The organism is Maribacter sp. R86514 (assembly GCF_044597005.1).
Lineage (GTDB): Bacteria > Bacteroidota > Bacteroidia > Flavobacteriales > Flavobacteriaceae > Maribacter.
This window is the reverse complement of sequence record NZ_CP138999.1, coordinates 1,968,328-2,083,670: the sequence shown is the minus strand read 5'-3', so window position 1 is coordinate 2,083,670 and position 115,343 is coordinate 1,968,328. Positions and strand designations below refer to the sequence as shown.

The window sequence follows — 115,343 nt, the reverse complement described above, 5'->3', positions numbered from 1 at the left end:
CACTAATAAATCTGCTGCCATTCATGGCTAAGCGTTTTGCTAATAGACAACCTAGGCCAAAACGACCCGTATTATAGGTTTCATAGACTTCCTTTGGTTCTTTAGATAGGTCAAATACTTCAGCTTCTGGTGAATTTAGTAACCTGTAAGATTGTTCCATTGATCTCATTAAAGATTCACGTTGGTAATCACTGGCCTGCTCCATAATTTTACTTTTATTGGCAAGTTCTTTATATAGTTTATACCTAGCCTCAAACCGTTTAAGAGACATACCTTGCGGAGGCCGTACACTATCTAAACCCTCAGAAGGATCAGGTATTAAAAATGGTCCGAATTCATTTCCAAGAAATCCAGCGGTATGAAAAGCTTTTAATTCTTCTGCTTCGCCCATGGTGAAGCGCTGTCCTATGGAAATAAATGGGGGAATTACAGGATTTATATGTCCAAGCTCTTTTGCTATCCAAGCGCCTATATGTGGTGCTTGTACAGATTGTGGTGGTTCATAACACGTATGCCAATGAAATTGATGTCTGGTATGTAAAATGTGCCCTAAATCTGCTGCTTTATAAGACTTGATAATGGCACCTTTATCCATTACGCTACCTATCGACTGCAAACCTTCTGAGAATTCTAAACCGTCTACCGAAGTAGGGTGCTTATCAAAGGTGCTCAATACTTTGTTAATACTTAACCCTTTCTCAAATGGGACATAAGATTTTGGGTCAAACGTTTCGGTGTGTGCCATACCACCGGCCATCCAAAGTAAAATAACGCTATCAGCGGTAGCAGCTATTTTTTGAACATCTTTTGAGCATGAACTTAAAAAACTTGCTAATGGAATGGTCGTTGAAGATGCGGCCATACTTGCGGCAGACATTTTTTTTATAAACTCTCTTCTAGAATTCTGTGCATCAGAGCTATTCTTCATTGTAATAAAGTTTATATCTATTAATTTATAAATTGAAATTCTGGAGATATAAGAACCGACCAAAATATATCTTGAAGGTTTTCTGATTCTGGTCGTTTCCCTAAAGCATTTAGTAAAATATCTTTCTCATCACTTGAAGGCAACCTTCCTAATAGTTTTAGGTATACATTATCAGCAATTAAGTTACTATTGTGCTTATAATAGCTCAACCATTTTTTTGATCCTTGTTCTAGTTTCTTGTTAAAAAAAGATCCATTTGTAAGCTCTAAGGCTTGTAGTAAAGTAGCTTGTTCTTCCCTCTTTGAAATTACAATTTCTCTACTTGGTCTACCCAAGGCTTTCATAAATGGGTGCTGTTTTACCAAACTTGCCCTTGCAAATGTTTGGTTATGATCATTAAATGTAAAATCCAATAATTTACCCCAGTTGTTGGTTCCGTAGTTATGAACTTGGTCCCAATCACTATCGTTAAAATCTGTACTTGTCCAGTTTTGTGAGGGTTCTATATTAGTGCTTACCCAAGATTTGTCTGAAAACAATTTTACGGATGTATCATCTTTAAAATCAATTTTCATTGCGAACAAAAGACTTGCAGGATTATCAATTTTACCTTTATTAATACCCTTAACGGCTATACTGTTCTTACCTGTTTTTAGGTGAGATTTTATATTGAAATTACCCACCTCGGTCCATTCATCTCCTTCACCTATTTTAACGCCATTAATAAATAGTTCATAGGCATCATCAACGGAAAGTAATACTGAGGCTTTGGTAATTTGTTTGGACGTTAATTTAAAGTTTTTTCTAAAGTATCTTGTTCCCGGTAGTGGTAACACGGTATTGGTCAAGTCTTTTTCATGATGCCAAACCCTTAAGGCAGGCATTTTCTCTTCATTAGGGTTATATTCTACCGCGGCATATACTGGGGTAACTACCTGGCTTATAGCATCTGAAAATTGCTCAGCACTTAAACGCCTTAATACTGGACCTTTAAACACGTAATCATTTTTAATGTTCGCTACATTATTATAACTAACAGTAGGTAATTGATATGCCTTGGACGTCATAATTTGTTTGATCAGATGCTTTAAATTTGCACCAGAATCAATGAAGTCTGCGGCAAGCCAATCTAACAATTCTCCGCTCCATGGTGTGTTGTCCATTTCATCAATAGGTTCAATGATACCGCGCCCCATTAATCTGTCCCATATGCGGTTCGTTATAGTTCTATATAGCCTACCGTTATCTCGGCTGATCATAACTTCAGATAACTTCAGCAATCTATCATCTAACGTTTCACCATCAACATTTCCTAACTCCGGATAAAGAAAATTGACTTCTGCTATTTTGCCAATTGGTTTATCGCATCTATTCAACTCTAAAGGTTGTTCTGAAAAAATTGAGGCGAAGCCATATACTTGATCTAAGGTTAAATTACTGACAAAACTATTGTGGCAAGAAGCGCATTTTACATTTGTGCCCATTAAAGATTGCCCAATATTTTGTGCTGCCTGCATTTCTGTTGTTTGGCTGGCATTGACAAGACCTCGCCATTGTATTCCTTTAATAAACCCTTCAGAATCTTTGTTCGGATTCATTAGCTCACTAACCATTACATCATATGATTTATTGTTTTTTAAAGCATCGTACAACCATCCTGTAATCTGTGATCGCCCCTGTGTTATAAACCCTGTACCACTATAGTCATTTCTCAAAAGATCATTCCAAAAGCTCAACCAATGTTGTGTATAGTTATCAGAATCTTTCAATAATTCATCTATTAAAAGTTCTCTTTTTTTAGGGTCGGTATTTTCAATAAAAGTATTTATGACATCTGGTTCTGGCAATAGCCCTATAATATCTAAATAGGCACGCTTTATAAAAAATCTGTCGTTCACCAATTCAGACCAGTCTATATTTTCTTTGGTAAAATAAGTAGCTAGCAATTTATCTACTGGGTGATTTACATCTGCAACGGTCGGTAAATTTGGCTTGTGTAATGCAAGTTCAGCTTCAGGAAAAATTTTCACCTCTTGGTCAGACCAATGAGCACCATCATCTATCCAAAACTTTATAAGCTCAATTTCATCAGAAGATAGCAGTTTACCTTTTGTTGGCATAACATCTTTATGACCAGCCGGAAGAATAATTCGTTTATAGATTTCACTGTCTTTTGCATTGCCAGGTATCACTGCCAAGCCAGTTTCACCACCTTTAAAAATTCCTGCTTTATTTTCAAGAACTAGGTCACCTTTCTTTTTATTCTCACCGTGACATTGGTAGCATTTATGAGCAAAAATACCCCTTACCTCTAGATTTAATTTATCTTTTTGTAAGATAGAAAGTGAATCGGCAGATTTTAAGCCCTGTAATAATGCAACTGTATTTTCGTTGTCATATTTTGTATTATTACTTGGTAATACCGCTGTTAAATAATCTTCTCCATGTGTAAGGTTTGCGCCCAAATGACCTGCTACGCTAAGTAAAACAATTGTTATGGTAAAGATGGATCTATAAAGGGTTAGTTTTTTTGATTTACGTAAACTGTAATTTAAAATTAATGCTGTTGCTAGAGCAAGTACAGCGGTAGCTATACCAGTATATTGATGGTTATCTACTAAATTACCGGCATAATCTTCTTGTGTTTTTAATAACCATCCTACTATGGCAGAGAGTATAGCAAAAAAAGCACCAATATATACCATGAAGTTAATACCTTCTCTAAGAGAATTTCTTTTGCCTTTAAGGGTAAGTAGTTCTAATACGAAAGAAACAACCAATAATCCTATAGGAAAATGTACCAGCAAAGGGTGCAGCCTGCCTAAAAGTTGAAGTATCCAATTTGAGGTTTCCATATGATAATTCTTTGTCTTGGTTTGTTGAAAACTAAAATTATCAATATTTTTTTATGGCAGTATCCTGTAGTATCTGTATTGGTTTGTTGTAATTAATGTTAAATAATTATTTTTTTGGCTGTTTTATTGAAATTGCCTCAAATTTCATATTCATTTGTTTCTTGTGGTCAGTAGTATTATGAAAGATATATTACATGTAGAATTTATACTAATTAATCAAACCACTCTTTCTCATAAATGGTACGCATTCTATCCAAATCTTGTTTAAATTTGGGGTCATTGGTAAAGTGAGTAGTCTCAAATGGGTCTAGTTCTAAATTTAATAATTGCTCTTCAACGCCATCTGCATCATAGCGAATGTATTTTAACCCATTAGTATCAATAACCATTTTACCTATTTCACTTTCAACACCCAAGGTTTCTCGCCATTTAACATTCTTACCTTCTAACAGTGGTCTTAGGCTTTTACCTTTTACGTCTGAAATACCAGTAATATTTGCATAATCGCAAACGGTAGGTAGTATATCTAAACCGTTTGAAATCAGATTTTGATCATTAATTTGACCTTTTGGAATATGGTTTTTCCACATTGCCAATAAGGGAATATTAGCTGATTCTTCATAAAGGGTAGATTTATGCTCCATACGGTGACTTGCACTCATTTCGCCATGGTCGCTTGAAAATATTATTAAGGTATTTTCTTCTTGTCCGCTTGCTTTTATGGCATTTAATAAAAATTGAACTTCTTTATCTAATACTTCGGTTAGCCTATGATATGCATACCTATGGTGTTTCCAATCATTTTCTGTAAAATTCTCTCTGGCATTTTTTCTGAAGGGTCTGTCATTAATTAATTTTTTGATGGCCCTTGGCTCATCCTTTTGAGGTTCAAAGTTGGGGGGTAAAGGCGGGCAGTAATCTGTGTAAAATTCAGTTTCACTGATGCCGTCCGGTATTTTCATGGCATTATTCAAGGTAGCAATTTCAACTTCTGCGCGTTTAAGTAATAAGGCGTCATTTGCACTTGTTGCCTTTTCTCTTAAGGCCATGTAGCATATATCATGTGGGTTTATTAATGATACCACCATAAAATAAGGTTTTTTATGCTCCTCATTAATAATCTCTACCGCTTTATTTACCAATTCGCCCCGTTCATTGTCAGAGAATTTATTAAAACCTAGTGTATTAGGTGTTAAAGATTCGGGTAAATGCTCCTTGCCTCCAAAATACAATTGATAGTTCGCCTTTTTAAGAAAAGATGCAATGGTCGTATTTTTTACTTCTGACGATACCCCAGGTATTTTCATAGAAGCTCTGTTCTCCCTAACTTCATTTCCCTGATTATCTTTAAAATAACTTGGAAATCTACCCGTCATTAAGCTTACCCTTGCGGGAGAGCAAACCGGGTTGGTCGTATATGCTTTTGTAAACCTAATACCGTTATTGGCTATATAATCTATAGCTGGCGTATTTAAATATGTGTTGCCGGCGCAACTCATCATGTTTGCACTCATTTGATCAACATAAATGTAAATTATGTTGGGTTGCCCATTTTCAACCGACTTGTTTTTATCTTGGCATGAGGCAATTAGTGAAATAAAAATGGTAAAAAGAAAAGTAGTCGTCTTTTGCATGTACTTAATATAAATTATAAAGTTCTATTTTTTGAAAATCGGCTTTTATCTTCTCAAGTCCCAATAGAAGAAGAATTTTATATTTTATTCACGGTTTTTGAGAAATTCAAGGTAACTGGTCCTAATAAACCAGAGGGCATAAGCGCACTATCTCTCGTGTAAAAAGGTGCCGTAGTAAAGGTTGTTCGCTCACCAGCAGGTCTTGGTCCATTATTGGTATACCATTGCGGCATCATTAAATCGGTTGCTCGGTGAGGTCCTAATTTATATCCGCCATCATTTGGGGCATACCGTTCATCCCCTATTAACCGATTGCTCCATTGGTTTGTCAATTCAATTTCTATACTATTTTCACCCATAGTTGCAAATTCGCTAATATCCACTTCAAATGGAGGCATCCACGAAACCGCTACTTTTTTACCGTTTATTTTAACCTCGGCAACAATATAGACTTCACCAAGATTCAAGTTGATGTTCGTGCCTTCTTTTACCTGGTTCGCATTCAAGGAAAAAGATTTCTTGTAACTCGCCGTGCCGCTATAATAGTTAATAGAATCTTTAGGGTGTAAACTCCAATCCACTAAAGAATCTAACTTTATGTTGCCTTTATAACCACCGTTTTCATGAAAATTAACTTGCCAATTTTTAGAAATATCCAATGCTTCAGGAATATCGTTAATGGTAACTTCCCAATTTGTGTTTGATGATAAAGGAATAATATAGGTAGCATTTAAAGCAGTGGTAGCTTGTAGCGTATTATCTTCTGTTAAGTTAGTAGTAATGCTTTCGACGGGGTTCTCGATATGTAGCGTATTATTTATGTCTTCTCTGAAAACTACAAAAATAGACTCGCCAGCATCTAGGGGAATAGTTGTTGATGTTATTCCATTTTTAGAGATAAATTGACCTTGTTTAGTAATGCTTCCATCCATAGGGTTCCATAGTTCAGGAATTTTGTTTTGAATTCTAAATTGGGCATTAAATGTTTTGGATACAGAATCTGGATTAAAAAAGAAGTAAATATCTTCTGTTTCAGTTTTACGATGTGCGTAGTCCACCGATTCTTGACCTAAAAGTTCTAAATCGGGTTGAATGTTGTTGGTAGTTAATACTGTTTCCCAATCGGATAGCGGTTGAACAAGCGATTCAAGTTTTTGAATGATTTCGTTAAACCTTTTTATATTTTCTTCCGATTGCATATAGCCTGCTAATTGAGTTGGTATTTCGCCATATACAGGTACACCGCTTTTTGCAATTTCTAAAATTCTATTTGCAGTAGCAAGGGATAGCGTTTTACTATTTTGTAATAATAGTACTTTATACGATGTGCCTTCGGGCAGTTCTAATTCGTTTTCTTTAATACGAATTCGATTCATAAGAACATCGGTATTTACATTGTCAAAATTTATGGTTTTAGGAATAGCAGGGGAGATATCATTTCGATAATAAGATGAATTTGGAGAGCCTTCGCCAATGTAAATTAAAACATCTGAAACAGGAATACCTTGCCGTAATAAGTGAGAACCTCGGGCAATGTATTTAAACCATGCGGCACCTGCATTTTGCCACCATGTTTGGGTTCGGTCAAAATGAAAGCCCCAACGGTTCATGGTCATACCTGGAGCAACATTTGGGTTTGCTTGATGCGCAAAGCGGTGAAACATAAACTCATTGATACCGTATGTCCACCCTAAATCACCCGAATTTTTTGCCATAGCAGGGTGACCTTTCCAATTGATTGTTGGATTAGATGTAAATGATTCTGCAGAAATTACCGGTTTACCGTAAATATGTGCTGATGATACTGCCGATTCTGTTTGGGTGATGGGTCTGTTCATCCAAAATTCACCCATAGGAATATCGGTAACACCACCAATATCTAAATCGTTCAAAGGACCAAAACCATAAGGTTCTATATAACTTTTTAGACCGTCTGCATTACATAGCTCCGTAAAATATTCAAAATAATTCTTGGTCATCAAGTTTGAAATCACACTTCTATAATCAGATAAAATAGCCTCTGATTTTTCTGAATTTCCTATAAATCTACCTGCTACCAATGGCAGCAACTTAATAATATCATACCCTTTTTCATCCTTAAAAGTTTTTTCAAAATCTTCGGTCCAGTTTTGCCCACCCATTTCATAGCTGTCAATCTCAATATATTGTAAGGCATTTGGTGCTGTCGGACCAGCATTATCCACTACTTTTTTAATAAAGGCATCATAATGCTTTTTAAATGGCGCCCTACTTAACTTATCTACTTCTAAACCACGACCTTCGTCAGATGCCGGGTTGTTGAATGCACCTGTTGAGGTATATCCAAAACGCATTATCGTCCATTTTCCTTTTGGCAGTTCTACTTTCAGATTCCCGTTTTCATCCATTTGATCCGAGATATTTCTTACTTGCTGTGGGTCAATTAACATATTAGATTCTGGATCCCCAATCGCATCTAATGCATGGGCTTCTGTTCGTGCAATGGCCGTTCTGCCTAAAGGATTGTTTATAAAATAATTTGCCGATAATTCAGCTTCTTTTATGATTGTTGTTTGGTTGAATCTTAATCGAAAATACCTTGAGGTAACTCCTTCAAAATGATCGTTAATAGCCCATTCTCCTTTACCTGTACGCACCTTAAAAAGTTCACGAACATCTATAAAGTTTTTACCATCTTTACTGGTTTGTAATATTGCAGTACTATTTCGGTCATTAAAAATAATTTTGGCTGAGCGAGTTATTTTTGGCTTTTCGTAAGAAAATTGTACCCAGAGCTTTTCGTCTTTCTTAGCTTCTAGTTTAGATTCATTGTCAATTTTTCCGTTTGAAATAAGCTCAATAGCCAAGTTTTGATCAGATGCCATTATCATTGGAATATTTTCTGAGTCATCTATTTCAGATTCTAACGCAGGATACGCCAATACGGCAATATCTTTATAGAATCCCTCTCTTTTAGTGGGCTCATTTAATCTAATATTTACAAGACCACTATTAACTATAGTTTCGCTCCAAACCACCATTTTCATAGATTCTTCAGGCGTTACCCATGGTCCTCCACTCGCAGACCAACCATCGCAGTTGTGCACACCAAAACTAAGACCCAATCGTTCAGATTCTGTGGCTGCATGCTTTATAAGTTCATGATGTTCTTTTGAATTGTATTTTATGGGACCATTGGGGATACCCTGCGTAACATTGAAAAGTAAAGAACCGCCTAAGCCAACTTCTGACATAGACTCTAAATCTTTTGTAAGCCCTTCTTTTGTCATATTTCCACTCATGGCATGAAACCATGTTTTAGGCTTTGTACTAGCTGGTGGATTCAGAAATTCCTCTGCTAAATTTGTGGTAACGTTATCTTGTTTTTGGCATGACAGATGGAAAAAAAATACAAGAAATAAAATAGGAAGAAGTTTCATTTTCATAATAACATAGTAAGGTGTACTAAAATACCGATGTTTTATTGTTGAGCTATCCTGTACTATATGGTGACTACTTTCATGATAATGACGCTGCGTATTTTAAATAATTTCAATAGTAATCTTAACCTGTGTTTTTTCTTTCTGAAAACTTGCTATAATGGGAACTGCCGCTAAGCCTGGTACCATATTAAAAGTTCTATCTTTTGGTGTCTCTTTAATCATCAAGGCTACATTAGCACTTATTCTCACTGTACCATTAGGTTTTTCAATGGTAATTATATTTTCTGAAAGCTGTTCCACTTTTTCGCCTAGTGGAGAAACAATGGGTAATACAAAAGCCGCGGGCTTTTTAATATTTTGATTTGTTGATGCTGAAATCTCTAACTTTTCTTTAGAGCAATTATAATTTAAGATAAAATCTGATGCCGTTTCTATAACGACTTCTTTCTCTTCATTTTTTAGCTGCACTTTCGCTTCGTACCCAATAGTATCGTTATCGGCTTTACTAGTAAATGTTGCTTCTAAATCAAATAAACTAGTAAACCAAACACCATCTTTATAAGTTTCTATTCTTGGTGTTAAAGCAATGTCTTCGCCCGGTTGAGGTTGCTGATTGTAAGCTTCTATCATTTTATAGATTGCTAAACTCGCAGTACAAATCAGTCCGACTTTATTATGATACAACAAAGCCAATGTACCTCCTGTTGCTTGCCGAACATCATTTGTTGGTTTATAAACAGAATCGTAAGCAGAAACTGTACCTCTCCAATCTCCTATACCAAAAGTGGAAACGGCTAATTCTTTAAAATAAGTTTCACCATATGCAACTACTCTTGGTAATGGTGTAGACGTATCAATTTTTGGTAAATACTCCCAATGGTCCAATATTGAGGCAAATGGTTTTGCATGAGCAAATGTATGGTGTACACAAGGTTTAATGCCGTAATTTATATAATGTGGACCTCCATGTAATAATCCGTTATGGGTACATTTTTTTAATAATTCTGCATTTTTAAAGGCTGCCGTACCCAATGCAGAATTATAATCTGCCATTAAACCAAAGGCTTGTTGCATACCATCACTTGTTCTACTTCCCCAATAGGTTCACTTAAACATTCTGTTTCCAAAACTATTGTCAATGCCACCATCTGGTAGTATAAATTGTAAATGGGTATCTAACGATTTTTTCAGCAGTGCTAATAATGCATCATCATTTTCGGCTAATGCATACAATACTAAATTACTTAGTGTTTCTTCAAGATTATAGCCTAAATCAATGCCTAATAAACCTTTTGGACTGAATTTTTTCTTGTCAGAACCTTGTATCTCGCCAAATATAAAATGATTGGGTTGTGTGAAGTAGGCTTTAATTTGAGATGCTAACTGCTTACTTCTACTGATGTATTCGGGCTTGTTTAATAATTTACCTATAATATTTAAGGCGTAAATGGTTGTTGCTCCATAATTAATGTTGGCATTTCCAACTATATCAAATCTATTATAAACAAATTCGCTTGCTGACTCTAAACGTTGATACCAGCTTTTACGGGTATTTTCATCTAATAAATCGCCATGCTACTTCAAGGTTTCCGCTAAGGCAACTGCTCCAAAAACAGTTGTACCGTCCCAAGATTTTGGATCTAAATCATTTGTCCATGCACCATCTGCTCTCGTTACGTTTTCACCCCATTCAAAAGCCGCTATACCAGCATCTAAATATTTTTTTGTCCCGTTTCTTTCGCCATATAAAAGAATGGATATACAGAATCCATAACACGAGCATGAATTGTATCACAAGCAGGACAGTCAAAAAGTCCGTGGACAGAACGGTCCGAAGGCTTTATAATCTGCGTCTGAATCAATCCGTCACACCAATCTTGAAGCAATTCAAAGATTAGTTTTTTATATGCGGCCGATTGTTCCACGTTTACAACATCACCACAAGCTATCAAAAGACCTCTAGCCGATAGCGATAAACCTACCCCAGTAATAGATGATAATTGAATAAAATTTCTTCTTTTCATGAATGAAATTAAGTTATCTTTTTTTACATATTAGAGTAGAAACACCCTATTTTGATCTAAATGCGTAAATTTTTTCTTGTAAATCTTTTACAACTTCTGGATTGCTTTCGGCGATATTATTTTTTTCAAAAGGATCGGTATCAATATTAAATAGCTGTATAACTTCATCTTTTTTGCTGACAGGATTTGGAACTATAATTTTATATGGCGGAAAAATAGCCATGTTATAATACATACTATTTTCTACCGTATCAAAATCGTGGGCATATACTTCTCCGAAAAAACCTTTACGTTCATTAATACTTTTAGAATCTAAAACACTTATTCCTGACAAGTTATCTGGCTTTTCAATATCTAATATATCTAAAACTGTTGGCACCATATCTATACTATTCACAATGGTTTTGGTATCCATTTTAGGGCTTATTTTACCTGCCCATTTGTACATAATTGGGGTGCGAATTCCTAAATCGTAAGGTGCGCGTTTAGACTCTTTCAAATACGTACCCTTTTCTGGGTCTTGTCTCCAACCATTGTCACATACATACACAAATAAGGTATTTTCCATCTGTCCTTTATCCTCAATTAAATCGAATAATTCCCCGCAAGTTTCATCAAACCATTCGCACATCGCCCAATATTTCGCTAAATATTCTGAATCAGTCTTCTTTTTATACTTTTCGTATAAACGTGCGGGAGGTGTATGAGGTGTGTGTGGCATAAATGGTGCATACCATAAAAAGAACGGTTTCTTTTGTTTTAAAGCGACATCTACATAATTACTAATGGTATCCAAGCCTTCTCTAGCAATGGTTAAACCAAAATCGCCATGTCTGCCACCTCTTTCAGGATCACCATGCGTCATACCATCATCAAAACCACCTATTTTATGATTTCCATGCCACCATTTTCCTGTTTGAAATGATAAATAGCCTTTTTCTTTCAACATGTCTGGAAGCGTCGTTTGTTTTTCAAAAGCTGAAATAATGGGTTTGTAAGCTTCAGCTCTATTTTTATTATTAGCTACACGGTCCTCTTTTATGCGTTCGTAAACTTTATCATTCCCATAAATACCATGATCTTTTGGATATAAACCGGTAATTATGCTTGCTAAAGATGGCGAACATAAAGGTGTGGGTACATAGCCTCTGGTAAACGTTAAACTCTCTGATGCAAATTTATCTAACCTAGGGGTTTCAATATTTTCATCGCCCATGAAGCTGTAATCTGTCCAAGATTGATCGTCTGATAATATGAAAATTATATTGGGTTGTTGTGCCACTTCGGTTTTTGCCAGATTTGCGGTCTTGTTATTTTTAGTTTTATTTCCGCAAGAAAATAATAACCCAATCATTAAAAATAGGATGCATATTTTTTTCATTTTATTTAGTTTTTATTAAACCTATTCTATTACTTTAATTCTTTAATTAAAAAAACATTTATTTTGACAGGACCTAACAATCCAGATGTCAGCAATTCTGAATCTTCACTCCAATGTTTCCAAGAGGCGAAAGTTTGTCTATTTGATGGACGTGCATAAGGATGATGCAACCAATTTGGTAATGCCGTAATTTTTTCACCTTTACGCTCGTAATCCAATGGCAATTTTTCATCTCCAATTAAGCGATTCACCCACAAATTTGTCACTTTAATTTGTATGGTGTTTTCTCCTTCTTCTACAAAATCATCGATAGCTACTCTAAACGGTGCTTTCCAAAGTGTCGCCACTTTTTTGTTATTTATGATCACTTCTGAAATAATGCCCACGCTGCCTAAATCTAACTCTAGTGAATTTTCTTTAGATAGCTGCTTTTTAGAAAGATTGACTGTTTTTTTATAAACAGCTGTTCCTGAAAAATGCTGAATTTCTTCATCTGAATCTTCCGACCAAGAAGACAATGTTTGGTAAGTTTTATTTTTTGATATTCCGTTTCGCAATGGGAATGTTACTTCCCAATTTTCTGATAGGTTTACAGGTTGTGGAACTTTTACTTTTATAGATTTGGAGTTTCCTAATTTTGTTTGATAAGATAGTGTTCCTGAAAAAGGCGTTTTCCAAACTGTATTCCCATCTTTTTTATAAATTTCTGAATTTGGAAACGCTATTTTCAAGTTTAAATGCTCACCTTCAGAAATAATTTCAGTTCTTGTATTGCCGTCTGTTTCAAAAGTGATTTTTAGTAAATTATCTTCATTTTTCAAGGTTTTCCCATCTACTAAATCGTCAGAAATTTTAACAGTATACCTTTCAAGTGCTACCTGTTTCCTTATATTTTCAGTAACATCATAGGCTTGAAAGTTTTTAGGTACACCCATAGTTTCCGATTTAAACTTACCAAATACCGCCGAAATTATTTTGAGTTCTTTACCTTCTGCATCAATCGTTACAAACTCTCTTTCTTCTGCGTGAATGTCTTTCACTTCATCGCCAATTTGATATACCATTCTAAACTCTTTGACATAACCCATAGCTGGGTCACAATCGCAAAAGGCTCTCGTCATTTGAAAAACTAATTTACCATCAATAACTTCTTTGGAGACTTTATCAGTAACATCTATTAAACCTTCCTGTAGAAAATTACCGTATTCTGCTTTTATAATTTTTAAGTTTGATAAAGATTCTGCTTTTGGTATTTTTAAACTTTCAGTGGTTTTTACAATATGATTTTGATTTTCTGTAGTTTCTCTAAAAATTATAAATACAGATTGTTCACTATCTAAAGTTATGGGAATGCTAGTCGTGCCATTTTCTTTATCCTGCCAAACAGCTAATTTTGTAATGTCGCCTGTTTGTGTATTCCACAATTCTGGTTGTTTGTTTGCTACTCTAAAATTAGCATTAAAGCTTACGGATTCCTTTCTTGCGTTTGCAACAAAATAAATATCGGCATCTTGGGTTTTCCTATGAATAAAACTAATATCAGCATTCTTACTAACATTGGCAAAAAAATCTGGGGCAATGCTATTTTTTTCTAAAAAATCTTCAATAGAAATATTTTGAATTATAGTACTATCCCAAAGAGCATTGGCTGTTTTTTTGATATACACATCACTTTCAGGATAATTAGTAAGACTCGGAGATTGCTTTGGTTTTTTACCAATTACCATTGCACCACCTTCTACCAATTCTATTACTTTTTCTAAAGTTTCAGGTTTTATATAATCAGATTCTGGTAATACTAACACCGTATAAGTATTACCAACAGATGAATAGATGATCCCGTCTTTTACAGATAGGTCTTTTAACTTGTTGGCTCCAATTAAATCATAATCGAAACCCATTTCTTTGATTTGGGATTTTATAAATCCGATATTCGGAGAGGATTCTCCTGTAAATACCAATACATCTGCAACATTTTTACCTTGCTGTAACAAGTATTGGGAACGTGCCAAATAATCCATGTAGGCTTTACTTTGCGACCACCATGTATTTAATCTGTTAAAATCAAAACCATGATAACTTAATGCTAATCCTGGTGCAACATCCCAAGGTTGATGCACATAGGTATGAAAAATAAAGCGCGTTATACCCTCTGTCCAAGCGCGATCTCCAATAGATTTTAAGTCAGCTGGGTGTTTGTCCCAACCACCGATACCCGTAAAGGACTCTGCACCTACAATAGAGCTGCCGTTTAAATGTGCTATAGATGACACAAACTTGGCAGAATCAAAAAATGGATAACCACCGCTCCAGAATTCGCACATTACGATATCGCCGGTCGCACCCACCTGCATATTGTCAAAAGGGCCCCAATAGGGTTCTACAGAAAATTGCATGCCGTTTTTATGACATAGATCTGCAAAATGCTCATAGTAGTTTTCGGCAATCAAATCGCCTATGGTTCTTCTATAATCCCAAAGAAAACATTCTGAAATTTCGCCGCTTTCAACATAATAGCCAGCCAATGTTGGTAGATAAGATATTAAATCATACCCTCGTAAGTTTTTAAATTGTGTTTCAAAACCACTTGTCCAATTAGTGGTTTCTACTTCGTAACTATCAATTAGGCAATTGTTAACAGTAGTTCCTATTAAATTGCCTAGCTTATCAATTATAGGTTGCACGCCGCCTTTCCAATAAGCATCTACTGCGCTTTTACTCATTTTATCCACTTCTAAGCCTTTCGCTTCCGGTGGTGCAGGACGATTAGTTGTACCTATAGGTGTATGCCCGAATCTTAAAATAATCCATTCGCCTTTTGGTGCGTTCCATTCCAAAAGTCCATCTTTTGAGACTTTAGAAGTGATATCTAAAACACTTTCTTTTAAAATAATAGACGCGTTAGAAATAGATGTAGTATCAGGTAACAAATGATTACGAATACGCTCAGATAGTATTTTATAATCTAATCCGTCTATTTTCTTGAATTCCTTTGGCTTTGGAAATGCCAATATAGCGATGTCTTGATAATACTCAAATTTGGTTTTAGGTTTTGGTAGTAGTTCTTTTATGGTGTTTCCGCCTGCAACTTCAAGTTCACTATAAACTACCGTTTGCATTGCGTTTTCTTCTGTCACCCAAGGACCGCCAGAAGATGACCAGCCCGGACTATTATGAAATGCCAATTCTAAACCTAAACGCTTTGCTTCTTCGGCAGAGAATTTAAATAAGTCTAGCCATTCTTCGCTTAAATATTTTATAGGACCCTTTGGGAAACCTAAGTGCACATTGAACAATTGTGCTTCTTGAATGCCAACTGCTTTCATGGCCTCTAAATCTTTTGTAATGCCCGATTTAGAAACGTTGCCACTGATCCAATGCCACCAAGTTCTCGCTTTTGCTTCGTTTGGTGGATTTTTAAAACCTTCTTCTAAGGCTAAACTTTTACTTGTACTTTTATTCTTAGCACAATTACTGAAGCACAAACATAGCAGCATAAAAGAAATGATATATACTTTTTTCATTACTTCGTTGGTTATTTTTTTATAATTTTTGATGTAGAAATGGTAATAGGACCTAACAATCCAGAAGGCAATAATGGATCAGTTGCTTTTTGAAACCCATATGCACTAAAAGTTTTTCTAGGGCCTTCAGGTAATGGCTCATTATTTCTAAACCATTCTGGCATTTTTTTAAACTTACCTCTAAATTCTGCATCGCCAAAACCAGGCTGTCCTCTTCTAACGTCATAACCAGTTTGGTTGGGTAGTTTTTCATCGCCAATTAAACGGTTTGTCCATTGGTTGGTAATTTCTATTTCTAATAAGTTTTCACCTTCCTTTAGTGCAGACGTAACATTTAAACTATATGGTGCTATCCAACTAACTCCAATTTCTTTCCCATTTAAAATCACTTTTGCAATAACATTAACTTCCCCTAAATTAAGTTGAAATTGTCTATCAGACTTCAAAAACCTTTTTTCTAAATTGAATGTTGTTTTGTAAATAGCGGTTCCAGAATAATGTTTAATTTCCTCTGTGCTGTGTGTTGTCCAATCAAACAAGGTGTCCGTTTTTACTGTTGCTTTAAAAAAATCTTCTTCTCTAAAATCAATTTGCCAATTTCCTTTTATTTCCATAGGATTAGGAAGGTCTTTAACGGTCACATTCCATTTTTCAGTAGTATTTACCAAACTAGAATAACTTCCATTTTTATAAACTTGCATTATAAGATTATTATTCTCATCTAGAGAAAATGAAGGTTTTGGCAAGTTATTTGAGTTCAGGTAAGTTACTTTTGGCAATACCTTCTTTGCTTCTTTAAAAACTACAAAAACAGATTCTTGAGGATTCAATTGAATAGAAATATTAGTTCTTCCATTTTGGTTTGTGTATTCTACTAATTTCTTAATCTTACCAGTTTCAGAATTCCATAATTCTGGCACTTTACCATCTACTAAAAAACTACACTCTAGTGTTTCAGCTTCTGTTTGATTATGATTGTAAACGAAATAAATATCTTCTGAATCTGAACGTCTGTGGTAATAATTGAAATCGGGTTGCCCTTCTACAATTAAATCTTTTTGAATATTGTTTTCTTCAAAAATAGACACCCAATCCATATTATTATACACTTCTCGTTTTTCCCAAATTGTATCTACCAGAGTTTTAAACTCATCAATTGTTTTCTGGTTGTGGTTATAACCTCCCAAAGTGGCAGGTTTTTCACCAATAATTATAGCGCCTTGTTCTACTAAATTGGCAATACCTTTTAGCGTTTCCAAATTCATAACATCGCTTCGTTGCAAAACCAAAGCGTTGTAGGTAATGCCATTTGGTAGTTTCAACTTGCCATTTTCTACAGATAAACGATTTATAATAACATCTGCATTTACACAATCGTATTTATAAGCCGAAGGTAATTTGGGACGCATTTGAGCAGCATGAATAACATGACTAGGCGCTCTATCGCCCACAAAAACCAATATATCTACCACAGGGTTTCCTTGACGTAACATATATGACCCTCTAGCCAAATAGTTGAACCACTCAGGACCTGCATTTTCCCACCACGTTTGTGTTCGGTCTATATGTGACCCCACAAAACTCATACTCATGCCAGGTTTTACATGGGTATTGGATTGATGTGCAAAACGATGGAACATGTATTCATTAATTCCGTTTGTCCATTCGTAATCGCCTTTTTCTTTGGCTAAGGCTGGATGAAAGCTCCAGTTTAATGCGGTACTGGTAAAGGCTTCTGCTGAAATAACGTTTTTACTATAAATATGTCCTGAAGATACAGCAGCACGTTTATGATTATTAGGTTTGCCTAACCAAAATTCGCCCATAGGAATATCAGCACTTCTACCCGCATCTAAACTATTGAAAGGTCCAACAAAACCATAAGGCTCTATGTAAGATATTAAACCATCTTGATGACATAATTCTGTAAAATAATCAAAATAATTAGTAACCATTAAGTCGCTTATCAATTGTTTAATATCCCAAAAAACGCTTTCAATAGTTTCGTTGTTTTCTATATATTTTCCTGCATACAAGGGTAGGAATGGTACAAAGTCATAACCAAAACGCTTTTGGAATATTTGCGCCATATCATCCGTCCAGTTTTGCGGGCCTACTTCATAACTATCAATTTCTGCATATTGCAACGCATTAGGCGCATCAATTTTAGCTTGTTTTGCTAATTTACCAACAAAAGCATCGTAATGAATTTTTAAGGCTTCTTTACTAAACTTATCTACTTCAAGCCCTGTTCCTTCAGGAGATGCAGGTTCGTTTGTTGCTCCAGATGCTGTAAAACCAAAACGCAAAATAGTCCAATCTCCTTTTGGCAAGGTTGTTTTCAACACACCGTTGGCGTCCATTTGATTTGTTATATCAATAATGTCACTTTTTTTGATGTAACTTGCTTCATCTGGATTTCCAATAGGGCGTTTATTTTTTCTGTACGAGGTAAATTCTAATTGGTTCCCCAGGGTATGACTTGCGGATAAATTCATTTCATAAAAACCAGCGTCTAAATCGGTTACAATTCTAAAATAACGGGCTGTAATGGGATCAAAATGTTCTGAAAAATAACATTCATCTTTACCTATTCGTTCTTCATTAGGTTTATGAGCCACTGAAAAATTAATACCGTCATCTGATTTCAATAAGGTTAATTTACCTTTTCGTTTATTAATAAAAACAGACATAGAACGTATGGTATGTGCCTTTTCAAAATCATATTGCACCCACTCTTTTGCTTTTAAATCGGCATGGGTAGTTGTTTGATTATCTGTAGCTAGTTCAATATTGATTTCTGGATTTGAAGCCGTAATAACAGGTTGCATTTGCGCATCTATCAATTCTGTTTCTAAAGACGGATATGCTACCACAGAAATGTCATTATAATAATTATATCGTGCAGGAGGTTGTGGCAATTTTATTTCTATTGCTTTACCACCTTTTACAATGACTTCGCTATTCACCACCACTTTCATAGCGTGCTCTGGTTTTACCCAAGGGCCACCACTAGAAGTCCATCCATCGCAATTATGCACCCCAAAACTCAATCCTAATTTTTCACATTCTTTAGCGGCATGTGTTAAAATATTACGATGCTCTTGAGAATTGTAGGCAATATCGCCTTCTGGTAATCCCATAGACACGTTAAATACTAAAACACCGCCTATACCAGCGTCTTTAATCGCTTTTAAATCTTTGGTAAATCCTTCTTTAGAGGCATTGCTACTATTAATATGGTACCAAGTACGTGGTTTTGATTCTTGTGGTGGGGTTTTAAAACCTTGTTCTAAAGACTTTGATTCTTGTGAATAAAAATTGCTGATACTAATAAAAGCAAGAAATAAAATTAATTTTTTCATTTATGAATAATTGATATAAATCTACTTTTAAGGTTTATATATATCATCCTGTAATGTCATGCTCAATTGAATTTCTAAAAGATTTTTTGAAATTTTTCATTTATTCAAAGGATTATATTTCGATAAATTTTGTGGCTAGTAAGCTCGTAAGTTATATGACATCGATATATAATGAACAGATATTTCTTAGTCGTTTCTCATCTAGTATTAAACCAAAACCGGGTGCAGGGTCTAAAGAATAGTACCCGTTAGATTGTTTTTTTGTAGGTGATTGAAGTACACATTCCAAATACTCTTTTGAATCTTCTTTTTTCTCAATAGCTTCTACCCATTCGGCACCTGCTCCAATCGCTATTTGTTGCCAAGCAGAACATGCAGGACCAACTAAACTGTCGTCACCAATCATGATTTTTCCACCAAAGTCTTTTATTTTTTTAGCTAAAAAGGCAGTTTGTTTAAAGCTGCCCATGGTTGATGGATGTAAGTTATAAATACGACCCATACCAGGTGATATGGTCTTGATGCCTTTCCAAGAAGGTCTTAATGGCTTGTCTGGTATTAACGATAGATTACCGACCAAATTTTGAAGTTCTGTCCACTGTTTACTCGTTAGCTCGGCAGGGTCTTCAATTGCATTTAATCCATTAGATTTAAAGATTTTCAATGTGACTGCCAACTCTTCTATAGTGTTCCAGTTATTATAGCCACCATTAACATCAGAAATGACTTGTGCCTCATCACCTAGTACCGTTCGTATGGTTTTTAGCAGATTTAAATCTAGCTTTTTATCGCCATACATTTTAAATTTTAGATGGTGAGCCAAATTTTGTTCTATACTTTTTTCGGCTTCTTTTCTAACTTCTTCTACATCTTTGTAAAGTATACAAAAAAGACCGGGTACTTCTGCTCTGTGGGGTAGGTTTAGTAACTCAATCGCGGGTTTTTTTTGTATTTTTCCTATGATATCCAACAGGGCTACGTCCATAAACTCCATCTCTTTTAAGCTTGTGTCGCTTTCTGATATTTGTTGAGATATCAATAACTTTTGAGCGCTCTCTATAGTTAGCCCTTTAAATTGTTTTACATAATTTACCCAAGTAATTGGGTTTAGGTTTGGAGTATTGCGAGAAGCCGGTATTTCTGACCAACCATAGTAGTCTCCGGCTGAAACCTTCATAAACAAATGTTGGCGGTTGTACCATGTGCCAAACGAAAAATACCTTGGGATATTTATATCGTATCTATACAACTCAATTTTTGTAATTTTTTCACTTTTAAGGCTATTGGTTTTATGGGTAAGAAAAGAGGTTAATAGGGGGTAGGTAGTACTTGCAAAACCAAAAAGTGAAATGTTTTTCACAAAATTTCTTCGTTGATTTTTCATCTGTTATTTAATAGGTTTTGGAGATTGAACTTCACCTATACCTTCATCAAATTTCCAAAATGGAATTGCCTTTCTGTCCATAGAGAATTTATAATTCCATTTGTTCATGTAGTAATCTCTACCTTTAAATTCATCTCCAATAGCATGTAAAGAAACAACTAGCTTTTTGTCAAGTTCTTGTTGAAGTTCTTCGAATTCTGCCATATTCAATAGATTGTTCATTTGGTATGGATCTTTAATGTTATCGTAGAGATTACTTGCACCAGCAGGTGTTTTTATATAGGTATATTGTTTTGTTTTAATTGCTCTATATGGATCGTCATTATAATTTGATCCAAAAGGGGCTGCGTTCATAACTAATGCGACCCTATCTGCATTTGGATCTGGATTTTGTATTAATTCAGAAAGGTCTTCTCCTTCAATATCTTTAGGAATTTTTATTTTTGACAAGCCTAATAGAGAAGGTAAAATATCAGGAGTTGTAATCGGGGCATTAATAATACTCCCTTTATTATTATCGATTAAAGGGTATCTGATTAAAAATGGCACTCGTAAAGATTCATCCCAAGCTAATTGTTTTACAAATGGTTTTACACCGTGGGCACCCATCATTTCTCCATGATCAGAAGAGAATACAACTATAGTGTTTTCTAAAAGACTTAGTTCTTTAATTTTATTCAATACGGTACCTATGGCCTCATCTGTAGCTGTTGCATGAGCGTAATAACCTTGTAATTCTTTTCTAGCTCTTTCTTCATGTTCTTTAGATATGTTCGGTGCCAATTGTAACTTTTCTGGCTCATACATGTCCAAATATTTTTTTGGGGCACTGCCATGTGGGTAGTGTGGCGTGCCTATGGATAAAACCAATAAAAAGGGGTCTTTTTCTTTGGCATGTTTGGTAATATATTCATTTGCGTCTTTAGTGATGGCAAATGGTGAATATTCAGGCCAATGCTTCAGAATGGTATCATTATTATCATAGTAGGGCATTTTTGTATAGTTATGAGAACATTCTAGCGCTTTCCAATACTCAAAACCTTGTCTTCTCTCTTCAGGAATATAGGTTGAACGCCCGTGCCCATCTAAGTGCCATTTACCTATGTACCCCGTTTTATAACCTTCTGCTTTGAAAATTTCGGCCATGGTCAATTCTTCTTCTGGTAAATAAATGTCATTTAAAACCATACCTGTAGTGGTAGGAAACTTACCTGTCAATAGCGCTGCACGATGCGGTGTGCACACTGGGGTTACCGATACGGCATTGGTAAAGTTTATAGATTCTTTTGAGAAGGCATCGAGATTTGGTGTTTTTACGTTCGGGTCACCTGCATAACCTAATGCATCACCTCGCCATTGGTCGGTTAAAATGTATACTATGTTTGGTTTTTTGGGTTGTTTAATAACTTCGGTCTTTAATTCGTTTTTACAACTTAAAAAGATGGAAAAAAATACGCCTAGTAAAATGGATTGATTTTTCATTCTATTAATTATTTGATATCCAAAAGCTTGCGCTAACTGGTTTTAATGTTAGTGTGCTTTTTGTAAATTCTTGATTATCAATAGTAAAGTGGGAAATATTTTCTATTTTTTCAATATTTCCATTATGCGGGTCTGCTTTATATAACTCTAGTTTACCTTTTAGAGTAACCTCTGTTTTAATAGTTTCGTCGCTAGAATTAGAAAAGAAATAAATGTCTTGCCCATCCTTTATTTTATGGATATATGAAAACTTGCCCATGTCCGTTGCCAATTTAGGACTCGGATTAAAGGCAACATCTTCAACAATTCGTGCATGTAATGCCTCGGCGAGGTTTTCTTCATTGGGGTTTGGAATGTGTATTGCTGTACCGCCGTTAGCATGATTGTTAGTCTGTATGTCAGAACTATCTTTTGACTCTTGATTCTTACCAAATATTTCGGTAATCAGAGCTTTTACCTTTTCATCTTGTCCCATCTCGGATGATTTAAAAGGAAGCTGTCCGGTGGATACCACAAAACCTCCTTTTTCGTAATAATCTTTTATTTTTTCCAAAGTCTTAACTGATATTACCGAACTCCCGGTAATGATAAGCGTACCGTATTCTTGTTTATTTTCCTCGTTGTTCAGTACTACAGAACCTTTGCCAATTTTATATTTATCTTCAAGAAAAAACTCGGGATGAATAAAGGTGAAATCCTGTCGAATATTGCTAGTCAGGAGTCCGCTTATTTCTAGATAGTTCGTTTCGGGGGATATGAAAAATCCCTGTCTTGGGTTTTCAGGGTCTTCAAACCGGTACCAGCCCGCCAATTCTTCAAAAGGATAAAATACACCTATATTAGAAACTCTTTTTCCACCTTGCAATAGCATACAGGCTCGACCAACAAAATTGGAATACGCTGGTAGTGCGGCCACTAATTTCTCACTATAGGGCGATACCAATGGCGAAATATATATCTGTTCTAGATTGTACCACAAGCCATGGGGAACTACAAAATTGACCCCACGGGAAAAGATGTCCATTACAGAGCGATAGAGCATTAAGGAATCCATGGTGTTTTCTTTGTAAGCCCCATAGATTTCCGTAGAAACGACAGGTCTATCATAATAATCTGCCGCCGAGCTAATCAACTTATGACCGTTTTGTCCAAATTGATATCCAATAATGGCATCAGTAAGGGGCATGGAAGTATGTCTAAAAAATTTAAAAATATCGGCATTCATGTCGATTGGCGTGGGGTCATAGTTTCCCGGTGGATGCCCCGTATCTTTTAATCCATTTTCTTTAGCCCATTCGCCAACTAATTTTGGAAATCCCTCGGCCAATAGCTCTGCTCGAGTTTTGAAAAATGCGTTACGTACCGTTTCCGTTTCTGGACCAATATGATACCATAGCGCAGGATACCAAGGCTCGGGATCATAACCATTCAACTCTTTAAATTTTTCATTAAACCTGCCTGTCCAAGTTCTTGGATGTTTCCAAAAACCAACATCGTCAAAAAATACTTTCTTTATAGTATTTCCAAAATAAGATCCAAATTTTTCTTTGTGAACGTCATAGGTGAGACTCATCATTTTCCGCACAGCTGTCGTATCCAGATAATCCACTACCGGAAAGGCCTTGTGGTAACTGTCTTTTACCAAAACAAAGTACATAATCTTCCAATCGCCCTCGGGAACCTGCCAAGTGATGGAGTTTCCATTTAGTTGTTCATTCAGCGCAATACGCTCTAGGGTATTCGGGTTCATGGCAACCAAAGCTAGTAATTGTCCTTCTGGTAGCCTATCTGTAAATGTTTGCGCACCCTTGATCGTTTTTTCTACTTTGTCCAGGCGTTTCATGGTATGTTCTGGGAAAAGTTCACCAAGCTTTCCGCCGGCCATTCCGCTTGGAAAATCATTGTCGTCATATAGAATTACCTGCATGTCTAAGTCTTCAGCTGTATTTAAGACGTCTTGATAACGTTCTAGGTATTTTTTCGAAAGAAATTTTGGTGTTGTACCAGGTCTTCCATTTTTTTTAGGAGCTAGCGGTAATACGCTAATACCACTGAAACCTGCTTGTTCTTTGGCATCGGTCATTTGTTTTTTTATGCCAGCAGTTGTTAACTCACCATTTATATGCCAAAAAGGCATTGGCTTGAATTCGTTTGGCGGATTCTTAAAATTTTGTACTAATTTTTCTGACAGTTTTTCCTTCTCTTTTTTACATGAAATACCGGTGATCAGTAATGCAATCATTAGTAAAGTCGAAATTTTATAATTTTTAAATTTTAAATACATATTACTCTTTTGTTAATTTACTTCCCCACCAATCAGCATTAGGTTTAAAATTTGGGTCTAATATCTTTAACCTTTCACTTTCTAAATTCCTTAATTTTTCGGTACTGATTCTGTTGAGGTAATTTTGTTCTAAATTTTTATCGTAGCTGGGGTCTTTTACTGGATATTTAGCGCCAACACCATCTAAATAATTCAATAGCTCACTCAACATAGATTTAGTTAAGGAATTATGTTCTAAAGAAATATCATTTCGTTCAGCTTCGTCGTTTTCCAAATTATATAGCTCGTTTCTTTTGTCTTCGTAATAGTGAATCAATTTCCATTTGCCTTTTCTTATAATTGATGAAGGTTCACCGCCTTGGTTACCGTAATGAGGATAATGCCATATTAGGGGTCTCTCTGGCAAGTTTGCACCTTTCAATACTGATTTCAAACTTAAACCATCAGCATGCTGTTCAGGTAGTAAATTAGCATCGACTAAATCTAAAATAGTAGGGTAGAGGTCGGCTGCAGTTACAGGGATGTTGGTTTCTTTGATAGTATTTTTGATCCAAGGAGCTTTTATAAAATAGGGCTCTTTGATACCACCTTCAAACTGATATCCTTTACCGCCACGTAATGGCAAATTTGATGTGGAATAATTATCTCCCGATGCAACGCCACCATTGTCTGATGTAAAAACTACCAGAGTATTTTTATCTAGCCCCATTTCTTTTAATGAGCCTAAAATATGACCAACGGCATCGTCCATATTTTCAACTAATCCACCATAAATAGGATTGTCTTGTACTTGACGTATCGGTAAAAAGTGCCCCATGGTATAACCACTGTTTTCAATACCGTTAAACTTAGCTTTCTCTCTGTACTTTTGCCATTTTTCTTGTGTAGTTTCTATTGGTCCGTGTACCGCATAAAAAGATAGGAAAGCAAAAAAAGGTTTCTCTTTATTGTTCTTTATAAATTTTGCAGTTTCATCGGCTAATCGCATACTAAGGTTTTCACCCTTTAGGTTGTTTTTTAATTTAGGATTGTTAAATGGAGAAAAATAGCCTCCCCTAGGGCTTCCTGCACCATTACCGGCAATATTAATATCAAAACCATGGTCTTCTGGCCAAGATCCTTTTTCTCCCAAATGCCATTTGCCAGCAAAGAATGTGTTGTACCCATTTTGTTGCAAAGCTTCTGCTAAAGTGATATGTTCTGCAGGTAAATTCTCAATGTATTCAGGTGGTAATAGTTTATTGAATCTTTCTTTTTTTCGCCACTCTTCTTTTACAGGTGCACCTATCCAATCTGTAATACCATGTCTAGCCGTAAATTTACCTGTCATGATACTAGCTCTAGAAGGACTACATACCCTAGAATTTGCATAACCTTCATTAAAAACGGTACTTTCTTTCGCTAGTTGGTCAATATTCGGAGTCTCATAGAAACTACTGTTTCTAAAACTCATGTCGTTATATCCAAAATCGTCTACTAGTATGAAGAGGATATTTTTCTTTTGAGCTGCTGTTTTACATCCAAAAAGAAGAATTGAAGCTATTAAAATGGTTAACTTATAATGTAACTTCATAGAGCTTGCGAATTAAAGTGTATTACATCATATGTTTTATGCCTTGGCTCTAATACTTTATCGTCAAATTTTAGTTTTTTACCATCACCTATATACAGGGTAATGTCTGTCTTGTCATCAATTTTAGTAGTTCGTACTATGGCGAAACGACCATGAAAACCAAGTTTCAATTTTTTGTTCTCATAGAAAGCATCGTTATTATCTTGGCAAATTATATAATCGGTAATTAAGGTGTTTCCGATTTTTGAAATGACAACAGCCCCAACGGTTTTATCCTTTTCTTTTAAAGTTTTTACTTGTTGAACACTAGATTTTTTGTTTGTTGAAGGTTCAAATATTGAAATGAAAGGATTTTTCCAAGCTTCACCATTTTGTCGAATTACCAAAACTTGGGTTTTTTTATCTACGTAGCCGTTTTTTGCTTCACGCGTAGGTGGTGCCAATGCAGTAGTAAATGCACGTTTCGTTTCTTTAGGTATTATCATGTGCATATAGCTTTTGTTAAAATCTATATCAAACCTTACCTGAATACCATCGTTAATGTTTTTCGTTGTTTCGGTATTTTCAAAATATCGCCATCCGGGCGACTTTACCACATCGCCAATATCATTTTGGTAACGGTCGGTTGGTTGTAGGTTTAGCTCCTTATCCTTAATGTTAGTCAGTAATGTTCGGTCGCCAATATTATGATAGATATAATCATGAAAATTGTTGGTATTACTTGCTTTTGATCGGAACATATCAAAATAATAACCAGTGGTAGCACTTGTGCGAATAGTACTTAAAGTCCGCTCTTGTTGTGCATCATTAACGGTATCATTTAAAAACTGGGTTGCGAAACTAAATTCTTTTGAAATAGGGTCTTCTAAATGTTTTGGTTCTGCCGCAATATTTATTGTGGTGTTCTGCCAAACGTTTGCTTTTCTTTTCCATGAACCCTCATCTAGACCATGCGACGTACCGTTTACTATTACCGTGTTATTACCTGCATAAAGTCTAAAATAATGTTCGTGTAATGGTATTTGACGCTCAGAGACTGTTGGTGGTAGTCCGGCATTTGGCCCCATAATATAACCTGCTCCATATAACTCCATACCAATACCGGTGAGGTGAGAGTGAACATAGTGTGCGCCACCAATTATGCCGCATAGCCCATATAATTCGTTATCTGTTTTAACAAAGTTTCGTTGTAACGCTATACCTGCATGGTCAACTATAACGGTCGGTTTGTTGAGGTCTATATTTTCATCTATAGTATCTGATAATGGTATTCCCCAGAACAATTGTAACGCATTGTAATTGTTGAAAATATTGTCTTGGCCAATATTAGGGTGGTAGCCGCCTTGCGACTGGTACGACAGTTGTAGCGCAACTTCTGCTTTTTGCTTTAAGGAAGTATACCCTCGGCGATCTGCAATACTTAAGGTATATCGATATAGCGGTGCAGTAAAGTCATTGTATCGTTTAGAATCGCCGTACCGCACAAAAGTACGATCAGGATTCCTTAAATAATCGAAAAGAAAATTTCCTTCAAAAATATGTTGATTATTTTCTGTTACGTTCATTTCTGGTTTTACCCTATCTACTATATTTAATACCATAGTGATTATGGGCATGAAACTGTAGCTTAAAGATTCTGGCCATATTCCTTGACCAGAGAACATGGGTAATATGGTTTTAGTGAATGAGTTTTGATGAGCCGTACCAGTTTCCCAAAATATATGGAACAGACGTTCACGTTCAGCATCATCTTCTATACATAAAATACCGAACAAAGCTCCTGGAGCCGTAAGAATTGGGTGATTTGATATAACTTGACCATGCCTATCAGGTTTACCATATTCTTGTAGCACATTGCCCACTATATTCTTTAAGGCTTTTTGTGCTTTATTGTTGTCAAAGGCGGTAGATATCCCTTTTTTTAGATTATATACTTTAGCATTTGGCTTTTTTAGATAGTCATATATAAAGTCGTAAGCAATTGCAATTTGGTCATATGTTGTTCTAGGGTCAAAAAAAGCGTAACCACAAATTGTAGTGGTCTCTGGGGTGAGCTGCGAAATATGGTCAAAATAAACATTAAGAATGTCTGCTGAAAGTTGTGCATATTTTTCCTCCTCCGTTAGGTAAAACAACATCCCGGCATTTGCGGCCATTTTTAGAACTTTATTATGGGCAGCTGCAACCGGTCCGGCTTTTTTCTCTTTGTTTTGATGATCACTTGTCGCAAATTTTGGTATTCTATTTAGTAGAAGTTCAGGGTTGCTAAGATGTTCTGTTAGGGTACTATCAACTTGACTGTGTAATTGATTTACCAAGCTTTTTGCCCATCTGTATTTTTCAATATTATCTAGTATTTTTATTTTTTCACCTTTGGTGGTCATTATTACCGGGTGCTCTAAAGATTGTGCATTTGTAAAGCCAATAATAATCAGAAAACAGATAAAGGAGATATAATTAGTTATATGTTGATTTTTTTTTGAATTCATAAATGGATATACCTGTTAATTTTTGCAACTAAAGCAGCATTTAATTTTATCATTATTTATTTAGTTGAAAGGGACGTCTAGTAGCTTTTGATTCTGTTGGAAAATTATCTGGTATGGGCTGTGTAACTTTTCCTGTTGCAGCCCATTCCGTACCTCGTAAAATGGAAACAATAAAACCTACGTTTTCAAAAGCATCTAAATCATGACCAAGTGTATTATGAAAAACCCTTCCCTTACCATAGTTAATTGCCATTAGCATGGGTTCATGACGATCAGTTGGGGCTTTTGCACTCTGGTCTTTGCCTGTTGCCAATATGGTCATGTTCTTTGCAGGGCCACGTAATTTGGCATAACACTCATCAATACCTGTTAGCCATATTTTGGGCATTCCTTTGGTGATTGGGTGTTCTGTGTTTCTTACCGTAATAGGAAATCTATGTCTAGCGCCATGAAAGCCTGCTGCACCTTTTGATGTATCAACAACCATTTTATCTGCATTGTCGAAATACACATATGGACCATCTTTTTCAGATCGATCACCCCAACCGCCTAGTCCGATCATTTCATTATATGCATCCCATTGTGGAAAAGAATTGTCTGCAGCATGAATGCTTACAAAGCCACCACCTTTTTTGACATATCTTTCAAATGATTTTTGGGTTTTCTTTGACCATGGTGCAGCCTTCCATCCAAAATTTGAAATAACTACATCATATTTAGCAAAATCAGGCTTGAAATTTTGATCGGTTATAGGTTGTTCGACTAACTGTGATTTTTGACTTGTTGCAATTTCTAAATAGTCTTGCTCCCGTTCTGCTTTCCAAATAAACTGAGTGCGTGATATTTCGACTTCGAATAAACCGGTATCTTCTAAATATTGCTTCATCATAATAGTTGATTTAGGCCATATTTGATGATTGTTTTGACCATCGACTATAAGTACTTTAATTTTTTCTTGTGCCGTACAATTTACACTCCATATTAAAAGAAGGGCAATGATGATATTTTTCATAGTTCTGAAATTAAATTCGGTGGTTCTTGTTTTTTTATTTCTTTTCAATAAAATTCAGTAGTAAACTTTTAACATCGTTTACAGTGCCTAACTCTAGACCGCCATTAGAAGCACCGGTTAGCCAATACAGTACCATACCTGCGTCTGAACAATCCCATTTTCCTTTTTGAAATTTAACGACATCATCGACTTCAGCTATTTTACCTTGAAGCCATACCCATTGTATTCTTGGGTCTGTATGGTTTTTTGCCCAATCCCACTCCGCCAAGGTCACTTTTAAATGTGTATTTTGATCGGGTATTCTTATTTCCTCCACCCCAAAATCCAATATGTCTTGCCAGCTAAAGAAATCGCCTGCGTCATCATTTGCCGGGTGATGTGTAACTACTTTTACATATTTATGTTTAGATTTTTTTGATGCATGTAAAGCGTACCCGATGATATCCGGTTCACCAGCCTCAACAATCCATAAAGGATCACTTTGAGATGAAGCGTTTATGGCATCTCTTAAGTCATTCACCGTAAGCTCTTGTTGCCATTTGGCATCAAAAAAGGTAATATCATCAAATCCTCCCCAACGCCTTGCCGTTACATCACAAACAGTTTGCATCATGGCGTGTCTTTCTTTTTCTGCTCGTTCAGATATTCGTTCTACTCGGATTAGATCACAGCTATGGGAGTAATGCACAAGTTTATTTTCAAACCCTGTCGCCTTTAAAAGTGCTAAAGAAACAGCTGTACCACCTAAATCATCAGGATCGGGAGAATTGCCATCTGCTACAATTGCAATACGCCCCATTGGTGGTTGAACTTTTGGAATTCTATCTACTGTAGAATTTTTGATGGTACCATCTGCCTTTTTTACTTTTTCGCCTTTACCAACTGGTGTAAAAATTAGACCGGACCATCTTGCCCTAGCCCATTCTTTACCGTCGGTACTTCCTATGGTAGATTTGACCGTGATTTTGTCTCCTTTTTTAAGAGAGACATTTTGCCATAACCCATTAAAATCTTCTCCTTCATCAAACATTTTAGAGGTTAATGATGGTGTGAAGGTTCCTAGTTCCTTATCGTTTAGTAAAACTGTAAACTTAGATTGCCCATCATTTTCACCAACACCAACAAATACAACATCATAAACTCCATCTTTAAAATTAAAGTCTGTAGTAGTACTTGCTTCCTTATTCTTATTTGGGTTTATGGCAAACCATTGGCCACCGGCATCTTTGTAATAACCAGTATTCTCCATTGGAAAATCTGCTACAGGTAAGGTTTTGTTATCTATATCCGATAAAGAAATTAACTGATAATACGTAGGCTCCGGCCATTTTATTATTGCCGGTCTATCTTTGCTTTCCGGTTGGTAATCCTTGTCCTTTGTTAAAATGAATTTATCGAATTTAAAGCCATCTTCACGCATGCTAAATTGAATGTCATGAATACCACTTTTTTTGATATCTAGATAAATTTCATGAGGAACTCCGCAATGTTCTTCTTTCGTTCTTTGTTTATTTGACCACGACCATTCATTTTTACCATCGCACCATTGCATACGTTGACCATGTTCTGGCCATTGTCCATTTAAACCAATATGTATACTATTATCTTCACTACCGGAACTATATGCTCTAACCCAAACATAATAACGACCTGGTTCGTTTATTTTAATTTTATAATTTAAAATAGCAAGTTCACCTGGTTTGTTAGAGAAGTTCTCACCTGGTAAAAGTTCATCAGTATGGGTAATTCTAGTGTCTGGTAAAATTTGTATGTAACTACTGTTGCCTGCACCAATACTATGGTTCTCAATTATGTCGTCTGTTGTATTTGCGCTTTTATGTTTGGTGAATCTGTACCACTGTCGTAAGTCGCTTTTAGATTGTTCATAAAAATATTCAGCTTCAACAGCGACATGGTTGTTTTGTGTTTGAAAGAAGTTGTTTTCATTTATAATTGGCGCTGTTAAATTAGAAACTTGAGCAATTGAATAATAACTAGAACTAAAAATTAGTATTAATGGTACTATAATACGTTGAACAGCAATTTTCATTTATGATTTTTTGAATTATAGCAATTTAAGGTTTTGACATCTTTATGCTATCCTGTAGTGTTAGGCTTGTAATTTTAAGGTTGTGATATTGTGAATTATATAATTAAAGGGTAGATATATGCATGTAAGCACAGGATAGTTCTTAGCGTATTTGAGCTAACTTTAAGCACTAAGTAAATTATATTTTAAACCTAAATTAGAATGAAAAAAAAATTTAAAGGAATTTATTATGCCTTATTTTTTGCCTTTTTGTCAAGTTGTACAGCTGAAAATAAAAACCATTTAACACCAATTTTTAACGGAAACGATTTAAAAGGTTGGCATATTATTGGGGGTGATGCTACCTACAGAGTAGATAACGGGGAAATAATTGGAACAACCGTGGCAAACACACCAAATACTTTTTTGGCCACAGACTCAACATATACCGATTTTATACTTGAACTCGATTTTAAAACAGATTCGGTTTCAAATTCTGGTGTTCAAATTAGAAGTAATAGTTTTCCCTGGTATAGAGATGGTATTGTTCACGGTTACCAAATTGAGATTGATCCTTCAAGAAGATCTTGGAGTGGTGGTATTTATGATGAAAAAAGAAGAAAATGGCTAAGTCCACTAGAAGGTAATGAAGCTGCCCAAAAATCTTATAAACCAAATGATTGGAACCATTTTAGAATTGAAGTCATTGGCGATACCTTAAAGACATGGATCAATAATATACCTGCCGCTCATTTAATAGATGATATGACACAAGAGGGTTTTATTGCCCTACAAGTACATAGTATTGGCAAAAAAGGGAAACCAGGAGTGGAAATCAAATGGAAAAATGTGGAGCTTATTACTGAGAACTTAAAGGAATATAGTAAGTCATCTCCCTTAGAACCAATTATCACTAAAAACCAACTTACTTTTCAAGAGAAAAAAGATGGTTGGCAAATGCTTTGGGACGGTAAAACAACCAAAGGCTGGCGCGGTGCGAAGCTAGATTCTTTTCCTAAAAAAGGATGGGAAATTAAAAACGGTGAACTTATTGTGCTGGCAACAGGTGGCGGTGAATCTACTGCCGGTGGCGATATTGTAACAGAAAAAATGTATGCTGATTTTGAGATGAAAACCGATTTCAAAATTACAGAAGGTGCAAATAGCGGAATCAAATATTACGTTGATACAGAGTTAAACAAAGGAGAGGGATCTTCAATTGGTCTTGAATTTCAAATTTTAGATGATGACGTACATCCAGATGCGAAGTTAGGTAGTCATGAGGGTAGCAGAACTGTAGCATCGTTGTATGATTTGATTAAAGCAGATACAACAAAACATATGAACCCGATTGGAGAATGGAATACTGCACATATCGTTTCAAAAAATAATAAAGTAGAACATTGGCTTAATGGTGTTAAAGTATTAGAATATAATCGCGGAAGCGAAGAGTTTCTAAAACTTGTTAGTGAAAGTAAATATAAAGATTGGCCAAATTTTGGGCTATTGCAAAAAGGCAATATTCTGTTACAAGACCATGGTGATTTGGTGTCATTTAAAAACATTAAAATTAAAACTTATGAGTAAGAACAATAGTAGAAGAATTTTTGTTAAAAAATCTACATTAGCTGGTCTAGGTTTGGCAAGTGCATCTTCAATGAGTATGAGTGCTAAAAGTTATAATAGCATTGTTGGTGCCAATGACCGTCTTCACGTTGCGGTTGCAGGCTTAGGTCGTAGATTAGGCGCGTTTTACGAGCCAATTGCCCATAAAAATAGTAATGTTAAGTTAGTTTACTTATGCGATGCTATGCAATCGCAAATGACAAAAGCTGCCTCTAATTTTGAAAAGCATATTGATTATACTCCGAAACTTGAGCAAGATATTTTTAAGGTTTTAGATGATGACAAGGTTGATGTTCTTATAAATGCTATGCCAGACCATTGGCATACGCCTGGGGCAATTATGGCTATGAAAACTGGTAAACATGTGTATGTTGAAAAGCCGAGCAGTTGCACCATGGAAGAAAATGAACTTTTAGTGGAAGCTGCTAAAAAATATGGTAAAATAGTGCAAATGGGAAACCAACAACGGTCTTCTGCACATACGCAACAAGTAATTCAAAAAATACATGATGGTGCAATAGGGCATGCGTACAAAGCATTGGCATTTTATAATAACGGTAGAGGCGAGGTGCCACACCAGAAACAAGCGGCTGTTCCCGAAGGTCTAAACTGGAACAATTGGCAAGGACCAGCAGTTCACAGGGAATATACCTCGGAAACTTGGAACTATAATTGGCACTGGTATGGATGGAATTACGGTACTGCTGAAATGGGCAATAACGCAACCCATGAATTAGATGTGGCACGTTGGGCCTTAAATGTTGATTTACCACAAAGAGTAGAAGTAGATGCTACCAAAAGGCACTTTAAAGATGATGGATGGGAAATGTATGATACCATGATGGCTAAATTTACATTTGAGGGGAATAAGCAGATCGAATGGGACGGAAAAAGTAGAAACGCATATAATACTTACGGTAGCGGTCGTGGTGTTATCATCTACGGAACCGAAGGTACCGTTTTTGTAAACCGCGGTCATTATAAATTGTTCGATAGAAAAGGAAAGCTCATAGAAGAAGTTTCAAGCGGTGGTCAAGAAGGTGGCGTTGCTTTAGGCGGTGGTGGCGATATGTCTACCATTCATGTTATGAACTTCTTTGAAGCTGTTAGAGGAAATGAATCTTTACAAGCACCTATTGATGATGCAAACATTTCAATGGCAATGGTGCATTATGCAAATGTGGCATCGCGTATCGACCAAGGTTTTGATATCGATAGTACAAATGGTACTATCTATAATAGAGAAGCAATGAAACTTTGGGTCAAGCCTTACGAAGAATCTTGGAAATCTAAGTTTATGATGTAACGGAACACAAAAAATCCCTGAGTTTTTAACTCGGGGATTTTTTATTCGATCAATTCCTTATTATATCAATTTGTTGTTTAGCTATTCTGCCTCAGTAGTTGCAATAGTGTTCACAAGAAAACTAGCACCCCATTTTTCACGAAGTACTTTTGCCATTTCCTTTGCGATATCTTGGTGGGTTGCTTTCTCAGCTAGATTATCCAGTTCCATGGGGTCGGTACTGTGGTCAAATAGCATTCTGGCATAGGCGGTTCCTTTGTGGTCGGTCCATTCTGTATAGAAATAGTTCCCTTGTATTATGGTAACCGCATCTTTAAATTTAGATATCGCGTAATTCTTTTGCCGTTTTTCGGGTGTATTGTTAATGAGCGACACAAAACTTTCTCCTTCCAATTGGTTTTCTGGAACTTCTAAACCAGCTAGTTCTGCCAAACTTGGATAGACATCAATAAACTCTGTAATATTGGAAACATGGTTTCCTTTGGTTTTACCGGGTACTTTTATCACCAACGGACTATGTAAAGAGGTCTCAAACGTACAATGCTTGCACCATAGTTGGTGTTCGCCTAAATTCCACCCATGGTCGCCCCACAACACAACAATGGTATTCTCTGCTAAACCGCTAGTTTCAAGTTCTTGCAATACCCTACCAATCTGTGCGTCAACAAAACTCACACAGGCATAATAGCCTTGAATGAGCTTTTTGGCCATATCATCTGATACCGGACCTTTCTTTGGCACTCCGTGATAACTACGAAGTTCTCCAAAACCATGAAATGCTTTGGAGGGTGTCGTTTTTGGTTGTTGATAGCTTTCGGGTAGGTGAATCTTTTCGATAGGATAGGTATCCCAATATTTCTGTGGTGCATTAAAGGGTAGGTGGGGTTTCATAAAACCCATAGCCAAGAAAAAGGGTTTACCAGATGCTTTAAGTTTTTTAAGGTCGGCGATACCCTTAGTAGCAATCTGACCGTCTAGATATTCACTTTCATTCGCTGTAGAACTTTCAAAAGGGTTTCCTCTTTGATTGGGTACTGCAATTAAGCTTTTATTCTCCTCGGTTAAATACTTAGTAGTTGCATTTTCAGGTCGCCATATTTCGTCCCAAGCTTTTTGCCTATCGTTTTTATGATGCAGCACTTTTCCGTTGGAAATGGTAGTATATCCGTTGGCCTTAAACAGTTCTGGTAGAGTAACTGCTTCGGGAATTTCTTCGTCCACTTTTACGTCGTGGGTCAAAAATCTATAACGTGTTGGGCGTGTTCCTGTTAGAATACTAGCCCTAGAGGCACCGCAGGTAGGAACGCTGCAATAGGCTCTGTCAAAGACCAAACTCTCCGCGGCCAATGCATCCAGATTTGGGGAACTGATATGTGCTGCACCATAAAAATTCAGCTCTGGTCGCAAATCATCCACTGCAATAAAAAGGATATTGGGTTTTTGTTTAACCTTCGTTACTGTTTCTTGTTTTTGTACCGGTTTACAGGAATAACCGAGCAAAAAGCAAAGTAGTACATACCCGATTTTTACATGAAAAGATGACGGGTTTTTTCGTAAATTCATATAGTCTAGTTTTTTTGCGTTAACTTGAGATTACCACGTGGGCAGACAATTGATTGTCAAAAAAAATTAAAATCAATTCACGTTTCAGTAGATCTGCCTTCTTTACAGCCAAGAAGATTAACATAGAACTCTCTTGTTGATTGAATGTCTTAGCCTTAAATGCGTAGTGAACTGAACTCATAAATTAAACTTTAGTAAACAAGCTAATAATGAGGTTTTTTAAACGTAAAAAACCTCATTATTAAAAATTTAAAAAATGTAATTTTTGATGTCAATTATAGTTCATGTATAGTGTTTAAAAAGAATTGATTTTTAATTGAATGGTGTGTTTACCAGGTGAAAGTCTAATACTTTCAAATGCAGATGGCACCTTTTCGCCATTATGAATAAAATCTTTACCATCTAAATTATTCAAACTAAACTCAGCTACCATATTTGCAGGTATTTCGATTTCGTAGGTTTGTAACCTAGGCCCGTTGTGTGTGTATATACCCTTAATGGCACCACGTACAGTTGGTACTTCAATGGAGCTTGATTTCAATGTGCTCATTTGAGGTTTAATAGTGGCAATGCCAAAACCAGGTGTTTTAGGTTTAATGCCCCAAAGTCCTCTTGGTATTATGTTAGCAGGTACCGCACCCCAAGCATGGTTCCAATCCAAATTGTTTTTGTATTTATTATCCCAAGCTTCTAAAGTTATGGTAGAGCCAATTTCAATCATGTTGTACCAACTTCTATCACTGGTATCTGTCAGTAAGTCTAAGGCATAATCTTGTTCACCGGCATTATAGAGACCATCCATTAAAAATTGCGCCCCATAAACACTACATGCTAAACCTCTAGACTTAACATAGTCAACAACAGTTTGGTAGTGCTCTTCTGGCACCAAACCAAATGCCAATGGCATCATATTAGCGTGTAAAGATGCATGTTTTGAGCCAATACCGTCTACATAAATTCCTCTCTCTTTATCGAACATTTGTTCGTTAACCGCTTTCTTGGCTTTTGCAGCTCTTAGTTCAAAGTCTAATACTTCTTGAGTTTTTCCAAGGATTTTGGCAAACTCGGCCATAATCTTCATATTCTCATAAAAGAATGAATTAATTACGGTACTGTATGGCATAAATTCAAAACCGTCAAGTTCACCAGCCGTTTTACTACCATTGAAATTCGCTGGAGGCCAATCAACAATATCCGTTAATGGTTTTTTATATCCGTCAGGAAATCCCAATTTTCGCATGAATTCTTTATCAACTTTCGTTGAAGTTATTAGACCGTCTTCATTAGAAAGTTCAAATAATGATTTATGCTTAAGTGCATCATAATATCTCTCAATTAACTCAGTGTTGCCGGTATACATATAATCCGCATGAATTAAAAGAGCTACATGTTGTTGCCATTCTGTTGGCCATGTTGGGTTTTTCATGAAATACTCTATAGTACGTCTTGCCATAGCGAATTCACGATCAGTGGTATAATGACTTAGCTGATTCAGGTAAGCATCTGCTTCATAAGGTATTCTTTCTCTATCTCCATCCACATAAAGTCCATTAAATGTGGTTGCTTTTATAGAATACTTACATAAATCCCAAACTTGATTAAGTATGTCGTCATCACTCTCAAAACTACTTGCTTCTTCATCCCAATAGGTATGAAATGCTAATTGCTGAAAGTCTTCTTTAGAAACTGTTTCTTGAGTTCCTTCTACCTCGGCATATCTAAATGGAAGAAGTGGGGGGAACCCTTTAGGTAATGCTACAGCTTGGTTAGGTCTAGTATTTCTTTCATTTTTTTGTACTTCGATCTGATATTTCGTTTGACCTGGTTTTACATCAACCTGAATCTCTTGATAGCGAATGTTACTTTTTGCTGGTGGTGTTCTATTAACATTACCTTCTTTATCTGCCATTTCACCAATTCTAAATGTCAAGGTGTGTGGTTTCTTTGCATTGTAGTTAAAATCGATAGTTGCAAAGGCTGCTTTGCCAAAATCCATAAAATAAGAATCACCTCTTTTTTCGAATACTACCGGATCTACCTTTGTTGTCACAAATTTGTTTTCGGTAGAGATGATATAACTATCACTTTGCCCTGTGGTGAATTTTTGTGTGTCTGAATAATCAACCAAACGATTGTCTTCATCCCAAATTCTTACTTTCCAATAATACGTTTTCCCTGTTTCTAAGGGCTTACCTTTATATTCTACATTTGTTGATAGGCTAGACGCTACTCGTTGGCTATCCCAAACATTGCCATTATTGGCATCGATAGTTGATTTATCCGTAGCTACTAAAATTTGATACGCAGATTGAAATTTGGATGCCGAAGGTACCGTCCAACCAAATTCTGGTTGTAGGTCAAAAATTTCAACCTCTGTTTCTGGTGCCCTGATCAATTCAACCGTTAAATCTGTAGGGGCAGCTCTATATTCGTTACTATTCTTTTTTATAAGTTCATCTAGTTTAGATCGTAACTTGTTTGCCGTTTCAACATATTTTTTCTTACCGATCAAGTTGTTGATTTCTAGAGGGTCTTTTTTAAGGTTGTATAATTCTTCTACTGTTTTGTCATTTACGTATCTAAAATATTTCCATTCATTGGTACGCACACCTTCACTGGGGGCAATGCTTTCAAAATCCCAAATATGTTCTATTAAAACGGTATCTCTGTCTATGGACTTTTTTTCTTGACTTACAAGTGGCATAAGACTTTTTCCTTGCCATGTGTTAGGTATTTCTACATTAGCCAGATCTGCAATTGTAGAAGTAACATCTATATTTAGAACCATGTCATTAATATCTTGATGTTTGTTTACTCGTGGGTCAAAAATTATCAATGGTACACGTATAGAATTATCATACATTAACCATTTTCCAGCAAGTTGGCGCTCACCTAAAAAGTAGCCATTATCGCCCATAACTATTATGACCGTGTTGTCTTCAATGCCTTTTTCCTTCAGTTTTTTTCTAATTTGCTTAATCTCTAAGTCAATTCCGGAAATCATTCTGTAATAGCCTTTTAAACTATGTTGATATTTTTCTGGGGTGTCATATCTCCATGTCCAGCGCAATCTATTAAAGCCTTGTCTAACTATTTCAGGTTGTGCATTAAAATATTTATCATCTGATAGGGCAGGTTCGGGTATGGTAATATTAGTCAATAAACTATTTGTACTATTCTGCCAAAAGTATTGATCCTCTGCGGGGTCATGAGCATGAGGAGCGCTAAAACTTAAGGATAGGCAAAACGGCTCATTGCCAGATGCGTTACTGTCAATGAAATCTAAGGCTTTTTGCCCTGTATATCTAGTTAAATGAACAGTATCATTATCAATTGTCTTGTAATAATATCCTCTTCGATCTTTATATCGGTTGTTTCTATCATAAGATTCAAATTCGTCGAATTGCTTCTCTAAATCATCGTATCTAACACCGTACTTCCCGTAAAAACCTGTGTAATAACCGTTGTTTTTTAATAGCGTAGGATAGGAGTTTTCCATATACTCTTCGCGAACATTACCGGTTTGAAAATTGAAATTATGTGCTCTCTCATGTAGACCGGTTATAATACTAGCTCTACTAGCTGCACAAATGGGCGTGGTAACAATTGCTTTATTAAAATAAGTACCTGCTTTTGCCAAAGCATCCATTTCTGGAGTTTCTACAAATTTATTATCAGCATAACCTATAGCATCAAATCTCTGGTCATCAGTTAAAATGAATATGATATTAGGTTTCTCGCTTTTTTGTTCTTTGTTTTGACCATATGATAAGCTTCCTATTAAACAAAATAAGAATACAGCTAAACGTCTTATTATCTTAAGCATACGTTGATTTTAGATTTATTGTTTTTGTTGATTTGTTGTTCGGTCTTTTTCTTTGACCGCATTACCAAACTTAACTTTCAAGGTCGTAGTATCCATCCTGTGCTGTCCTGAATATATTAGGGGTAATGTAATTTAAATGTTTGTTTAAAAATAATGGAATTATGTTTATTGGTTTTATAGCCTACACACCAGTATGGTTATTCTTTTGGAGAAGACTAATTTTAGCTTATACCATATACTCAAACATTAAATTATGAAATATATAGCGTCTAGCTTTTCAAGGCTTGTAACCTTCTGTCTTATTTTATTGATGATAAGCTGTAATGATAACAATAAAAAGAAGGAGGCTGTTGAAATATCTACGAAGGTAAGCCTACCGGAACGCCCAAATATTCTATGGTTGGTTACAGAAGATATGAGCGCTTATTTACCTCCGTTTGGAGACTCTACAATTGTGACTCCCAATTTAAGTAGGTTGGCAAAAGAAGGTGTTATTTATCCAAATCTGTTTTCTACATCTGGTGTTTGTGCCCCTAGTAGGGCGGTTATTACAACGGGTATGTATCCATCAAGTATAGGAGCCAATCATATGAGAACTACATCTTATACAGAGGTAACCGGTTTACCGGCATATGGCGCGGTACCTCCACCAGAAGTTAAAATGATCAGTGAATTGCTGCGTAGAGAAGGGTATTATTGTACCAACAATTATAAAACAGATTATCAGTTTAATGCTCCGGTAACTGCTTGGGATGAAAATGGACCATATGCGCATTGGCGCAATAGAGATAAAGATCAACCATTTTTCTCGGTTGTTAATTTTACCGAAACCCATGAGTCTGGTTTATTTGAACCTTATGGACATCGGTATATTGAAAAAAGACATTATCGGTTAGGAGATAGAAGCTTTAAGTGGAAAGAGGGTAGAATGACCGAAGAAGAAACACCAAAACACATAGCAAAGGACACAAAATTTGATATTCCTCCTTATCTACCCAACACAGAAGTTGTGCAACGAGATATGTGGAAGATGTATAATAATATTGCAGAAATGGATAGTCAAGTGGGCGCGGTTTTAAAGCAATTGGAAGATGATGGATTATTAGAAAATACAATTATCTTTTTTTACGGAGACCATGGCGGCACAATGCCTAGACAAAAACGATTAATTTATGACTCGGGTTTGAAAACTCCAATGATTATTAGATTTCCAAATAAGGTAAATGCCGGTTCTAAAGATGATCAGTTAATTAGTTTTGTAGATTTTGCACCGACATTACTTTCTTTAACAGGTTCTGAACCATATGACTATATGCAAGGGCAAGCTTTTTTGGGTGAATTTAAAGCAAAAAATAAACGAGAATATATTTATGGAGCTGCCGATCGTTTTGATGGATTTACAGATGCGATTCGCGCAGTACGCGATAGCCGTTTTAAATATATTAGAAATTATAGACCGGAACAAGGTTATTATTTACCAATAGATTACAGAGAAAATATACCGACCATGCAAGAGTTATTGCGCTTAAGAGATGCAGGTAAATTAGATTCAGTACAAGCTTTATGGTTTGGTAGTACAAAACCTGTAGAAGAACTATACGATTGTCAACTTGATCCACATGAGATCAATAATCTTGCAAATAATCCGGAATATGCTGAAACCTTAAAGAAGTTAAGCGGCGAATTGGATAAATGGATAGCAAATATAGGTGATCAGCCAAACTTACCAGAAGGTGAGCTGTTAACGCAATTGTGGGAAGGAGAAGAGGTTCAGCCTGTTACACTAAACCCAACGGCAGATTTTCTAGCATCTACAGTAACTATTACATGTGCTACAGAAGGTGCTTCTATAGGCTATAAAATAACAGATGATAATAAAAAAGAATCAACTGTTTGGCAGGTGTATGTTGACCCTTTTAAATTACCTGAAAATAGCACACTGAGCATTCAATCTCATCGTATTGGATTCAAACCTAGTGACATTGTTGTAGTCAATAAGTAATAATTACTTAAAATTATTTTAATGGTGCCGTTCATTCAAAGATTACAAATATTGCTTTGTAATCTTTGAATTAGTGCATGCTGCTTGTAATTTTTAATCTATTTCTTCAGTATAATTTCGAATACCTGGTATTATTTGTATGTTAAGTACAGCTTTGTTAGCAGGCCATTTTAAAATATTTAATTTTTGAGTCTTTTCATCCCATATAAAATCTAAAGGATTAATGTCAGTCGGAATTTTGTACACTTCTAATCCTTTATTTTTAATAGGGTCGTAATACATAACAAAATCATCGTCTATGAGTATTGAAAATCCATCAGGGTAATGTCTGTTGGCACCAATGAAGATTTCTGAAGATCCTTTTTTACTATCTGGTTTTAAAGTTAAATCTAATGTTCGTGTCGCATGATTGAATAAAAATGATGTGATGTCACCAGCTATAGTCTGTGGATAAGGTCTGGCAATGATATCGGTTATGTATTTTCTTTCTACTGTACCTGCGGCTTTTTTATCACTGAATATTGCCCATGTTGACGGACCACCGGGTAAAAAATTCTGCATACTTCGATTACCTAAAAACCAAGCTTTTATACTGCCAACTCCCATTTTGTCAAAAACCTCTGCTGTTTTAATGTAAAGCTCTCGATATTCTAATTGACCTAGTTTACCCGAAATTAGAGTATCGGTTACGGCAAATGTTGGAAAACCCCATTCACCAATAAGTATGGGAGCATTTAAAAAATCAGATTCTTTATCAAAACGATCCATTACTGGTTTAATAAATTCAATTTTATTCTGATAAATATGTGGTGCAAATATTATATTCTCTCTATTGACATTGGTTGTTATTTCAGCATATTGATTATTATCGACGCCTTCACCTTTATTCATAAAAATAGATTGTAACAGTATTTTTTTATCGGGGTTTATTAAATTGCTGGCGTCTATAATTTTTTGATATAGCGGAATTAAGTATTTTCTAGTAAGTTCATTATACGTGATATCCATTGTAAGCTTTCTAGGTTCGTTTACAATGTCATAGCCTAAAACTGAAGATTCTTTGGCATATCTATTCCATATTACTTGCCAAGCTTCTATATAGGTATTGTATTCATTATTTTTATTTAACCAAAAATCTTCCCAAATAAAACTATCTATACCATAGACGGTCATTTTAAATATGGTTTTGAACCCGGCATGTCTACCTAGTTCAACCAAAGAATCTAATTTTATTAAATAGTTGTCGCCTAATTTTCCGCCAGGAAAACTACTAAGCTTGCCCAGCTCTAATCTTATTACCTGTGTATTACTGCCCATGCGAACCATACGAGTATAGTCATCAGAATTAAAGAAGACTTCTCCTTTATGATCGTTGGTATTGATTACGAAACCTCTTGGTATAATGTGTCTTCCTTGGCTATCTCTTAGACCGTGTTTAATTTGAGCTGAACAGGTTATATTACCGGCAAAAACTAAAAGGAAAATTAAGAATGTTTTTTTCATTATATAATTTTTTTAAAAGTTGGAAGTGACACATTGTTTGAGTTTCTGTATTTAATGATACATGGTAAAAAGAGAGTGGGACAAAAACATGTTTTGTCCCACTCTACCAACTAACTTCAAACAACTAATATGAATTACCAATTCTGGTAACTATTTTATAATAATATCATTTTTTATCTATACCCATTATTTGTAGGGTCAGATTCTAATAAGGCAGGATTTTGTTCCAGTTCTTGTAACGGAATAGGAAGTTTAACATGCCATGGTCTAATATTTAAATTCGGTTCCCAAAAACGATATTCTAAGTTTGTAACAACATCTAATAAGATACCCCAACGTATTAGGTCATATCTTCTATGTGCTTCGCCTGCAAGCTCCCACTTTCGTTCATCATAGATAGCCTCTCTAAAGCCTTGTTGGGTAAGACCTTCTAGTTTCCATTCTTCTTCAGTTTCAAAAGCACGCTTTCTAATTGGCTCAATATATTGATAAGCATTACCAGGACCATTAGCTTCGTTTTCACATTCTGCGGCCATTAAATAGACATCTGCTAAACGAAAAACCATTCTATTGTCCGAGTGATTGAAACGAGGAGAGCTTTCTAAATCTAAATTCCAGAATTTAGCCATGTATGGGAAATTTAATTCGAAACCTAAATAATTATCTACAATGTTCAATTCTCTTCTTAAATCATTTAATGGAAATTTTTCAGCAAAATCTTTAGAAGCAACTTGTAAGCCTGTACCATTAAATGCTTCGCCTCTTTCTGAAAGGGCATCTCTTAAAGCAGATCTTTCATCTGCATTTTTAGGCTCATCTCTTAAGCGAGGGTTGAACATGCTTGGTCTCCAGCTGTTGTTACCGGCAAATGATCTACCCGGAAAGGCAGGGTCGAAAATTCCTTCGATATCCCTAGCGAAATCTAAAGACCAAATAATTTCTGGGTTATATTCATTAGCTGGATCAAAAACCTCATTATAGGTTGGTAATAGTGCATGTGGAGATTCATCTATAATTTCCAGACATTTACCTAAACCAACTGTCCACTCTTGTTGCTTCATATAAATTTTAGCCTCAATAATGGCAGCTACCCATTTCGTGGCACGGCCTCTTTGATCATCTGGGTACGTAGAAGGTAAAATAGACTGGGCAAATTGTAAATCATCTATTACTCCAGCGATAATAGTGGACTCATCTGTTCTTGGTAATGAACTTACTTCTTCTAATGTAAGTACTTCATTGTAATATGGGGCATCTCCCCAAAGATTGGTAATGTGCCAATAGCATAGTGCTCTTAAAAAACGGGCCTCTGCGATAATTTCTGTTCGTGAACCTTCTAAAATACCCTCATTGTCTTGTACCCTATCTATGATTATGTTTGTATTGAATATAACTTTATAAAGGTCTTTCCATGTATCTGAAACACTCATTTTTTGGACCGATACATCTGCAAGAGCCTCGTTCATTGAATAATTACCAATTGGTTCTACAAAATTTGCAGCACGATTAGGTTCGATAATATCAGCACCATTATCATAAAAATGATCTAGGCCTACTTGACCATAGATAGAATTGTTTTTTAATATGGCATAGGTACCATTAATAGCTTGTCTTGCATCACTTTCAGATGCAAAAAAGGTTTCGGGAGCCACAATGGCTCTTGGATCTTCTTCTAAAAACTTCTCACATCCAATGGCGGAGAATATAATGAAGATGTATAAAAAAATGTTCTTTGTTTTCATAGTTGTTTTTTTAAAAAGTTACGTTTACACCAAGCGTTATAACACGTGGGTTAGGATAATTGGCATTTAAATATCCTTGTGCAATATTACCCAAGCCAGTTCTACCAAAATTACTGGCCTCTGGTTCGATCAGTCTAGTTTTAGAGAACAACAATAAGTTAGCTCCCGATAAATAAATGGTAGCTTTTTTAAGGCCGTCAAGTCCTATTTTATCAGTAGGGAAATTATATGCCAATCTTACTGTCTTCAAACGCAGGTGAGAACCATCTTCTACATATTGGGAATTACTAGGTGTATTGGTCACCGTATCGGCTCCTGCTCTGGGAATATCTGAGGTTGGGTTGTTTACGGTCCAACGGTCTCGTAAGTCGCCAAATTTTACTGTCTCACCTCTGTTGAAATAATGATTACGCATTCTTAGGTTATACACCTCATTTCCTATAGTGCCTTGAAAGAAAAATGAAAAGTCTAAATTCTTATAAGAAATAGAGTTTTCAATACCAAAAATTAAATCGGGAATTGGGCTACCTAAGATAACATTGTCCTCTGTAGATGCAATGCCATCACCATTAATATCCTCAAAGTGTGATCCACCAACAACTTGTGGGTCGGTTCTGCCAGATGCATCAATTTCTTCTTGGCTCTTCCAAGTACCTAAGTAGTTTAGACCTGTGTATACTGGAACCGACTCACCTACGATAAGTCTTGTGTTTCCAGAACCAATAATAGGATCTACGACAACATCTATAAACTCTTGTCCCCCTAAATCTAAAATCTCGTTGTCGTTAGAAGATAAGGCTACTGAAGAATTCCAGCTAAAATCTGGTTTGGATATGTTGGTAGATGTCAATAAAAGTTCCCAACCCTTGTTTGAAAGTGAACCTACATTTTGTAGTTGACTTGTGAAACCTGTTTGTCTTGGTATGGTAACATCTAAAAGTAAATCATTAGTTTCTTTTTGGTAGTAGTTAAACTCCGCAAAAAGTCTACCATTGAACATTGATGCTTCTAGAGCGATATCTAAAGAAGTTGTGGTTTCCCATTGTAGATTTGGATTTGCAGGTCTTCCTAATGTTAAGCCAGGAACCTCTGATCCATTCAAGGTTGTGTTAGCCTCAGTAAGTACACCCAATGTTCTATATGGACCAATCGCCTGATTACCTGAACGACCCCAACTAGCTCTTAATTTTAAATCTTTGAACAAAGTCTGGTCTTGCATGAATTCTTCTTCACTAATTTTCCAGGCACCGGCTATTGAAGGATAAAATTCATACTTGTTACCCGGGGCAAATACAGAACTACCATCTGATCTACCTACCAATGTTAAGAGATATTTGTCTTTATAGTCATAATTTATCCTTCCAAAAAATGAAGCAATTTGAAACCCATTATAATCACTGCTTACAATAGCTCTGATAGGGTCAGAGTTTCCTAAATTATTAAAACCTGTTGCATCACTAGTGATACCTGCTGCCTCGGATTCTGTTATTTCAGTTTCTACTTTTTGAAATGATGCACCGCCTAGTACTGTTAAACTATGGTTTTCGCCAAAATCTGTAGTATACTGTACCGTATTTTCGTTGTTCCAACCTGTACTTGCTAGAGTACGTACACTAGCGGTACCACCATCTTGCACCCCTATAGCAAGGTTACCTGGAGATTGACTTGAATTAAAACGGTTTCGTTTAGTATTGTTGAATTCTGGACTGAATGTAGAACGTATAAACCAACCAGGAGCTGGACGATACTCTAAATAAGCAGTTGCCAATAGATTATTGGTAAACGTTTCATTAGTGTTCAGTGCAAAATTTGCCAGCGGATTGTTAAATGGTGCCCCTATGACATCGTCAAAACCATTAAATGTGCCGTCATCATTAAATACAGGTTGTGTGCGTAAGGTTCCAAAAGCATTACCGCCAAAGGAGGTTAGGCCATTTTCATTTTTAATTCTAGAATAATTGATACGAAAGCCTGCCTTTACTTTATCACTTAATTTTAAATCTAAATTTGACCTAAATATGAATTTTTCGATACCGGTGCTTTTTACGATACCTTCTTGATTAAAGTAATTGATTGAATTATAATAGTTTACATTTTCAGAAGAACCTGATAGGCTTATATCTGCATTATAAATTGGTGCAGGACCTGTTGTTAAATCTATCCAATCATTATTTGGGTAGGTAGATGGATCATTTGGAAAAGGTGCAGATACGTTTCTAAAATCGGCACTTTCGTTTGTAAATGCAATTTGTTCTTCTTGACTTAGTAAGTCTGGTAATTCAGGTAGCATTTGCATACTTGTAAAAACATTTACGCTAATTTCAGGTTTTCCAGTACCTACGCCTAAACCATTTTTAGTTGTTACCAGAACTACCCCGTTGGCACCCCTAGAGCCATATATGGCAATAGATGAAGCATCTTTAAGAATTTCAATAGATTTAATATCGCTTGCGTTAATATTATTCAGGTTGAAATTTGTACCAACAACAATGCCGTCAATTACCCATAATGGTTCATTACTACCGGTAATAGAGTTACCACCTCTTACACGAATAGCGGTTCCAGCACCAGGTGCCCCACTTGTTTGTGTTACTTGAACTCCTGCAGCCCTACCTTGTAAAACCTGATCTACCCTTGCTGAGGGTACTTGTGTGATTTCTTCAGAACTCACAGACGCTACAGAACCCGTTAAATCTGATTTTTTGGTAGTACCATAACCAATTACAACAACTTCGTCAAGCTTATTGCCTGCTTTAAGAATTATATTTAATTGAGTTTGGTCGCCAATGACAACACTTTGTGGTTCATAACCAATGTAAGAAACCTTTAGTGCGTCTTCAGAGTTTGCTTCAATGGTAAAATTACCATCAAAATCGGTAGTAGTACCTCTAGTTGTTCCTTGAACAATTACCGATGCTCCAGGTAAAGGTCCTTCTTCGTCCGATACGTTACCACTCACGGTTTGTTGAGACCATGATGATAATGTAACTAAGGCAAACAGTACAGTAAATACCTTAGTTTTAATTTTAAATAGTGTTAGTTTAGTTTTCATAGAATTGTCTCATAAAGTTGAAAATTTCATTTTGATTATGTTAAACTATCGTTAAGGTTTTTTTTAATCATCCTGTACTGTACTGTAGTGGTGAACTATTTTTATAGTGAAATAGCGGATATGTAGAATGTTTACGGGTTTTCTTAATAAAAAATTAAATTCATAAAATATGTCATTTTAATTTTTAAATTGATTATTAAATGGGCTTTAGAATTTAAAAATGATAATTCTTGCTGTATGCGGATAGTGGAAAAAATGAGCTTGATTGGTTTACAGATTCAGATAAAACATTAAGCATTCTAGACTATTGAAATTAATGGGAAAAATAAAACCCCTTTAAAAATTAAAGGGGTCTTGAATAACTTTTGTAAAAACTGATTACCGATCTGCACCAATTATTTTCGGAGGGTTATAATTTGTACTACTAGTTCTTTGTTTCTGCTCTACATAATACGGCTGAAAACTGTAAGACGAACTTTCATCCCAATTGGAATTTATTTTAGGCAATTTTTCTTTCATTGAAGCGATTTGAGATTTGTACTTCGAATTTTTTGCTTGGTTTGTCCATTCATTGGGATCTGTACTATGGTCATAAAACTCTTCAGTGCCATCTTCATATCGAATATATCTATATCCGTTTGTTTTAATTGTATGGTTGTTCATGCCAAAAGTAGTAATGGCGTGTGCATCTTCTAATCCTTCATTATTTTTCATCATATTCACTAAGCTAATCCCTTCGTTTTTTGAATATTTAGGTAGTCCACTTAATTCTAAAAGTGTGGGATAAATTGAAAGCATTTCCACAGGAGCATCAATTTTCTTTCCTTTAGGTAAATTCGGTGCCGAAAATATTAATGGCGCTCTAGTGGCAGTTTCCCATAATGCGTGTTTAGCAAATGTTCCTTTTTCTCCTAGGCGATATCCGTGATCAGACCACAATACAATTATCGTATTGTTGCCATATTCACTATTCTCCAAGGCATCTAGAACACGACCTAATTCATTGTCTACATAACTAATACAGGCTAAATATGCTTGGACTATTTTTTTCCACTCTCCACTTTCTTTTGCCCATTCTGTAGTAGGCATCATAGGTAAATCGTTTATTTGAAGTCCTACAGGTGGTATGTCTTCTAAATCGTCTACTTTATATGGCGGTGTCTTAATATTTTCTATAGGATATAGATCAAACCATTTTTGTGGCACATATAAAGGTACATGTACTCTCAAAAATCCTAGACCCATAAAAAATGGTTTTTCATATTTCTTATGTAACCTATCAATAACCCAATCAACGGATTTGTGGTCTGGCATTAGTGTGTCATACTCAGGAAAAGCGCCCCAATCTGTGCTTGTTCTTCCATATTTTTTTCTGTTTGCCGTACCAAACCCATCCCAAACAAATCTTTTTTCTGGATAGGGTCCAAATCCTTTTACCCTACCTCCAGATTCATTAAAAGTACTATCTGGGGCATGTATGTGAAATAATTTGCCAATTCCCATTGTATGGTACCCGTTGTTTTCAAAGTACTCTTGTAGAAATGTAATATCTTTTGTGGTAGAATTTCCTTCTCGTCGAATTTCATTATCCGGTGTCATTCCGTAAATTCCTGTGGTAGAAGGTCTTAGACCCGTCATTAATGATGCTCTTGATGGACCGCATAATGGTGCTTGACAATGAGCATCTGTAAAAGAAACGCCCATAGATGCTAGTCTATCAATATTTGGAGTTTTGGCAGGGCCATCAAAACTGCCGATCATTGTATTGAGGTCATCTACAGCTATAAAGAGAACATTCGGTTTACTCTGTTCATTTTTTTCAATAGGTTTTTCTTTCTCTTTACACGAACTGATCAGTAAAAGAGCAACTACTAAAAAGATAAGCTTATTATATTTCATTTGTCATGATTATAAAGTGTTACAAAGTTGTATGTGCCGGGTTGAACCATTATTTCTATAAAATCATCACTAGTGCTCAATAATTTGATTTCTTTAATTGCTGTTAGTTCTTGTTCATTTACTATTAGTTTTTCAGTGCCTATTTTAGGAATGATAATTTTAGCTGTAGTGTTTGGTGGTATTTGTGTTTCCATTTTAAATTGATCATTGGAAATTTTCCACGAATTTGATACCGTGCCAAATGGAGTTTGTAAAGAAGCGGAAGCATTTGTTAGGTAATGAGTATTAGGTACAGGTGCTATTTTAATGACTTTATAACCAGCTTTCAATGGTGATATGCCAGCGATTCTTTCATACATCCATTCACCAATGGCGCCGTAGGCGTAGTGGTTTAAACTGTTCATATTCTGTGGGTTGAAACCTTCTTCTTTGCTATAGCTGTTCCAACGTTCCCAAATAGTGGTAGCACCTTGATTAATAGAGTAAAACCATGACGGATATGTTTCATTGAACAACAATTTATACATCATATCTGTTTCGCCGGTTTTATCTAAAACTTCAGATAATAATGGGGTGCCTAGAAATCCTGTGCGCAAATGGTCATCAGCTTTAGAGATTTCTTCCATTAAATGCTTTTTGGCATTTATTTTTTTGTTTTCGGATAGCAAATCAAAAGCCAAGGCCAACAAATAAGAAGTTTGTGTAGACGATACGCCCTTAACTTTGCCGCTTTCGTCAAAAAAGGTATCTTCAAAAGATTTGGATACTGTTTTAAATATCTCTTCATATTTTTTTTGTTCTTCAACTCTCCCCAATACGGCAGCACTTTGCGAAGTAAGTTTTGCCGAATGGGCATAAAATGCAGTGCCAATAAGATGAAGTGAAGTGTCTCCTCTATTGTCTCCATTTTCTGGGTAGGGCTGTAACCAATCTGAAAAAGACATCATATTGGAAATATTGTCTTTCGATTTCAGTTTATGATATGTTACCCATTCTTGCATCATTTCAAAATTATCTTCCAATATACTCTTGTCACCTGTGCGCAAATAAATTTTCCAAGGAATGATGGTACAAACATCGCCCCAACCAGAACTGCCTATTTTGTTGCCACGTGCATCTGGCACCGTCCATGGAATACCTCCATTTTCAAATTGAGCTTCTTTGACACTTTGTAGCCAACTTGCCCAAAATTTATACACATCTGCATTGAACATAGATGTTGGTCCAAAAACCTGCGCATCACCTGTCCACCCTAAACGTTCATCACGCTGTGGGCAATCTGTGGGTATATCAAAGAAATTTCCTCTTAAGCCCCAGACAATATTACTTTGTAGTTGGTTCAATTTGTCATTTGAAGATGTAAACGTACCGTTGTTATTAAAATCTGAATACTGTACAATACCAGTTACCCAATCATTTGTAGGCTCTTTAGTAGTATCGAAACCGCTTAATTCAATATATCTGAAACCGTGGAATGTAAATTTTGGCGTATATACTATATTACCATCTTTAGCGGCAATATAATAATCGGTAGATTTCGCCGATCGGTAATTTTTGGTATAAAAAGACCCGTCTGGTGATAACATCTCTGCGAACCTAATTTTTAAGGTATCTCCCTTCTTCATCGGGACTTTAACTTTAGGTACCCCTACCATATTCTGCTTTAGATCGAAGATTACGGTATTATCAATTTTTGTTATTTGTTTCGGGTTCAGCTCTATTTTTGCTTTTACCGTTGTGTGCCTTTTTGGTGTTAAAGCAATGTGATCGTCGAGATTGGTGGTTTCTACATTATGCCATTTATGATCATCAAATTTACCGGTAGACCATTTGGGCATTTCTAAAGCGGCATTGTAAATTTCACCATCATAAATTTCGGAAAATTGGATGGGTCCGTTGGTAGTTCCTTTCCAACTATCATCTGAAGTAATAATTTCTTTAGAGCCATCTTTCATGTGTATTTCTAATTGGCATAATATTTTTGGTGAAATAGTATTGTCCCATGGTGTTTTTCCCCAAAGTAACCTTCCGGAATACCAGCCAGATGCTAATTCAACACCAATAGTATTTTGATCAGATTTGATTAAATCGGTAACGTCATAGGTTAAAGTTTCAATTCTTTTATCATAGGAAGTAAACCCTGGCGACATTACATCATTGCTTACGTTTTTGCCGTTTATAGAAACATCAAACACACCTTTAGCTGTAATGTATAGCCTGGCAGAAGAAATTGTTTTGGACAGCTTAAATTCTTTTCTTAGATATTGTGGTTTATGAATAAGTACGTTACCGCGACCACGAATACTGTCTTTTGCAGTGTTAAGACCTACCCATTTTGCTTTCCAATCACTGTTTTTAAGTAATCCTAATTCGAAGTTTTGTAAAGTACTCCATTCTGAAGCTTGGCCATTCTGATCCCAATATCTTATTTGCCAGTATACTTTTTGGCGGGATTTTAATGTAGACCCTTTGTATTTTATCCAAGTAGATTGGTCTGTGTTTTGCTTTTTTGAGTCCCATAAATCAGGTTGGTCCGGCAATAAATCTTGATTGGTTGCAGCAACTATTTGATAAGCGGACTGGGCTGTGACCGTTGATTTAACGGGGAGTTTCCAAGAAAAAGTTGGTTCGTGGTCATAAAATCCAATTGGATTCTTAAACCCTTCAGAAACATTTAATTCCTTAGCGGCTGCTAATGTTTTTTTATGATTACAAGATAATTGGCTTAGAATAGTGATGCCAATTATTGTTCTCAGTAAAAAATTTGTTGTTTTTGGCATCATTTTATTGAGTTTTGGTATGAAAATTATAGCTGCCTGGCTGAGCCATAATCTTAATAGCATTCTTTTCTATGTTTATTATTTTCAAGTTTGAATTTTCTTTGAACGTATTTCCGTTTTCTAATAGACTATCTATAGTATTATATGGTATATGTATCTCTGCCGTTGTATTTGCAGGTATAACTGTATTAAGATAGAAATTGTTATTTTCTATCTTCCATGAAGAAGAGGCTTTGCCATAAGGCGTATCTAAACTGGCAGAAGCCATATTTATAAACTGGGTATTGGGTATTGGTGCAATTTTTATTTTTTTATAGCCAGGTTCTAAAGATGAAAGACCGGCAATTCGTTCATACATCCATTGCCCAACAGCCCCGTATGCATAATGGTTAAGACTATTCATACTTTGCGGATTATAACCATCTTCTTTGCTAAAACTATTCCAACGTTCCCACATAGTTGTTGCTCCTTGATTTATAGAATAAAACCAAGACGGATACGTTTCCTTGAAAAGGATTTTATACATTAAATCTATTTCGCCCATATTATCTAAAACTTTGGGTAAAATAGGAGTACCTAAAAAACCGGTACCTAAATGGTAGTCTGCTTTTTTGATTTCTTGCAATAAATGCTGTTGCGCTTTTATTTTCGTTTCGGGTTTTAATAAATCAAAATAGATAGCGAGTAAATAACTAGTTTGAGTTTGCTTTTTATTTTTAAATTTTCCGTTGATATCAAAAAAATTTTTTTCAAAAGCAGAAGCAATGTTTTTATATAAATCTTTGTATTTTTTTTCATCATCAGTTTTACCCAATACACTAGCTATTTTTGAAACTAAATGTGACGAATGTGCAAAATATGCCATGTTTACAAAAAGCCTTGGTGTATCGCCTCTATTACCTATTTTTCCTGTTTTTTCGGGGTAAGGCTGTAACCAGTCGGCAAAAGAATGTATGGTCGGGATAAAATTTTGAGATTTAGATTCGTAATACCCTACCCATTTTTTAGCCATTTCATAATTCTCTTCAAGTACTTTTTTGTCGCCTGTAATGTTATAAATATCCCAAGGAATAATAACAGCTGCATCGCCCCAACCTGAACTAGCTTTATTATTTTGTAACACATCTGGAATAATAAATGGGACTAACCCATCACTATGTTCAGATTGTGTTTCGCGCATGCTTTGCAACCAAGCCGTCCAAAATGCATGAGTGTTAAAATTAAACATAGCAGTTGGTGAAATTACCTGTGCATCTCCCGTCCACCCCAAGCGCTCATCACGTTGAGGACAGTCTGTAGGTACATCTAAAAGGTTATCACGTAAGCCCCAGGTAATATTACTTTGAAGTTGGTTTAATTTTTCATGTGAAGATGTAAATGAACCAATTTTTTTAATATTTGAATGTTGTACCATGCCTTTTATCCAATTTGTAGTTGGTTCTACAGATTTATCATATCCTGATAATTCAACAAATTGAAATCCATGAAACGTAAATTTTGGAGACCATTCTATTACGCCATTTTTTGCCGAAATATAATAGTCGGTAGATTTGGCAGAACGGTAATTTTCTGTATAAAATGTACCGTCTGATAACAACATTTCGGAAAATCGTATGGTTAGCGTATCACCTTTTTTCATAGGTACTTTTACTTTTGTAACGCCCAGCATATTCTGTTTCATATTAAATACAACCGAAGATTTTGTAGTTGATACAATTTCTACATCTTCTAAAACCTCAGTTGTTTTAACTGTTTCATGACGTTTTGGTCGTAGATTAACACTATCTGAAATAGCTGCATTTTGGGTAGTTTCCCAAGTTGAAGCATCAAAAGTAGCTTTTGTCCAACCTTTAATTTCTAAATTAGCATCATATACTTCTCCATCATAAAGACTTGCAAATCTTCTAGGACCGTTTGTGGTACCTTTCCAGGATTCATCGGAAACTATTATTTTTTTAGAACCATCTTTTAGTGTTATTTCTAACTGACATAAGATTTTAGGCGAGGCAAAGTTATTATATACTGACTTGCCTCTGCTAATTCTTCCTGAATGCCATCCAGATGCCAACTCTACAGCAAGAATGTTTTTGCCAGCTGTTACTAGTTCGGTCACATCATAAGTAAGTGTTTCTATGCGTTTATTGTATGGTGTCCAACCTGGAGAAAGCACATCATTACTAACATTTTTTCCATTTAAATAGACATCAAAAACACCTTTGGCCGTTATATATAGGCGTGCAGATTTAATATCTGTTGATAGCTCAAAGTTTTTTCTTAAATATTGGGGTCTGTGCATTAAAAAATTCCGTACTCCTTTAATGCTGTCTTTTGCAGTATCTAATCCTGTCCATTTTGCTTTCCAATCACTATTCTTTAGAAGACCTAATTCGAAATTTGCCGTTAGACTCCATTTAGAAGGTTGGTTTTTTTCATCCCAAAACTTTATTTGCCAATATACTTTTTGCCTCGATACCAATTTAGGACCTTTATAGTCTACGAAAGTAGATTTGTCCGAATTGATTTTGTCGCTTTTCCATATATCAGGATTATCAGGGAGCAGCTTTGGTGAACTTGCCGCAATAATTGAATATGCCGTTTGTGATTTTACCTCTGGGGGAAGCTTCCAAGAAAAAGTTGGAGACGCATCATAAAACCCTACAGGATTTTTAAATCCTTCACTAACTGTTAAGTTTGTTGCTACTAAATTTACTTCTTTTTGAGAATAGGAAATTACCGGCAGATAAATAAATAATAATATGCTTAATGGTAATATTAGTTTTTGTGAAATTGTATTCATTGCTTGAATTAGCGGCTATGATATCTGTATAGAGATGTTTAGTTCATTGGAGTTTACATCAAAATATGCCATTATTGGAATTGCTTCTGCCCCTGGGACCATATTGAACATTCGTTTTTTCGAAGTCTTTTTTATTTTAAGAGGTACACTAGAAGTTATAGTTACAAGACCCTCTGGTTTGCGCACTGTAATTTGATTGTTGCTTACTTGCGTGACAACTTCATTAGAAGGTGATATTATTGGTAAAACGAAAGCCGTATCTATAGTAATTTTTTGATTGGTCTTCGCAATAATACGTATCTCGTTTTTCGAAGCTTTATATAAGACATCAAATTCTGAAGCAGTTTTTTCTACAGAAATATTGTTGTGGTCCTTTAATTTACATTGAGCATCTATTCGTATTTCTCCATCAGCGTCATCAGAAGAAATAATTGCCGAACGGTCAAAAATGTTTGAATATAATTGACCATTTGCTATGGTTTCTACTCTTGAAGTGAAGGGAAAATCTTCACCTGGGTTAGGTTGTTGATTTAACGATTCTACCAGTTTGTATTCTGCCATACTTGCAGCTAATAATAGACCAACTTTATTATGGTATAACAGGGACATTGCCCCACCTGTAGCTTGGCGGTAATGACCGTCTTTGTATATTGCGTCATATGCGGTTACGGTACCTCTCCAATCTCCACGAGCAAACAAACTGGTGTCTATTTCTTTATAGTGCTTGACACCATCGGCTATACTTCTAGGTAACGGGATTGAAGTATCTATCTTTGGGAGTTCATCCCAATTATCCAATAAATGGGCCAATGGCTTTGTGTGAGCAAATGTGTGGTGTATACAAGGTTTAATACCGTGTGAAACATAGTGTATGCCACCATGTAACAAACCGTTATTTGTACATCTTTTTAGTAACTCGGTATATTTAACCGCTGCCGTACCTAATGCAGGGTTTCTATCGGCCATTAAGACCAAAGCAGGTTGGCTACCGTCACAAGTTCGGCTTCCCCAATATGTCCATTTAAACATGCGGGTTCCCCAGCCATTATCCCATCCACCGTCAGGTAACATAAATTCTAAATGCGTGCTTAATGATTTTTCTAAAAGTTCTAAAAGTTCTTGATCGTCTTCGTGAACTGCATATAATACAATATTGTTTAAAGATTCTTCTACATTATAGCCTAAATCAATACCCGGTAATTTTTTAGCACTCAATTTGTGGGCACTTGGCTTTATTTCTCCATATAGAAAGTGGTTAGGGTTTGTGAAATAGGGTTTTATTGCATGCGCAAGTTCTTTGCTTCTGGTAATGTATTCTTGTTTATTGAGCATCTTGCCAATTAGGTTCAATGCATAAATTGTAGTTGCTCCATAATTTACATTGGTGGCATCGATTGAAGGGAACTTTTTGTATACGAAATCCGTTGCTTTTTCCAATCTATCTGTCCATTGTTTTCTTCGATTATCATCTAATAAATCACCATGATAATGTAAGGCTTCTGCAAGAGAAATAGCTCCAAAAACCGTGATTCCGTTCCATGATTTTGGATTCAAATCATTAGACCACCCACCACTTGGTAATGTTACATTTTTTGCCCACTCCATTACAGCAATACCTGATTGAAGATATTTTTTGTCGCCTGTGTATTTTGCCATTGCAAGAAGTGGGTAGACAGCATCCATCATTCTACCATGAACTTTGTTACAGGCCGGGCAAATAAACATACCCTGTATAGCTGGATCTTTTGAATCCAATACCTGAGTTTGTATTAGGCCATCGCACCAATCTTTTAATAAATCGAATGTTAATTTTTTGAATTCTGGTGAATGCGGTTCTGTGGTAACTTTATTGTTACAGGAATTTAGTAAGCTAGATAGAGGGACTGTTAACCCTAAGCTGCCAAATGCAGAGAGTTCAATGAATTCTTTTCTTTTCATTCGAAATATGTTATAGAATTATGATGATGCCCTAAAAAAACAATTATGGCCTATCACAAGTATATAAGAGTTTAACCGAATAAGCATCCTGTACTGTACTGAGATGAAAAAATGTTGTTTTTTACTAAACATGATCATCAATTTCTGAAATATTTTTTTACAAAAGAATAAGAAAAGGATTGTTGTGCATGAATTATATACTTCAAAAAGACACTCTGGAGAACTAGAGATTTTGTGGTCTAGAATTTTAGAGGAAAGTATAAAAGAAGATCTTTAATGTATTTTCTTGATGAGGGAATTAATAATTGTACTTTCGATTATGAGCATAGAAAATAATATTAAACACAACAACTAATACTTTTACACAGCTATGTCGTCTTCTATGGTTGTATGTTCTTTTTCGACAATTGATTTCGACCAAATTGCAAGACCAAATGTGAGAACACCCAATCGCCCAATAAACATTAAGAGAATAATTGTAATCTTACCAACTGCGCTTAAATCGCCTGTTATACCCATGCTTATACCTACTGTGCCAAGAGCCGAGGCTACTTCGAAAATTATTTTTTCTAAATCGAAATCTTCTGAAAATGTGAGAATAAAAATTCCTAAAAAAATTAGTGAAGTGTAAAATATGAAAGAAGAGGTTGCAATGTATAAACGTTCTAATGGGATAACTCTACCAAAAAATGTTATTTGTTGCCTACCTCTTAGACGACTTTTTATTATTGAAAATACCGCTGTTAAAGTAGTTATTTTAAGTCCGCCCGCTGTACCAGATGGAGATGCTCCTATATACATTAAAAAGACTGTAGCTATTAAAATAGGAGTGGTAAATGTTCCAAAATCTAAGGTATTAAAGCCGACGGTAGTCATAGCGGACATCGCTTGAAAAAAGGCAGCATAAGCCCTTATTGAACCATCTAAGTTAGTGATTGATGGTTCGTAAAAATAAAAGAATAAGAACGCAATACTTAATAAAATTGAAAGACCTATTAAAATTATTTTAGTGGTGAAGCTAAGTTTGTGCGACCTGTGTTTAAACCAAAGTACAAAGTCGGTCACTACAATAAAGCCAAGTGAGCCGCCAATGGCCAAGAAAGAGATTATAAAGTTTACGAAACCATTGCCTATATAATTGGTAAAACCAGAATTGAACAAACTAAAACCGGCGGTGCAAAAGGCACTAATGCTATGAAAAATAGCATTCCATATGGCGTGTAAATTGTCCATGCCATCCATTTTAAATGCAATGAAAAATAATATGGCTCCTATGACTTCCATAATTACGGTAAAAATAATTACCGATTTTAAAAAGTCTTTGATTTTTATGGTGACGGGTAGTGTAAATTCTGAATTTAGAATAGCCTTGTGCCATCTTGTAATTCTCTTGGTAGTTGAAAGTAACATAAAAGTAGTAAAGGTGAGGTAGCCTATGCCCCCTAATTGAAATAACAGCATAATTATAAATTGACCACCAAAATTATAACTGTCAAAGATACTAATGGTAACTAGGCCGGTTGTAGAAACTGCAGATGTTGCTGTAAATAGATGGTCTAATAGTGGTGCTGATGTTTTTTGAAAAATAGGTAGCGAAAGTAAAATAAACCCTACTACTATATATGTTAGAAAACCGTAAAATAAGTTTTGTTGCGGAGAATGTTTTAATTTAAATTTTAAGTATTTACTATTCCACTTCTTTAAGTATCCCATCTTTTTTAAACTTACGGCTAGTAATTTAATTAATTTGTGTTACACGTATTTAAAAAACTGGATTAATTTATTTTATAAGTGAGGACTTTATTGTTCATTAGTTGAAAAATTACAAAATAAAATCAAGAAACCCTGCAAAATTTAATATTTGCAGGGTTCTTTTTATTGTGACCTCGACAGGATTCAAACCTGTAACCTCTTGAGCCGTAATCAAGTGCGCTATTCAGTTGCGCCACGAGGCCATTTTTAATTTTCCCTTAGCGGGGTGCAAATATATTTCTTTTTACATTTACCACAAAATAAAGAACACAATATTAAATGGATTTTAAAAGCTTAATTAGAGATGTGCCCGATTTTCCTAAAGAAGGAGTAGTATTTAAAGACATAACATTGTTACTTCAAAACCCTAAAGCACTCGATAAAACAGCTAATGCTTTGTTTGATTTGTTAAATGGTCAAAAGATAGACAAGGTAGTTGGCATGGAAAGCAGAGGATTTATTTTTGGTCCTATGTTAGCTCATATGTTAAATGCTGGCTTTGTACCTGTTCGTAAACCTGGTAAGCTACCGTCTAGCACGTTGAGCGAGACTTACGATTTAGAGTATGGATCAGATACCCTGGAAATTCATATGGATGGTATTGAGAAAGGGGATAAGGTCTTAGTACATGATGATGTATTAGCAACTGGTGGTACCGCTAAAGCCACGTGCAATTTAATTGAAAGATTGGGAGGGGAAATAGTGCAATGTAATTTTCTAATAGAACTCACTTTTTTAGAAGGTGGATCTAAAATAGATGACTATGACATAAAATCTTTGGTAAAATACTAGTCTAACGCTTTTTTGGTTATAAAATAACGCCAGCCAATTAGGGCCATTTGTAGCTTGTTAGCTTTAGATAAATCTAATTGCTGCTTGCTGTAAGAAGGTAAGATAGCTTTGTTTAGCTTGGCTATTAATTTGTAGAGCTTCTTTTTCAAATTAAAATTTTTATAAAAATACATAAATTACTCAACGCTTGATCAAGTTGTTAAGTGGATATGCATATATTTTTATAAAGTATTTAGTGATATATTAAGGTTACGATTACACTTAAGATGAAGACAACAAGAACTTTTATAACGGTAATCATATTTTAAGGTTTTAGTGGTTGATTATTTTTAGATTGTTCTCGAAAGATATGATTGTAGTAGTGTTCCCACAAGTGAAAATCGTTAAAATAATGAGTTTGAATACTAATATGTAAGAGTAGAAATTAAATAGGTTATAATTAGTAACTTTTAATCTACGATTGAGTTTTAATATATAATAGTATTATTCGTATGTGTATTAAATTGTAATAATTGAAGGTCGTTTTTTAATGATGTTTAGAAAACGTAGAGCTAAAATTTAAAGTTATTACATGAAAAGTGCCTTTCCGTTCTTTTTTGAGTAAATAAGCTATGCATTATTAGCATATAGATTTAATGATTACTTGGTAAAGATTTTAGTTTGTAGATGACATCATTTGTCATGTGTAGTCACATATCTTCTAATTATATTTGTCAAAATTCTTTACATGCAAGATTTCTTATTTATTGTTGGCGGGTTGGTACTGCTTATCGCAGGTGGAAACTGGCTTTTAAAAGCTGCGGTAGATTTATCGTTGAAACTAAAAATTCCTAAAATCGTAATTGGAATGACCGTTGTATCTTTTGCTACATCGGCACCAGAGCTAATAGTGAGTATAAATGCCGCTTTAGACGGATTTCCAGATTTGGCTTTCGGTAACGTAGTAGGGTCTAATATTGCAAATATAGGTTTGGTGCTTGCCATAACTATTTTACTTAGTCCTATTAATGTTAGTAAAAGTTTCTATACTACAGATTGGCCTGTAATGATGGTGGCTTCTTTACTCTTTTTCTTTTTTATATATTTTGATGGAGTGCTTGTGCAATATGAAGGTATAATCATGGTAGTTTTTCTTTTTCTATTCTTGATATATCTTTTGCGTTTTCAAAAACCTGCGGTTATAGACGAAGAAGATGAGCCAGATGTTATGATGCCTACCTACAAAACAGCCTTATTTTTAGGGTTAGGTGGAGGTGCACTTTGGGGAGGCTCTGAAATTTTGATCAGTGGAGCAGTTGGTATGGCGACAATATTTGGTGTTAGTGAGCGTGTAATTGCCATAACTATTGTTTCTGTAGGTACAAGTATTCCAGAATTGGCGGCCTCGATTATTGCAGTAGTTAAGAAAGAAAAAGCAATCTCTTTAGGTAACCTTATAGGTTCTAACATATTTAACCTTCTTGCCGTTTTAGGAATTACATCTATAATTACACCAATATCGGTTATGGACGAGGGCCTTTTGACAAATGATATCTTCTGGATGTTGGGTATTTCTTTTCTTATTCTTCCCTTGGTTTTTATACCCAGAGGATTGCGATTGGGTTGGAGAGATGGCTTAATATTGGTAAGTCTATATTTAGCCTTTATATATGTAACTATCGGATAGTTTCATTCGTTTATAATGATATTGACAAAAAAAACGCCTTGAACTAGTTCAAGGCGTTTTCAGTATAATCAACAATTAATTTGATATTAAACTTTTGCAGTTTTTACCGTTTTAATAATTCTACCGGCAATTTTGTATGGATCTCCATTAGAAGCAGGTCTTCTGTCTTCTAACCAACCTTTCCATCCTTTTTCTACGGTGATGATCGGTATTCTAATTGAAGCACCTCTATCAGATACTCCGTAAGAGAAATCGTTAATAGATGCAGTTTCGTGGTCACCAGTTAAACGTTGGTCGTTGAACTCGCCATAAACAGCAATATGTTCTTTAACAACAGGTCTAAATGCTTCACATATTTTCTCATAAATTTCTTTAGAACCACAAGTTCTCAAAGTTGTGTTAGAGAAGTTTGCATGCATACCAGAACCATTCCAATCCATATCTTTACCTAATGGTTTTGGGTGGTAGTCTATATAGTAACCATATTGTTCAGATAATCTGTCTAATAAATAACGAGCGATCCAAATTTCATCACCAGCTTTTTTAGCTCCTTTAGCGAACAATTGAAATTCCCATTGTCCAGATGCAACTTCTTGGTTGATACCTTCAAAGTTTAAACCAGCCTCTATACATAAATCGGCATGTTTTTCAACTAAAAGTCTACCGTGAGTGTTTTTTCCACCAACAGAACAGTAGTACATACCTTGTGGTGCAGGATATCCGCCAATTGGGAAACCTAAAGGTAATTGCGTTTTAGTGTCCATGATAAAGTACTCTTGCTCAAAACCGAACCAGAAATCATTATCTTCATCTTCAATTGTAGCTCTTCCGTTAGAAACATGTGGAGTACCATCTGCATTTAAAACCTCTGTCATTACTAAATAACCGTTGATTCTTGCAGGATCCGGATAGATTGCAACTGGTTTTAACAAGCAGTCAGAAGAACCTCCAGAAGCTTGTCTTGTAGATGATCCATCAAAAGACCACATACCTAGTTCTTCAATAGTACCTTGAAAATTTTCATGTTCTTCAACTTTCGTTTTACTTCTCATGTTCTGAGTTGGAAAGTATCCATCTAACCAGATGTATTCTAATTTAATTTTGGCCATAATATTCTCGTTATTTTTTAATAAAAGACAAACAAAAATATGTTTTTTATCAATCTGTATGAATTTTTGAGGGTGTTAATGTGTAAAAATTAAATTTTTTGCTTTATACCCCTATTTTTTATCGGGTATTTTATCATATTTCTATTTATAGAACGTAATTTTGTCAAATTAACAATGTATTTAGATATGAAGTCATCACGTTTTGCTGCTATTAATGAAAGTCAGAAAAGAAATAGTATTGCTGTAGAGGAGAATGGAAGACGTTCCGATTTGTTTGGAATCAACGTGTTCAATGAAAAAAAGATGTTGCAATACTTGACGAAAGACGCTTTTGAAGGTTTAAAAGGTGCTATGGAGTCGGGATCTAAAATCGACCGTAAAATTGCGGATCAGGTAGCTGAGGCTATAAAGGGTTGGGCTATTACTATGGGCGCTACACATTACACGCATTGGTTTCAACCATTAACAGGTTCAACCGCAGAGAAACATGATGCTTTTTTTGATCTTCTTCCAGATGGTACGGCCTTGGAAAAATTTGGTGGAGGACAGTTGGTACAACAAGAACCTGATGCTTCCAGTTTTCCTAGTGGCGGAATTAGAAATACTTTTGAAGCTAGGGGGTATACTGCATGGGATCCTTCTTCACCTGCTTTTATTTATGGTACTACCTTATGTATTCCTACAATTTTTGTTTCATATACCGGTGAGGCTTTAGATAATAAAGCTCCTTTGTTAAGGGCTTTAGGTGCTGTTGATGAAGCGGCTACTGCCGTTGCAAAGTATTTTGATAAAACGGTAACGAAGGTCAATGCTACTTTGGGCTGGGAGCAAGAATATTTCTTAATCGATAAAGCATTGGCGCATTCTAGACCAGATATTATGATGACAGGTCGTACTTTGGTAGGCGAAACGCCGGCTAAAGGACAACAGTTAGACGATCATTATTTTGGCGTTATACCTAGTCGTGTATTAAGCTTTATGAGCGATCTAGAAAAGGAATGTACCAAATTGGGAATTCCTGTTAAAACGAGACATAATGAGGTTGCTCCTAATCAGTTTGAATTAGCTCCTGTTTTCGAAGAGGCCAATCTTGCCATTGATCATAATCTATTATTGATGGATGTGATGGATAAGATTGCCGACAAGCATCACTTTAAAGTGCTTTTTCACGAAAAACCATTTGCAGGTATAAACGGTTCTGGTAAACATAACAATTGGTCATTGGCTACTGATACAGGTGTTAATTTGTTGAGTCCGGGTTCTACGCCAATGAAAAATCTTCAGTTTTTAACCTTCTTTATCAATACCATTAAAGCGGTAGATACGTACGAAGAGCTTTTGCGTTCTTCAATAGCATCTGCCGGTAATGATCATCGTTTAGGGGCAAATGAAGCTCCGCCGGCTATTTTTTCAATTTTTGTTGGGTCGCAATTAAGTAACGTTCTTGATGAACTTGAAGGTGTATCCAAGGGAAAATTATCTCCTGAAGAAAAAACGGAGCTAAAATTGAACGTTGTAGGTAAGATTCCAGAAATTTTGATGGACAATACCGACCGTAATAGAACATCACCTTTTGCTTTTACCGGTAATAAATTTGAAATGCGTGGCGTTGGTGCAAAAATGAATTGCGCCAAACCAATGACCGTTTTAAATACCATTGTTGCTAAACAATTAAAGGATTTTAAAAAAGAAGTTGATGTTCTCATCGATAAGAAAAGCTTAAAGAAAGATGAAGCCGTTTTTAATGTCTTGCGCGAATATATAAAAACTTCTAAACGAATTCGTTTTGATGGTGATGGGTACAGCACGGAATGGGAAAATGAAGCCAAAAGAAGAAAATTAAGTAATAATAAAAATACACCAGAGGCACTAGAAGTTTTGACGTCTAAAGATAGCATTGCGTTGTTTGAGTCAATGAATGTAATGAGCCAAGTAGAGGTAAGTGCACGCCAAGAAGTAGATTTAGAGAATTATATCATGCACCTGCAAATTGAAGGTAGGGTATATAATGAGTTGGTCTATGGTTATATTATACCGGCTGCTTTAGAATATCAAAACAAACTGATTAAAAATGTATCTGGACTAAAAGAGATTTATGGTGCAGCTCATAAAAGATTCTCAGAGGGACAATTGACTATGATAGAAGATATTGCCGAGCATGTAGTCAGTATTAAAAAGATGGTAGATGCCATGGCAGATGCTCGTAAAAAAGCTAATGCCTTAAGGGATACCAAAAAGAAGGCAGATGCATATTGCCATAATGTAAAACCATATTTTTTAGAAATTAGAACTCATAGCGATAAGTTAGAAAAACTAATGGACAACAAGTTATGGCCATTGACCAAGTATAGAGAATTGCTATTTATTGAGTAGTCTTTTTTAATAATTAAAGAAATTGAGGGAATATTAAGCTGTTCAGCGGTTACAGTTTTAATGATTCCCTTATTTTTGCCACAAATTTAAATTATGTCCACATCAAGCAGTGAAAGATATCAGCAACGCGGTGTGTCTGCATCAAAGGAAGATGTACACAATGCTATTAAAAATATTGACAAGGGTCTTTTTCCAAAGGCGTTTTGTAAAATAGTTCCTGATTATTTGACGGGAGATGAGGAGTATTGTTTGGTAATGCATGCTGATGGTGCAGGTACAAAATCTTCTTTGGCCTATATGTATTGGAAGGAAACGGGAGATATTTCTGTTTGGAAAGGTATCGCGCAAGATGCTTTGATCATGAACATAGATGATTTGATTTGTGTTGGTGCGACTGATAACATTATGCTTTCTTCCACTATTGGTAGAAATAAGAATAAGATTCCGGGTGAAGTACTTTCGGCTATTATCAACGGCACCGAAGAATTGATAAATGACTTGGGTGAGTTTGGTATTACCATTCATTCCACTGGTGGTGAAACAGCAGATGTAGGAGATTTGGTTAGAACTATTATTGTAGATTCTACGGTAACGGCTAGGTTAAAAAGAAGTGATGTTATCGACAATGCCAATATTAAGGCTGGTGATGTCATTGTTGGTCTAGAATCATTTGGTCAGGCCAATTATGAGAAAGAATATAATGGCGGAATGGGAAGTAACGGACTAACTTCTGCTAGACATGATGTTTTTTCAAATTATTTAGCAGAAAAATTTCCTGAGAGTTTTGATGCTGAAGTGCCTAAGGACCTTGTTTATTCAGGTAATGTAAAATTGACTGATACCGTTGAGAATTCTCCTGTAGATGCAGGTAAATTGGTGTTATCACCAACACGTACATATGCGCCTATAGTTAAAAAAATACTTTCTAAATATAGTTCAAAAGACATCCACGGAATAATCCATTGTAGTGGAGGGGCACAAACCAAAATTCTTCACTTTATTGATGAATTACATGTGGTAAAAGATAACTTATTTGATGTGCCGCCACTTTTTCAACTAATTCAGGAACAGTCGGGTACCGATTGGAAAGAAATGTATAAGGTCTTTAATTGTGGACATCGATTAGAGTTTTATCTTCCTGAAGATGTGGCAAATGATATCATTGAAATTTCTAAAAGTTTTGGTGTAAATGCTCAGATTATAGGTAGAGTAGAGGCTTCAGATTCAAAAAAACTTACAATTTCAAGTAACTACGGCACCTTTGTGTATTAGTACATACGAATAGCGTAAAAAAATCGTTCTTTTTGTATAAACCTATCTTGCTATGGAAAGAAAAAAATTTTTACGAACACTAGGTGCAGGTGCTGCCTTTGCAATTACATTTCCTTGTCTTGGAAGTTGCTCAAAAGATAGCGAGGAAGAAGGTGATATCGTTGCTCAGCCAACAAATATTGATTTTACGATAGATCTTACTTCTGACGAAGCTTCCAATCTCGCGGAAAATGGCGGATTCATTCTTAAAAACCTTGTTGTCGTCGTTAAAAATTTAGAGGGTGAATTTGTGGCTGCTACACAAATTTGTAGCCATGAGCAATATGATCAAGTACGTTTCGTAAATCAAGATGGAGGTATATTTTATTGTGATGTTCACGGGTCCAAATTTTCACAGACCGGTACACCTTTAAATGAGATTCCCAACAGTACTTCAAAAGCATTAAAAATTTACAATACATCATTAGAGGGTTCTATTTTGCGAGTATTTGAATAATTAATGCGAACAGACCAAAAAACTACACCAACCTAACTTATTATTCTTTATGACCATAATTACCCCCAACTAGAGAAGTAAGTGAAAAAGATTTTTGCCTTTTTATTATGCCTTATGACCTGCTATATGTACGGTCAAGAGAAACGGTATGTAACGGTCAAAAAATCTTATGAGGTAATGGGCGGTGAATTTGATATTACCGTTATTTCTGAAGATGAAGAATTAGGGTACATTTATATACTAGAGGCATTGGCAGAGGTGCAAAGAATAGAAAAGCTTATTTCTTCTTGGGATGCGGACTCTGAAACAAGTTTAATCAATAAGAACGCTGGTATAAAACCTGTTCCTGTTAGTTGGGAGTTATACAAGCTAATAGAACGATCTATTTTATTGTCAGAAATAACCAATGGTGCTTTTGATATTACTTATACACCGTTAAATGAGATTTGGAATCTTGACGGTACTATGACAGCTGTGCCTACCTCAACAGAAGTTAAAGAGGTAAAGAATAGGGTCGGATATAAGAACATTACATTAAATAGTAAAGATCGATCTGTTTTCTTGAATAAAAAGGGAATGCGAATTAGCTTTGGTGGCATCGGTAAAGGTTTTGCTGCTGATAAGGCAAAGGCGTTGTTGGTTTCTAACGATGTTAAGGCAGGTATTATAAATATCGATGGTGATATTACTACCTGGGGTACAAAAGTAACCGGAGACAAATGGCTCATTGGTGTAGTAAACCCAGATCAAAAGGGTGGTATATCTTCATGGATTCCCATTTTAGAGTCTTCTGTAGCAACCACTGGTGGCGATGGTAATTTTATAATGTCCGGCAATAATAAATACACTCACATTATAGACCCTAGAACAGGCTACCCCGCTACGGGTATTAATAGTGTGTCGGTTTTTGCAAAAAGTGCAGAAACATCAGATGCCCTAGCTACTTCTATATTTGTCATGGGGCTCGATGCAGGTCTCGCTTTAATTAATCAATTGGGCGATACAGAGGTGATCATAGTTGATAATACCAATAAAATGCACAAAAGTAACGGGGTTTTACTTAACTAGATTTCAAATTTTAGTTCTTACCGCAATAATCCCCTTAGGGTGTCTATTATTTTATTGTAAATTTGCCATACAAGTGAAGTAAGCATATGATAGACAAGTTAAACATAGTAAAACAACGTTTTGATGAGGTTTCAGACCTTATAATTCAGCCGGATATCATATCCGATCAGAGTAAATATGTAAAGCTCACAAAAGAATACAAGGATCTTAAAGATTTAATGGATAAGCGAGAAGAATATCTTGAGCTTACCAATAATATCGCCGAAGCGGAGGAAATTATTGCTGACGGAAGTGATGCGGAAATGCTAGAAATGGCAAAAATGCAAATGGAAGAAGCTAAAGAAGGATTGCCAAAGCTTGAAGAGGATATAAAACTGATGTTGATCCCTAAAGATCCTGAAGATGCAAAAGATGTAGTTGTTGAAATACGAGCAGGAACGGGTGGTGATGAAGCAAGTATATTTGCGGGCGATCTCTTTAGAATGTATACCAAGTATTGTGAAGGCAAAGGATGGAAAACCAATGTGATCGACCTTAGTGAAGGTACTAGCGGTGGTTATAAAGAAATACAATTTGAAGTTTCTGGAGCTAATGTTTATGGTACTTTAAAGTTTGAAGCAGGTGTTCACCGTGTGCAACGTGTGCCACAAACAGAAACCCAAGGTAGAGTACACACTAGTGCCGCCACGGTAATGGTTTTACCTGAAGCTGAAGATTTTGATGTGCAAATAGATCCAAAAGATGTTAGAATAGATTTCTTTTGTTCTTCTGGTCCTGGTGGTCAATCTGTAAACACAACATATTCTGCTGTTCGTTTAACGCACATACCAACCGGATTGATTGCGCAGTGTCAAGATCAAAAATCACAGCACAAGAATAAGGATAAGGCATTTAGGGTACTTCGTTCTAGATTGTACGATTTAGAATTGGCTAAGAAGCAAGAAGAAGATGCCGCTAAGCGAAACTCTCAAGTTAGTAGTGGTGACCGTTCTGCAAAGATTAGAACGTATAACTACCCTCAGGGTAGGGTTACCGATCACCGTATTGGCCTTACGCTATACGATTTGTCTAATATTATAGATGGAGATATTCAGAAAATAATAGACGAATTAAGTTTTGTAGAGAATACAGAGAAATTGAGGGAAGCCTCTGAGATATTTTAAGTTATGACCACTCAAGAGTTAGTTGCCCAAATACATGAAAAACAATCTTTTTTATGTATTGGTTTAGATACTGATCTAGAAAAGATTCCTTCTTATTTATTGGAAGAGGAAGATCCTATTTTTGCTTTCAACAAAGCCATAATAGATGCAACTCATGATTTGTGCGTAGCTTATAAGCCTAATATTGCTTTTTATGAAGCATACGGAGTTCAAGGCTGGTCGGCATTACGCAAGACTATCAAATACCTAAATGAAAACTATCCTGAAATATTTACCATTGCAGATGCAAAAAGAGGAGATATAGGGAACACTTCTACCAGGTATGCCAAGGCATTTTTTGAAGATTTAAATTTTGATTCTATTACTATAGCTCCGTATATGGGCAGAGACTCTGTTGAACCTTTTTTAGCATTTAAGGACAAGCACACTATTTTACTTGCGTTAACTTCTAATCAAGGTGCTTTTGATTTGCAAACTAAAAAGATAGAGGGTAAAGAACTGTATAAAGAAGTATTATCGGTTTCTACAACATATGAGGGAGCGGAGAACCTTATGTATGTGGTTGGTGCTACTAAAGCTGAATATCTTACTGAAATACGTGAAATTGTACCAAATAGCTTCTTGTTAGTACCTGGAGTAGGGGCACAAGGGGGGAGTCTTGAAGAGGTTTGTAAGTACGGAATGTCTAAAAATGTGGGACTACTTATAAATTCTTCCCGTGGAATAATTTATGCATCTGATCAAGAGAACTTTGCAGATGCTGCTAAAGCCAAGGCAAAAGAGTTACAGCAGGCAATGAAAACTGAACTAGAAAAATTAAACTAAATCTTCTAAAGTTTTTTTAATTCTTTGAGCTTTCAATTCGAAAAACTCTCCCAATTGAGTGTTTGACTGAATGTTCGAAGCTTTTTCGACAAATGTCTGATATTGATACTCTAATAAACTAATAATATCATTATTAGCCTCCATTGGTGTTACCGATCCTACCTTGCAATACTGCTTGTTCATTATACTATATTTTGTTCTTACAAATATACGTTCAGAATCAAGTTTTGGACGTGGGTATGTTGGGCTGTACATCTAATTAATAGGTAATATGTCTTTTTTTTAACATATATATAAATGAAAACTTAAAAGGTCGATGATTTTGAGCGAAATTTCATTATCCTAAATGTTATATGAAAAAGAATTAATACATTGTAAATTAACCGTGCCTTAAATAAAAATTTCATTTGCTTCATTATATAACGTATCAACATAAAACAGCTACTACGTGGGTTACATTTGTCCATGGTGCAGGTGGTAGTTCTTCTATTTGGTTTAAACAGATACGAGAGTTTAAAAAACATTTCAACGTTTTACTTTTAGATTTAAGAGGTCACGGTAATTCAAAACCTAGTCTCAAGAATGTTTTTGATGAGAAATACACGTTTGATGTCATTACAAATGATATTGTAGAGGTAATTGATCATGAAAAGATTGAGAAATCGCATTTTGTCGGTATTTCCTTAGGAACAATACTCATTAGAAATCTAGCGGAAAACCATCCTGAACGGGTAGAAAGTATGGTAATGGGTGGTGCTATCATGAAATTGAACCTGCGTTCTCAAATATTGATAAAGCTTGGTATCATCTTTAAAAGCGTAATACCCTATTTATGGTTATATAAATTCTTTGCGTTTATAATAATGCCCAATAAGAACCATAGGGAGTCTAGGTTGCTCTTTGTTCGTGAAGCAAAAAAATTGTATCAAAAAGAATTTATTAGATGGTTTAAGCTAACGTCAGAGATAAATCCATTACTGCAGTTTTTTAGATCTGCCGATATAAAAATACCCACACTTTATGTTATGGGAGAGGAAGATTATTTGTTTCTGCCAAGCATACGTAAAATAGCAAAATCTCATCAACATTCGCAATTAATAGTAGTTGAAGACTGTGGTCATGTAGTAAATGTTGAACAGCCTAATTTTTTTAATGAGAAGGTGGTGGCTTATTTGTTAGGTCAGTAACAAACATTACATATTAGCTTAATATAAAAGAGACTAATTTTTGCCTTGAGTATTATAAAGAAAAAGACCGATGTTCTCACACCGGTCTTTAAACATCAAACTGAACTATAACTAAATCTTAGTTTACATCCCAAAATAGAGGTGTAGTTAAATTATCTCCTCCTATTGCACTAGAAGCGGCATCATAGTTTGCACCATTTACAGCAGATTCTTTTACAGGATATATCATTCTTAATGGAACTTCTTGTTGAGTTTGAGTAGATAGCGCCAACTCTGGCCAGTCTAATCTTCTATACTCTGTCCAAGCTTCAAAGCCTCTGTTAAATAAAGAAATCCACTTTTGAGTTCCGATTTTTTGCTTGTAATCTCCAGTTGCCGTCGAATAGGCCACAGATGGTTGCGCTAAATATGTGTCAACTTCATCTTGTGTACCACCATAATACAGAATTGAAGCGGTTATTGCGGCGTTATAGAACTCTTCTGCATCGCCGGCAATGTATCCTCTTTCTACAGCTTCGGCTTGAAAGAATGCAACTTCTGCATAATCCATTATTGAACCTGGGTATGTTGGATCGCCTACAATATCAAAATTAAGATGGGTGAAGTTTGCGTATGAATTGTTTCCACCGATAGGACCGCCTATGTAAGGGTCTTTGTTATCTGCGAAATAGTTGTCTAAACGAGGGTCGTTTAAATCAACCAATGTATTCAACGAAGTTTCACCAGCTATGTAATCTTCTCTTCTGTTATCAACTTCAAATAAGCTATAAATAGGGTTGACATTTGTAGTTGGTGAAGATTCATAATAAATGATCGTATTATCATCATTTGATGTAAATACACCGGCATTTACAGCTTCTGAAACAGTTGTACTGGCTAGTGCAGAATTAAAGTCTGCCAATCGCATACCTAACCTAAGCTTTACTGAATTTGCTAATTTTCTCCATTGAACAACATCACCACCGTAGAAAATATCATTTGAACCAAATGACTCACCTCCATTTGCTAACGCAGCCTGAGCCGAAGAAATTCTACTTATTAAATCTAAGTATATAGTTTCTGCATCATCATAAACCGGAAATAGGTTATTAATATCCGCTGATTCGCTATAAGGTATATTACCATTTAAATCTACTAAATGTTGATACGTATATACTTTAATCGTCTCAATGACTGCCAATTGATTCGCTTTAGTAGTGGCGTCTAAAATTTCGTCGGCCTTTATTAATGCTACAGCAGAATTTAAATCGTTGATTACGTTATTGTAATAAGTTGTCCAATACGTTTGTGACGGATCTCTACCAATAATTAAATAATTCGATTCATCTACATAAGTAGCTTGTGCCCAGTGCTGAGACCATAAGCGAAAAACATTACTGCCGCTAATAGTGGTAATTCTATCTGCTAAATTCTTTTCAGCATTGGCAACAAGAGTCTCTGGTGGAACTGCAGTTGGTAATTTTGGATCATTGTTATAATCCGTTATATCTTCTGTGCAACTAGACAGTAGCATGCCTGCCGAAGCTAATATTATATATATTTTCCTCATTGTTTTATTTTTAAAATTGTAATTTAATATTAAAGCCATATTCCTTAACCGAAGGATATGCCCCAATCTGGAAACCTTGTAAATTACCAGCTCCAAAACTTTGCTCTGGATCGGCGTAAGGAAGATCTTTACTGATTATCCATAAATTTCTACCTACTGCAGTGAATGTAACAGCGTTGAACGGTAATTTATCTGTGAATTTTTTAGGTAAAGAGTAGCCTAATGTAACCTCTCTTAATTTTACATATGATGCGTCATAAACAAACTGTGCATCTGGTGCATTACCGTATCTACCATAAGGGTTTTCATACGTTGTAAAGTCTGCTCTTACCGTATTCGCTGAACCATCTTCTTGAACACCAGGTAAAATTACACCACCAGAGGTATTGTCGTCTGTTACCGGGTCTCTTAAAGGATTACCTAAGTCATTTACACCGGCTGTAACATCATAAACACCAGTAGCCATACCAAAATAAGTATCTCCACTAAATACAGATCCGCCTTCTTGAATATCTATTAAAAAGCTTAAGCTGATATCTTTATATTTAAATGTATTCGAAAGACCCATTTTCCAATCTGGGTTGATGTCTCCAAGTACTTCTTGAGAAGATTCTGTTTTTAGGTAAAGTCCGTCTTCACCAACAACTCTTTCTCCATCTATATACACATAATCCGTACCTTTTAAAGTACCGTAAGCTTCACCTTTTGCAGCATTTAAACTAACACCAAAGAAACTATTGACTAGAATGTTCTGAGAGTCTTCAAAAAGATCTAACACTTCACTTTTGTAAGCTGAAAAGTTTACGTCGGTTCTCCAAGAAAAATCTGGCGTTTTGATAGTGGTAAAGTATAGTTGTGCTTCCACACCTTTGTTAGATACTTCTGCAGAATTTACTACAGTATTGGTAAAACCAGTTGCAGGAGTTATTTCTACTGGTATGATTGCATCGCTAGTAATTTGCTCATAAAGAGAAACATCAAAACCAATTCGTCTGTTCCAGAAATTCATTTCTAAACCTAATTCCTTACTCTCAGTTCTTTCTTCTTTAAGATTAGGGTTATTCGATGTTCCTGGGTTAGAGTAAAGCGTTGCTCCTCCAAACCCGGCAATAGGGTTAAAGGTATTTAATAATTGGTAAGAGGTTGCACCGTTACCTACTTCTGCATAACCAGCTCTAAGCTTTCCAAAGGAAACCATATTACTTTCAAATAAATTAGAAAAAACAAAACTCGCAGATATTGCTGGGTAGTAGAATGAATTTGATCCATCGGGCAGTGTAGAGAAGGTATCGTTTCTAATAGAACCTTCTAAGAATAACATATTGTCATAATCAATACTGGCATTTGCAAAAGCACCGAATACACGTACATCTGCATCATATTCAGAACTTGCATCAAAAACAATCGGGTTAACCGAGTTAGATAATGCGTAAATACCGGCTAGTTTTAGTCCGCCATCAGTAGTTGCAGTAACATAATTGTTTTTTGTTTGTCTGTACGTAGTACCTAAAACACCCGATACACCGAATTTATCAGAGATGTCTCCGTTAAAATTCAAAAAGAAATCATAGTTGTACTCAGAAAAATTAATGTTTTTTCTAGAATATTCTGGTGTATCAATACTTCCAATATTATTTCTTTCTTCTCTTAGTTCAGCATAGGTGTCAACTGTTGCTCTACCAAAAATTTCTAACCATGGTAAAACATCATAAGAAATACTACCATACCCGAACAATCTATTTCTTTCATCGGTATTGAAGTTTTCATACCTTGTAAAGTATGGGTTATCCCAATATTTTGGGGCTAAGCTAGATGGTCCTGACGGATTCCAAGATATATTCTGACCGGTAGAAAAATATGCATCGCGTTGATCTTTTAAATCTGTGCTTGTTGCCCACCATTGTCTAAAATTCGTCATAATGTTTTCTGCATCATAACCTGTTCCATATCTACCTAGACCAGAACTTTTTGTATACGTAGCCTTACCGGTTACCGTTATTTTATCGTTCAGGTCCATAACGCCTACTAAATCAACATTATGTCTACCAATCTCACTGTTTGGTAAAATACCTGTTTGATCTAATCTGGTGTAACTCATTCTTAAACTTCCTGTTTCAAAACCTTGACTAATTGCAATGTTCTGAGAGCTTGTTACGCTATTCTGAAAAATATATTCAGGACCGTTTTCTGGTGCTACCCATGGACTTTTTTGCAGGTAAGTGTCAAGTTGAGGAAAGTACGAATCCCATTGGTACAGTAATAAATTTGGATCATATCTTTGACCAAAAGAACCGTCTTCTCCAGTTGCCGGCGTAAGGTCTTCAATACCGTCACCATCAACATCTATAGAATCTAAATAACCTGCACCGTAGAATGGACCATACCCTTGTCCATATTCTTGTTGAAAAATCGGAAAGGTATCTTTGTCATATTTACCAATGTTTACAGAACTTGTAATAGATACGCCTAAGCCTTCTCCTTTTTTACCCTTTTTTGTGTTAATGATAATAACACCGTTCGCTGCACGTGATCCATATAATGCCGTCGCTGCCGATCCTTTTAATACATTGATGCTTTCAATATCATCAGGATTAATGTCACTAGCTGCATTACCATAATCATAGCCATCGCCGCCTTCTGATTGTGATGTAGAGTTGTTGGTATCATTGTTCAATGGCACACCATCTACTACAAACAAAGCTTGGTTGTTTCCGGTAATCGACGAGTATCCTCTAATTACCACGTTGGCAGACCCACCTAATGTTGAACTCTTTTTAATGTCCAAACCTGCTACTTTACCAGATAAAGAGTTTACAAAGTTCTGGTCTTTAGCGGTATTCACCTGATCGCCTTGTACTTCTTGGGTGGCATAACCCAATGATTTTTTCTCTCTTGAAATACCAAGTGCCGTAACGACAACTTCATCTAATGCTTGTGCGTCTTCTTCCATCTGAACATTAATGGTGTTTGAACCGCCCACCGTTTTAGATGTTTCTTTTAACCCTATATAGGTAAATACCAGTACGTCGCCCGTACTTGCGCTAATGGAGTAATTTCCATCAAAATCTGTTTGTGTTCCACTTGTAGTTCCTCCGATAAGAATGTTTACACCCGGCAGGGGTAAACCAGTTTGATCTGTTACTGTACCCGTTATACTTTTATCTTGGGCGAAACCAATGTACGCCACAAAAGAAAGTAACAGAGTAAGAAAATTTCTCGCGTTTGTTCTCATAAATTTAATTTGAGTGTTAGTTAGAAAAAGGTTAGTAAAATGTGGTGTAGAAGAGTCGGCTAATTTTTTAGATAGCTAATTCTTAAAAATGAGATCAAAAACATCTAATATTTTTTGATTAAACCGACTCTTTGTACCAGTCGCGAAAATAGAAGGTGTTACCTGATCGGTAGGTAGATTCCGACCTAAGTTAATGCAGATCTGACTTAAATTTACCTTTACTTAGTTTGTAGATCTTTGATATTAAATAACTTATGATTTGCGAAGTGTAATTGTGAAAATTTTAGTAGAATTAAGTAAATATTACGATTATTACTTTTCCTTTTGCTTTTCTATGAAGTCTTTTGGTGTCATGTGCATTCTTTGTTTAAAAGCTTTGTAGAATGACACTTTGTTATTGAATCCACATTCGTAAATTAAATCGACAACTTGCTTATTAGTGTTTGTTTCAACTATTTTAACCGCTTCGGCTATTCTGTAATCATTAATTAATTCGTAGAAATTTTTGTTTAATTCTTGATTTATTACCTGTGATAAGCTGTAACGGTCTACATTGATTTTTTTAGCAAGTTTGGATAATGTTAGGGTGTTGTCTAAATATATTTTGTCAATATTCAAAGAATCCAATAATTGTTCTTTTACCCGCAAACTCATGTTCTCGGTCAAGCTTGAGTTCTTATATTTATTATTTAACTTCTTTTTCTCTTCAAGGTTTATAGTGCCAAGTATAATATTTGGTTGAATTATCAATAAAACTTCTAGCACAGATATGAACAGTATAAGGTATACGGCTATAAAATATTTTGATATATAGTCAAACACATAAATGTGTTCAAAGGCTGCTCTTGCAATAATGAACAGTATTAATATGATAATAAAGCCTATTAACGTTAGCATCCACTTTTTAAACCCTTGGTCTAATTGGTCTCTTTTTAATTCAAAATCAGAAATAATTAATGTTAAATATGCAGATAGGTGTATTGTCTTGATCCAATTATCCTTCATCATAAAACCCAATATTTTCGCTAATACATTGTTTTGTGTATCTGTAGCGTCGTAAAAATTCCCAAATATTAAAAGGGAAATCAATACAAGAAAAAATGGTAAATAGTGAAACGTAATTTCTTTTCTGTTTATATGTGTATCTGTATATTTTGTTTTAATATATAAGTATAAAGATGGCGCCCATACAAAAAATAGGACCCTATACATTGAAACTGCTGGAGAGTATGAAAAGAAATCTTGCCAATAGAATACTAGTTCAATTAGCCCCAAGGATATGGCAAAAAGAAATATGCCCAAATAAATATTGTTAACCGTTTTTCTGTATTTATAGATTAAGGTAAAAGCAGTATAAAGACCAATTAACGCTATTAGAACAAATACAATATTCAGAAAATAGACTTGTACCTTGTGTTTGTAGTTATTAATGGCAACTTTATCTTCTTTTTTAGACCCAATTTTTTCTTTAACATCTGATTTTATCAACTTATTTCTGCAATCGGTGATATAAGTCTGCAAAGTTTTATGATCTGTAAAACCTAAAGATTTTGCAGATATAAAATGGTCATAAGCTTTTAAATAATTTTCGTTCTTGTATTCACAGAAACCTAAAATGTAAAAATCTTTGGCGTTATAGTCTTCAACTATTGTGGTACTTAAAGATATTGATGCTTTTGAGCAATCTATACTGTTTTCAAATTTTGATTGGGAAATTAAAAGGTTTGGTAATAAATATAATAGAATAACTGCTAATAAATAGTTTTTTGTAGGCACCAATAATTTTTTAGGATATTAACAACTGTATTGCATTGGACAAGATTTAAATTGAAAGGTTTAATCTTTACCATAAATTGTTTCGGGGAATGTAAAGCTATTGATTTTTTTTGAAAAGATTCAAAAAAAAACCGGTGCTCCCACCGGTTTTTAACTAACTAACTAACTCAAAAAATAACTAACTCAAAAAATTGAAAATGAATGCTTTAATATTGTTCTGTTTAATTTTAACGCATAACTTTTTAAGTTATTGTAAGAGCTCTAGAAAATCTACTTTTTATCTTGAAGAGCAAATACTTTTTTAAGTACATCTGTTGTTCTAGATGAATATTTTGTTCTAATTTCTTCTTCTTCTACAGCTATCATTTTATAAACTCCTGATAATGCTTCTTCTGTAACATAGTCTGTTAAATCAGGATTAACATTATTTGTAAGTGGTATAGAATTGTACTTTGTAATAATAGAGCTCCATATTTTATCGGCACCTACTTTTTTAAATGACTCGCTTATTACAGGATTAAATTTTGAGTACAACTCAGTATTGGTTTTAGTTTCTAAATAAGTAGTTGCGGCATCATTACTGCCTAGTAATATGTTCTTGGCGTCTGCGAAAGACATTTCTTTGACAGCATTTACGAAAATTGGTGTTGCTTCGGCAACCGCATCTTCGGCCGCACGATTTAAAACTTTTAGTCCTTCATCTGCTAAGCTACCCAAGCCTATATCACGTAAGGTTTTATCTACCTTTTGTAAATCTTCCGGTAAAAGAATTTTCACTAATTCATTTTTATAGAAGCCATCGGTAGCGGTTAATTTACTTACTTGTTTTTCAATACCTAGGTCAAGAGCCTCTTTTAATCCGTTCGCAATTGTTTCGTTACTTAAAACACCTTCTGTAGATGTTGGTAATTGATTTACTACTTGTTGTAATTCTGCACATGAAACTATAAATAGTACGCAGATGGCTAAGCTTATTTTTTTAATCATCTTTTTGAAATTTATTTAGGGTCTACTGTACTTACGAGAATATTACGGTTTTATTGTTGTATACCATTGTTTTACGTGCAATATGTAGCTTTACACCCCTGGCAAGCACTATTTTTTCCAAATCTCTACCTTTTGCTATAAAATCTTTAATGGAGTGGGAGTGGGTTACCGTAGTTACATCTTGCTCGATAATTGGTCCTGCATCTAATTCTTCTGTTACATAATGGCTAGTTGCACCTATAATTTTAACACCTCTCTTAAAAGCTGCATGATAAGGTTTTGCCCCGGCAAACGCAGGTAAGAATGAATGATGAATATTGATGATTCTATTAGGAAATTTATTTATTAGAGTTCCGCTAACTATTTGCATATATCTAGCTAAAACAATGAAGTCGATATTATATTTTTCTAATAGTGCCAATTGTTCTTTTTCCGCTTCAATTCTATTCTCTTTAGTAAAGGGTATATGGTAGAAAGGAATATTGAATTGATCCGCTATTTCTTTAAGGTCATTATGGTTACTTAGTATAAAAGGTATCTCAACTGGTAATTCTCCTGAGCGGTACCTGCTTAATAAATCATAAAGACAATGTTTGTACTTAGATACGAAAATAGCCATTTTAGGCAATTTGTCATCGGTATGTAAACTCCATTGCATGTTATAATTGGTCGCTAATTCTTTTTGAAATAGAGATTTAAAATGGTCCAAATCTGAGAAGTCTTCTTCGAATTCTACCACAGTGCGCATAAAAAATACGTTGGCCGGTTTATCTACATGCTGGTCAAGGTAAACAATGTTCCCTTTGTTTTTGCTAATGAACCCGGTTACGGTACAAATGATACCTGCTTGATCCGGACAGTGGATTAAAATTGTTGTTTTCAATAGAAGTATAATTATGAGGTCAAAAATAGCTCATAATTCTTAAAACGCTGGCAATAAGAAATAATTTGAAAAGAATTTAAAAAGATTATGAGTGCTCGGATTTCCAAGCCTTATAAGATTTTCTAAAGCTTTTTATCTCTTTTCTAAGTAAGTTAATATACTCGGTTTCTTTTACACCATGTTTCTCAAGACCCATGCAATATGAGTTGATATTTCTTATGATAATGTTGATGTAAGAAATAGTTTCTAAGCGCTCATTGCTACAATTAGAATATTCTACTTGGGCAATTTTTTGAGGAATTAATATGGAATCCGTTAAGATAGAATTAGCCATAATATCTCTAAGACTAGTGGACTCGCAAAGACGCATTAAATCTTTGTTGAAAGATACATATGAGGCAATCTCTCTACTCATTGTGCAGAGTTCCAATGCTTTTCTGTAAATAGGTAAATGTTTTAAACTTCGATATGCCATTATGTGGGGTGTAATTAGCGTCTTATAAAATTACGTTAGTTATTTGTAAATTTTCTATTGAATAGAAACGTAATTTGTATTTTTACCTTTGATAATAAATAATTAAACGGAAAAACTTTTGAATCCAAAGATAGACGAGCTGAATTGGAAAATACTGAAGCAATTGCAAGATAATGCGAGGGAATCTTTCGCGAATATTGGACGTACTGTTGGGCTCACAGCCCCCGCAGTTGCTGAACGTGTTAAGAAAATGGAGGATCTCGGTATTATACATGGTTACAAGGCTACCGTGTCTCATGCATTGACAGGTCACCAATTAAAAGCAATTATAACGTTGAGAGCTTTTATGGGAAAGTTAAAGCCCTTTTTAGCAGTAGTTCCTACATTACAAGAGGTCATAAATTGTTATAGAATTACCGGCAATGAAAATATTGTTATGGAGGTAGTATTGAAGGATCAATTTCATTTAGAGAAGTTTATTGATCAACTAATTCAATATGGCGAAACTAGAACACATATTGTTTTATCGCAAGTAATTTCAAATGCACCTATGCATAAGATTAAATAGAAATTTATAATTGTTTTAATTAGCTTTAAGTATTATTTGGAAAACGAATTTAAAAGACTCTTGGTTGAAAATTATTTTGGCTAGATTTTTGATATAAAATAATTGATGAAAAAAATACTACTCCTAGCATTTGTTTTGATTTCTTTGGTATCCTATTCTCAAGAGCTTAGGCTTTTAAAAGGGTCTATTACTAAAAATTTGATTGTAAATGATACCATCAATGAAACATACTCACTTTATTTACCATCTAATTTTGAGGTTGACAGAGCTTGGCCAGTGGCTTTTGTAACTGATTTTAAGGGTAGGGGTGATGCAGCTTTATCTTTACTGATCAGTACTGCAGAACAAGAAGGTTATGTGTTGGCTAGTCCAAACAATCTAAATGATTCCTTAGCTATTTCTGAAAATGTACTTATAGCCAATAGAGTACTCAACTCTGTTTTTAATACCATACCGACGGCAAAATATCGGATATATACTATCGGTTTTGATGAGGGAGCTATGTTTGCATCTATTTTACCGGCTTTTATAAGTGAATTAAAAGGGGTTATTTCTATAGGAGCTGAAATTGGTAGTTTTGAAGTTTTAAATCCTAAAAAACCATTTCAGTTTATAGGTATAGTCAATAGAGCAGATTTTAATTTTTCATCAATGTATGAGTCTAAATTTCACCTTAATAAATTAAAATTTCCTAATGAATTATTAGTGTTTGATGGAGATAGAAATTTACCGGAAAAAGAAACAATTGCAAAAGCGTTTAGAATGTTGACATTGACCGGTATGGCAAAAGGATATTTACAGCGAAACGACAGTTTGATCAATGCATCATATAATGAGTTTTTAATAGATGTTAATGCTAATGTTTCTAAGCAGAAACCATTATTGGCAACCTATCAAATGTTAGATATGGAGAAAGTTTTCCGTCCTTTAATGGAATTGGATTCTTTAAAAGCCTCGCAAAAGGTATTGAGAAGAAGTACTGCTTACAGACAAGCCAATAGAAGTCAGAATAGTTACTTTTTAAAAGAATCTTTTACCAAAGAGGATTATGGTTATTATTTAGAAGAAGATATCATTTCTTATAATTATGCTAATTTGGGTTGGTGGAACTATCAGATGGATGAATTGAATAAATTGGATAAAAGTACCAATCTGTTTGAGCGCCAAATGTCTTCTAGATTAAGGGGTTATATCAATGCTTTGGTTTCTGATAATATCGATTTTATAGCTGCAGATGAAAAGGTTGATTGGGAAGCTTTAAATTTATTGAACATGATAAAAACTATAACGGCACCAAAGGAACATGAGGGGTATTTGAATGTCATATCCGCTAGTTCTAAAATGGAAGATTATGGTACGGCACTTTTTTATTTAGAAGAGCTTTTGAAAACAGGATACTCTGATAAAGAAAAGCTATATTCAATAGAACATGCATCACTATTTAAAATTATGCCTGAGTTTAATGAGATGATTGAAAAATATCTAAAAGATGCTAGATATGATGTTATTGAACAGTAAGGTGCGGCACCTTTTCTAAATCCCAATCTATGACCAAACCCTTTGCAAGAGATTTGGTAATTTCTTTTCCATAAAGTACTTCACAAAGATATAAGGCTGCTTCAAAACTTTTTGCTCCGCCTGCAGAAGTAATGTATTTTCCATCGTGAACGAATAGAACATTGTCTTTTATATTCAAATCAGGAAACATCTTTCTGTAATTTTCCACATCACTAGGGAAGGTGGTCGAAGCAACTGAATCTAAAATTCCTGTTTTTGCCAAAGGGAAGGATCCATCGCAGTGGCTTGTCATGTAAAGTGCCCTTTTATCAACTTCTTTAATAAAATCTAACATTACCGTGTCTTTCAAATCACTGTCCATTGAATGTTCTGCACTAGGAACTACTAAAATATCTATTTTGGGGAGCTCGTCTTTTGTATAATCATAATCTGGCAGTATACGAACACCCTCAAAAGTGGTGATGGGTTCTAAAGTGTTGGCAACTATAAAAGTGTTCATTGCCTTTATATTCTCTCTGTATTTTGTGTGTTGAAAAATATCGAATGGTGCCGTAAATTCAGTGTTAAAAGTACCGTCCATAATTAAAAAAGCAACATTGTAATTTTCAGTATTTAGCTCTGGCATTACTCTTGTCCTTTCTATTTCAACCTCTTTTTCTTGTGCTATCTTATTTTCTTGACAGCTAAATAAAGTTAAAAGTAAAAACGGCAAAACATGTGTAAATTTCATATGGAAAAAGTATAAGGTTCTAAAGTACGATTATATGTAAAAAAAAAGGTACAATGAATAAATTGTATTTTTGAAATGTAAAGTTAGAGATATGAGATTATGTATTGCAGTTTTGGTTTTAGGAATGTTTGTTTCATGCGGACAAGAAAAGAAATATCACGATGTAAAAGATGAAGTAGTAGCTACTGCAACATCAGATAAATTGGCGGATATTTTAATTTTTCAGAAAGAATTAAATGCTGAATTTAAAGACCCTGAAACTTCTCCATTAGCGGATCGCTTTCGTATTGATTTTGAAAGCTTGGATTTCTTTGAGCCAGATACCAGTTATGTCATTGAGGCAGAATTTATAAGAACTCCTGAAGCGTTGCCATTTTCAATGCCTACTACTACAGATAGGGAGTCTACAGAGGTTGTATATGCTATCGCTAAGTTCTCTATTAATGGAAAAGCCCATGAATTGGAAATTTACCAATCTCCAGATTTAATTACTCAAGAAGAATATGAGGATTACCTGTTTTTGCCTTTTACAGATAATACGAATGGTAAGGAAACTTATGGTGGTGGTAGATATTTGGATTTAAGAATTCCTGATGGTAATACAATTATTCTTGATTTTAATAAAGCATACAATCCGTATTGTGCCTATAATAAAAAGTTCAGTTGTCCTCTGGTACCTGCCGTAAATAATTTAGATACTGAAATTAAGGCAGGGGTAAGGGCATTTGACCACTAAATTGTAAAAAATAAAAACCTCGGCAGGTATTGCCGAGGTTTTAAAACTTAAACTATAAAATCAACCATTAATTTTATCAACTACTTAGAAAGAGTAGATAGCTGCAAGTACAAAAGATGATAAGCTTTTTTGTGGGTTCAAATCACTGTCAGCAAAGTAAAATGAATCATCAGAAGCAGAATCTAATCTTAATTCTGGTTTAATAGTTAAATTATCAACTGAATAGCTACCAGTTAATGTAACTGCAAATACGCTTGATTCTTCAACACCGGTTCCTATTGCTCCAAATTCGCCATCTAGCTCAGTAAAGTATTCACCTCTTAAACCAATTGTAAAGTCTTCAGAAGTAGCTAATTGAGGGTATAAAGCAACACCTGCAAATCCTGCAGCATCATCTCCACCATCAAAATATGCAGCGTTTAATCCTAAAAAGAAATCATCAGAAAGATCAAATCCACCTGTATAGTCAATTTCAAATGCACCATTATCTGCTAAAAAGTTAAGGTATTGCCCACTGTATCCCAGTTGTGCTCCATATGCATATTTTCCATCCAAATTTAACTCTGTTATATCTGTACGATTCATAACAGCTAACATTAAGCTAAAATCATCAGATAAAGCGAAATCAGCTTTTAAACCTGTGTGAGAAAAAGGTCCGTAAGAAAATAAATAAGAAGTACTATAGTTAAAATTAGCTGTTGGAGAAATTACTTCATAACCTAAAAAAGTATTAAAATTACCGAAGGTTAATGTTACATCGTCACTAACATTCCAGTAAGCATAAAGTTGGTTAACAATGTTACCGGTTGCAGAATAAATAGGAGAGGCAAAAATAGCATCTGTTCCTCTAGGACCAAAAACTAAATCAGCAACAAAACCTACTTTTTCTCCTTCGTAACCAGCAACAACATTCGCCATACCAAGGGCAAAGCCTGGTAAATTAGCAAAAGATGAACCTGGTGCTGCATTTGGTACACCACCTGGAGCAGAGTTATCACCATTTAAATTTGCTCTATAATATGCATCTATTGATCCGCTTAAAGTAAAGCTAGGAGTTGGTTCTTCATCTTCTTGAGCTACAACACCAGCGGCTGCAAAAAGCATAAGACCTGTTGCGAAAATATTTTTTACGTACTTTGTATTAATAATCGTTTTCATAAATTTTGATTTTTATCCCTTTTGGGATGAATTAATTTGAGTAATTTATTTGTTGAAAAGGTTATGTAACGGAGCGTTCTGCAAAACGCTCCGTATTTTTTTATTTGTCGCTTGAAATATGCTCAGGGTATGCTTCAAGACCATGCTCTGTAATATCCAATCCTTCGATCTCGTCTTGTTTAGAAACTCTTAAACCTATTGTTTTCTTTAATATGAATAGAACAACAAAGGTTCCAAAAGCAGCCCATAAGATGTAAGCTAAAGAACCGTAAGTCTGAACCCAAAGAAGACTAGCGCCACCACCGTACAAAAGACCGCCGTCTAAAGCGAATACACCTACTAATACAGTACCGATGAAACCACATGTACCATGTACAGATATAGCACCTACTGGATCGTCGATCTTAAACTTTTTATCCAATATTTCAATAGAAAGAACTACTGCTAGGCCACAAATTAGACCTATTGCTACTGCACCCCAGGCATTAACAGCACCACAACCAGCTGTAATACCAACTAAACCTGCTAAGGCACCGTTCAATGTCATAGAAAGATCTGGCTTTCCGTATTTTATCCATGTTAAGAAAAGAGCGGCAATAGCTCCAATACCTGCTGCTAAGTTTGTGTTGATAATTACGCTACCTGCCGCAATAGTATCATCACCACCCCAAGCTAATTGAGAGCCACCGTTAAAACCGAACCACCCTAACCAAAGGATAAGAACACCTAACGCGCCGTACATCATATTGTGACCCGGTATAACTTTTACTTCTCCGTCAACATATTTACCAATTCTCGGACCTACCATAATGGCAGCTACCAAAGCAGCACCACCACCTACGGCATGTACTACAGAAGAACCTGCGAAATCAATAAAACCAGCAGTGTTTAACCACGCATCATCATCAAATGGCCAATACCAGCTACCAGAAATAGGGTAAATAAATGTTGTTAGTACTGCAGATAAAATTAAATAAGTTGAAAATTTAGTACGTTCTGCAACTGCTCCAGATACAATTGTAGCTGCTGTTGCACAGAATACAGTTTGGAAAAATAAATTATACCAATCTGTTGCACTAAAGAAGAAATAACCTTGTTCAGCAGGACTTGATCTAAAAAAGCCTCCTAATACTAGATCACTACCGTACATGATACCGTACCCTACGGCCCAGAACATGATTGAACCTACGGCAAGGTCCATTAAGTTTTTCATTACTATGTTTCCTGAGTTCTTACTTCTGGTAAAACCGACTTCTACTAAAGTGAACCCCGCTTGCATAAAGAAAACTAAAATAGCGGCAATGGTAATCCATAAGGCTCCCATGTCTCCATTTATCGCTTCTATAGCTGCGTTCATTGATTCTTGTGTTGCTTCATTCATAATTGTAATTTTTTGAGTGGTTCTTATAAGGGTTAGTTAATTCCTGCCAAACCTTTTTCTTTGGTTCTAATTCGATAGGCTTCTAATACTTCTGATACAAATACTTTTCCGTCACCAACATTACCTGAATATGCCGATTCTAAAATTGTATCTACTGTTTTTTCTAAAAAGTCATCTGAAACAACTATAGATAAATACCTACGTTGGATATCTGTTGTGCTGTAAGAAATTCCACGATAAACATGCCCTTGTTTTTCATTTCCTACCCCGGTTACATCCCAGTAACTGAAGAAGTTCACCTCTATTTGATGCAATGCCTCTTTGACATCGTCAAATTTTGATTTTCTAATAATTGCCTCGATTTTTTTCATTTGAATAAGTTTTTGATATTGCCAAATATATGTTAAAAACATGCACACCCTAAAAATTTTAGGGGATCACTACTGATTTTTATCAGTATGATAATTTATACCCCTAAAATTTTAGGGTATTGTTATTAATGTATGTTTATATTGAAGATAAAGAGAATGAGGAATAGTGATTTGAGACTTATCATAGAATAATCGTCAGAAAAATGATTGATTATCTAACGATTGTTTAATAAAACGGCAAATACTTAAAAAAATGTATAAAAATAAAATAGTAGGCAATGAATGTTAGTTCTATAACATTTTGCAAATCCATAGCCCAAATGATATAGCCAGTATACCAATAGCTACACTTAAGCCCATATATAGGGATGATTGAAGTAGTGAAGTTTCTTTGAATAAGATGTTACTTTCTAATGCAAAGGTTGAAAAGGTAGTGAAGCCACCACAGAAACCGGTAGCCAATAATAATGTCTGATTTTCTGAAATGTAATTGTTCTTTAGCGACAGTCCTATTAATATACCTATAACTAGACAGCCAATAATATTGACCAAAAAGGTACCTAAATAGAAATTTGAATAATAGGCATTCAGGTTTTTAGATATATAATATCTTAAAATACTACCTAAACCCCCGCCTAAAAAAACCAGTAAAAATTGTTTCATACCTTATAAAGGTAAAAACTAAACTGCTTTCTTGTAGCTTGTAGTAAGTAAATCTAAAGGATAGATTACAGATGTTGGTTGTTTAGCTGATTTTTGAGCTGTTGTTTTCGCTTTTTGAGAAACACTGATCAAACTAACTACTACCAAGGCAATATTAATACCCACTAATACTAAAAAAATTGTAAGAAATGTCATCATAATTTATTACACCTTATAGATGAATAACGCAAAATTACGGTATTTGGTATATATAACGCCCTTATATATCGTTTTGTTGTGAAAACGTTAATTTTTGTGGTGTAGGAAAAAAATTAACTATTCCTTTAGGAAAAACTTGATAAAAAGCAGTAGAATTATGAATAGTATAAAGAATACACCTATCCATTTTACGCCTTTAAAATTTTTTTGGTGCAATTTCAAATCTTTTCGGTAAGAAATGACAATTATGATGGCGAAAACCACTGCAAAAGCAATTGCAAAAATGATTTGTCCGGTGCTAAACATATTTTATATTTTTACGCAAAGCTAACCGAAAACAGTATAATAAAGATGAAAAATAAAATCAAAGCAGTAGAAGAATTTCATAATTCTTTTGGTCTGGGTGTTTCAGAAGATATGATTGCGGATTTAGGAGAAGCAAAGAACACTTTGCGTTTCAATTTAATGGATGAGGAAAACAAGGAGTATTTAGAAGCAGCACAGAATAACGACCTCGTTGAAGTCGCGGATGCATTGGGTGATATGTTATACATATTGTGTGGTACTATATTGGAACACGGTATGCAGTATAAGATTGAAGAGGTATTCAATGAAATACAAAGAAGTAATATGAGTAAGCTAGGTGAAGATGGTAAACCTATTTACCGTGAAGATGGAAAAGTTCTTAAAGGACCTAATTATTCTAAGCCCAATATTGGTGCTATTTTAGATAAATAAAAAAGGGGCGTTTCGCCCCTTTTTTTATTGTTATGATTTGACTTTAAAGCGCCATCCGAATTTATCTTCAGATTTATTGTACTGTATGTCTGTTATGATTTTCTTTAATTGTTTACCAAAACTATTCTCCAATTCCGGTAAGTCATAATCTGTATCTCTGTAACCAAAACCTGCGATAGGTGAAATAACCGCTGCCGTACCGGCACCGAACATTTCTTTCAAAGACCCGTCTTTTGCGGCTTCAACAACTTCTTTTACCGTTATCTTTCTAACCTCGGTCTTAATACCTTGGTCTTTGGCAATATCTAAAATACTTTTTCTGGTAATACCATCAAGTATACGATCACTGGTAGGTCCTGTTAATAAGGTGTCATTTATTCTTATGAATATATTCATGGCACCAGCTTCTTCAATAAATTCATGGTTGGTGTCATCTGTCCAGATTACTTGGTTGTATCCTTTTTCAACAGCAAGTTGCGTTGGGTAGAACTGACCTGCATAATTACCGCCAGCTTTCGCATAACCTACGCCGCCGTTTGCCGATCTTGAATATTTTTCTTCAATAAGTACTTTTACCTTGCCAGAAAAATAAGCACCAGATGGCGCACAAGCGATTATGAATGTATATTCATTTGCGGGAGATGCATGAAAACCATTGCCTGAGGCGAACATAAATGGTCTTATGTATAACGAACTACCATCTTTTGTTGGTATAAAATCTTTATCTAAATTTAAAAGTGTAGTCAATCCTTCCATAAAATAATCTTCAGGTATTTCTGGAATACACATTCTCTTAGCCGAAATATTAAAGCGCTTATGGTTTTCTAAGGGTCTAAATAGATAGACGTCATCATTTTTATCCTTATAAGCTTTCATGCCTTCGAAAATAGATTGTCCGTAATGAAAAATCTTGGAAGAAGGGTCTAGCGTAATGGGTTGGTAAGGTGTAATTTTAGGGGTTTCCCATGCACCGTTCTTATAAGTACAGACTAACATATGGTCTGTGAATACCGAACCAAAGGCAAGATTGTCAAAATCTACTTGGTCAATTTTTGAAGTTTTTACCTTTTCTACTATGATATCTTTCGTTGCAATACTCATGAATTACGTAACTTTAGTTGATTAAAATTAAACAAATATCCCTACTAGAACTTCTTTTTTTCTTTTAAATTGATGAGTTTTGCAGGTATATCAACATTTTTAGGATTTATGAAAGGATTTAACATATTACTTGTCTTTTTGTTTGGGTTTTTTACATGCCTTGCCCAGCAAGATGCTGAAAAAAATGCATCAGAGTTTTACGGCGAAGAGTTTAAAATCACTTCATTGAGTGATAAAAACGAAGTAATGGCACAATTTGCTTCACTACCGGTATCAGATTCTTTGAATATTCAGTTCAAGACCAAAGTGAAAGAAGTTTGTAAGGTAAAAGGATGTTGGATGATTGTTGAGTTGCCAGAAGGTGAGCAAGCAATGGTAAGATTTAAAGATTATTCATTTTTTATGCCGGCAGATATACTTGGAAAAGAAGTTGTCTTGAACGGATTGGCATTTGTAGAAGAAATGAGTGTTGATGATCAAAAACATTATGCTAAAGATGGTGGTAAAACCTCAGAAGAAATTGCAAAAATAACAGCTCCTAAAAGAACGTATAGTTTTGAGGCAACGGGAGTAATAGTTTCTAATTAATTGAAAAGAGAAATTATTACTACAGGAGATGGTTCAAAGACCATTCAAATTATGGACTGGCAAGAGCAGTACCATTCCAAACATGGTGCTATACAAGAAGCTTATCATGTGTTTATAAAATCTGGATTGGATTTATTTAAAGATCAAGAATTGAACATTCTTGAAATAGGTTTTGGTACCGGTTTAAATGCTTTCATAACCTTAATCGAATATCAAAAGCGAAATCTTCAAATTAAATATACTGGTGTGGAGGCTTACCCTGTATCGTCAGAGGAACTTGATCAGCTAAATTACTTAGAGGAATTAAATGCTATTTCAAGAAAAGATGATTTTGATTTAATGCACTCTTCTTTATGGGGGCAAGAGATAAAAATTACTTCGAACTTTAAACTAACTAAGCAACAGAAGCTTTTTAAGGATATAGAAGATATTAATACTTATGATCTCGTTTATTTCGATGCTTTTGGCGCCCGTGTGCAACCGGAATTATGGACGGTAGAAATTTTTCAAATTATGTTCAATGCTATGAAAAGTGGTGGTACACTAGTTACTTATGCCGCAAAAGGTAGTGTTAGGCGTGCTATGTTAGAGGTCGGTTTTCTTGTTGAAAGATTACCAGGGCCGCCAGGTAAAAGAGAAATGTTACGAGCAAAAAAACAATAATTTCTGGGTATTAATAAAACTTTAACGCGTTGTACATCAATAGCTATGACAACAATGTTAAATCGAAATTAAATAGTGTATCTACATCTATCAAAAACAATACCTTTAGTCCATGAAAGTATTGATAACAGGTGCAACAGGTTTAGTAGGTAGCGAGTTAGTGTCTCAATGCCATGATATAGGTTATACCGTTAACTACCTTACTACACGAAAAAATAAAATTGTTTCAAAAGATAATTATCAAGGTTATTATTGGAACCCTACTAATGGGCAAATTGATGCAAAATGCCTAGATGGTGTTTCGGTCATTATAAATTTAGCTGGTTCGAGCATATCTAAAAGATGGACAAGTAGCTATAAAAAAGAGATAATTAATAGCAGGGTCGATACTTTAGAGCTTCTAAAGAAAACGCTTCAAGAAAACGAAAACCATTCGGTGACTTCTTTGGTGTCTGCTTCGGCGATAGGTATTTATCCAGATTCCTTAAGTAATTACTATACCGAGAACGAAGAAAAAGTTGATAATAGCTTTTTGGGAGAGGTAGTTAGTGTTTGGGAAAAGAAGATAAATGAATTCAAAACATTAGGATTATCAGTTGCTAAAGTGCGTATCGGGTTGGTGATGTCAAAAGATGGTGGTGCCTTACCAGAAATGGCCAAACCGGTTAAATATTATGTAGGCGCTGCTTTTGGTTCTGGTGAACAATGGCAATCATGGATTCATATATCTGATTTAGCTGGTATATTTTTACATATAACCAAGTATAAATTAAAAGGTACATATAATGGTGTTGCGCCAAACCCTGTGACTAATATGAAGTTGGTAAAAGAGATTGCCAAGGCTTTAGATCAACCGTTGTTTCTACCTAATGTTCCAAAATTTGTAATGTATACCGTACTTGGTCAAATGGCATATATTTTATTTGCCAGCCAGCGTGTTAGCAGTAAAAAAATAGAAGAAGAAGGTTTTGTTTTTCAATATGCCAATATTTGTCAAGCACTTGGTGCTATTTATGATACTAATGCCCAATGTGTAGATGCTAAGAATAATACATCGAAACAATTTGTGTCATAGAAACTTATTCATTTGTCAGATATAATTAAATCCGCTTTTTGGCGGATTTTTTTTTAATCTTTTGTGACATTTTGACATTTTTAAAGAATTGGCAGTACTTTTGCCTGCTTTTAATCGGCTATTATAAATTAGAATAAATTATGAGTGATAAAGAAAACACTTTGGATGATGAATTCTTGGATGATGCGCTATTAGATGGCGAAGAGCAAGAACAAAAGCTGGAGAATGAAGAGGAAGAGGTAGAAAAGTCTGTAGAAGAGACACTTAGTGAGGAACTGGCGAAAGAAAAAGATAAGTTTTTGAGATTGTTTGCAGAATTTGAGAATTATAAAAGACGTACTTCTAAAGAACGTATGGAGTTGTTCAAAACTGCAGGACAAGAAGTGATAGTTTCATTGTTGCCTGTATTGGATGATTTTGACAGAGCAATGAAAGAATTGGCGAAGTCAGATGATAAAGAAGCTTTTAAAGGTGTAGAACTAATCAACGTTAAGCTTAGAGAAACACTTAAAGGTAAAGGTTTAGAAATGGTTGAGGCAAATGCAGGTGATGTATTCGATGCTGAAATACATGAAGCAATTACTCAAATACCGGCTCCTGATAAAAAGATGAAAGGTAAAATTATCGATGTCATCGAAAAAGGATTTAAGTTGGGCGACCGTATCATTAGGCATCCAAAAGTAGTAGTAGGAAATTAAAAGATTGGAATGAAGGAAGATTATTATGAAGTATTGGGCATCAGTAAGAATGCAACTGCTGCAGAAATAAAGAAAGCATACCGTAAAAAGGCATTGCAATATCACCCAGATAAAAATCCGGGAGATAGTTCTGCAGAAGAGAAGTTTAAAAAATCTGCTGAAGCTTATGAAATCTTGAGCGATCCAGATAAGAAAGCTCGTTATGATCAGTTCGGTCATTCTGCCTTTGAAGGCGGCGGTGGCGGCGGTTTTGGCGGCGGTATGAATATGGATGATATCTTCAGCCAGTTTGGTGATATTTTTGGCGGCGGCTTCGGCGGTGGCGGTTTTGGCGGCTTCGGCGGTGGCGGTGGTCAACGTAGGGTTAAAGGAAGCAATCTTCGTATTAGGGTTTCATTGACCTTAGAAGAGATTGCAAATGGTGTAGAGAAAAAAGTTAAGGTAAAACGAAAAGTTCAGGCAGAAGGCGTTACCTATAAAACGTGTTCTACATGTAATGGTAGAGGGCAGGTAACGAAAGTGCAGAATACTATATTGGGTAGAATGCAAACGGCTGCTGTATGTAGTACTTGTGGTGGTAGTGGTCAAATTTTAGATGGTAAACCTGGTGATGCCGATGCACAAGGACTTAAAGTTGCAGAAGAGACCGTTTCTATTAATATACCGGCAGGTGTAGAAGAAGGTATGCAGCTGAAAGTACCTAATAAAGGTAATGATGCTCCAGGAAACGGAGTGCCAGGAGATTTATTGGTTGCCATTGAAACCCAAGAACATAGTACCTTAAAAAGAGAAGGCGATAACTTACACTACGATCTTTATGTAAGTATTTCTGAAGCTGTATTAGGTACGTCAAAAGAAATAGATGCCGTAGGCGGTAAAGTACGTATTAAGCTAGAAGCTGGTATTCAGTCTGGTAAAATATTAAGACTTAGAGGTAAAGGTATTACAAGTTTAAATGGGTATGGTGCTGGTGATATATTGGTACATGTAAATGTTTGGACACCTAAAGAATTGAATAAAGAACAACGAGAGTTCTTTGAGAAAATGCAGGGCAATGATAATTTTAAGCCTCGACCAGAGAAATCCGATAAGTCATTTTTTGAAAAAGTAAAAGATATGTTCTCTTAGATTCTATTTAATTAGTTTTTAAATAAAAAACGTATATTTGAGATAATATTGGGCGACCAATATTAATTTTCTTTTTCATAGCAATTTTTTTCCCATCCTTGATTTATCAAGGGTGGGTTTTGCTTTTTAGGACAAAATGAATTGCTCTACTGGCATTTATAAAGGAATCATAAAGAGTGTAGCTAGTCCAAACATTTCAATATCTTTGTAGAAATTGAGTACATGAGTCATATTTTGGTAGCTAATGAGGTCACCAAACAGTTTGGAAGCCATACGGCATTGAAGAACGTTTCCCTTGAAATTCCTAAGAATAGTATCTACGGATTACTGGGACCTAACGGGGCCGGTAAAACCACCCTCATACGTATTATAAATCAAATCACTTTTCCAGATAAAGGTGCTGTCTATTTTGATGGTGAGTTACTGAAGTCTGAGCATATTGCACAAATTGGTTATTTACCAGAAGAGCGCGGTCTGTATAAAAGCATGAAAGTTGGCGAGCAGGCACTCTACCTAGCACAGCTAAAGGGTTTGTCAAAAGCTGAAGCTAAAAAGAGATTGAAATATTGGTTCGAAAGATTGGAAATCGGCGATTGGTGGAACAAGAAAATACAAGAGCTTTCTAAAGGTATGGCACAAAAAATACAGTTTGTGGTTACCGTGCTTCACGAACCAAAATTGTTGATTTTTGATGAACCTTTTAGTGGTTTTGATCCTATAAACGCCAATATTATCAAAGAACAGATTTTAAGCCTCAAGGAAAAAGGTACTTCCATCATTTTTTCGACACATAGAATGGAGTCTGTTGAAGAATTGTGCGAGTATATAGCATTGATTCATAAATCTGAAAAAATATTGGATGGTAAATTATCCGATATTAAAAAGGCTTACAAGAACAACATTTTTGAAATAGGTTTAGAAACCAGCAATCAAGAAGCACTGCTACTTGAAATGAAAGATAAGTTTCAGATTATCACCCAAGATTATGATAGTATTGAAAATCAGTTGAACCTTAGGGTGCAACTACCTTCTAATCAATCGGGTGAAATTTTGTCCTTTCTTGGCTCTAGGGCAAACGTAAACGGATTTATCGAGACCATACCGTCTGCAAATGATATTTTTATCAAGACCATTCAAAATAAAAATATTGACAATGAATAAGTTACCTCTAATAATAAAAAGAGAATACATTGCAAAAGTGCGTAATAAGTCTTTTGTGGTTATGACTTTTTTGAGTCCTATTTTAATGGTGGGTATGATATTGTTGATAGCATATTTAACCCAACTAAACGACACTGAGAAAAAGGTGATCGGTGTATTGAACGAGAGTAGTTATTTCGCCAATGAATTTGTAACCTCAGAAGCTACCTCATACATCAATTTTAAAGATATAAGTCTAGAACAGGCAAAAGACTCTACTATGGGTTTGGGTTTTTATGGTCTTATATACTTGCCAAATGAAACTAATGTAGAACAAGTTGCCCAGCGCGCTTTTTTCTATAGTAAAGATGCTCCAAGTGCTTCGGTTTTAGATAAGTTAGAAAATTCCATTACGCGAAGACTCCGTCAAGAGCGATTACGAGAACTTGGGGTGTCACCCAAAGAGTACGCAGAGATGGACCGTAGTTATAACATAAATATCGAAACTTTTGATGGACTACAGAACGTTAAAGGTATCAATGAAATCAAAGCGATTATTGGTGGTGCATTTGGCTATTTGATTATGATGTTCATTATTATCTACGGCGGCTTTGTAATGCGTAGCGTTATTGAAGAAAAAACCAGTCGTATTATTGAAGTTATTATTTCATCAGTAAAACCTTTTCATTTAATGATGGGTAAAATTATTGGGACATCTCTTGCAGGTATTACCCAATTTGGAATTTGGATTATTTCTGGAGCCATTTTGTTGTTCATTGGTTTGGCTATTTTTGATATTGACCCGGCAAGCCTTACCAAAGGTGGTGGCGTAGCACCAGGTATGGCGAATACTACAAATGTCGATGTAGATGCCCTTACACAAAACATTCAATTATATACCCAAGAAATATTCGAGTTACCCATTTTTGCTATGCTTTTCTTTTTCATTGTTTACTTTATGTTGGGTTATTTGATTTATAGTTCTATTTATGCCGCAATTGGTGCCGCTGTGGATAATGAAACAGATACGCAACAATTTATATTTCCGGTAATACTACCGTTGATGTTGGCAATTTACGTGGGGTTCTTTTCTGTATTTAGTAATCCTAACGGACCAATAGCCGTTGGTTTTTCCTTATTTCCTTTAACATCACCAATTGTAATGTTGATGCGTTTACCTTGGGGTATTGGTGAGGGTGGAGTACCTGTTTGGCAATTGGTCACCTCAATTCTAATATTAATAGGTACATTTATTGGTATAGTATGGGTTGCTGCAAAAATATATCGTGTAGGTATATTAATGTACGGTAAAAAACCTAGTTACAAAGAATTGTATAAGTGGCTTAAATATTCGTCATGATTCAAGAAAGTACAGAAAAAATAAAGGAGATAATCGAAGACGATATTTGGGGGACCATAAAGAAATTTCTAGACCTTGGTTATCACTTTGGCGAAGGTGATAAATCTATTAACATAACCATTGGTCTTTTATTATTGCTCACCGTAGCATTTTTACTTACCAGTACGGTTTTACAGGCTATTCGTAGGTTTTTCACAAGAAAAATGGAGGTTGATGATAAGCTTAAGTTTATAAGCATATTTAAGTTCATCAAGTACTTGGTTTATGTTATAGTCATACTGTTTACCATGAGTGCGGCCGGTATTGATATTACCATTTTAATAACGGCATCTGCAGCACTTTTTGTCGGGCTTGGTTTGGCTTTACAAGAGATTTTTCAAGATATCATTGGTGGTATATTTATTATAGTAGATAAATCATTAAGGGTTGGCGATATCATTGAAATAGATAATAAAGTAGGTAAGGTCTTTGAAATTAAATTAAGAACCACAAGAGCGATTACCCGAGATGATAAGGTAATTATAATACCAAATCATAAATTTATTAGTGATATCGTTTATAATTATACGCAAAATCATAAAACCACTAGGGAATTGGTTCGCATAGGTGTGGCATATGGTAGTGATATTGAACTTGTGACCCAGATATTGTTGGATGTAGTGAAGTCGCAAAGGTCAATTTTAAAAAGTCCTAAACCATTTGTGATCTTTGAAGATTTTGGTGATTCTGCCCTCATATTTGCCGTTAATTTTTACATTACCGATAGTTTTACAGACCCACGTGTAAAAAGTGATGTACGGTATAAAATAGATGCTGAATTTAGAAAGAACAATATCTCTATTCCTTTTCCTCAAAGAGATGTGCATTTGTTTCAACAAAGTCCACTTCAGAACAATAATGCTTCAAATGTAGGGGATAATGAAAAAGCGTAATCTTCTATTTCTGTTCTTAGGTTTGCTGCTTTTTACTTTTAATTTAGTTCTAGCGCAAACACCAGATGTTTTTAGATTGGAATATATGCTAATGCCAGAAAATAGTGGTGATGTTGAAACATCTCGTATTAAATTGGTAGTGAACGTACCTACTGCGGTTCGTGATAAGAAAGATTTTTTAGTACTTGGTGCAGAGTATAACAGATACAATTTTGAGGTTCCTGACGATTTGTTTCCTAATTCTGGAGACTTAAGCAAATTTCATGTGCTAGATGTGAATTTGGCTTATATGTATAAGTTATCTGAAAGTTGGCGATTGATTGGTGTTGTAACCCCTAGATGGTCTACGAACTTTGTTCAAGAACTTGAAAATGACGATTTTAATATGAACTATACCCTGGGCGCATATAAAAACGTAAAAGATGCTGATAAACCCTATATGTTGGTTTTGGGTATTTCATATAACGGTACTTCTCCAATAGATATACCGTTGCCCTTTGTGTATTTTGAAAAAAGATTTCACCCAAATTGGGCCTATACTTTAGGAGCACCAAAATCTGGTATGAAGTACTTTACCAAGAAAGGGCATTTTTTTCAGACAGAAATATTTTTAGATGGATATTATGTAAATATTCAGAATGATATTTTGTTGCCCGGTAATAATTTGTCTACCGATGTTTCTTCTACGGCATTATTATTGACATTAGGCTATCAATATAAAATAACTAAAGATATGTCCGTTTACTTAATAGGTGGTCGTTCTATTTATCAAAATAGTGCTTTGCGAAACGAAGAAAGAGATGATATATTTACCTTAAACGACGCATCGGGTCTATATTTTAGAACAGGAATAAGAATAGGAATTTAAAAAGCAGTTATGTCAAAGATATTAGTAATAGAAGATGAAGCAGCAATTAGAAGGGTATTGGTTAAAATTTTATCCGAAGAAAATGATGCCTACTCCGTAGAAGAAGCCGAAGACGGATTAAAAGGTATTGAGACTATAAAGAAGAATGACTATGACTTAGTACTCTGCGATATAAAAATGCCAAAAATGGATGGTGTAGAGGTACTTGAAGCTGCCAGAAAAATCAAACCTGAAATTCCGTTTATTATGATCTCGGGTCATGGAGATTTAGATACTGCCGTAAATACAATGCGTTTAGGTGCTTTTGATTATATCTCTAAACCGCCAGATTTAAATAGATTGCTTACTACCGTTAGAAATGCGTTGGATAGAAAGGTCTTGGTTGTGGAGAACAAGAACTTGAAGAAAAAGGTAAGTAAGAATTATGAGATGATCGGTGAAAGTAGCGAAATAGGTGCGATTAAAGATATGATCGAGAAAGTGGCACCTACAGATGCCCGTGTTTTAATTACCGGGTCTAATGGTACCGGTAAAGAACTTGTTGCACATTGGCTACATGAAAAGAGTGCAAGAAGTTCAGGGTCTTTTATAGAAGTGAACTGTGCTGCAATACCTTCTGAATTAATAGAGAGTGAATTGTTCGGTCACGTAAAGGGTGCCTTTACATCTGCAGTTAAAGATAGAGCAGGAAAGTTTGAAGCAGCTAATAAGGGTACTATATTTTTAGATGAAATAGGTGACATGAGCCTTTCTGCCCAAGCAAAAGTATTAAGAGCTCTTCAAGAAAGTAAGATTTCTCGTGTTGGTACAGATAAAGATATAAAAGTGGATGTTCGTGTACTTGCGGCTACCAACAAAGATTTAAAGAAAGAAATTGAAGAAGGTAACTTTAGAGAAGATTTATACCACAGACTTGCCGTTATTCTTATTCAAGTACCCAGCTTAAATGATAGAAGAGATGATATCCCATTACTAATAGAGCATTTTTCTAAAAAAATTGCAGCAGAGCAGGGTATGGCGGGTAAAACTTTTTCAGAGAAAGCTATTAAGCTATTAAAAGCTTATGATTGGACGGGGAATATACGTGAATTAAGAAACGTTGTTGAAAGGTTGATTATTCTTGGTGGCCAAGAGGTGTCAGAAGATGATGTAAAATTGTTTGCCAGTAAGTAGTCTTAATGATTACTTTTTAGAAGAACAATTGCCAATTTTGTTTAAAGCTTCTTGTGTGATTTCTTTAGTGCGTAGATTGTAATATTTACTGCCTTCAGAGATATCCGGTTTTAATAGTTGAGCTTCACATTCATCGAAAATTCTAGTTGCAAAAGCAGTAGCGTCTTTACAGTTAACACTTTGAACTACCTTATCTAACGAAATACGATATTTTTCTAAAGAAGTATCTATGGTCTCGAAAAGGTCTTTCTTTTTTGTTTTACTCTTGGTTTTTGTAGTGGTTTTTTCTGCCTTAGCGCTAGTGTTTATCGAAAGTGCGTCGTTTGCGTATGTACTTTCATGAGTATCATGAGATTCCAATACCGATATTGTATTGTTGGTAAGGCTAATAGATTTGCTCAAATAAGTAATTGCACCCTCTAAAGTTGTGGATTTAGTGGCAAGTGTTAGCACCTCCATATTTTCCAACATACTTTCCTTTGCCTTTTTGCAACCACAAACATTTAATTGATTTTTAGATTTTTCTAAAGCGCTAATTGCTCTGTAGGCGTAAAAACGAGCTTGATTGATATCTTGGGTAAGTAATGCTGCGTTTATTTGAGTTTTGGCATAACCCATATTAGAATTGGCATATTCACACTCAACATTCATACCGAATGCGGATAAGGACAGTAGTGCGATTGCACAGAAAAAAAAGATATTTTTCTTCATAAGTAGGTGGTTTTAGTGTAAGATTTGGGATCTTACACGGATAAATTTAGATGCTTTACCTTGTTGAAAATATTATTTTCGATACAATACACATGAATCACGTTAAACGGATTTGTGAGAAATGTATTACTTATGTTTTGGTATCGAATTAGTAATAATTAATATTAAACTTTATATTTAAATATGGATGAATTAAAAATAGACAATTATAGGACCAATAAAAATTTTAAAATAGCTGATTATGAGACTTTTGAAGATTTTGGGAAGTCTGATAAAGAACTTAAAAAAGAATTGTCAAAAATAAGAAGAGATCTTGGCGAATTTCAAGACACTATCTATGCACATGGAAAGTATAGTATTCTAGTTTGCCTGCAAGGTATGGACACCGCTGGTAAAGATAGTTTGATTCGTGAGGTATTTAAAGATTTCAATGTCAGTGGTGTTGAAGTACATAGCTTTAAAGTCCCTACCGAACTAGAACTAAGTCATAATTATCTATGGCGTCATTATATAGTATTGCCGGCAAAAGGTAAATTCGGAGTATTCAATAGAACCCATTACGAAAATGTTCTGGTAACCAGAGTACACCCAGAATACATTTTAAACGAGCATATACCAGGTATACATACGGTAGATGATATAGACCAAAAATTTTGGGATAAAAGATTTGAGCAAATAAATGACTTTGAATGTCACCTAGCTGAAAATGGAACTTTAATTTTTAAATTCTTTTTAAATCTATCTAAAGAAGAGCAGCGCCAACGATTATTAAGACGATTAGCTCTTAAAGAGAAGCATTGGAAATTTTCTCCAGGAGATTTAAAAGAACGTAAGTTGTGGGATGCATACCAACATTGCTATGAAGAAGCTATTTCTAAAACAACCCATGATCATGCACCGTGGTTTGCTATACCTGCGGATAACAAAAAGGCAACTCGTGTTATAGTAGCATCCATACTATTAGAATCGTTAAAAAAATACAAAGATATTAAGGAGCCTATGTTAAGCGAAAAAATAATGGCTAATTTAGACAGCTATGAAGAACAATTACAGACTGAAAAGTAAACTTGCTTTATTATTTGTCATTGCAATTATATTTGTGGGGCAGTCTCAGCAAACGGATCAAGACCAGATCAAGAAACTTTATGATACCGCGCTTACCGAAGGGGATGGTTATGATTGGTTGAATTATTTATCCAATCAAATAGGTGGACGATTATCTGGGTCTATTCAAGCCCAACAAGCGGTAGATTATACAAAGGCGCAATTAGATTCTTTAGGTTTGGACAAAGTTTGGTTACAACCGGTAAAGGTTCCTAAATGGGTAAGGGGTACACCAGAATTTGCTTACTTTGAAACATCGCCAGGTACAACTACTAATGTACCTATTTGTGCAATTGGTGGTTCGGTAGCTACTCCGGCAACAGGTGTAAAAGCGAATGTTATAGAGGTTCAAGGTATAGAACAGCTGGCAGCACTTGGCAAAGATAAAATTCAAGGAAAAATAGTGTTTTTCAATAAACCTATGGATGATACCCAAATTAACACGTTTACTGCTTATTCCAATTGTGTGGATCAGCGTTATGCAGGTGCTTTAGAGGCATCTGAATTTGGTGCTGTAGGTGTAATTGTTCGTTCAATGAATCTTCGTTTAGATGATTATCCGCATACGGGATCAATGAACTATGGAGAGCAAGCGGTATCAGATAGAATTCCTGCTGCGGCAATTAGTACCAATGCTGCAGAATTATTAAGTACTTCTTTAAAATTGAATCCTGCTATTGAATTTTATTTTAAACAAAACTGTAAACAATTCAATGATGTAGAATCATATAATGTTATCGGGGAAATCAGAGGAACAACTAAACCAGAGGAAGTTATTGTTGTTGGTGGTCATTTAGATTCTTGGGATCTTGGTGATGGTTCTCATGATGATGGTGCTGGTTGTGTTCAAAGTATGGAGGTCTTAAATCTATTCAAAAAAACAGGTTATAAGCCAAAACGTACGGTAAGAGTAGTTCTTTTTATGAATGAGGAAAATGGTTTAAGAGGTGGTAAAAAGTATGCGGAAATAGCTAGTACCAAAAATGAAAAACACATTTTTGCATTAGAAAGTGATTCTGGCGGATTTTCTCCTCGCGGATTTACTTTTGAAAGCTCCGACAAAGATTTTGAGAAAGTTCTGGAATGGAAAAGTCTTTTTAAACCATACTTAATACACTATTTTGAAAAAGGTTTTAGTGGTGCTGATATTGGTCCGTTAAAAAACGATGGATTGCTATTGGCAGGTTTACGACCAGATTCTCAACGTTATTTTGACCATCACCATGCAGAGAACGATACCTTTGAGCATGTAAATAAAAGAGAGCTTCAATTAGGTGCTGCATCTATGGCAAGTTTAATATATCTGGTAGATAAATACGGATTTTAATTGCTACTATTTCTGCTATAATAGTAACAAAATCAATTTGTGTTTTTGAAAATCATGAAATGTTCAAATCGTTAAATTTCTTTACCTTTGCCAGATACTAAAAAAATAAAAATGGAAGACGGAATTTACGCCAAGTTCAATACAAATAAAGGCGAAATACTAGTAAAATTAACTCACGATAAAACTCCCGGTACTGTAGGTAACTTTGTAGCTCTTGCAGAGGGTGACAAAGAGAATAGTGCTAAAGGTAAAGGTGAGCCTTATTATAATGGTTTGAAATTTCATAGGGTTATTCCAGATTTTATGGTTCAAGGAGGTTGCCCTCAAGGTACCGGAACAGGTGATGCTGGCTATAAATTCGATGATGAATTTCACCCAGAATTGAAGCATGATACTCCTGGTGTTCTTTCTATGGCAAATGCCGGTCCTGGAACCAATGGAAGCCAATTTTTTATTACTCACGTACCAACACCATGGTTAGATAACAAGCATACTGTATTTGGTCATGTAGAGGCTGGTCAAGAAGTTGTGGATGCTATAGCGCAAGATGACGTTATTGAATCTTTGGAAATTGTTAGAGTGGGTGATGCAGCACAAAAGTGGGATGCATTAAAGGCTTTTGAAGATTTCAATGCTTCAGGTGAGGCTAGATTAGCTGCCGAAAAAGCAAAGCAAGAAGCTGAACTTGATAAAGTAGCGGCAGGTTTTGATACTACGCCATCAGGTCTTCGTTATAAGATGATCCAGAAAGGTGATGGTGCCAAGGCTGTTAAAGGTGAGAAAGTTTCTGTACACTACGAAGGTTCTCTTTTAAATGGTCAAGTATTCGATTCATCTTACAAACGTAACTCTCCTATTGATTTTCAATTAGGAATTGGTCAAGTTATTCCAGGTTGGGATGAAGGTATTTCTTTACTACAAGTTGGTGATAAAGCTCGTTTTGTAATCCCTTCTGATCTAGCTTATGGATCTGCAGGTGCAGCTGGCGTTATACCACCAAACGCTACACTGATCTTTGATGTAGAATTAATGAAGGTAGGTTAAGAAACCTAACTACTTTAAAATAATAATAAACACCTGTATCATTTTGATATGGGTGTTTTTTTTGATGTTTACTTTTTACGAGTAACGAAACTGCCTAACAGCAAAATAACGTTAACTACCATCAAAACTAAAAATACGGTCAAAAATGTGGTCATAAATACATGGTTAAGGTCGGGGAACCGCTCTTGTTTAACCAATAGATATGTATTTATATAAAAGGTTGCGTTTAGGTTGAACAAATTTTTTAAAAAAATAGGCACAAAAAAACCCGAACCAATCGATTCGGGTTTTATACTATAAAAAAGTTAAATCTTTACCTAGTCAATTACCTTCACATTAACGGCGTTTAATCCTTTTTTACCTTGTTGTAGTTCAAATTCTACAACATCACCTTCACGAACTTCATCGATTAAGCCAGAAATGTGTACAAAATGATCTTCGTTTGAACCATCTTCAGTGATAAATCCGTAACCTTTAGAATCATTGAAGAATTTTACTGTTCCTTTACTCATAATAGAAAAATTAAATATTAATTAAAGAGCGAAGATAGTTTTTTTTTGTTTAAAAACTTAAAATCTTCTACGTTATCTTATAGTTAACAAATTTATTCTAATGTATTGAGAATGAACTTGTTTTTAAGGCTATGCAGTAGGGTCTGGAGTCATTCTTAAATACGGTTTTACCTCTGTAACTCCTTTTGAAAAAATGCCTTTTGCATCATCGGTTGATATAGCGGGGCTCACTACTACATCCTTGCCATGCTCCCAATTTGCTGGTGTCGCTACTTTATGATTCGCTGTAAGTTGTAAGGAATCTACTACTCTTAATAGCTCATAAAAGTTTCTTCCGGTAGAAGCTGGGTAAGTCAATGTTAGTTTCACGGTTTTGTCTGGTGCAATAATAAATACAGAACGCACTGTAAGATTATTATCTGCATTTGGGTGAATCATGTCATATAGATCAGAGACTTTTTTATCCTCATCTGCAATAATTGGAAAATTTACCACTGTATTTTGCACTTCGTTGATATCTTTGATCCATTCAGCATGTGAAGCTGCACCATCCACGCTTAATGCTATCATTTTTACATTGCGCTTGTCAAACTCATCTTTAAATTTAGCTGCGGTACCTAATTCTGTGGTACATACAGGAGTAAAATCTGCTGGGTGAGAAAATAAAATTCCCCAACTATCACCTAAGTAATCGTAAAAGTTGATGGTTCCCATTGAGCTATCTGCTGTGAAATCGGGTGCTTTGTCACCCAAACGTATTGTTGCCATATTGATATATTTTTATGTATTTAATTTAATATCCTATAAAATTAGTAGATTAATTAGCTACGTCTAAAGTTTTTGGGTTAAAAGTCTATTAAAATTTTCTACTTTTAGTTTATGGAAGATTTAGAAAAATTACGATATCCGATTGGGCATTTTGAGTGTCCCGAAAATATTTCTGATGAGCATATAAAGCAATGGATACAAGCGTTGAAAACATTACCGCAACGTTTAGTTGATTTGGTCAGTGATTTTTCTGAATCTCAATTAGAAACTCCATACCGTGAGGGTGGTTGGACGGTAGGGCAAGTAATTCATCATATAGCAGATAGTCATCACCATAGTTATACTCGTTTTAAATGGGCATTGACTGAGAATAGACCGCTAATTAAAGTCTACGAAGAAAACTTGTGGAGTGAACTTATTGATGCCAAGACAGCACCCATAGCTCTTTCACTTTCTTATTTAACGGCGTTGCACGCTAAATTGGTTTACATGTGCGAAAGACTAACGCCAGATGATTTAAAGAGAAGTTATATTCACCCAGAGGGCAATGTTAATGTATCTGTAGCAGAAAATATTGGTAAATATGCATGGCATGGTAACCATCATTTTGAACATATTAAAACCTTGGCTGAGCGAAAAGGGTGGTAAGAGGTTATAAATTTTTTTGTAAGAGGTACATAGGTTTTTCGTCTTCAATAACACTGTTAAATGGCACTTGGGTTATGGCTGCTATTTTAAAGGAATGTTTTTGATAAAATGGTAGCGCCATTCCTTTTTGCATAGATTCTAAAAAGATTACTTTTTTAGCGTTGTTCTTGGCAATTTTTTCAACAAATCGCAGACTTTCAGCACCAATGCCTTTTCCTGAATATTCGTTGAGTATATAGATTTTGTCAAGATACAAAGCATCGGCTCTGCTAAACTCTTGTAGTTTTTTGTGTAAGGTGATTTTTAACAAACCAACATAAGCCGAGTCTAATTTAATTACAAATAAAATGGTGTCCTGATTTTTTTCTTCCTGTAGTAAAACCGCTTTCGTAAAGCTATTTTCTATGTATGTTTTGGTGTTGCCATTGGGCCATAAATGTGTGTAATGTTGATTATAGGCTTTCGTGCCTATGTCAATATAGGTGTTGTAAAGTTCTGGTTTCAGTTGTTCAAACTGAATATTACTCTCCATAATTTGTAGTGAGAATTTTATTGATTACTAGATTTCCATTTAATATTACAACCTATGCTAGGTTTTTGATTTGGGTCTATTGCTTCACCTTTTAAAAGATTTTCAATGGCATTTCTAAGGTCTTTGCCGGTTAACGGTAAACCATTTCCTGGTCTAGAATCATCTAACTGACCGCGGTAAACTAATTTTAACTCTTCGTCAAAAAGGAAAAAATCCGGTGTGCAGGCGGCATCGTATTTTTTTGCAATAGATTGGTCTTCGTCATATAGGTATGGGAAAGTATAATTTTCAGCTTTAGCCTTTATCCTCATATAATGTGGACCATCTTCTGGGTAGTTTTCAACATCATTGCTCGAAATAGCTATAAAGTGAATTCCTTTTTTCTGATATTCAATAGCCATTTTAGTGATTTCCGGATTTACATGAATTACAAATGGGCAATGGTTGCAGATAAACATGATCACTGTTCCCCTATCACCGTTTAAAGCATGCAAATTCATGGTTTTTTTACTTACAGTATCTAACAGACTAAATTCTGGAGCTACCGTACCCAGTGCTAACATTTTGCTTTCCGTTCTTGCCATATCAACTAATAATTTATGGTACTAAGTTAAGGATTATATTAAGCTTGTCTTTCCTTTATAATATTCAAAAACCTTTAAAAATTTCAAAAATGGAAAATTCATATATTTCTTTATCTAACGCAATTAAAGCATTGCAAGATGAGGGCTACACAGAAGATTTTAACTTGTGTGATGCTGGTGTAGAAAATAAAAGCAAGAAGAACATACATACTACAACCGAATTAGAGGTCGTAAAATTTTATCGTTTTGAGGGTATGAGCAACCCAGATGACAATACGATCTTATATGTTATTGAAACTAATACTGGTGAAAAGGGTCTTTTGGTAGATGCGTACGGAATGTATGCAGGCAATGTACCTAAAGATATGATAGAAAAGCTTAAATTGAGCTAATGAAAGATACTGTTACTTGGCAAGATTTCAATAAGATCGATATGAGAGTGGGTACAATTATAGATGTGCTCGATTTTCCGGAGGCTAGAAATCCCTCATATAAATTACATATAGATTTTGGTGATGAAATAGGGGTTAAAAAAACATCTGCTCAAATAACGGAAAAGTACAAGAAAGAAGACCTTGTAGGACTTCAAGTAACAGCTGTTGTTAATTTTCCTAAAAAGCAAATTGCCAATTTTATGAGTGAATGTCTTATATTGGGGGCTGTAGAAAATAGTTCCGTGGTGCTTCTTCAACCGCAAATGAAAGTGCCAAACGGATTAAAAATCTCCTAGATATTTGACCGATAGTATTTTAGATACCATTCATATTAATTTTGATTCGGGTTCTCTTTGGATGATGAACCTTGTTTTAAGTTTGGTCATGTTTGGCGTAGCTTTAGAGATTTCAGTTTCAGATTTTAAACCTTTGTGGCAAAAGCCCAAAGCGTTGTTGTTGGGTTTAACTAGTCAGTTTGTTTTACTACCGGCTTTGACTTTTTTATTGGTGCTTATAATTGAGCCCTTACCAAGCATAGCACTTGGTATGTTTATGGTTGCGGCCTGCCCTGGAGGTAATATTTCTAATTTTATATCCTACTTATCTAAAGCCAATACGGCATTGTCCGTAAGTCTTACGGCTATTGCTACTATGTTAGCGGTTGTAATGACGCCCTTAAATTTTCATTTCTGGTCCATGCGCTATGAGCCAAGTGCAGGTTTAATTCAAGATATTTCAATAGCACCTTTAGAGATGATCAAACTGGTTTTTTTATTACTGGGGCTGCCTTTGATTTTAGGTATGTACGTAAATTATAAGAAACCAAAATTGGCATTGAAAATAGCAAAGAAACTAAAAATAGTATCGTTGGTGTTTTTTATTAGCTTGGTATTTATAGCGCTATTTAATAACCGTGTTATTTTTATGGATTATGTACTTTATGTTTTTTGGATTGTATTAATTCATAATCTAATTGCATTTTCTACGGGTTATAGTCTTGGTAGATTATTTAAATTACCGGTAGATAGTCTTAGGTCCATAACCATTGAAACCGGAATTCAGAATTCTGGATTAGGCTTACTTTTAATCTTCACCTTTTTTGATGGATTAGGGGGTATGGCGCTTCTTGCCGCATTCTGGGGGATTTGGCACATAGTTTCGGGATTAATTTTGGCTGCTTTTTGGAATAGAAAACCGGTTACTAAAGAGACTATAGCGTGAGTGGATTATTGTATTCTTTGGTTAAGATTGTTGTAAAAACCGGACTGTACGGTTATCATAAGAAAATCGTCATTTCTGGGCTAGAGAATATTCCTAAAGATAAGCCTGTAATGTTTTTACCAAATCATCAAAGTGCACTTATAGATGTTTTGTTAATTGCAACAGATTGTAATAGAAAACCTTACTTTTTAACGCGATCAGATGTTTTTAAGGGCAAATTTTTAAAACGTATGTTCTCTTATTTTCAAATGCTACCTATTTATAGAATGCGCGATGGTAGAGATACACTTTCTAATAACGATGCTATATTTAATTCATGTGCAGAAATTTTAAATAGGGGAGAAGCCTTACTTTTATTCCCCGAGGCAAATCATAATCTTAAGCGATCGGTTAGAACGTTAAGCAAGGGCTTTACAAGAATTTTGATACGCACTTTTGAATTATACCCAGATGTAGATGTGCAATTAATTCCTGTAGGATTAAATTACAAGCATGCCGCTCATTTTCCTGATGAGGTTGCGATACATTATGGAGCTCCAATTTCAGCTAAAAGTTTTTATGATTCAAAAGACCTGAATAAAACAAGTTTTGATATAAAGCGGGAAATTTCTGGGCGACTGAAGAAATTAACCATTCATATTCCAAATGATGGAGCGTATGAAATGATTTTAGATCGATTAAATGCCGAGAACGCAGACTTTCTAAGTCCTGTGTCAACAAATGAAAAAATTGAATCATATATTCATGGAGAGCAGCGATTATCTAATCAAACAATACCTATACAAGAAAAGCGAAGTTTATTCAAGTTTTTATTTACTGTGTTAAATTTTCCTATTGTTCTTATTTGGAGGACGTGGTTGAAACCAAAAGTACCTGAAGATGAGTTTATGGGTACCTTTAGATTTGCTTGTGCAATTATAACTTATCCTATTTATATGACTTTGCTTTTTGCTATTCTATCATTTAGTTTATCTGCATACTTAGCATGTGTAATACTGAGTATGTTGACATTGGTAAATGTTGGATTGGTAAAGTATGGTTTGCGGTAGTTAACTATTCACAAAACAAAAACGGCCCTTAAATAAGGACCGTTAATTTGTAAAAGAAAGTTTAAATATTAGATATCTTCAAAACTGACATCTGTAAAGCTAGACGTACTTGTAGGTGTACTTTCAACAGCTATTTCAGCTGCAGTTGCTACTTCTTCTTTCTTGAAATCTTTTTGATGTCTTTCAGAAATTACTTCGGATCCTTTTTCATTAATGATGAAATTCATCATTTCTTCAACATTTTCTTTGAAGGCATCAAAGTCTTCTTTGTATAAATAAATTTTATGCTTCTTGTAATGGAAAGAACCATCGTCATGTGTAAACTTCTTACTTTCTGTAATCGTTAAATAATAATCCCCAGCTTTTGTACTTCTTACATCGAAAAAGTACGTTCTTCTACCTGCGCGTAAAACTTTGGAGTGAATTTCTTCCTGATCTGATAAATCTCTTTCGCTCATTTCTAATCTTTAGTGTCGTTATACTATCAAAAATGAAAAAAAAAACATTATCCTACAACAATTTTCTAATTTTCTTTCTCTGAGAGTTGTTTGTGATAGAGGTCTTTATAGTAACCTTCTTTCGTATTTAGCTCATCATGTGTACCTTGCTGAATTAGTCTTCCGTCATCTAAAACTAGAATTTTATCAGCATTTTTAGCAGAAGAAACTCTATGACTTACAATTAATGTAGTTTTATTCTGAGAGGCTTTTTTAAGATTATTCAATATTTCTTCCTCCGTTTCGGTATCCACTGCAGAAAGACAGTCATCAAATAAATAAATTTGTGGTTTCTTGATTAATGCTCTTGCAATTGAAACACGTTGCTTTTGTCCCCCACTTAATGTAATACCTCTTTCTCCTAAAACGGTGTCGTATTTTTTAGAAAAACCCATGATGTTTTCATGAACAACGGCATCTTTGGCAATATCTATAATTTCTTGATCCGTGGCATCTTCTTTTCCAAACTTAATGTTATTCTTAATACTGTCAGAAAATAGAAAGGCATCTTGTGGTACGGCACCAATAGATTCTCTTAAACTAGTTAAATCTATATGTTTTATTGGTTCGTCATCTATTAATATTTCGCCAGACGTGGTGTCGTATAATCGTGCCACTAAATCTAAAATAGTTGATTTACCCGATCCGGTTTTACCAATTATCGCTGTTGTTTCGCCCTCATTTATTGTAAAAGATAACTGTTTAAGCGCGTTGATATTGGTGTCTTGGTACGTAAAATCAACATCTTTAAATTCAATCTTACCTTTTACATTATGCTGGTGAGTGGGCGTGTTCTTTATTTCTGACTCCTGATTTAAAAACTCATTGATGCGTTGTTGACTCGCGGCAGCTCTTTGCACGATAGACGTAAGCCATCCTACAATAGCAACGGGCCAAGTCAGCATATTTACGTATAAAATAAACTCGGCAATTAAACCAACTTCAATTTCACCGGCTAAATACTGTTTTCCGCCAATATAAATAACCAATATATTACTGATACCTATTAGTAGTATCATTAATGGAAAAAACCAAGCATTAACTTTTGCCAAGCTTACACTTTTCTCTTTCCCTTCATTGGCAAGTTTTACTAGATCATCATTGGTTTGTGGTTCTAAAGCATAGGCTTTAATAACAGAAACTCCCGAAAATATTTCTTGCGTAAATGTAGAAAGTGTAGATAGGTATTGTTGTACAATAGTACTTCTCTTATGTATGACCTTACTTATTTGATATATTAAAACAGATAAAAAAGGTAATGGCAATAGGGTATAGGCAGCCAACGTTGGTGCTTTAATAAACATCAACGGTATCAAGCAGGCAAATAATGTCAAAGTTTGCATGCCGTACATAATTGCAGGGCCAGCATACATACGTACTTCATTTACATCTTCACTTATTCTATTCATTAAATCTCCTGTTCTGTTTTTCTTGTAGAAATTGAGACTAAGCTTTTGATAATGGTCAAATATTTCATTTTTAAGATCGTATTCTATATATCTTGAAATATTGATTATTAATTGACGCATTAAAAAAGTAAAGAAACCAGATAGTATTGCTGCACCTACTATAATAAGTATATACTCCATTAGCAGTTCTTGCGCTGTGGATTTTTCTATTTCCGCATTTATATATTGTTCAACTACGGTAATAGAATTATTAACGTAAGAGGGCATAATCAATTGAAATAACCTTGCAACTATGGTTATTATGATCCCAAAAAAAAGCTTAAGCCAGTATTTTTTAAAGTATTTATTTAGATGCTTAAGTTCTTTCATAAGTGTTAGAAAAGCTAATGGTGTAAATTTCTATGGGCAAAGATAGTTTTTTGACCTAAAACGATATGTTATAAATAAGCTAAGATAAATACGATTGCTATTGTGACCCTTTAAATAGATACTTACCTTTGCGGCTTTATTACTCGATAAACGAGATTTAATGCTGCCAGGGCTTGCCCCTAGGTTATTTACTAATAATTAAACAAGTTCTTTCAAATGCTTACAAGAAGGCACATTAGGGTAAAGGTAATGCAGAGTATTTACGCTCTAATTCAGTCTAAGGACGATTCATTACAGAAACAAGAGAAGTTTTTAAAGGTAAGCATAGAGAATACCTATACGCTGTACCTTTTATGGTTAAGCCTTTTTGTTGAGTTACAGAAAAGAGCGGCAGACCAAATTTCCCTTTCCGCTAATAAATACATTACCGATAAAAAGACAGCATTTCCTAATCCTAAAAAGTTTATTCAAAACAAATTGTTATTGCAAATTGTTGAGAATAAGACCTTAGAAGAAGAGCTTACCCACAGAAAGTTAGATAATTGGTATTTGAACGAAGAGTATGTAAAATTGATCTATAAAGAGATTTTAGATAGCGATGCCTACCAAGAATACATGTCTACACCTGAAAGTGACTATGCTGCCGATAAAGAATTGGTGATGACCTTGTTCAAGAACATAATAGCACCAAACGAAAAAATATACGACTACTTTGAAGATGATAAATTAACCTGGGTAGACGATATACCTATTGTGAACACTTTTGTTTTAAAGCATTTTAAGAAAGCAAAATTAACGCACCCGGAATCTTACTTTTTACCAAGCTTGTTGAAAGATGATGAGGATATGACATATGCAATGCAATTGTTGACAAGAACCTTATTAAAGAACGATGCGTTAGAAAAAGAGATTGAAGGCAAAACACCAAATTGGGATAAAGATCGTATTGCAGGTATTGATAGTATTCTATTAAAAATGGCTATTTGCGAGCTATTACATTTCCCTTCTATTCCAGAAAGGGTAACTATAAATGAATACTTAGAAATTGCCAAAGAATATTCTACACCTAAAAGTAGCATTTTCATAAACGGAATTCTCGATAAGCTTACTAAAGAATACAAGTCAGAAGGAAAGCTTAATAAAATGGGAAGAGGTCTATTATAAAAATATTTTATAATTTTACAATTAATTGATAAATCTAAATAGTATGAAAAAAATAGTTCTAATCGTTGGCCTTGTATCAATGGTGGCTTTTACTTCTTGTAAAGACAATGCATCAAGTAAAATTAAAACTGATAATGTAGCAGAAGCTGCGGTAAGAGATGAGGCTGCTAAAGCGGTACCTGTAATGTCTTTTGAAAAAGCAGAACATGATTTTGGTACAATTGAGCAAGGTACTCCACAAGAGACCGTATTTACGTTTACCAATACAGGTAACGCTCCATTAATTATTACCGATGCTAAAAGTAGCTGTGGTTGTACAGTTCCTAATCCTCCAAAGGATCCAATTGCACCAGGTGAAACAGGTGAGTTGAAAGTAAACTTTAATGGTTCTGGTCAAAACCAGGTTACTAAAACCATTACGGTTACGGCTAACACTGAAAAAGGTTCTGAGCTTTTAAGAATCAAAGCTTTCGTTAACCCAAAAGGAGCAGCTCCATTAGGACCTGTTAAATAATTATAACTTACAGATATACCAAAAATGGGTGATATAGGGCAGTTTCTTCCAATGATTTTGATTTTTGTGGTCGCATATTTTTTTATGATCAGACCTCAAATGAAAAGACAAAAGGATGAAAAGAAATTTTCAGCAGAATTAAAACGTGGTGATCGTGTTATTACCAAAAGTGGTCTGCACGGAAAAGTAGTAGATTTGAATGATAAGGATACTTCTTGTGTATTGGAAACAATGGCAGGGAAGTTAAAGTTTGATAGATCTGCCATATCCATGGAAATGAGCGCTAAGTTGAACGCTCCAGAAAAGAAATAACTTTTTCTGAATTCATATAAAAAACACCGATGGAAACATCGGTGTTTTTTTGTTTTCAATTTTAAGATAATAGCTTACTTCTTGTATTGATCATGCAGTCCTCTACCTGCTAATATCAACGGAACTATCTTTTCTAATCTAGATAGTTTTGTTTTTTCTTGTTTAGCGGTCGCTATATACTCGGCGTAATCTTTTTGTTTGGAATAGGTTAATTTGCTAAAAGCGTCCATTATGTCATGGTTGTTTTCTAATGCAATAGATAAATGAACGGGAAATACAATTTTGGTTTTAGGTTTTTTCTCAACCTTTACCTGTAAACCTTTCTTTTGATTTTCTATAGCCTCATTTATATAAGCTGTAATGTCTTTTTTATCTATACCTTCAAGTGAAGTAAATTTCCAGTGACGCATTGCCATGGTTTTGCCTTCTTGTGCGTTTTCTAAAACTTTTTTAGAATCACTTAAAAAGACGCCGTTAAAAAACCAGATACCAAAGTGATTTTTGAATTTGCTTATGGCGATGACATTTTTATTATTGATCATGTAGGTAGGGAAATTCCATTTGTAGGTTTCCGTCATACCGCAGTTTAAAGCAACGGTTCTTAATTGGGCTACGCCATTTTTAAATTGATGTGCTTCATTATAAAACAAATCTATTTTTTCTTGCTTTTCCATTTTGTTATTGATTTGCCGTCAATTCACAAATGCGCACAATTACTTCTACCGCTTTCTGCATGCTCTCCACAGGTACATACTCATACTTTCCGTGAAAGTTATGTCCGCCGGCAAAAATGTTAGGGCAGGGTAAGCCCATGTAGCTTAATTGAGAGCCATCTGTACCGCCTCTAATGGGTTTAATGATTGGTTTTATGCCAATATCTTCCATAGCCTTTTTAGCGGTTTCTACAATATGAAAAACAGGTTCTACCTTTTCTTTCATATTAAAATATTGATCATTTAATTCTAGATCGATGCAATTATCATATTCATTATTATATTTTTTGACAATATCTTGAACCAACTCTTTTCTTTTATTAAAATGCTTTAAATCATGATCTCTAATAATGAGTTCTACGGTTGCATTTTCAATTTCTCCATCAAAATGATGCACGTGAAAAAAACCTTCTCGACCAGTGGTTTCTTCCGGCACTTCATGTTTTGGTAAATCGCTGATAATCTTATTGGCGATTAAAAGGGCATTTACCATTTTACTTTTTGCATAACCTGGGTGTACACTTTTACCTTTTACCTTGATCTTTGCTCCCGCGGCATTGAAATTTTCATATTCTAGCTCGCCAATTTGACTTCCGTCCATAGTATATGCCCAAGCAGCACCAAATTTTTCTACATCAAATTTATGTGCACCACGACCAATTTCTTCATCTGGAGTAACCCCAACTCTAATAGGTCCGTGCTTTATTTTAGGATTGTTGATTAAATATTCCATGGCGGTAACAATTTCTGTAATACCAGCTTTATCATCTGCACCCAAAAGTGTGGTGCCATCTGTAGTAATGATGGTCTGACCAATATACTGTAGTAAATCATCAAAATAGGAAGAAGATAAAATGATGTCTTTCTCTTTGTTCAGAACAATATCTTTACCATCATAGTTTCTAATAATCTGCGGATTTACGTTCGTACCTGAAAAATCTGGTGACGTATCAAAATGAGAAATAAAACCAATGGTAGGTACTTCGTGATCCACATTAGAAGGTAGGGTTGCCATGATATATGCATTATCATCTATAGTAACATCTGTCATACCTATGGCCTTTAACTCATCAACTAGTTTATTGGCTAAATTCCATTGCTTTTCAGTGCTTGGTGTGGTCTCTGATGATGAATCGCTTTGCGTATCAATAGTAATGTAACTAATGAAACGGTCTATAATATGCTGCATGCTAAATGTGTTTTATCAAAAATAAGCTTATATATTGTAATTTTATAAACGTAATATTCCATAAATACAATGTTGATGAAATTTAGATTTCTAGTAGTATTGGCTTCTGTTTTATTTTTCACAAATGTAAATGCACAAGCAGATTGTATTCTTGGTGTAGGCGTTACAAGCGATTCTATTATATCAGATATCTTTCAGTTGAACGATATGCAAAAATCAAAACTGGAACAATTTAGTACTAATATCAAACTCCAAAATGAAACCTTGAATAATAATTTAGCGGAAGTTAAGAGTAAGCATCCTCAAAGTAACGTTACTGAACTTCGTCAACTGGCCGATAAATATAAAAATGTAATGGACAGTATGGCTAGGGTTCAAGAAGTAGCGGATAAGAAAATGTTAGCTTTGTTCAATTCAAATCAATATGAAT

90 protein-coding genes and 1 tRNA gene (2 of these 91 only partly in view) are annotated in these 115,343 nt (G+C 35.1%); 38 read left to right on the top strand and 53 right to left on the bottom strand.

Going from position 1 to position 115,343, the window contains the following annotated elements:
- The 17 genes from SJY30_RS09145 to SJY30_RS09065 all read right to left on the bottom strand — a co-directional run.
- Nucleotides 1-928 carry the 5' portion of a DUF1501 domain-containing protein gene (locus SJY30_RS09145; protein ID WP_396635242.1) on the bottom strand. It extends 545 nt beyond the left edge of the window, so 928 of the gene's 1,473 nt are visible here — the first part of the coding sequence; it begins with the start codon at nucleotides 926-928; its stop codon lies beyond the left edge, outside the window.
- 20 nt (nucleotides 929-948) lie between these two features.
- Nucleotides 949-3,783, bottom strand: a complete 2,835-nt coding sequence (locus SJY30_RS09140) for a DUF1549 domain-containing protein (protein ID WP_396635241.1) — start codon at nucleotides 3,781-3,783, stop codon at nucleotides 949-951.
- 212 nt (nucleotides 3,784-3,995) lie between these two features.
- Nucleotides 3,996-5,417 carry a sulfatase gene (locus SJY30_RS09135; protein WP_396635240.1) on the bottom strand — a complete coding sequence of 474 codons (1,422 nt, stop codon included), beginning with the start codon at nucleotides 5,415-5,417 and terminating at the stop codon, nucleotides 3,996-3,998.
- Nucleotides 5,418-5,494: 77 nt separating this feature from the next.
- On the bottom strand, nucleotides 5,495-8,842 hold the full coding sequence (locus SJY30_RS09130; RefSeq protein ID WP_396635239.1) for a glycosyl hydrolase: 3,348 nt from the start codon (nucleotides 8,840-8,842) through the stop codon (nucleotides 5,495-5,497).
- Between the two features lie 96 nt (nucleotides 8,843-8,938).
- Complete coding sequence (locus tag SJY30_RS09125; RefSeq protein WP_396635238.1) at nucleotides 8,939-9,913, bottom strand: hypothetical protein; 975 nt, start codon at nucleotides 9,911-9,913, stop codon at nucleotides 8,939-8,941.
- Between the two features lie 30 nt (nucleotides 9,914-9,943).
- A complete protein-coding gene (locus SJY30_RS09120) occupies nucleotides 9,944-10,072 on the bottom strand; it encodes a hypothetical protein (protein ID WP_396635237.1) in 129 nt (42 codons plus the stop codon).
- A 479-nt stretch (nucleotides 10,073-10,551) separates the two neighbouring features.
- On the bottom strand, nucleotides 10,552-10,863 hold the full coding sequence (locus SJY30_RS09115) for a hypothetical protein (protein ID WP_396635236.1): 312 nt from the start codon (nucleotides 10,861-10,863) through the stop codon (nucleotides 10,552-10,554).
- A 46-nt stretch (nucleotides 10,864-10,909) separates the two neighbouring features.
- A complete protein-coding gene (locus SJY30_RS09110; protein WP_396635235.1) occupies nucleotides 10,910-12,244 on the bottom strand; it encodes a sulfatase in 1,335 nt (444 codons plus the stop codon).
- Nucleotides 12,245-12,273: 29 nt separating this feature from the next.
- Nucleotides 12,274-15,768: a glycosyl hydrolase gene (locus SJY30_RS09105; RefSeq protein WP_396635234.1), complete on the bottom strand. Its 3,495-nt coding sequence runs from the start codon at nucleotides 15,766-15,768 to the stop codon at nucleotides 12,274-12,276.
- Nucleotides 15,769-15,779: 11 nt separating this feature from the next.
- On the bottom strand, nucleotides 15,780-19,133 hold the full coding sequence (locus SJY30_RS09100) for a glycosyl hydrolase (RefSeq protein ID WP_396635233.1): 3,354 nt from the start codon (nucleotides 19,131-19,133) through the stop codon (nucleotides 15,780-15,782).
- 151 nt (nucleotides 19,134-19,284) lie between these two features.
- Nucleotides 19,285-20,310, bottom strand: a complete 1,026-nt coding sequence (locus tag SJY30_RS09095; protein WP_396635232.1) for an enolase C-terminal domain-like protein — start codon at nucleotides 20,308-20,310, stop codon at nucleotides 19,285-19,287.
- A gap of 210 nt (nucleotides 20,311-20,520) precedes the next feature.
- Complete coding sequence (locus tag SJY30_RS09090) at nucleotides 20,521-21,999, bottom strand: sulfatase (RefSeq protein WP_396635231.1); 1,479 nt, start codon at nucleotides 21,997-21,999, stop codon at nucleotides 20,521-20,523.
- Between the two features lie 4 nt (nucleotides 22,000-22,003).
- Complete coding sequence (locus SJY30_RS09085; protein WP_396635230.1) at nucleotides 22,004-24,241, bottom strand: glycosyl hydrolase; 2,238 nt, start codon at nucleotides 24,239-24,241, stop codon at nucleotides 22,004-22,006.
- 43 nt (nucleotides 24,242-24,284) lie between these two features.
- The gene (locus SJY30_RS09080; RefSeq protein WP_396635229.1) at nucleotides 24,285-25,856 is read right to left on the bottom strand and encodes a sulfatase; all 1,572 of its coding nucleotides are present in this window, start codon (nucleotides 25,854-25,856) and stop codon (nucleotides 24,285-24,287) included.
- Nucleotides 25,853-28,345: a hypothetical protein gene (locus SJY30_RS09075; RefSeq protein ID WP_396635228.1), complete on the bottom strand. Its 2,493-nt coding sequence runs from the start codon at nucleotides 28,343-28,345 to the stop codon at nucleotides 25,853-25,855. The genes SJY30_RS09080 and SJY30_RS09075 overlap by 4 nt, the downstream gene beginning before the upstream one ends.
- A gap of 52 nt (nucleotides 28,346-28,397) precedes the next feature.
- A complete protein-coding gene (locus SJY30_RS09070; RefSeq protein ID WP_396635227.1) occupies nucleotides 28,398-29,357 on the bottom strand; it encodes a ThuA domain-containing protein in 960 nt (319 codons plus the stop codon).
- 34 nt (nucleotides 29,358-29,391) lie between these two features.
- Nucleotides 29,392-31,407, bottom strand: coding sequence for a hypothetical protein (locus tag SJY30_RS09065; RefSeq protein ID WP_396635226.1), 2,016 nt, complete (start codon nucleotides 31,405-31,407; stop codon nucleotides 29,392-29,394).
- 201 nt (nucleotides 31,408-31,608) lie between these two features.
- Here SJY30_RS09065 and SJY30_RS09060 point away from each other — a divergent pair, with 201 nt between their 5' ends.
- Together SJY30_RS09060 and SJY30_RS09055 are read left to right on the top strand one after the other, a co-directional pair.
- Nucleotides 31,609-32,973: a DUF1080 domain-containing protein gene (locus SJY30_RS09060; protein ID WP_396635225.1), complete on the top strand. Its 1,365-nt coding sequence runs from the start codon at nucleotides 31,609-31,611 to the stop codon at nucleotides 32,971-32,973.
- Entirely contained in the window at nucleotides 32,966-34,318 is a 1,353-nt protein-coding gene (locus SJY30_RS09055) for a Gfo/Idh/MocA family protein (protein ID WP_396635224.1), read from the top strand. Before SJY30_RS09060 ends, SJY30_RS09055 begins: the two co-directional genes overlap by 8 nt.
- Nucleotides 34,319-34,399: 81 nt before the next feature.
- Here SJY30_RS09055 and SJY30_RS09050 read toward each other — a convergent pair whose 3' ends face one another.
- From SJY30_RS09050 to SJY30_RS09040, 3 genes are all read right to left on the bottom strand, one after another.
- The gene (locus SJY30_RS09050; RefSeq protein WP_396635223.1) at nucleotides 34,400-35,881 is read right to left on the bottom strand and encodes a sulfatase; all 1,482 of its coding nucleotides are present in this window, start codon (nucleotides 35,879-35,881) and stop codon (nucleotides 34,400-34,402) included.
- A 19-nt stretch (nucleotides 35,882-35,900) separates the two neighbouring features.
- Nucleotides 35,901-36,062 carry a hypothetical protein gene (locus tag SJY30_RS09045; RefSeq protein WP_396635222.1) on the bottom strand — a complete coding sequence of 54 codons (162 nt, stop codon included), beginning with the start codon at nucleotides 36,060-36,062 and terminating at the stop codon, nucleotides 35,901-35,903.
- Between the two features lie 114 nt (nucleotides 36,063-36,176).
- Nucleotides 36,177-39,707, bottom strand: a complete 3,531-nt coding sequence (locus SJY30_RS09040) for a sulfatase-like hydrolase/transferase (RefSeq protein WP_396635221.1) — start codon at nucleotides 39,705-39,707, stop codon at nucleotides 36,177-36,179.
- Nucleotides 39,708-39,960: 253 nt separating this feature from the next.
- On the opposite strand from SJY30_RS09040, the gene SJY30_RS09035 reads away from it, so the two are divergent.
- The gene (locus SJY30_RS09035) at nucleotides 39,961-41,709 is read left to right on the top strand and encodes a sulfatase (RefSeq protein ID WP_396635220.1); all 1,749 of its coding nucleotides are present in this window, start codon (nucleotides 39,961-39,963) and stop codon (nucleotides 41,707-41,709) included.
- A gap of 93 nt (nucleotides 41,710-41,802) precedes the next feature.
- Here the strand turns inward: SJY30_RS09035 and SJY30_RS09030 are convergent, their stop codons facing one another.
- From SJY30_RS09030 to SJY30_RS08990, 9 genes are all read right to left on the bottom strand, one after another.
- Complete coding sequence (locus SJY30_RS09030; RefSeq protein ID WP_396635219.1) at nucleotides 41,803-43,212, bottom strand: cellulase family glycosylhydrolase; 1,410 nt, start codon at nucleotides 43,210-43,212, stop codon at nucleotides 41,803-41,805.
- Nucleotides 43,213-43,385: 173 nt separating this feature from the next.
- Entirely contained in the window at nucleotides 43,386-44,954 is a 1,569-nt protein-coding gene (locus SJY30_RS09025) for a RagB/SusD family nutrient uptake outer membrane protein (protein WP_396635218.1), read from the bottom strand.
- 10 nt (nucleotides 44,955-44,964) lie between these two features.
- Nucleotides 44,965-48,006: a SusC/RagA family TonB-linked outer membrane protein gene (locus SJY30_RS09020; protein ID WP_396635217.1), complete on the bottom strand. Its 3,042-nt coding sequence runs from the start codon at nucleotides 48,004-48,006 to the stop codon at nucleotides 44,965-44,967.
- A gap of 378 nt (nucleotides 48,007-48,384) precedes the next feature.
- Nucleotides 48,385-49,905 carry a sulfatase gene (locus tag SJY30_RS09015; protein ID WP_396635216.1) on the bottom strand — a complete coding sequence of 507 codons (1,521 nt, stop codon included), beginning with the start codon at nucleotides 49,903-49,905 and terminating at the stop codon, nucleotides 48,385-48,387.
- A complete protein-coding gene (locus SJY30_RS09010; RefSeq protein ID WP_396635215.1) occupies nucleotides 49,902-52,688 on the bottom strand; it encodes a family 78 glycoside hydrolase catalytic domain in 2,787 nt (928 codons plus the stop codon). Before SJY30_RS09010 ends, SJY30_RS09015 begins: the two co-directional genes overlap by 4 nt.
- A 1-nt stretch (nucleotide 52,689) precedes the next feature.
- On the bottom strand, nucleotides 52,690-55,482 hold the full coding sequence (locus tag SJY30_RS09005; protein WP_396635214.1) for a family 78 glycoside hydrolase catalytic domain: 2,793 nt from the start codon (nucleotides 55,480-55,482) through the stop codon (nucleotides 52,690-52,692).
- A 15-nt stretch (nucleotides 55,483-55,497) separates the two neighbouring features.
- Nucleotides 55,498-57,420, bottom strand: coding sequence for a hypothetical protein (locus tag SJY30_RS09000; protein ID WP_396635213.1), 1,923 nt, complete (start codon nucleotides 57,418-57,420; stop codon nucleotides 55,498-55,500).
- Nucleotides 57,421-57,780: 360 nt separating this feature from the next.
- Nucleotides 57,781-59,133, bottom strand: a complete 1,353-nt coding sequence (locus tag SJY30_RS08995; RefSeq protein ID WP_396635212.1) for a TrkH family potassium uptake protein — start codon at nucleotides 59,131-59,133, stop codon at nucleotides 57,781-57,783.
- A 168-nt stretch (nucleotides 59,134-59,301) separates the two neighbouring features.
- Nucleotides 59,302-59,375: transfer RNA gene (locus SJY30_RS08990), tRNA-Arg, on the bottom strand.
- A 76-nt stretch (nucleotides 59,376-59,451) separates the two neighbouring features.
- On the opposite strand from SJY30_RS08990, the gene SJY30_RS08985 reads away from it, so the two are divergent.
- Both SJY30_RS08985 and SJY30_RS08980 read left to right on the top strand, forming a co-directional pair.
- A complete protein-coding gene (locus tag SJY30_RS08985) occupies nucleotides 59,452-59,964 on the top strand; it encodes an adenine phosphoribosyltransferase (protein ID WP_396635211.1) in 513 nt (170 codons plus the stop codon).
- A 727-nt stretch (nucleotides 59,965-60,691) separates the two neighbouring features.
- Entirely contained in the window at nucleotides 60,692-61,630 is a 939-nt protein-coding gene (locus tag SJY30_RS08980; protein WP_396635210.1) for a calcium/sodium antiporter, read from the top strand.
- 86 nt (nucleotides 61,631-61,716) lie between these two features.
- On the opposite strand, the gene SJY30_RS08975 is transcribed toward SJY30_RS08980, so the two are convergent.
- Complete coding sequence (locus SJY30_RS08975; RefSeq protein WP_396635209.1) at nucleotides 61,717-62,739, bottom strand: glutamine synthetase beta-grasp domain-containing protein; 1,023 nt, start codon at nucleotides 62,737-62,739, stop codon at nucleotides 61,717-61,719.
- A 186-nt stretch (nucleotides 62,740-62,925) separates the two neighbouring features.
- Between SJY30_RS08975 and SJY30_RS08970 the strand changes: the two genes are divergently transcribed.
- From SJY30_RS08970 to pyrF, 6 genes are all read left to right on the top strand, one after another.
- Nucleotides 62,926-65,112, top strand: a complete 2,187-nt coding sequence (locus SJY30_RS08970) for a glutamine synthetase III (protein WP_396635208.1) — start codon at nucleotides 62,926-62,928, stop codon at nucleotides 65,110-65,112.
- Nucleotides 65,113-65,205: 93 nt separating this feature from the next.
- A complete protein-coding gene (locus SJY30_RS08965; protein ID WP_396635207.1) occupies nucleotides 65,206-66,384 on the top strand; it encodes an AIR synthase related protein in 1,179 nt (392 codons plus the stop codon).
- A gap of 52 nt (nucleotides 66,385-66,436) precedes the next feature.
- Complete coding sequence (locus SJY30_RS08960) at nucleotides 66,437-66,880, top strand: ubiquinol-cytochrome c reductase iron-sulfur subunit (protein ID WP_396635206.1); 444 nt, start codon at nucleotides 66,437-66,439, stop codon at nucleotides 66,878-66,880.
- A gap of 81 nt (nucleotides 66,881-66,961) precedes the next feature.
- On the top strand, nucleotides 66,962-67,948 hold the full coding sequence (locus SJY30_RS08955) for an FAD:protein FMN transferase (protein WP_396635205.1): 987 nt from the start codon (nucleotides 66,962-66,964) through the stop codon (nucleotides 67,946-67,948).
- An 86-nt stretch (nucleotides 67,949-68,034) separates the two neighbouring features.
- Nucleotides 68,035-69,111 (top strand): peptide chain release factor 1, encoded by a 1,077-nt coding sequence (prfA, locus tag SJY30_RS08950; protein ID WP_396635204.1) that lies wholly within the window; start codon nucleotides 68,035-68,037, stop codon nucleotides 69,109-69,111.
- Between the two features lie 3 nt (nucleotides 69,112-69,114).
- On the top strand, nucleotides 69,115-69,936 hold the full coding sequence (pyrF, locus tag SJY30_RS08945) for an orotidine-5'-phosphate decarboxylase (RefSeq protein WP_396635203.1): 822 nt from the start codon (nucleotides 69,115-69,117) through the stop codon (nucleotides 69,934-69,936).
- Here pyrF and SJY30_RS08940 read toward each other — a convergent pair.
- A complete protein-coding gene (locus tag SJY30_RS08940) occupies nucleotides 69,928-70,119 on the bottom strand; it encodes a hypothetical protein (protein WP_396635202.1) in 192 nt (63 codons plus the stop codon). The genes pyrF and SJY30_RS08940 overlap by 9 nt on opposite strands.
- 224 nt (nucleotides 70,120-70,343) lie before the next feature.
- On the opposite strand from SJY30_RS08940, the gene SJY30_RS08935 reads away from it, so the two are divergent.
- Entirely contained in the window at nucleotides 70,344-71,123 is a 780-nt protein-coding gene (locus SJY30_RS08935; RefSeq protein WP_396635201.1) for an alpha/beta fold hydrolase, read from the top strand.
- A 118-nt stretch (nucleotides 71,124-71,241) separates the two neighbouring features.
- On the opposite strand, the gene SJY30_RS08930 is transcribed toward SJY30_RS08935, so the two are convergent.
- The 6 genes from SJY30_RS08930 to SJY30_RS08905 all read right to left on the bottom strand — a co-directional run bounded on the left by SJY30_RS08930 (nucleotide 71,242) and on the right by SJY30_RS08905 (nucleotide 80,025).
- Nucleotides 71,242-72,672 (bottom strand): SusD/RagB family nutrient-binding outer membrane lipoprotein, encoded by a 1,431-nt coding sequence (locus SJY30_RS08930; RefSeq protein WP_396635200.1) that lies wholly within the window; start codon nucleotides 72,670-72,672, stop codon nucleotides 71,242-71,244.
- Nucleotides 72,673-72,682: 10 nt separating this feature from the next.
- Complete coding sequence (locus SJY30_RS08925; protein ID WP_396635199.1) at nucleotides 72,683-75,904, bottom strand: SusC/RagA family TonB-linked outer membrane protein; 3,222 nt, start codon at nucleotides 75,902-75,904, stop codon at nucleotides 72,683-72,685.
- A 312-nt stretch (nucleotides 75,905-76,216) separates the two neighbouring features.
- Nucleotides 76,217-77,680 (bottom strand): helix-turn-helix domain-containing protein, encoded by a 1,464-nt coding sequence (locus SJY30_RS08920; RefSeq protein WP_396635198.1) that lies wholly within the window; start codon nucleotides 77,678-77,680, stop codon nucleotides 76,217-76,219.
- A 270-nt stretch (nucleotides 77,681-77,950) separates the two neighbouring features.
- Nucleotides 77,951-78,667, bottom strand: coding sequence for a DUF4197 domain-containing protein (locus SJY30_RS08915; RefSeq protein ID WP_396635197.1), 717 nt, complete (start codon nucleotides 78,665-78,667; stop codon nucleotides 77,951-77,953).
- Nucleotides 78,668-78,698: 31 nt separating this feature from the next.
- The gene (gene purU, locus SJY30_RS08910; protein WP_396635196.1) at nucleotides 78,699-79,550 is read right to left on the bottom strand and encodes a formyltetrahydrofolate deformylase; all 852 of its coding nucleotides are present in this window, start codon (nucleotides 79,548-79,550) and stop codon (nucleotides 78,699-78,701) included.
- 85 nt (nucleotides 79,551-79,635) lie between these two features.
- A complete protein-coding gene (locus SJY30_RS08905) occupies nucleotides 79,636-80,025 on the bottom strand; it encodes a hypothetical protein (RefSeq protein WP_036152762.1) in 390 nt (129 codons plus the stop codon).
- A 118-nt stretch (nucleotides 80,026-80,143) separates the two neighbouring features.
- Between SJY30_RS08905 and SJY30_RS08900 the strand changes: the two genes are divergently transcribed.
- Both SJY30_RS08900 and SJY30_RS08895 read left to right on the top strand, forming a co-directional pair.
- Nucleotides 80,144-80,593 (top strand): Lrp/AsnC family transcriptional regulator, encoded by a 450-nt coding sequence (locus tag SJY30_RS08900; RefSeq protein WP_036152765.1) that lies wholly within the window; start codon nucleotides 80,144-80,146, stop codon nucleotides 80,591-80,593.
- A 105-nt stretch (nucleotides 80,594-80,698) separates the two neighbouring features.
- Complete coding sequence (locus SJY30_RS08895; protein ID WP_396635195.1) at nucleotides 80,699-82,111, top strand: alpha/beta hydrolase; 1,413 nt, start codon at nucleotides 80,699-80,701, stop codon at nucleotides 82,109-82,111.
- Here the strand turns inward: SJY30_RS08895 and SJY30_RS08890 are convergent.
- Entirely contained in the window at nucleotides 82,098-82,841 is a 744-nt protein-coding gene (locus SJY30_RS08890) for a DJ-1/PfpI family protein (RefSeq protein ID WP_396635194.1), read from the bottom strand. The genes SJY30_RS08895 and SJY30_RS08890 overlap by 14 nt on opposite strands.
- Before the next feature lie 91 nt (nucleotides 82,842-82,932).
- On the opposite strand from SJY30_RS08890, the gene SJY30_RS08885 reads away from it, so the two are divergent.
- The gene (locus tag SJY30_RS08885) at nucleotides 82,933-83,577 is read left to right on the top strand and encodes a DUF1684 domain-containing protein (protein ID WP_396635193.1); all 645 of its coding nucleotides are present in this window, start codon (nucleotides 82,933-82,935) and stop codon (nucleotides 83,575-83,577) included.
- Nucleotides 83,578-83,661: 84 nt separating this feature from the next.
- Here the strand turns inward: SJY30_RS08885 and SJY30_RS08880 are convergent, their stop codons facing one another.
- From SJY30_RS08880 to SJY30_RS08860, 5 genes are all read right to left on the bottom strand, one after another.
- Entirely contained in the window at nucleotides 83,662-84,735 is a 1,074-nt protein-coding gene (locus SJY30_RS08880) for a porin (RefSeq protein ID WP_396635192.1), read from the bottom strand.
- Nucleotides 84,736-84,835: 100 nt separating this feature from the next.
- Nucleotides 84,836-86,116, bottom strand: a complete 1,281-nt coding sequence (locus SJY30_RS08875; protein WP_396635191.1) for an ammonium transporter — start codon at nucleotides 86,114-86,116, stop codon at nucleotides 84,836-84,838.
- 32 nt (nucleotides 86,117-86,148) lie between these two features.
- On the bottom strand, nucleotides 86,149-86,487 hold the full coding sequence (locus SJY30_RS08870; protein ID WP_036157884.1) for a P-II family nitrogen regulator: 339 nt from the start codon (nucleotides 86,485-86,487) through the stop codon (nucleotides 86,149-86,151).
- 291 nt (nucleotides 86,488-86,778) lie between these two features.
- Entirely contained in the window at nucleotides 86,779-87,150 is a 372-nt protein-coding gene (gene crcB, locus SJY30_RS08865; protein ID WP_396635190.1) for a fluoride efflux transporter CrcB, read from the bottom strand.
- A gap of 18 nt (nucleotides 87,151-87,168) precedes the next feature.
- Nucleotides 87,169-87,348, bottom strand: a complete 180-nt coding sequence (locus tag SJY30_RS08860) for a hypothetical protein (RefSeq protein WP_396635189.1) — start codon at nucleotides 87,346-87,348, stop codon at nucleotides 87,169-87,171.
- Between the two features lie 351 nt (nucleotides 87,349-87,699).
- Here SJY30_RS08860 and SJY30_RS08855 point away from each other — a divergent pair, with 351 nt between their 5' ends.
- Entirely contained in the window at nucleotides 87,700-88,086 is a 387-nt protein-coding gene (locus SJY30_RS08855; RefSeq protein ID WP_396635188.1) for a hypothetical protein, read from the top strand.
- A 30-nt stretch (nucleotides 88,087-88,116) separates the two neighbouring features.
- Here SJY30_RS08855 and SJY30_RS08850 read toward each other — a convergent pair whose 3' ends face one another.
- A complete protein-coding gene (locus SJY30_RS08850; RefSeq protein ID WP_396635187.1) occupies nucleotides 88,117-89,187 on the bottom strand; it encodes a branched-chain amino acid aminotransferase in 1,071 nt (356 codons plus the stop codon).
- Between the two features lie 72 nt (nucleotides 89,188-89,259).
- Between SJY30_RS08850 and SJY30_RS08845 the strand changes: the two genes are divergently transcribed.
- From SJY30_RS08845 to SJY30_RS08800, 10 genes are all read left to right on the top strand, one after another.
- Entirely contained in the window at nucleotides 89,260-89,775 is a 516-nt protein-coding gene (locus SJY30_RS08845; RefSeq protein ID WP_396635186.1) for a DUF4920 domain-containing protein, read from the top strand.
- Nucleotides 89,776-90,438: a tRNA (5-methylaminomethyl-2-thiouridine)(34)-methyltransferase MnmD gene (mnmD, locus tag SJY30_RS08840; protein WP_396635185.1), complete on the top strand. Its 663-nt coding sequence runs from the start codon at nucleotides 89,776-89,778 to the stop codon at nucleotides 90,436-90,438.
- 112 nt (nucleotides 90,439-90,550) lie between these two features.
- Nucleotides 90,551-91,513, top strand: coding sequence for a TIGR01777 family oxidoreductase (locus tag SJY30_RS08835; RefSeq protein ID WP_396635184.1), 963 nt, complete (start codon nucleotides 90,551-90,553; stop codon nucleotides 91,511-91,513).
- A 140-nt stretch (nucleotides 91,514-91,653) separates the two neighbouring features.
- On the top strand, nucleotides 91,654-92,211 hold the full coding sequence (locus tag SJY30_RS08830; RefSeq protein WP_396635183.1) for a nucleotide exchange factor GrpE: 558 nt from the start codon (nucleotides 91,654-91,656) through the stop codon (nucleotides 92,209-92,211).
- A 9-nt stretch (nucleotides 92,212-92,220) separates the two neighbouring features.
- A complete protein-coding gene (gene dnaJ, locus SJY30_RS08825; RefSeq protein ID WP_396635182.1) occupies nucleotides 92,221-93,339 on the top strand; it encodes a molecular chaperone DnaJ in 1,119 nt (372 codons plus the stop codon).
- A gap of 222 nt (nucleotides 93,340-93,561) precedes the next feature.
- A complete protein-coding gene (locus tag SJY30_RS08820; protein WP_396635181.1) occupies nucleotides 93,562-94,500 on the top strand; it encodes an ABC transporter ATP-binding protein in 939 nt (312 codons plus the stop codon).
- The gene (locus tag SJY30_RS08815; RefSeq protein WP_396635180.1) at nucleotides 94,493-95,839 is read left to right on the top strand and encodes an ABC transporter permease; all 1,347 of its coding nucleotides are present in this window, start codon (nucleotides 94,493-94,495) and stop codon (nucleotides 95,837-95,839) included. The genes SJY30_RS08820 and SJY30_RS08815 overlap by 8 nt, the downstream gene beginning before the upstream one ends.
- A complete protein-coding gene (locus SJY30_RS08810) occupies nucleotides 95,836-96,771 on the top strand; it encodes a mechanosensitive ion channel family protein (protein WP_396635179.1) in 936 nt (311 codons plus the stop codon). Before SJY30_RS08815 ends, SJY30_RS08810 begins: the two co-directional genes overlap by 4 nt.
- Complete coding sequence (locus SJY30_RS08805) at nucleotides 96,758-97,639, top strand: DUF6268 family outer membrane beta-barrel protein (protein WP_396635178.1); 882 nt, start codon at nucleotides 96,758-96,760, stop codon at nucleotides 97,637-97,639. The genes SJY30_RS08810 and SJY30_RS08805 overlap by 14 nt, the downstream gene beginning before the upstream one ends.
- A gap of 9 nt (nucleotides 97,640-97,648) precedes the next feature.
- Nucleotides 97,649-98,812 carry a sigma-54-dependent transcriptional regulator gene (locus SJY30_RS08800; protein ID WP_396635177.1) on the top strand — a complete coding sequence of 388 codons (1,164 nt, stop codon included), beginning with the start codon at nucleotides 97,649-97,651 and terminating at the stop codon, nucleotides 98,810-98,812.
- 9 nt (nucleotides 98,813-98,821) lie between these two features.
- Here SJY30_RS08800 and SJY30_RS08795 read toward each other — a convergent pair whose 3' ends face one another.
- Complete coding sequence (locus tag SJY30_RS08795) at nucleotides 98,822-99,523, bottom strand: hypothetical protein (RefSeq protein WP_396635176.1); 702 nt, start codon at nucleotides 99,521-99,523, stop codon at nucleotides 98,822-98,824.
- A gap of 183 nt (nucleotides 99,524-99,706) precedes the next feature.
- Here SJY30_RS08795 and SJY30_RS08790 point away from each other — a divergent pair, with 183 nt between their 5' ends.
- The 3 genes from SJY30_RS08790 (at nucleotide 99,707) to SJY30_RS08780 (ending at nucleotide 102,998) form a co-directional block, all read left to right on the top strand.
- Nucleotides 99,707-100,588 (top strand): PPK2 family polyphosphate kinase, encoded by an 882-nt coding sequence (locus SJY30_RS08790; RefSeq protein WP_396635175.1) that lies wholly within the window; start codon nucleotides 99,707-99,709, stop codon nucleotides 100,586-100,588.
- Nucleotides 100,560-101,954, top strand: coding sequence for a M20/M25/M40 family metallo-hydrolase (locus tag SJY30_RS08785; RefSeq protein ID WP_396635174.1), 1,395 nt, complete (start codon nucleotides 100,560-100,562; stop codon nucleotides 101,952-101,954). Before SJY30_RS08790 ends, SJY30_RS08785 begins: the two co-directional genes overlap by 29 nt.
- A 111-nt stretch (nucleotides 101,955-102,065) precedes the next feature.
- Complete coding sequence (locus tag SJY30_RS08780) at nucleotides 102,066-102,998, top strand: peptidylprolyl isomerase (protein WP_396635173.1); 933 nt, start codon at nucleotides 102,066-102,068, stop codon at nucleotides 102,996-102,998.
- A gap of 317 nt (nucleotides 102,999-103,315) precedes the next feature.
- Here SJY30_RS08780 and SJY30_RS08775 read toward each other — a convergent pair whose 3' ends face one another.
- Both SJY30_RS08775 and SJY30_RS08770 read right to left on the bottom strand, forming a co-directional pair.
- Nucleotides 103,316-103,510 (bottom strand): cold-shock protein, encoded by a 195-nt coding sequence (locus SJY30_RS08775; RefSeq protein WP_027064347.1) that lies wholly within the window; start codon nucleotides 103,508-103,510, stop codon nucleotides 103,316-103,318.
- Nucleotides 103,511-103,639: 129 nt separating this feature from the next.
- Nucleotides 103,640-104,278, bottom strand: a complete 639-nt coding sequence (locus SJY30_RS08770; protein WP_396635172.1) for a peroxiredoxin — start codon at nucleotides 104,276-104,278, stop codon at nucleotides 103,640-103,642.
- A 111-nt stretch (nucleotides 104,279-104,389) separates the two neighbouring features.
- On the opposite strand from SJY30_RS08770, the gene SJY30_RS08765 reads away from it, so the two are divergent.
- A complete protein-coding gene (locus tag SJY30_RS08765) occupies nucleotides 104,390-104,926 on the top strand; it encodes a YfiT family bacillithiol transferase (protein WP_396635171.1) in 537 nt (178 codons plus the stop codon).
- A gap of 4 nt (nucleotides 104,927-104,930) precedes the next feature.
- Here SJY30_RS08765 and SJY30_RS08760 read toward each other — a convergent pair whose 3' ends face one another.
- Both SJY30_RS08760 and SJY30_RS08755 read right to left on the bottom strand, forming a co-directional pair.
- Complete coding sequence (locus SJY30_RS08760) at nucleotides 104,931-105,458, bottom strand: GNAT family N-acetyltransferase (protein ID WP_396635170.1); 528 nt, start codon at nucleotides 105,456-105,458, stop codon at nucleotides 104,931-104,933.
- Nucleotides 105,459-105,475: 17 nt separating this feature from the next.
- Nucleotides 105,476-106,042 carry a thioredoxin family protein gene (locus tag SJY30_RS08755; RefSeq protein ID WP_396635169.1) on the bottom strand — a complete coding sequence of 189 codons (567 nt, stop codon included), beginning with the start codon at nucleotides 106,040-106,042 and terminating at the stop codon, nucleotides 105,476-105,478.
- A gap of 89 nt (nucleotides 106,043-106,131) precedes the next feature.
- On the opposite strand from SJY30_RS08755, the gene SJY30_RS08750 reads away from it, so the two are divergent.
- The 4 genes from SJY30_RS08750 to SJY30_RS08735 are packed head-to-tail and all read left to right on the top strand — an operon-like array spanning nucleotide 106,132 to nucleotide 108,746.
- Complete coding sequence (locus SJY30_RS08750; protein WP_396635168.1) at nucleotides 106,132-106,434, top strand: phosphoribosylpyrophosphate synthetase; 303 nt, start codon at nucleotides 106,132-106,134, stop codon at nucleotides 106,432-106,434.
- Nucleotides 106,434-106,772 carry a tRNA-binding protein gene (locus SJY30_RS08745; RefSeq protein WP_396635167.1) on the top strand — a complete coding sequence of 113 codons (339 nt, stop codon included), beginning with the start codon at nucleotides 106,434-106,436 and terminating at the stop codon, nucleotides 106,770-106,772. Before SJY30_RS08750 ends, SJY30_RS08745 begins: the two co-directional genes overlap by 1 nt.
- A gap of 4 nt (nucleotides 106,773-106,776) precedes the next feature.
- The gene (locus SJY30_RS08740) at nucleotides 106,777-107,697 is read left to right on the top strand and encodes a bile acid:sodium symporter family protein (protein ID WP_396635166.1); all 921 of its coding nucleotides are present in this window, start codon (nucleotides 106,777-106,779) and stop codon (nucleotides 107,695-107,697) included.
- Entirely contained in the window at nucleotides 107,694-108,746 is a 1,053-nt protein-coding gene (locus tag SJY30_RS08735) for a lysophospholipid acyltransferase family protein (protein WP_396635165.1), read from the top strand. Before SJY30_RS08740 ends, SJY30_RS08735 begins: the two co-directional genes overlap by 4 nt.
- Nucleotides 108,747-108,814: 68 nt before the next feature.
- Here the strand turns inward: SJY30_RS08735 and SJY30_RS08730 are convergent, their stop codons facing one another.
- Nucleotides 108,815-109,204 carry a PUR family DNA/RNA-binding protein gene (locus SJY30_RS08730; protein ID WP_396635164.1) on the bottom strand — a complete coding sequence of 130 codons (390 nt, stop codon included), beginning with the start codon at nucleotides 109,202-109,204 and terminating at the stop codon, nucleotides 108,815-108,817.
- Nucleotides 109,205-109,269: 65 nt separating this feature from the next.
- Nucleotides 109,270-111,021 (bottom strand): ABC transporter ATP-binding protein, encoded by a 1,752-nt coding sequence (locus tag SJY30_RS08725; RefSeq protein ID WP_396635163.1) that lies wholly within the window; start codon nucleotides 111,019-111,021, stop codon nucleotides 109,270-109,272.
- 216 nt (nucleotides 111,022-111,237) lie between these two features.
- On the opposite strand from SJY30_RS08725, the gene nusB reads away from it, so the two are divergent.
- From nusB to yajC, 3 genes are read left to right on the top strand one after another with little or no spacing between them, the layout of a single operon-like run.
- A complete protein-coding gene (gene nusB, locus SJY30_RS08720; protein WP_396635162.1) occupies nucleotides 111,238-112,185 on the top strand; it encodes a transcription antitermination factor NusB in 948 nt (315 codons plus the stop codon).
- A gap of 43 nt (nucleotides 112,186-112,228) precedes the next feature.
- Nucleotides 112,229-112,699: a DUF1573 domain-containing protein gene (locus SJY30_RS08715; protein WP_036152838.1), complete on the top strand. Its 471-nt coding sequence runs from the start codon at nucleotides 112,229-112,231 to the stop codon at nucleotides 112,697-112,699.
- Between the two features lie 24 nt (nucleotides 112,700-112,723).
- A complete protein-coding gene (gene yajC / locus SJY30_RS08710; RefSeq protein WP_036152840.1) occupies nucleotides 112,724-113,011 on the top strand; it encodes a preprotein translocase subunit YajC in 288 nt (95 codons plus the stop codon).
- Between the two features lie 74 nt (nucleotides 113,012-113,085).
- Here the strand turns inward: yajC and SJY30_RS08705 are convergent, their stop codons facing one another.
- Both SJY30_RS08705 and pepT read right to left on the bottom strand, forming a co-directional pair.
- The gene (locus SJY30_RS08705) at nucleotides 113,086-113,685 is read right to left on the bottom strand and encodes a YdeI family protein (protein ID WP_396635161.1); all 600 of its coding nucleotides are present in this window, start codon (nucleotides 113,683-113,685) and stop codon (nucleotides 113,086-113,088) included.
- 4 nt (nucleotides 113,686-113,689) lie between these two features.
- A complete protein-coding gene (pepT, locus tag SJY30_RS08700; RefSeq protein WP_396635160.1) occupies nucleotides 113,690-114,913 on the bottom strand; it encodes a peptidase T in 1,224 nt (407 codons plus the stop codon).
- 75 nt (nucleotides 114,914-114,988) lie between these two features.
- Between pepT and SJY30_RS08695 the strand changes: the two genes are divergently transcribed.
- Nucleotides 114,989-115,343, top strand: partial view of a hypothetical protein gene (locus tag SJY30_RS08695; RefSeq protein ID WP_396635159.1) — the 5' portion only. 92 nt of this gene lie beyond the right edge of the window; the window shows 355 of its 447 coding nt (coding positions 1-355); its start codon is at nucleotides 114,989-114,991; the stop codon falls past the right edge of the window.

Coding starts and splice junctions, on each gene's coding strand:
- SJY30_RS09140 (WP_396635241.1), bottom strand. CDS start 3,783: ATGGAAACCTCAAATTGGATACTTCAACTTTTAGGCAGGCTGCACCCT.
- SJY30_RS09135 (WP_396635240.1), bottom strand. CDS start 5,417: ATGCAAAAGACGACTACTTTTCTTTTTACCATTTTTATTTCACTAATT.
- SJY30_RS09130 (WP_396635239.1), bottom strand. CDS start 8,842: ATGAAAATGAAACTTCTTCCTATTTTATTTCTTGTATTTTTTTTCCAT.
- SJY30_RS09125 (WP_396635238.1), bottom strand. CDS start 9,913: ATGCAACAAGCCTTTGGTTTAATGGCAGATTATAATTCTGCATTGGGT.
- SJY30_RS09115 (WP_396635236.1), bottom strand. CDS start 10,863: ATGAAAAGAAGAAATTTTATTCAATTATCATCTATTACTGGGGTAGGT.
- SJY30_RS09110 (WP_396635235.1), bottom strand. CDS start 12,244: ATGAAAAAAATATGCATCCTATTTTTAATGATTGGGTTATTATTTTCT.
- SJY30_RS09105 (WP_396635234.1), bottom strand. CDS start 15,768: ATGAAAAAAGTATATATCATTTCTTTTATGCTGCTATGTTTGTGCTTC.
- SJY30_RS09100 (WP_396635233.1), bottom strand. CDS start 19,133: ATGAAAAAATTAATTTTATTTCTTGCTTTTATTAGTATCAGCAATTTT.
- SJY30_RS09095 (WP_396635232.1), bottom strand. CDS start 20,310: ATGAAGGTTTCAGCCGGAGACTACTATGGTTGGTCAGAAATACCGGCT.
- SJY30_RS09090 (WP_396635231.1), bottom strand. CDS start 21,999: ATGAAAAATCAATCCATTTTACTAGGCGTATTTTTTTCCATCTTTTTA.
- SJY30_RS09085 (WP_396635230.1), bottom strand. CDS start 24,241: ATGATTGCATTACTGATCACCGGTATTTCATGTAAAAAAGAGAAGGAA.
- SJY30_RS09080 (WP_396635229.1), bottom strand. CDS start 25,856: ATGAAGTTACATTATAAGTTAACCATTTTAATAGCTTCAATTCTTCTT.
- SJY30_RS09075 (WP_396635228.1), bottom strand. CDS start 28,345: ATGAATTCAAAAAAAAATCAACATATAACTAATTATATCTCCTTTATC.
- SJY30_RS09070 (WP_396635227.1), bottom strand. CDS start 29,357: ATGAAAAATATCATCATTGCCCTTCTTTTAATATGGAGTGTAAATTGT.
- SJY30_RS09065 (WP_396635226.1), bottom strand. CDS start 31,407: ATGAAAATTGCTGTTCAACGTATTATAGTACCATTAATACTAATTTTT.
- SJY30_RS09060 (WP_396635225.1), top strand. CDS start 31,609: ATGAAAAAAAAATTTAAAGGAATTTATTATGCCTTATTTTTTGCCTTT.
- SJY30_RS09055 (WP_396635224.1), top strand. CDS start 32,966: ATGAGTAAGAACAATAGTAGAAGAATTTTTGTTAAAAAATCTACATTA.
- SJY30_RS09050 (WP_396635223.1), bottom strand. CDS start 35,881: ATGAATTTACGAAAAAACCCGTCATCTTTTCATGTAAAAATCGGGTAT.
- SJY30_RS09045 (WP_396635222.1), bottom strand. CDS start 36,062: ATGAGTTCAGTTCACTACGCATTTAAGGCTAAGACATTCAATCAACAA.
- SJY30_RS09040 (WP_396635221.1), bottom strand. CDS start 39,707: ATGCTTAAGATAATAAGACGTTTAGCTGTATTCTTATTTTGTTTAATA.
- SJY30_RS09035 (WP_396635220.1), top strand. CDS start 39,961: ATGAAATATATAGCGTCTAGCTTTTCAAGGCTTGTAACCTTCTGTCTT.
- SJY30_RS09030 (WP_396635219.1), bottom strand. CDS start 43,212: ATGAAAAAAACATTCTTAATTTTCCTTTTAGTTTTTGCCGGTAATATA.
- SJY30_RS09025 (WP_396635218.1), bottom strand. CDS start 44,954: ATGAAAACAAAGAACATTTTTTTATACATCTTCATTATATTCTCCGCC.
- SJY30_RS09020 (WP_396635217.1), bottom strand. CDS start 48,006: ATGAAAACTAAACTAACACTATTTAAAATTAAAACTAAGGTATTTACT.
- SJY30_RS09015 (WP_396635216.1), bottom strand. CDS start 49,905: ATGAAATATAATAAGCTTATCTTTTTAGTAGTTGCTCTTTTACTGATC.
- SJY30_RS09010 (WP_396635215.1), bottom strand. CDS start 52,688: ATGATGCCAAAAACAACAAATTTTTTACTGAGAACAATAATTGGCATC.
- SJY30_RS09005 (WP_396635214.1), bottom strand. CDS start 55,482: ATGAATACAATTTCACAAAAACTAATATTACCATTAAGCATATTATTA.
- SJY30_RS09000 (WP_396635213.1), bottom strand. CDS start 57,420: ATGAAAAGAAAAGAATTCATTGAACTCTCTGCATTTGGCAGCTTAGGG.
- SJY30_RS08995 (WP_396635212.1), bottom strand. CDS start 59,133: ATGGGATACTTAAAGAAGTGGAATAGTAAATACTTAAAATTTAAATTA.
- SJY30_RS08985 (WP_396635211.1), top strand. CDS start 59,452: ATGGATTTTAAAAGCTTAATTAGAGATGTGCCCGATTTTCCTAAAGAA.
- SJY30_RS08980 (WP_396635210.1), top strand. CDS start 60,692: ATGCAAGATTTCTTATTTATTGTTGGCGGGTTGGTACTGCTTATCGCA.
- SJY30_RS08975 (WP_396635209.1), bottom strand. CDS start 62,739: ATGGCCAAAATTAAATTAGAATACATCTGGTTAGATGGATACTTTCCA.
- SJY30_RS08970 (WP_396635208.1), top strand. CDS start 62,926: ATGAAGTCATCACGTTTTGCTGCTATTAATGAAAGTCAGAAAAGAAAT.
- SJY30_RS08965 (WP_396635207.1), top strand. CDS start 65,206: ATGTCCACATCAAGCAGTGAAAGATATCAGCAACGCGGTGTGTCTGCA.
- SJY30_RS08960 (WP_396635206.1), top strand. CDS start 66,437: ATGGAAAGAAAAAAATTTTTACGAACACTAGGTGCAGGTGCTGCCTTT.
- prfA (WP_396635204.1), top strand. CDS start 68,035: ATGATAGACAAGTTAAACATAGTAAAACAACGTTTTGATGAGGTTTCA.
- pyrF (WP_396635203.1), top strand. CDS start 69,115: ATGACCACTCAAGAGTTAGTTGCCCAAATACATGAAAAACAATCTTTT.
- SJY30_RS08940 (WP_396635202.1), bottom strand. CDS start 70,119: ATGAACAAGCAGTATTGCAAGGTAGGATCGGTAACACCAATGGAGGCT.
- SJY30_RS08930 (WP_396635200.1), bottom strand. CDS start 72,672: ATGAGGAAAATATATATAATATTAGCTTCGGCAGGCATGCTACTGTCT.
- SJY30_RS08925 (WP_396635199.1), bottom strand. CDS start 75,904: ATGAGAACAAACGCGAGAAATTTTCTTACTCTGTTACTTTCTTTTGTG.
- SJY30_RS08915 (WP_396635197.1), bottom strand. CDS start 78,667: ATGATTAAAAAAATAAGCTTAGCCATCTGCGTACTATTTATAGTTTCA.
- SJY30_RS08905 (WP_036152762.1), bottom strand. CDS start 80,025: ATGGCATATCGAAGTTTAAAACATTTACCTATTTACAGAAAAGCATTG.
- SJY30_RS08895 (WP_396635195.1), top strand. CDS start 80,699: ATGAAAAAAATACTACTCCTAGCATTTGTTTTGATTTCTTTGGTATCC.
- SJY30_RS08890 (WP_396635194.1), bottom strand. CDS start 82,841: ATGAAATTTACACATGTTTTGCCGTTTTTACTTTTAACTTTATTTAGC.
- SJY30_RS08885 (WP_396635193.1), top strand. CDS start 82,933: ATGAGATTATGTATTGCAGTTTTGGTTTTAGGAATGTTTGTTTCATGC.
- SJY30_RS08880 (WP_396635192.1), bottom strand. CDS start 84,735: ATGAAAACGATTATTAATACAAAGTACGTAAAAAATATTTTCGCAACA.
- SJY30_RS08875 (WP_396635191.1), bottom strand. CDS start 86,116: ATGAATGAAGCAACACAAGAATCAATGAACGCAGCTATAGAAGCGATA.
- SJY30_RS08870 (WP_036157884.1), bottom strand. CDS start 86,487: ATGAAAAAAATCGAGGCAATTATTAGAAAATCAAAATTTGACGATGTC.
- crcB (WP_396635190.1), bottom strand. CDS start 87,150: ATGAAACAATTTTTACTGGTTTTTTTAGGCGGGGGTTTAGGTAGTATT.
- SJY30_RS08860 (WP_396635189.1), bottom strand. CDS start 87,348: ATGATGACATTTCTTACAATTTTTTTAGTATTAGTGGGTATTAATATT.
- SJY30_RS08855 (WP_396635188.1), top strand. CDS start 87,700: ATGAAAAATAAAATCAAAGCAGTAGAAGAATTTCATAATTCTTTTGGT.
- SJY30_RS08850 (WP_396635187.1), bottom strand. CDS start 89,187: ATGAGTATTGCAACGAAAGATATCATAGTAGAAAAGGTAAAAACTTCA.
- SJY30_RS08845 (WP_396635186.1), top strand. CDS start 89,260: ATGAGTTTTGCAGGTATATCAACATTTTTAGGATTTATGAAAGGATTT.
- SJY30_RS08835 (WP_396635184.1), top strand. CDS start 90,551: ATGAAAGTATTGATAACAGGTGCAACAGGTTTAGTAGGTAGCGAGTTA.
- SJY30_RS08830 (WP_396635183.1), top strand. CDS start 91,654: ATGAGTGATAAAGAAAACACTTTGGATGATGAATTCTTGGATGATGCG.
- dnaJ (WP_396635182.1), top strand. CDS start 92,221: ATGAAGGAAGATTATTATGAAGTATTGGGCATCAGTAAGAATGCAACT.
- SJY30_RS08820 (WP_396635181.1), top strand. CDS start 93,562: ATGAGTCATATTTTGGTAGCTAATGAGGTCACCAAACAGTTTGGAAGC.
- SJY30_RS08815 (WP_396635180.1), top strand. CDS start 94,493: ATGAATAAGTTACCTCTAATAATAAAAAGAGAATACATTGCAAAAGTG.
- SJY30_RS08810 (WP_396635179.1), top strand. CDS start 95,836: ATGATTCAAGAAAGTACAGAAAAAATAAAGGAGATAATCGAAGACGAT.
- SJY30_RS08805 (WP_396635178.1), top strand. CDS start 96,758: ATGAAAAAGCGTAATCTTCTATTTCTGTTCTTAGGTTTGCTGCTTTTT.
- SJY30_RS08800 (WP_396635177.1), top strand. CDS start 97,649: ATGTCAAAGATATTAGTAATAGAAGATGAAGCAGCAATTAGAAGGGTA.
- SJY30_RS08795 (WP_396635176.1), bottom strand. CDS start 99,523: ATGAAGAAAAATATCTTTTTTTTCTGTGCAATCGCACTACTGTCCTTA.
- SJY30_RS08790 (WP_396635175.1), top strand. CDS start 99,707: ATGGATGAATTAAAAATAGACAATTATAGGACCAATAAAAATTTTAAA.
- SJY30_RS08785 (WP_396635174.1), top strand. CDS start 100,560: ATGAAGAACAATTACAGACTGAAAAGTAAACTTGCTTTATTATTTGTC.
- SJY30_RS08780 (WP_396635173.1), top strand. CDS start 102,066: ATGGAAGACGGAATTTACGCCAAGTTCAATACAAATAAAGGCGAAATA.
- SJY30_RS08775 (WP_027064347.1), bottom strand. CDS start 103,510: ATGAGTAAAGGAACAGTAAAATTCTTCAATGATTCTAAAGGTTACGGA.
- SJY30_RS08770 (WP_396635172.1), bottom strand. CDS start 104,278: ATGGCAACAATACGTTTGGGTGACAAAGCACCCGATTTCACAGCAGAT.
- SJY30_RS08765 (WP_396635171.1), top strand. CDS start 104,390: ATGGAAGATTTAGAAAAATTACGATATCCGATTGGGCATTTTGAGTGT.
- SJY30_RS08760 (WP_396635170.1), bottom strand. CDS start 105,458: ATGGAGAGTAATATTCAGTTTGAACAACTGAAACCAGAACTTTACAAC.
- SJY30_RS08755 (WP_396635169.1), bottom strand. CDS start 106,042: ATGGCAAGAACGGAAAGCAAAATGTTAGCACTGGGTACGGTAGCTCCA.
- SJY30_RS08750 (WP_396635168.1), top strand. CDS start 106,132: ATGGAAAATTCATATATTTCTTTATCTAACGCAATTAAAGCATTGCAA.
- SJY30_RS08745 (WP_396635167.1), top strand. CDS start 106,434: ATGAAAGATACTGTTACTTGGCAAGATTTCAATAAGATCGATATGAGA.
- SJY30_RS08730 (WP_396635164.1), bottom strand. CDS start 109,204: ATGAGCGAAAGAGATTTATCAGATCAGGAAGAAATTCACTCCAAAGTT.
- SJY30_RS08725 (WP_396635163.1), bottom strand. CDS start 111,021: ATGAAAGAACTTAAGCATCTAAATAAATACTTTAAAAAATACTGGCTT.
- nusB (WP_396635162.1), top strand. CDS start 111,238: ATGCTTACAAGAAGGCACATTAGGGTAAAGGTAATGCAGAGTATTTAC.
- SJY30_RS08715 (WP_036152838.1), top strand. CDS start 112,229: ATGAAAAAAATAGTTCTAATCGTTGGCCTTGTATCAATGGTGGCTTTT.
- yajC (WP_036152840.1), top strand. CDS start 112,724: ATGGGTGATATAGGGCAGTTTCTTCCAATGATTTTGATTTTTGTGGTC.
- SJY30_RS08705 (WP_396635161.1), bottom strand. CDS start 113,685: ATGGAAAAGCAAGAAAAAATAGATTTGTTTTATAATGAAGCACATCAA.
- pepT (WP_396635160.1), bottom strand. CDS start 114,913: ATGCAGCATATTATAGACCGTTTCATTAGTTACATTACTATTGATACG.